Origin of the sequence: Corynebacterium pilbarense, assembly GCF_026930265.1 — a bacterium.
GTDB lineage: Bacteria > Actinomycetota > Actinomycetes > Mycobacteriales > Mycobacteriaceae > Corynebacterium > Corynebacterium pilbarense.
Genome location: NZ_JANRML010000008.1, coordinates 1 through 107,677 on the forward strand (window position 1 = coordinate 1; position 107,677 = coordinate 107,677).

General features: G+C 64.3%; 89 protein-coding genes, 6 tRNA genes and 1 pseudogene. 46 read left to right on the forward strand and 50 right to left on the reverse strand.

All coding sequences use genetic code 11. From position 1 onward, the window contains the following. Positions 1 to 81: 81 nt before the first annotated feature. Both NUW87_RS07175 and NUW87_RS07180 read right to left on the reverse strand, forming a co-directional pair. A tRNA-Arg gene (locus tag NUW87_RS07175) sits at positions 82 to 154 on the reverse strand. 2 nt (positions 155 to 156) lie between these two features. Then, a tRNA-Ser gene (locus NUW87_RS07180) sits at positions 157 to 247 on the reverse strand. A gap of 85 nt (positions 248 to 332) precedes the next feature. Here NUW87_RS07180 and NUW87_RS07185 point away from each other — a divergent pair. Further along, positions 333 to 830 (forward strand): hypothetical protein, encoded by a 498-nt coding sequence (locus NUW87_RS07185; RefSeq protein ID WP_063938717.1) that lies wholly within the window; start codon positions 333 to 335, stop codon positions 828 to 830. Between the two features lie 63 nt (positions 831 to 893). Here the strand turns inward: NUW87_RS07185 and NUW87_RS07190 are convergent, their stop codons facing one another. Continuing rightward, positions 894 to 5,258, reverse strand: coding sequence for an SdrD B-like domain-containing protein (locus tag NUW87_RS07190; RefSeq protein ID WP_269027860.1), 4,365 nt, complete (start codon positions 5,256 to 5,258; stop codon positions 894 to 896). A gap of 250 nt (positions 5,259 to 5,508) precedes the next feature. After that, positions 5,509 to 5,596, reverse strand: a tRNA-Ser gene (locus NUW87_RS07195). Positions 5,597 to 5,627: 31 nt separating this feature from the next. Here NUW87_RS07195 and NUW87_RS07200 point away from each other — a divergent pair. After that, the gene (locus NUW87_RS07200) at positions 5,628 to 6,563 is read left to right on the forward strand and encodes an NAD(P)H-quinone oxidoreductase (protein WP_269027861.1); all 936 of its coding nucleotides are present in this window, start codon (positions 5,628 to 5,630) and stop codon (positions 6,561 to 6,563) included. Here the strand turns inward: NUW87_RS07200 and NUW87_RS07205 are convergent. Continuing rightward, complete coding sequence (locus tag NUW87_RS07205) at positions 6,560 to 7,771, reverse strand: aminotransferase class V-fold PLP-dependent enzyme (protein WP_269027862.1); 1,212 nt, start codon at positions 7,769 to 7,771, stop codon at positions 6,560 to 6,562. The two genes, NUW87_RS07200 and NUW87_RS07205, sit on opposite strands and share 4 nt — an antisense overlap. Before the next feature lie 81 nt (positions 7,772 to 7,852). Between NUW87_RS07205 and wzm the strand changes: the two genes are divergently transcribed. After that, positions 7,853 to 8,764: a galactan export ABC transporter permease subunit Wzm/RfbD gene (gene wzm / locus NUW87_RS07210; RefSeq protein ID WP_126858119.1), complete on the forward strand. Its 912-nt coding sequence runs from the start codon at positions 7,853 to 7,855 to the stop codon at positions 8,762 to 8,764. 17 nt (positions 8,765 to 8,781) lie between these two features. After that, complete coding sequence (wzt, locus tag NUW87_RS07215; RefSeq protein ID WP_269027863.1) at positions 8,782 to 9,570, forward strand: galactan export ABC transporter ATP-binding subunit Wzt/RfbE; 789 nt, start codon at positions 8,782 to 8,784, stop codon at positions 9,568 to 9,570. Between the two features lie 102 nt (positions 9,571 to 9,672). Here the strand turns inward: wzt and NUW87_RS07220 are convergent, their stop codons facing one another. Further along, a complete protein-coding gene (locus NUW87_RS07220; RefSeq protein ID WP_269027864.1) occupies positions 9,673 to 10,659 on the reverse strand; it encodes a putative endonuclease domain-containing protein in 987 nt (328 codons plus the stop codon). Positions 10,660 to 10,712: 53 nt separating this feature from the next. Between NUW87_RS07220 and glfT1 the strand changes: the two genes are divergently transcribed. Beyond that, on the forward strand, positions 10,713 to 11,615 hold the full coding sequence (glfT1, locus tag NUW87_RS07225; RefSeq protein WP_269027865.1) for a galactofuranosyltransferase GlfT1: 903 nt from the start codon (positions 10,713 to 10,715) through the stop codon (positions 11,613 to 11,615). On the opposite strand, the gene NUW87_RS07230 is transcribed toward glfT1, so the two are convergent. Together NUW87_RS07230 and NUW87_RS07235 are read right to left on the reverse strand one after the other, a co-directional pair. Next, positions 11,602 to 12,030 (reverse strand): GtrA family protein, encoded by a 429-nt coding sequence (locus NUW87_RS07230; RefSeq protein ID WP_269027866.1) that lies wholly within the window; start codon positions 12,028 to 12,030, stop codon positions 11,602 to 11,604. The two genes, glfT1 and NUW87_RS07230, sit on opposite strands and share 14 nt — an antisense overlap. Positions 12,031 to 12,041: 11 nt before the next feature. Then, positions 12,042 to 12,824, reverse strand: a complete 783-nt coding sequence (locus tag NUW87_RS07235) for a hypothetical protein (protein ID WP_269027867.1) — start codon at positions 12,822 to 12,824, stop codon at positions 12,042 to 12,044. Between the two features lie 25 nt (positions 12,825 to 12,849). On the opposite strand from NUW87_RS07235, the gene NUW87_RS07240 reads away from it, so the two are divergent. The 3 genes from NUW87_RS07240 to dprE2 are packed head-to-tail and all read left to right on the forward strand — an operon-like array spanning position 12,850 to position 15,282. Then, positions 12,850 to 13,086, forward strand: coding sequence for a hypothetical protein (locus tag NUW87_RS07240; protein WP_034996843.1), 237 nt, complete (start codon positions 12,850 to 12,852; stop codon positions 13,084 to 13,086). A gap of 21 nt (positions 13,087 to 13,107) precedes the next feature. Next, positions 13,108 to 14,505 carry a decaprenylphosphoryl-beta-D-ribose oxidase gene (gene dprE1, locus NUW87_RS07245; protein ID WP_377734690.1) on the forward strand — a complete coding sequence of 466 codons (1,398 nt, stop codon included), beginning with the start codon at positions 13,108 to 13,110 and terminating at the stop codon, positions 14,503 to 14,505. 12 nt (positions 14,506 to 14,517) lie between these two features. Further along, positions 14,518 to 15,282, forward strand: a complete 765-nt coding sequence (gene dprE2 / locus NUW87_RS07250) for a decaprenylphospho-beta-D-erythro-pentofuranosid-2-ulose 2-reductase (protein WP_269027868.1) — start codon at positions 14,518 to 14,520, stop codon at positions 15,280 to 15,282. Between the two features lie 82 nt (positions 15,283 to 15,364). On the opposite strand, the gene NUW87_RS07255 is transcribed toward dprE2, so the two are convergent. Beyond that, positions 15,365 to 16,741, reverse strand: a complete 1,377-nt coding sequence (locus NUW87_RS07255; RefSeq protein WP_269027869.1) for an FtsX-like permease family protein — start codon at positions 16,739 to 16,741, stop codon at positions 15,365 to 15,367. After that, positions 16,738 to 17,412, reverse strand: coding sequence for an ABC transporter ATP-binding protein (locus NUW87_RS07260; RefSeq protein ID WP_269027870.1), 675 nt, complete (start codon positions 17,410 to 17,412; stop codon positions 16,738 to 16,740). The genes NUW87_RS07255 and NUW87_RS07260 overlap by 4 nt, the downstream gene beginning before the upstream one ends. Positions 17,413 to 17,495: 83 nt before the next feature. Between NUW87_RS07260 and NUW87_RS07265 the strand changes: the two genes are divergently transcribed. The 7 genes from NUW87_RS07265 to NUW87_RS07295 are packed head-to-tail and all read left to right on the forward strand — an operon-like array spanning position 17,496 to position 27,233. Continuing rightward, positions 17,496 to 18,173 (forward strand): sensor histidine kinase, encoded by a 678-nt coding sequence (locus NUW87_RS07265; RefSeq protein WP_269027871.1) that lies wholly within the window; start codon positions 17,496 to 17,498, stop codon positions 18,171 to 18,173. Continuing rightward, positions 18,170 to 18,814: a response regulator gene (locus NUW87_RS07270; RefSeq protein WP_269027872.1), complete on the forward strand. Its 645-nt coding sequence runs from the start codon at positions 18,170 to 18,172 to the stop codon at positions 18,812 to 18,814. Before NUW87_RS07265 ends, NUW87_RS07270 begins: the two co-directional genes overlap by 4 nt. A gap of 20 nt (positions 18,815 to 18,834) precedes the next feature. Beyond that, positions 18,835 to 20,664, forward strand: a complete 1,830-nt coding sequence (locus NUW87_RS07275) for an arabinofuranosyltransferase (RefSeq protein WP_269027873.1) — start codon at positions 18,835 to 18,837, stop codon at positions 20,662 to 20,664. A gap of 10 nt (positions 20,665 to 20,674) precedes the next feature. Beyond that, entirely contained in the window at positions 20,675 to 23,863 is a 3,189-nt protein-coding gene (locus NUW87_RS07280; RefSeq protein ID WP_269027874.1) for an arabinosyltransferase domain-containing protein, read from the forward strand. 4 nt (positions 23,864 to 23,867) lie between these two features. Next, positions 23,868 to 24,719, forward strand: a complete 852-nt coding sequence (locus NUW87_RS07285; RefSeq protein WP_269027875.1) for a cutinase family protein — start codon at positions 23,868 to 23,870, stop codon at positions 24,717 to 24,719. Then, entirely contained in the window at positions 24,712 to 26,592 is a 1,881-nt protein-coding gene (locus tag NUW87_RS07290) for a M13 family metallopeptidase (RefSeq protein ID WP_269027876.1), read from the forward strand. Before NUW87_RS07285 ends, NUW87_RS07290 begins: the two co-directional genes overlap by 8 nt. Then, the gene (locus NUW87_RS07295; protein WP_377734683.1) at positions 26,556 to 27,233 is read left to right on the forward strand and encodes a hypothetical protein; all 678 of its coding nucleotides are present in this window, start codon (positions 26,556 to 26,558) and stop codon (positions 27,231 to 27,233) included. Before NUW87_RS07290 ends, NUW87_RS07295 begins: the two co-directional genes overlap by 37 nt. Here the strand turns inward: NUW87_RS07295 and NUW87_RS07300 are convergent. From NUW87_RS07300 to NUW87_RS07315, 4 genes are read right to left on the reverse strand one after another with little or no spacing between them, the layout of a single operon-like run. Then, positions 27,230 to 27,913, reverse strand: a complete 684-nt coding sequence (locus tag NUW87_RS07300; RefSeq protein WP_269027877.1) for a VOC family protein — start codon at positions 27,911 to 27,913, stop codon at positions 27,230 to 27,232. The two genes, NUW87_RS07295 and NUW87_RS07300, sit on opposite strands and share 4 nt — an antisense overlap. Continuing rightward, complete coding sequence (locus tag NUW87_RS07305; RefSeq protein ID WP_269027878.1) at positions 27,913 to 28,200, reverse strand: RNA-binding S4 domain-containing protein; 288 nt, start codon at positions 28,198 to 28,200, stop codon at positions 27,913 to 27,915. The genes NUW87_RS07300 and NUW87_RS07305 overlap by 1 nt, the downstream gene beginning before the upstream one ends. 10 nt (positions 28,201 to 28,210) lie before the next feature. Continuing rightward, positions 28,211 to 28,921 (reverse strand): SDR family oxidoreductase, encoded by a 711-nt coding sequence (locus tag NUW87_RS07310; RefSeq protein WP_269027879.1) that lies wholly within the window; start codon positions 28,919 to 28,921, stop codon positions 28,211 to 28,213. Beyond that, on the reverse strand, positions 28,918 to 29,562 hold the full coding sequence (locus NUW87_RS07315; RefSeq protein WP_269027880.1) for an alpha-ketoglutarate-dependent dioxygenase AlkB: 645 nt from the start codon (positions 29,560 to 29,562) through the stop codon (positions 28,918 to 28,920). The genes NUW87_RS07310 and NUW87_RS07315 overlap by 4 nt, the downstream gene beginning before the upstream one ends. Positions 29,563 to 29,677: 115 nt before the next feature. On the opposite strand from NUW87_RS07315, the gene NUW87_RS11785 reads away from it, so the two are divergent. After that, complete coding sequence (locus tag NUW87_RS11785) at positions 29,678 to 31,099, forward strand: HNH endonuclease signature motif containing protein (protein ID WP_269027881.1); 1,422 nt, start codon at positions 29,678 to 29,680, stop codon at positions 31,097 to 31,099. Here NUW87_RS11785 and thpR read toward each other — a convergent pair. Then, positions 31,096 to 31,638: an RNA 2',3'-cyclic phosphodiesterase gene (gene thpR / locus NUW87_RS07325; RefSeq protein ID WP_070472538.1), complete on the reverse strand. Its 543-nt coding sequence runs from the start codon at positions 31,636 to 31,638 to the stop codon at positions 31,096 to 31,098. The genes NUW87_RS11785 and thpR overlap by 4 nt on opposite strands. Positions 31,639 to 31,663: 25 nt before the next feature. Here thpR and NUW87_RS07330 point away from each other — a divergent pair, with 25 nt between their 5' ends. Next, entirely contained in the window at positions 31,664 to 33,766 is a 2,103-nt protein-coding gene (locus tag NUW87_RS07330; protein ID WP_269027882.1) for an ATP-dependent RNA helicase, read from the forward strand. Here NUW87_RS07330 and NUW87_RS07335 read toward each other — a convergent pair. Beyond that, the gene (locus NUW87_RS07335; protein ID WP_269027883.1) at positions 33,747 to 34,391 is read right to left on the reverse strand and encodes a Rib/alpha-like domain-containing protein; all 645 of its coding nucleotides are present in this window, start codon (positions 34,389 to 34,391) and stop codon (positions 33,747 to 33,749) included. The genes NUW87_RS07330 and NUW87_RS07335 overlap by 20 nt on opposite strands. An 88-nt stretch (positions 34,392 to 34,479) precedes the next feature. Here NUW87_RS07335 and NUW87_RS07340 point away from each other — a divergent pair, with 88 nt between their 5' ends. Then, a complete protein-coding gene (locus NUW87_RS07340) occupies positions 34,480 to 35,931 on the forward strand; it encodes an amino acid permease (RefSeq protein ID WP_269027884.1) in 1,452 nt (483 codons plus the stop codon). On the opposite strand, the gene NUW87_RS07345 is transcribed toward NUW87_RS07340, so the two are convergent. Next, positions 35,914 to 36,663 carry a TSUP family transporter gene (locus NUW87_RS07345; protein WP_269027885.1) on the reverse strand — a complete coding sequence of 250 codons (750 nt, stop codon included), beginning with the start codon at positions 36,661 to 36,663 and terminating at the stop codon, positions 35,914 to 35,916. The two genes, NUW87_RS07340 and NUW87_RS07345, sit on opposite strands and share 18 nt — an antisense overlap. 18 nt (positions 36,664 to 36,681) lie before the next feature. On the opposite strand from NUW87_RS07345, the gene NUW87_RS07350 reads away from it, so the two are divergent. Continuing rightward, positions 36,682 to 37,671 (forward strand): AbrB family transcriptional regulator, encoded by a 990-nt coding sequence (locus tag NUW87_RS07350; RefSeq protein WP_269027886.1) that lies wholly within the window; start codon positions 36,682 to 36,684, stop codon positions 37,669 to 37,671. Here the strand turns inward: NUW87_RS07350 and NUW87_RS07355 are convergent. Next, positions 37,646 to 39,289: a DUF885 domain-containing protein gene (locus NUW87_RS07355; protein WP_126858093.1), complete on the reverse strand. Its 1,644-nt coding sequence runs from the start codon at positions 39,287 to 39,289 to the stop codon at positions 37,646 to 37,648. The genes NUW87_RS07350 and NUW87_RS07355 overlap by 26 nt on opposite strands. Before the next feature lie 66 nt (positions 39,290 to 39,355). Here NUW87_RS07355 and NUW87_RS07360 point away from each other — a divergent pair, with 66 nt between their 5' ends. Beyond that, positions 39,356 to 40,411 (forward strand): ROK family transcriptional regulator, encoded by a 1,056-nt coding sequence (locus NUW87_RS07360; protein WP_269027887.1) that lies wholly within the window; start codon positions 39,356 to 39,358, stop codon positions 40,409 to 40,411. Then, a complete protein-coding gene (locus tag NUW87_RS07365) occupies positions 40,412 to 41,197 on the forward strand; it encodes a serine hydrolase (protein ID WP_269027888.1) in 786 nt (261 codons plus the stop codon). On the opposite strand, the gene NUW87_RS07370 is transcribed toward NUW87_RS07365, so the two are convergent. The 3 genes from NUW87_RS07370 to NUW87_RS07380 are packed head-to-tail and all read right to left on the reverse strand — an operon-like array spanning position 41,132 to position 43,951. Then, positions 41,132 to 42,022, reverse strand: a complete 891-nt coding sequence (locus NUW87_RS07370; protein ID WP_269027889.1) for a CAP domain-containing protein — start codon at positions 42,020 to 42,022, stop codon at positions 41,132 to 41,134. The genes NUW87_RS07365 and NUW87_RS07370 overlap by 66 nt on opposite strands. Further along, positions 41,949 to 43,022 (reverse strand): glycosyltransferase 87 family protein, encoded by a 1,074-nt coding sequence (locus tag NUW87_RS07375; protein WP_239218348.1) that lies wholly within the window; start codon positions 43,020 to 43,022, stop codon positions 41,949 to 41,951. The genes NUW87_RS07370 and NUW87_RS07375 overlap by 74 nt, the downstream gene beginning before the upstream one ends. Continuing rightward, on the reverse strand, positions 43,019 to 43,951 hold the full coding sequence (locus NUW87_RS07380) for a Sir2 family NAD-dependent protein deacetylase (protein ID WP_269027890.1): 933 nt from the start codon (positions 43,949 to 43,951) through the stop codon (positions 43,019 to 43,021). Before NUW87_RS07380 ends, NUW87_RS07375 begins: the two co-directional genes overlap by 4 nt. 136 nt (positions 43,952 to 44,087) lie before the next feature. Between NUW87_RS07380 and NUW87_RS07385 the strand changes: the two genes are divergently transcribed. Beyond that, complete coding sequence (locus NUW87_RS07385) at positions 44,088 to 45,317, forward strand: dicarboxylate/amino acid:cation symporter (protein WP_239218350.1); 1,230 nt, start codon at positions 44,088 to 44,090, stop codon at positions 45,315 to 45,317. Positions 45,318 to 45,548: 231 nt separating this feature from the next. Continuing rightward, positions 45,549 to 46,256, forward strand: coding sequence for a putative endonuclease domain-containing protein (locus NUW87_RS07390; RefSeq protein ID WP_239218351.1), 708 nt, complete (start codon positions 45,549 to 45,551; stop codon positions 46,254 to 46,256). Between the two features lie 184 nt (positions 46,257 to 46,440). On the opposite strand, the gene amn is transcribed toward NUW87_RS07390, so the two are convergent. Both amn and NUW87_RS07400 read right to left on the reverse strand, forming a co-directional pair. Then, on the reverse strand, positions 46,441 to 47,799 hold the full coding sequence (gene amn, locus NUW87_RS07395) for an AMP nucleosidase (RefSeq protein ID WP_269027891.1): 1,359 nt from the start codon (positions 47,797 to 47,799) through the stop codon (positions 46,441 to 46,443). Between the two features lie 9 nt (positions 47,800 to 47,808). Continuing rightward, positions 47,809 to 48,315 (reverse strand): TetR/AcrR family transcriptional regulator, encoded by a 507-nt coding sequence (locus NUW87_RS07400; RefSeq protein ID WP_269027892.1) that lies wholly within the window; start codon positions 48,313 to 48,315, stop codon positions 47,809 to 47,811. Between the two features lie 121 nt (positions 48,316 to 48,436). Between NUW87_RS07400 and NUW87_RS07405 the strand changes: the two genes are divergently transcribed. Beyond that, positions 48,437 to 49,747, forward strand: a complete 1,311-nt coding sequence (locus NUW87_RS07405; RefSeq protein WP_269027893.1) for a M20/M25/M40 family metallo-hydrolase — start codon at positions 48,437 to 48,439, stop codon at positions 49,745 to 49,747. Here the strand turns inward: NUW87_RS07405 and NUW87_RS07410 are convergent. Next, complete coding sequence (locus NUW87_RS07410) at positions 49,744 to 50,736, reverse strand: endonuclease domain-containing protein (protein WP_269027894.1); 993 nt, start codon at positions 50,734 to 50,736, stop codon at positions 49,744 to 49,746. The two genes, NUW87_RS07405 and NUW87_RS07410, sit on opposite strands and share 4 nt — an antisense overlap. Before the next feature lie 192 nt (positions 50,737 to 50,928). Here NUW87_RS07410 and NUW87_RS07415 point away from each other — a divergent pair, with 192 nt between their 5' ends. Then, positions 50,929 to 51,474 carry a hypothetical protein gene (locus NUW87_RS07415; protein WP_269027895.1) on the forward strand — a complete coding sequence of 182 codons (546 nt, stop codon included), beginning with the start codon at positions 50,929 to 50,931 and terminating at the stop codon, positions 51,472 to 51,474. Here NUW87_RS07415 and NUW87_RS07420 read toward each other — a convergent pair. The 3 genes and pseudogenes from NUW87_RS07420 to NUW87_RS07425 form a co-directional block, all read right to left on the reverse strand. Continuing rightward, a complete protein-coding gene (locus NUW87_RS07420) occupies positions 51,453 to 52,610 on the reverse strand; it encodes an alpha-amylase family protein (protein WP_269027896.1) in 1,158 nt (385 codons plus the stop codon). The two genes, NUW87_RS07415 and NUW87_RS07420, sit on opposite strands and share 22 nt — an antisense overlap. A 44-nt stretch (positions 52,611 to 52,654) precedes the next feature. Beyond that, the gene (locus NUW87_RS11790; protein ID WP_336296918.1) at positions 52,655 to 53,017 is read right to left on the reverse strand and encodes an SRPBCC family protein; all 363 of its coding nucleotides are present in this window, start codon (positions 53,015 to 53,017) and stop codon (positions 52,655 to 52,657) included. 18 nt (positions 53,018 to 53,035) lie between these two features. Beyond that, positions 53,036 to 54,274, reverse strand: a pseudogene (locus NUW87_RS07425) (glutaminase); the annotation flags it as partial. A 57-nt stretch (positions 54,275 to 54,331) separates the two neighbouring features. Here NUW87_RS07425 and NUW87_RS07430 point away from each other — a divergent pair. Further along, positions 54,332 to 55,504 carry a globin domain-containing protein gene (locus NUW87_RS07430; protein ID WP_269027897.1) on the forward strand — a complete coding sequence of 391 codons (1,173 nt, stop codon included), beginning with the start codon at positions 54,332 to 54,334 and terminating at the stop codon, positions 55,502 to 55,504. On the opposite strand, the gene NUW87_RS07435 is transcribed toward NUW87_RS07430, so the two are convergent. Continuing rightward, positions 55,501 to 56,187, reverse strand: a complete 687-nt coding sequence (locus NUW87_RS07435) for a helix-turn-helix transcriptional regulator (protein WP_239218369.1) — start codon at positions 56,185 to 56,187, stop codon at positions 55,501 to 55,503. The two genes, NUW87_RS07430 and NUW87_RS07435, sit on opposite strands and share 4 nt — an antisense overlap. A gap of 89 nt (positions 56,188 to 56,276) precedes the next feature. On the opposite strand from NUW87_RS07435, the gene NUW87_RS07440 reads away from it, so the two are divergent. Beyond that, positions 56,277 to 56,660, forward strand: coding sequence for a cupredoxin domain-containing protein (locus NUW87_RS07440; protein ID WP_269027898.1), 384 nt, complete (start codon positions 56,277 to 56,279; stop codon positions 56,658 to 56,660). Here the strand turns inward: NUW87_RS07440 and NUW87_RS07445 are convergent. The 4 genes from NUW87_RS07445 to NUW87_RS07460 all read right to left on the reverse strand — a co-directional run bounded on the left by NUW87_RS07445 (position 56,641) and on the right by NUW87_RS07460 (position 61,619). Beyond that, on the reverse strand, positions 56,641 to 57,834 hold the full coding sequence (locus NUW87_RS07445; protein WP_269027899.1) for a copper oxidase: 1,194 nt from the start codon (positions 57,832 to 57,834) through the stop codon (positions 56,641 to 56,643). The two genes, NUW87_RS07440 and NUW87_RS07445, sit on opposite strands and share 20 nt — an antisense overlap. Continuing rightward, positions 57,827 to 59,179: an MFS transporter gene (locus NUW87_RS07450; protein WP_269027900.1), complete on the reverse strand. Its 1,353-nt coding sequence runs from the start codon at positions 59,177 to 59,179 to the stop codon at positions 57,827 to 57,829. The genes NUW87_RS07445 and NUW87_RS07450 overlap by 8 nt, the downstream gene beginning before the upstream one ends. Before the next feature lie 68 nt (positions 59,180 to 59,247). After that, positions 59,248 to 60,564 carry a zinc metalloprotease gene (locus tag NUW87_RS07455; RefSeq protein ID WP_269027901.1) on the reverse strand — a complete coding sequence of 439 codons (1,317 nt, stop codon included), beginning with the start codon at positions 60,562 to 60,564 and terminating at the stop codon, positions 59,248 to 59,250. A 503-nt stretch (positions 60,565 to 61,067) separates the two neighbouring features. Beyond that, complete coding sequence (locus NUW87_RS07460) at positions 61,068 to 61,619, reverse strand: LURP-one-related/scramblase family protein (protein ID WP_269027902.1); 552 nt, start codon at positions 61,617 to 61,619, stop codon at positions 61,068 to 61,070. A gap of 350 nt (positions 61,620 to 61,969) precedes the next feature. On the opposite strand from NUW87_RS07460, the gene NUW87_RS07465 reads away from it, so the two are divergent. Then, positions 61,970 to 62,677, forward strand: coding sequence for a hypothetical protein (locus NUW87_RS07465; RefSeq protein WP_269027903.1), 708 nt, complete (start codon positions 61,970 to 61,972; stop codon positions 62,675 to 62,677). Positions 62,678 to 62,937: 260 nt separating this feature from the next. Here the strand turns inward: NUW87_RS07465 and NUW87_RS07470 are convergent. Further along, positions 62,938 to 63,021, reverse strand: a tRNA-Leu gene (locus NUW87_RS07470). 179 nt (positions 63,022 to 63,200) lie between these two features. On the opposite strand from NUW87_RS07470, the gene NUW87_RS07475 reads away from it, so the two are divergent. The 9 genes from NUW87_RS07475 (at position 63,201) to NUW87_RS07515 (ending at position 74,072) form a co-directional block, all read left to right on the forward strand. Further along, positions 63,201 to 64,085, forward strand: a complete 885-nt coding sequence (locus tag NUW87_RS07475) for an FHA domain-containing protein (protein ID WP_269027904.1) — start codon at positions 63,201 to 63,203, stop codon at positions 64,083 to 64,085. Positions 64,086 to 64,096: 11 nt separating this feature from the next. Further along, on the forward strand, positions 64,097 to 64,546 hold the full coding sequence (locus NUW87_RS07480) for an FHA domain-containing protein FhaB/FipA (RefSeq protein ID WP_034996765.1): 450 nt from the start codon (positions 64,097 to 64,099) through the stop codon (positions 64,544 to 64,546). Continuing rightward, positions 64,543 to 65,901: a PP2C family protein-serine/threonine phosphatase gene (locus NUW87_RS07485; RefSeq protein WP_269027905.1), complete on the forward strand. Its 1,359-nt coding sequence runs from the start codon at positions 64,543 to 64,545 to the stop codon at positions 65,899 to 65,901. Before NUW87_RS07480 ends, NUW87_RS07485 begins: the two co-directional genes overlap by 4 nt. Beyond that, positions 65,898 to 67,250 (forward strand): FtsW/RodA/SpoVE family cell cycle protein, encoded by a 1,353-nt coding sequence (locus NUW87_RS07490; RefSeq protein ID WP_269027906.1) that lies wholly within the window; start codon positions 65,898 to 65,900, stop codon positions 67,248 to 67,250. The genes NUW87_RS07485 and NUW87_RS07490 overlap by 4 nt, the downstream gene beginning before the upstream one ends. Further along, entirely contained in the window at positions 67,247 to 68,701 is a 1,455-nt protein-coding gene (locus NUW87_RS07495; protein WP_269027907.1) for a penicillin-binding transpeptidase domain-containing protein, read from the forward strand. Before NUW87_RS07490 ends, NUW87_RS07495 begins: the two co-directional genes overlap by 4 nt. Next, positions 68,702 to 70,264: a serine/threonine-protein kinase gene (locus NUW87_RS07500; protein ID WP_269027908.1), complete on the forward strand. Its 1,563-nt coding sequence runs from the start codon at positions 68,702 to 68,704 to the stop codon at positions 70,262 to 70,264. Continuing rightward, positions 70,265 to 72,346 carry a Stk1 family PASTA domain-containing Ser/Thr kinase gene (pknB, locus tag NUW87_RS07505; RefSeq protein ID WP_269027909.1) on the forward strand — a complete coding sequence of 694 codons (2,082 nt, stop codon included), beginning with the start codon at positions 70,265 to 70,267 and terminating at the stop codon, positions 72,344 to 72,346. Between the two features lie 51 nt (positions 72,347 to 72,397). Then, positions 72,398 to 72,673 (forward strand): cell division protein CrgA, encoded by a 276-nt coding sequence (gene crgA / locus NUW87_RS07510; RefSeq protein ID WP_239218391.1) that lies wholly within the window; start codon positions 72,398 to 72,400, stop codon positions 72,671 to 72,673. A 409-nt stretch (positions 72,674 to 73,082) separates the two neighbouring features. Next, entirely contained in the window at positions 73,083 to 74,072 is a 990-nt protein-coding gene (locus NUW87_RS07515) for a S1 family peptidase (protein WP_269027910.1), read from the forward strand. Between the two features lie 48 nt (positions 74,073 to 74,120). Here NUW87_RS07515 and NUW87_RS07520 read toward each other — a convergent pair whose 3' ends face one another. From NUW87_RS07520 to NUW87_RS07540, 5 genes are all read right to left on the reverse strand, one after another. Further along, positions 74,121 to 74,789 carry a rhomboid family intramembrane serine protease gene (locus NUW87_RS07520; RefSeq protein WP_269027911.1) on the reverse strand — a complete coding sequence of 223 codons (669 nt, stop codon included), beginning with the start codon at positions 74,787 to 74,789 and terminating at the stop codon, positions 74,121 to 74,123. A 64-nt stretch (positions 74,790 to 74,853) separates the two neighbouring features. Then, the gene (locus tag NUW87_RS07525) at positions 74,854 to 75,375 is read right to left on the reverse strand and encodes a peptidylprolyl isomerase (protein ID WP_239218396.1); all 522 of its coding nucleotides are present in this window, start codon (positions 75,373 to 75,375) and stop codon (positions 74,854 to 74,856) included. A gap of 154 nt (positions 75,376 to 75,529) precedes the next feature. After that, a complete protein-coding gene (locus NUW87_RS07530; protein WP_269027912.1) occupies positions 75,530 to 76,495 on the reverse strand; it encodes a putative endonuclease domain-containing protein in 966 nt (321 codons plus the stop codon). Positions 76,496 to 76,725: 230 nt separating this feature from the next. Next, entirely contained in the window at positions 76,726 to 78,978 is a 2,253-nt protein-coding gene (metE, locus tag NUW87_RS07535) for a 5-methyltetrahydropteroyltriglutamate--homocysteine S-methyltransferase (protein WP_269027913.1), read from the reverse strand. Continuing rightward, entirely contained in the window at positions 78,975 to 79,925 is a 951-nt protein-coding gene (locus NUW87_RS07540) for a methylenetetrahydrofolate reductase (protein ID WP_239218399.1), read from the reverse strand. The genes metE and NUW87_RS07540 overlap by 4 nt, the downstream gene beginning before the upstream one ends. Before the next feature lie 314 nt (positions 79,926 to 80,239). Here NUW87_RS07540 and NUW87_RS07545 point away from each other — a divergent pair, with 314 nt between their 5' ends. After that, on the forward strand, positions 80,240 to 80,932 hold the full coding sequence (locus NUW87_RS07545) for a hypothetical protein (RefSeq protein WP_269027914.1): 693 nt from the start codon (positions 80,240 to 80,242) through the stop codon (positions 80,930 to 80,932). 13 nt (positions 80,933 to 80,945) lie between these two features. Here NUW87_RS07545 and NUW87_RS07550 read toward each other — a convergent pair whose 3' ends face one another. Then, entirely contained in the window at positions 80,946 to 81,500 is a 555-nt protein-coding gene (locus tag NUW87_RS07550) for a TetR/AcrR family transcriptional regulator (RefSeq protein WP_269027915.1), read from the reverse strand. 97 nt (positions 81,501 to 81,597) lie between these two features. On the opposite strand from NUW87_RS07550, the gene NUW87_RS07555 reads away from it, so the two are divergent. From NUW87_RS07555 to NUW87_RS07570, 4 genes are read left to right on the forward strand one after another with little or no spacing between them, the layout of a single operon-like run. Further along, positions 81,598 to 82,212 (forward strand): ATP-binding cassette domain-containing protein, encoded by a 615-nt coding sequence (locus NUW87_RS07555; RefSeq protein ID WP_239218402.1) that lies wholly within the window; start codon positions 81,598 to 81,600, stop codon positions 82,210 to 82,212. Next, complete coding sequence (locus tag NUW87_RS07560) at positions 82,209 to 84,302, forward strand: YhgE/Pip domain-containing protein (protein WP_269027916.1); 2,094 nt, start codon at positions 82,209 to 82,211, stop codon at positions 84,300 to 84,302. The genes NUW87_RS07555 and NUW87_RS07560 overlap by 4 nt, the downstream gene beginning before the upstream one ends. 54 nt (positions 84,303 to 84,356) lie before the next feature. After that, entirely contained in the window at positions 84,357 to 84,794 is a 438-nt protein-coding gene (locus NUW87_RS07565) for a hypothetical protein (protein ID WP_239218405.1), read from the forward strand. 2 nt (positions 84,795 to 84,796) lie between these two features. Further along, the gene (locus NUW87_RS07570) at positions 84,797 to 86,311 is read left to right on the forward strand and encodes a cutinase family protein (protein ID WP_269027917.1); all 1,515 of its coding nucleotides are present in this window, start codon (positions 84,797 to 84,799) and stop codon (positions 86,309 to 86,311) included. Positions 86,312 to 86,364: 53 nt separating this feature from the next. On the opposite strand, the gene NUW87_RS07575 is transcribed toward NUW87_RS07570, so the two are convergent. The 6 genes from NUW87_RS07575 to NUW87_RS07600 form a co-directional block, all read right to left on the reverse strand. Then, complete coding sequence (locus NUW87_RS07575; protein ID WP_269027918.1) at positions 86,365 to 90,606, reverse strand: hypothetical protein; 4,242 nt, start codon at positions 90,604 to 90,606, stop codon at positions 86,365 to 86,367. 323 nt (positions 90,607 to 90,929) lie between these two features. Further along, complete coding sequence (locus NUW87_RS07580) at positions 90,930 to 94,943, reverse strand: hypothetical protein (RefSeq protein ID WP_269027919.1); 4,014 nt, start codon at positions 94,941 to 94,943, stop codon at positions 90,930 to 90,932. Between the two features lie 265 nt (positions 94,944 to 95,208). Beyond that, positions 95,209 to 96,738 carry a phytoene desaturase family protein gene (crtI, locus tag NUW87_RS07585; RefSeq protein WP_269027920.1) on the reverse strand — a complete coding sequence of 510 codons (1,530 nt, stop codon included), beginning with the start codon at positions 96,736 to 96,738 and terminating at the stop codon, positions 95,209 to 95,211. Beyond that, positions 96,735 to 97,544, reverse strand: a complete 810-nt coding sequence (locus NUW87_RS07590) for a phytoene/squalene synthase family protein (RefSeq protein ID WP_269027928.1) — start codon at positions 97,542 to 97,544, stop codon at positions 96,735 to 96,737. The genes crtI and NUW87_RS07590 overlap by 4 nt, the downstream gene beginning before the upstream one ends. 60 nt (positions 97,545 to 97,604) lie before the next feature. Next, the gene (locus NUW87_RS07595) at positions 97,605 to 98,171 is read right to left on the reverse strand and encodes a hypothetical protein (RefSeq protein WP_269027921.1); all 567 of its coding nucleotides are present in this window, start codon (positions 98,169 to 98,171) and stop codon (positions 97,605 to 97,607) included. A gap of 137 nt (positions 98,172 to 98,308) precedes the next feature. After that, positions 98,309 to 100,054: an RNA/DNA-binding domain-containing protein gene (locus NUW87_RS07600; protein ID WP_269027922.1), complete on the reverse strand. Its 1,746-nt coding sequence runs from the start codon at positions 100,052 to 100,054 to the stop codon at positions 98,309 to 98,311. 284 nt (positions 100,055 to 100,338) lie between these two features. Here NUW87_RS07600 and NUW87_RS07605 point away from each other — a divergent pair, with 284 nt between their 5' ends. Continuing rightward, the gene (locus tag NUW87_RS07605; protein ID WP_269027923.1) at positions 100,339 to 101,508 is read left to right on the forward strand and encodes an IS1249 family transposase; all 1,170 of its coding nucleotides are present in this window, start codon (positions 100,339 to 100,341) and stop codon (positions 101,506 to 101,508) included. A 117-nt stretch (positions 101,509 to 101,625) separates the two neighbouring features. Here the strand turns inward: NUW87_RS07605 and NUW87_RS07610 are convergent. Together NUW87_RS07610 and NUW87_RS07615 are read right to left on the reverse strand one after the other, a co-directional pair. Next, positions 101,626 to 101,698, reverse strand: a tRNA-Ala gene (locus tag NUW87_RS07610). A gap of 18 nt (positions 101,699 to 101,716) precedes the next feature. Beyond that, positions 101,717 to 101,790, reverse strand: a tRNA-Ile gene (locus NUW87_RS07615). Positions 101,791 to 102,178: 388 nt separating this feature from the next. Here NUW87_RS07615 and NUW87_RS07620 point away from each other — a divergent pair. Beyond that, the gene (locus tag NUW87_RS07620) at positions 102,179 to 103,255 is read left to right on the forward strand and encodes a zinc-dependent metalloprotease (RefSeq protein WP_269027924.1); all 1,077 of its coding nucleotides are present in this window, start codon (positions 102,179 to 102,181) and stop codon (positions 103,253 to 103,255) included. 408 nt (positions 103,256 to 103,663) lie between these two features. Here the strand turns inward: NUW87_RS07620 and NUW87_RS07625 are convergent, their stop codons facing one another. Beyond that, entirely contained in the window at positions 103,664 to 104,008 is a 345-nt protein-coding gene (locus NUW87_RS07625; RefSeq protein ID WP_063937094.1) for a DUF3566 domain-containing protein, read from the reverse strand. 3 nt (positions 104,009 to 104,011) lie between these two features. Continuing rightward, a complete protein-coding gene (gene gyrA, locus NUW87_RS07630; protein ID WP_239220082.1) occupies positions 104,012 to 106,561 on the reverse strand; it encodes a DNA gyrase subunit A in 2,550 nt (849 codons plus the stop codon). Between the two features lie 60 nt (positions 106,562 to 106,621). On the opposite strand from gyrA, the gene NUW87_RS07635 reads away from it, so the two are divergent. Together NUW87_RS07635 and NUW87_RS07640 are read left to right on the forward strand one after the other, a co-directional pair. Then, a complete protein-coding gene (locus NUW87_RS07635; protein WP_239220084.1) occupies positions 106,622 to 106,834 on the forward strand; it encodes a CopG family transcriptional regulator in 213 nt (70 codons plus the stop codon). Next, positions 106,831 to 107,103, forward strand: coding sequence for a TetR family transcriptional regulator (locus NUW87_RS07640; protein WP_269027925.1), 273 nt, complete (start codon positions 106,831 to 106,833; stop codon positions 107,101 to 107,103). The genes NUW87_RS07635 and NUW87_RS07640 overlap by 4 nt, the downstream gene beginning before the upstream one ends. Before the next feature lie 103 nt (positions 107,104 to 107,206). Here NUW87_RS07640 and NUW87_RS07645 read toward each other — a convergent pair. Next, positions 107,207 to 107,677, reverse strand: a 471-nt coding sequence (locus NUW87_RS07645; protein ID WP_269027926.1) for an integrase core domain-containing protein, incomplete at its 5' end; no start/stop codon positions are given.

Genomic DNA, 107,677 nt, shown 5'->3' on the forward strand with positions numbered 1-107,677 from the left:
CAGAACAAAAACAACTGGGATGCCGGTCCGTCCAGCATGTCGCGACTCATGCGTCAAGCATGACGCGACTCATGACACTTGTGCGCCCGGAGGGATTCGAACCCCCAACCTTCTGATCCGTAGTCAGATGCTCTATCCGTTGAGCTACGGGCGCGGTGGCGGAGATGACAGGATTTGAACCTGCGGCCCCCGTCAAGGGGGCAACTCCTTAGCAGGGAGCCCCATTCGGCCACTCTGGCACATCTCCAGACCTCGCTCCACATTACTCTGTCGGCCCCGCGCGTCCAAATACACCCCGAAACGCCCTGGGCGAAATCCGTATACTCGGCCGCATGAAAATCCACACTTGGCTCACCTCCGGCCTCGCCGCCCGCGACACTTCAGATGACCCGTCTGATTACTTAGTTTGGTTCCCGGCCAACCTGGATTCGCTCACTGCTGGCCCGTTGGTCGGCGAGAGCGCGTCCGTGCCGTTCTATTTCACCCCGAAGACCTCCGCGCTGGCTAAGACCGCGGACGGCATTGTCCTCCTCGGCGTCCCCCTCGGCGATCTCGAGGGCTCGTGGCGCGCGGACAATCTGGGCAGCTCCACCGAGTCCGTCTCGGAGGTCGCCGGCCTGCTCGGCGAGAACTTCGCGTACCGCAACGACGGTTCCGCGGTCGTCCAGCTGCGCGGCGAGTTCCCGATTGAGAAGGTGCAGGTCGTCGCCGGCCAGAATCGCCCGGATACGAAGCGAGCAAAGGATTTGCTTATCGACGTCCCTTCGGACTTCCCGGGCACCCGCCAATTCCACACCATGCCAGAGCTTTTCCCAGACGAGCTCGCCTAACCAGCAGCAATAGAAAAACCGGCCAGGTGAGACACCTGGCCGGTTTTCGCTATTACTTAGCGGTTATGCCGCGTCCTTGCTGGAGGACTGGCGGCCTTCCGCACCGGACTCCTCGGCGGAGGAACCACCGATGGAGGTGAAAGCCTCGCCCTTCTCGTTGGAGCACCAGTCGTAGAGCACGCCGCCCGCGGCGATCAGGCCGATGATGCCAGCGGCGACGGTGCCGAAGCGCTGGACGTTCGGGTCCTGGCCGAGCTCCGCGATACGACGGTTCGCCGCATCGATCTGGCCACGCAGCTCAGCGAACTGGTCGTTGTCGCGACCGCCACGGCCGCCATGGCCCCAGTCCGGGCTGTTGCGGCGCATGGCCTCCTGGAACTGCGCGTTGATCTGGTTGACCTGCTCGTTGATCGCGCCCATGTACGGACGGGCAATCTCACCACCGAATGCACCCAGCAGCGCCACCGGCACCAAGTACAGCAGCGGAGAGCGCACCGCGTTGGCCACGCAGCGGTCGAGCGTCTCGCTCGACGAGCCCTTCTCCGGCTTCTCGGTCGGCGGGGTCGGCTCACCCGGCTTCGGCTTCTGCACGCCAAGGTCGAGGTCCAGGTAGTCCTTGCCCTCTTCCACAGTGACCTTCTGGATCACGCGCTTCGGGTCGGTCGGCTTCCAGTCGCGCGGGCGGTACTCAATCTCGTAGTCGCCCGGCTCGACGTCGACCTTCCAGTTACCGTCCTCATCCGTGACAGTGCGGGTGACCTCGTTGCCATCCTTGTCACGGACGATCACGGTCACGTCAGGCGCACCCTCAGTCTCGTTGGGGTCTTGCTTACCGTCGCCGTTGTGGTCGATCCACACGCGGTTCCCGATCGCGCCCGGTTTGACCGGCTCACAATCGCAATCCGGATCAATCTTCTTCAGACCAAGGTCGTAGCTGTCGTTGTATTCGTTCGGCTTCACCGTCACCTTGGAAACCAGACCAGACTCATCCGAACCCGGAACCTTACCGGTGACCTCCCAGCCCTCAGGCTTCACAAAGCGGATGTCGTACTCAGCGTTCGGGTTCAGCCCCTCAATCTTCCAATCACCGTTTGCATCGGTCACCGCAGAACGCGTCGGCTCACCCTCACGGGACACCAACACAACAACGTTTTCAAGGCCCTTCTCGTTCTCACCCTGCTTACCGTCGCCGTCCTCGTCGTTCCAGACACGGTCACCAACAGAACCAGACGGCAAAATACCAAGGTCAATGTCGTTTCGGTCCTCGCCCGGCTCAACAGTGATGGTGCGCTCGACCTGCTCCTTGTCGCTCGGAGTGCGGCCACCTGGAACGTATTCCACGGTGTACTCGCCCGGTTCCACGTCAACCTTCCAGTTACCGTCCTCATCCGAGACGGTACGGGTGACCTCGTTGCCATCCTTATCGACGATCACCACTGGCACATTCGGAATACCGGTCTTCTCATCCGGATCCTCCTTACCGTCGCCGTTAGTGTCCTCCCAGACCTTGTCGCCGATGGTGCTGCGCTTCGGAGCCTCAGCGGTGGTCGTGGTTTGGATCGTCGTCGGGATCTCCTTCGTCACGGTGGTCGGAACCGCCGGCTTCCCTGGGGTCGGAACCTTCGTCGTCGCTGTGGTCGTCACAGTGGTCGGAACGATTTCCTTCTCCGGAGGGGTTGGCTCCTTCGGCTGCACACCCAAGTCGAAGTCCAGATAGTCCTTACCTTCATCGCCCTCATCCACGGTGGCCGTCTGGGTCACCTTCTCCGGATCGGTCGGCTTCCAGTCGCGCGGACGGTACTCAATCTCGTAGTCGCCGGGCGGAACGTCGACCTTCCACTTACCCTCCTCGTCAGTGACGGTGCGGGTGACCTCGTTGCCTTCTCCGTCGCGGACAATCACCGTGACGTCAGGCGCACCCTCAGTCTCGTCCGGATCCTGTTTGCCGTTGCCGTTGGTATCCACCCACACGAGATCACCGAGACGGTTCGGCTTCTTCGACTCACACTCGCGACACGTATCAATCTTCTTCAAACCAAGGTCGTAGGTGTTGTTGTACTCGTTCGGCTCCACCGTCACCGTGGAATCCAGACCGGACTCATCCGAACCCGGAACCTTACCGGTGACCTCCCAGCCCTCCGGCTTCACAAAGCGAATGTCGTACTCCACATTCGGGTTCAGACCCTCAATCTTCCAATCACCGTTTGCATCGGTCACCGCAGAACGCGTCGGCTCACCCTCACGGGACACCAACACCACGACATTTTCAAGACCCTTCTCATTCTCGCCCTGCTCACCGTCGCCGTCCTCGTCATTCCACACACGGTCACCGACGGAACCAGACGGCAGGATGCCAAGGTCAACGTCGTCACGCTTCTCACCCGGCTTGATAGTCACAGTGCGCTGAACCTGATTAGGCTGCGACGGAACATTCTCACCCGGGACATAATCGACCACGTAGTCACCCGGTTCAACGTCAACCTTCCAGTTGCCGTTCTCATCCGTGACAGTACGGGTGACCTCGTTGCCATCCTTGTCCTTGATCACAACAACAACGTTCGGAACACCCGTCTTCTCATCCGGGTCCTCCTCGCCGTCACCGTTCTCATCAACCCAGACACGGTCACCAATGGTGCCCGGCTCCTCCGGCTCGCAGTCGCACGTCACGTCGGTCTTCTTCAGACCCAGGTCGTAAGAATTATCGACCCCGCCCGACTCCACTGCGACCTTCGATACCAAGCCAGACTCGTCAGAGCCCGGAACCTTGCCGGTGACCTCCCAGCCCTCAGGCTTGATAAAGCGAACCTCGTACTCAGCATCCGGTGTGAGGTCTTTGACCGCCCAATTGCCGTTCTCATCGGTGTAAGTCGTGCGGGTCGGCTCACCCTCGCGGGAAACTTCAACGATGACGTTCGGGATGCCCTTCTCGTCCTCGCCCTGCTTGCCGTCGCCGTCCTCGTCGTTCCAAACACGGTCGCCGACAGAACCAGACGGCAGGATGCCCAGGTCAACGTCGTCACGCTTCTCACCCGGCTTGATGGTCACGGTGCGCTCAACCTGCTCCGTCTTCGACGGAACATTGTTGCCCGGTTCGTACACAACCGTGTACTCGCCCGGCTTCACATTGATGTTCCAGTTGCCGTCTTCATCAGTGACGGTTCGCGCAATTTCCCTACCGGAAGCGTCCTGCAGCGTAACCCTCACGCCGGGGACACCCTGGGTCTCGTCCTCGTCCTGGGCGCCATTCTTATTTGTGTCCACCCAGACCTTGTCGCCAACCGAACCGAGCTCGCAATCGCAAGGCTCCTCACCTTCCGGCAGTGCGAAGGTCGTGTAGGCGCTATCGGACTCTACGATGGCCGGAGCCGCTGACGTCAGCATCGCACGGTGGTGGAGCTTGTCACCTCCCCATTTGTCGTCTGAGCAAGGTTTGGATTTGTCGTAGACGTTTTGTTCAAACTCGAAGACAGTTCCGGTGGGTAGCCAGAATGTGCCCGTTGCCGTTTTTCCATCAAAGGGCCAATCAAACTTCTGGCCCCAAACGGTGCCAGTGTTCGTCTCCTCGAATTTCTTTTTGTAGTCTTTGTGCAAAACTTCGGAGTTGACATCCCCCTGGGTCATGCCCGATTCTGCACCGCTGATCGGCGACCGGTTAGGCAGCGTGAACGTAACGCGCGGGGCACCCCTGAGCTCCAGGTTTCCGTTCAAGGAGCCAAGATACATTTCCGCCATCCACTGGCCGTAGCCTCCGCCTTGGAGGATGTGCTTACCGTAAACGATGCCTGCACACGTGTCCGTATTTTCTGGGTCCGAGTCGATCCACTGTTCTTCAACGTCCCAGAAGACCTGAGGGTTAATCTCCGACTCTACGTAGCTTGCGGCCGTTACCTGCGTTCCAGCGGGCACTTCCCCGTTCAGCTGCGCTTTAACGTCCGCTTTGAAGCTGTCTTCTGCCGCGTCGATTTCAAAATCAATCTTGTAGCCGTCGCCGCCGCCGATCTCGTTGCCGTCAGCGTCGGAAATGAGGCCGGGCTCTACTGCGACTTTTTCAATGTTCTTGAACGGCCGTGTTGTACCACTGGCCCACTTGAAGTCCTCCGGCGTCGGCTCCTGAAGAGTCGTGTTAGGAGTGGCAGCCCAGACCCACACCGTCATCGTGTTGATGTTGGACGCGCCGCGCTGTTCGTACACTGAGCCGTCTGGGCCCGGGAGCGGCTTCGGCGCCTTTGTAGATCCTTCAATTGTGTATGTGTAGCTGCCGTCCGGCTGCAGAGTTTCCGGATCGAAAGCCCAAAAGCGTGCCGTGGTTTCCTGGACCGGACCCTGATCAATCCCGAAACCGCCAGGAATATCCTGCTGCTCCCAAGCACTTGCCACCGGAGCCCCCGGCACCGCCGCACCGCCGATGCCCAGCGCCACCGTGCTCACTACCGCGGCGACGCTACGCCACCATCGTTTTTTCCTCTGCTTCTCGTTCATCCCTAGCCTCCACATCAGCGAGCATTTCAATGTTCCCCGCTCTAGTTACACCAATTGGTGTACAACTCAGAGTCGGACGCGCTAAAGAGATTACAGCATACACGATGGTCCTCCTAGGCAACCCCAATAAATTCACCGGGATTTAAGGAAGGGAGGGAAACCGGAAGGCGTCGTTAAGCAAAGGCCCCCGAAAAGTAGTTGGCGGAGACGGCGGGATTTGAACCCGCGGAGGGATAAACCTCGCCGGTTTTCAAGACCGGTGCATTCGGCCACTCTGCCACGTCTCCAACTCAGAGCAGTCTAACGTAGCCTGGCCGCATGAAAGCAATTAGAGAACAGCTCATGCTTTACGACGCCCAAAGGCCCACCCCGCAAGACGGCGAAGTCCTAGTCAAGGTGGTTGCCGCCGGCGTGAACCGCGGCGATTTGATGCAAGCCGCCGGGAAGTACCCGCCGCCGAAGGGCGAGTCCGAGATTATGGGGCTGGAATGCGCGGGAATCATCACAGACCCGGGCACGACTGGCCGCAAGGAAGGTGAGGAGGTCGGCTGCCTGCTCGCCGGCGGCGGCTACGCCGAGTATGTCGCAGTGCCGGAGGGTCAGCTCACACCCATCCCAAAGGGCCTGACGGTTGAGGAGACCGCCGGCGTGGTCGAGGTGGCGTGCACGGTGTGGTCCAATCTGGGCATGATCGCTGGCATCTCCAAAGGCGACCGCGTGCTCATCCACGGCGGCGCCGGCGGCATCGGCTCCTTTGCCGTCCAGATGTGCAAGGCGCTCGGCTGCGAGGTGGCCGTCACTGTCGGCAGCCAAGAAAAGCTCGAGTATTGCCGCGAGCTCGGTGCGGACATCCTGATCAACTACAAGGAACAGGACTTCGCCGAGGAGCTGCCCGGCTGGGCGGACGCGATCCTGGACGTGGTTGGCGGGCCGTACCTGGAGCAGAACATCAAGACGCTGAACACGGACGGGCACCTCATCGTCATCGCGGTGCAGGGCGGGCCGAAAGGCACGCTGTCGCTGGGGCGGATGATGCCGCGTCGCCTCTCCGTCACCGCCACGACCCTGCGCGCACGGCCGCGCCCGATGAAGGCGGCAATTGTCGCCTCCACGGTGGAAAATGTGTGGCCGCTGATCGAGTCCGGCAAGATCGCCCCGAACATCTCCGCGCGCTTCCCGCTCGAAGACGCCAAGAAAGCCCACAAGCACCTGGATTCCGGCGACAACACCGGGAAGATCCTGCTGGTGGTTTAAGCCAGGGACGCCACCGTCCGCACCAGTTGCTCAATGTCGTTCTGGGTGTTAAACGGCGACATGGCGATGGTCACGGCGCCGCCCATGTCGGCCACGCCCATGTCGTCGAGAAGCGGTGTGGCGCACGTCTTCGTGGCCACGATGCCGTTGGCAAGCAGCCGCTGCAGCACGGTTTCGGACGGCACGCCGGTCACGCCGAACGCCAAGCGCGGGATGCGCTCCACGCGAGCGTCCGCGGCCGCCTCGCCGCTGACGCCAACGATGTGCACGGCGGGCAGGGTGCCCAAGAACGTGTGCAGGTCATCCCGCAGGCCGTTGAGATAAGCGGTGGTCGCGTCCAGGGAGTACTTCAAGCGGTTGCGGCGGGTCGCACGGCCAGAGAAACCCTCCACCAGCGAGGCGTAGTGGTCCACCACCGCCGGCACCGCGCCCGCCAAGCCCTGGGAGACCTCCAGGTCCAGCGCGTCCATGTCAAGGCGCTTGAACATGGCGGTGTCGCGGAAGATCAGCGCGGCGATGTCCGGCCCGCCCAGCTGAGCGATGTCCACTGCGGCCACGTCCGCACCCCATGCCTCGAGGTCAACGGGCCGGTAAGGGGCGTACGCGGTGGCGTCCACAAGCACCCACGCCCTCGACCTTTCGCGCACCGCCTCCACAATGTCGGCGACGCGCACCACATTGCCCAGCTCCGCGTGCGCCGCCGGCACAGATACCAGGCGGGTGGAGCCGTCCGCGATCTCGCTGTACTGCCACGCCGGCAGATCGCCGGTGGCCAGGTCCGCCTGCGCGCACACCTCATCCAGCCCGGCGCGCCGCAGACGCTTGGTCAAATGCGGCCGGTCCAGCGGGTTGAGCACGATAGAGGAATTGCGGCGCAGCATCGGCTTCATCGCGTTGACCAGCGCCGAGTACAGCGCAGACACGCTCGGTCCCAGCACCACCTGGTCCGTCGCCACACCGGTCAGGTCCGCGATGGCCACCCGCGCCATCTCCGGGTACTGCACGCCCTCCGGCTGGCCCAACGCCTCCTTCGAGTGCGATCCCAGCACCGGCTCCGGCGGCGGCACCAGCGCCGCGCCGCGGAAGCTTCGCGAGACCGCCGTCGCCACCTTCTCCGGCACCTGCGGCTGTGTGTGGGCGTTCAGGTACGTCCAGCCGCTACCGAGCGATGTGTAGAGTCCACGCACTCCCCACACGTCATACGCCACGGCCGACCTCCCTTCAGGCAAGAATGCCCCAATTATGCACGCCTGTCCGACACGGCGCACACCGCCAGCTCGGGTGCGCAAATGCAGTGCACTAGGGTGATCTGCGTGCACAACGAAGATCAGCTGCGCCAAGACGTCGCCCGCATGACCAGCCCTCCGGGCGAAGACACGCCGCCGTCGAAGTCCAAGACCTTCCGGCGCGCGTTCGACGACCTCATCCGCGGCTGGGGCCAGCACGAGCTCTGGCTGCAACTGGGATGGCAGGACATCAAGCAGCGGTATAAGAGGTCCACCCTCGGTCCACTCTGGATCACCATCGCCACCGGCGTGATGTCGCTGGCGCTGGGCCTTTTGTACTCCATGCTGTTCCAGATCGACATCGCGGAGTTCCTCCCCCACGTCACCGTCGGCTTCATCGTCTGGGGCTTCCTCTCCGGCTGCATCAAGGACGGCGCGAACGTCTTCATCGAAAACGAGGGGCTGATCAAACAGCTCCCGTCCGCGCTGTCGGTGCACGTCTACCGCCTGGTGTGGCGCCAACTGCTGTTTTTGGCGCACAACATGGTGATCTGGCTGCTGCTGGTGTTGATCTTCCGCATCCCGCTGACCCTGCACACGCTGCTGTTCATCCCCGGGCTGGCGCTGCTTGTGGTCAACGGCGTGTGGGTGGCCATGTTCTTCGGCATGGTGGCCACCCGCTTCCGCGACGTCGCCCCGCTTCTCGAGGCCCTGGTGCAGCTCCTCTTCTACGTCACCCCGATCGTCTGGACCACCCGCACCCTCAAAGACCAAGGCGGCGAGGTCGCGCAGCGCGCCATGCTCGCCGAGGTCAACCCCCTCTACCACTACCTCGAGATCGTGAGGGCCCCGCTTATCGACGAACCGTTGGCCGCCTACCACTGGGGCATCGTCCTCGCCTGCACCGTTGCCGGCATCCTGATCACCCTGCTGGCCATGAAGCGCTGGCGCTTCCGCGTGCCGTACTGGGTTTAGGAGGTTAGGAGTTTCACATGGTTTCCATCGACACCTACAACGCCTGCGTCGACTTCCCCATCTTCGACGCCAAATCCCGCTCCCTGAAGAAGGCCGTGATGTCCTCCGCGGGCGGCAAGATCGGCCAGAACGCCTCCAACACCGTGGTCGTGGAGGCGCTGCGCGACATCAACCTTCATTTGAGGGAAGGCGACCGCGTCGGCCTGGTCGGCCACAACGGCGCCGGCAAGTCCACCCTGCTGCGCCTGCTGTCCGGTATCTACGAGCCCACCCGCGGCGTCGCCGACGTGCGCGGCCGCGTCGCACCCGTCTTCGACCTGGGCGTGGGCATGGACCCGGAGATCTCCGGCTACGAAAACATCATCATCCGCGGGTTATTCCTGGGCCAGACGCGCAAGCAAATGAAGGCGAAGATGGACGAAATCGCCGAGTTTTCCGAGCTCGGCAACTACCTCAACATGCCGCTTCGCACCTACTCCACCGGCATGCGAGTCCGCCTGGCGCTGGGCGTGGTCACCTCCATCGAGCCGGAGATTTTGCTGTTGGACGAGGGCATCGGCGCCGTCGACGCCGCCTTCATGGCCAAAGCCCGCGTCCGGCTCGCCGAGATGGTGAAAAAGTCCGGCATCCTGGTCTTCGCCTCCCACTCCAACGACTTTTTGGCCCAGCTGTGCAACACCGCCCTGTGGGTGGACAAGGGCGAGATCCGCGAAGCCGGCCTGGTCGCCGACGTCGTGGGCGCCTACGAGGGCCCCGAGACCGGCGAGTACGTCGCGGAGCTTGTCGAGCGCTTCCACGGGGAATAGCCCCCTGCAGAAAAATTCACACGCCGATGAATCCGTCTACATCGGCGTGCGGAACAGTTCACTTTCCCCAGGCCGAAAAATGCGCGATGCGGAAAAGTTCACTCAGACGGGCTGACCGCGTGAACTTTTCTGCATGATGTCCTCGATGAGCCCGAGACACTCAAACATGGTCTCTGAGGCGCACCGCGCAGGCGTCCACCCTGCCGCGGTCATCTTGATGGTGATGGAAGAGTCCTTCTTACGCTGTTTCCATTCCAGGTGGTGGGCGCCGTCGTACATGATGGCGATCTTCAACTCCGGGATAGCCAAATCGAAAACCGTGACGATCCTCCCGTTAACAATAAATGGCACCTGCTCTTCCACGGTGTATCCGTAGCGAGCGGCCAATTCCTTGACCAACAGACGCATCTCGGATTCTTTCGGCGAATCGGCGCGGCTGCTGCTGCAGGCCAGCAGCCGTTTCAGCCACCGCGCATCCACTCTCCCCCGCGCACCGTCGTGGATGTCCCGCAATGAAATGCCGAGGAACCGACGAGCGCAGTCGATGAGCTGGAGAGCCATAAGCTCCTGCGGCGACCACCCAGCGACCCCCACAACGTCCCAACCGTGTTCGCCCTTTTTCACCTGTTGCAGCGCTTGGACCAATGCGTCGACCGGCGACGCAGCCCGGAAAGACACCCCTCGGTGAACCAGAACCCAAGCGCTGAACGAGGCACGAGAAGGCCGCCGCACCGTCGGCGAGAACTCCCCGCCCACCTGGTTTTTCGCGGTGGCGGAGAACAACACAGTATCCGCCCCTTCCACTAGAAACGGCATCCCGTACACCGCCAACGCCGAAAACCCGCCGAGCACGGACCCGGGCCGCTCAACCGCGTGCGCGACCGCTCGGGCGGCGGCCGGTCCCCAATAGTGCACCCGGCGCGGGTGGTGGCGAGAGGAAAGCTCCACCAACCACGCCTCCCGGCAGTGGTGCTCAGCCAGATACCGTCGCCCGCTTACCCGCCTGTAGTTGGTCCCGGCCACACGCTGGCTCTCGTGCGTGAGTACCGGCTCGAAGTCGACATTCATCCCGTCATACAAATTCGCCATGCCTACTTAGACGTGAAGAATGCGCGTTTGGATCCCTCGGGCACAATAAAGGCATGACTGCGTTGAATCCGAACGGCACGACCGCCGCCGTGATTGTCACCCACCGCCGCGTTGACCTGCTGAAACATTCGCTGGAGCAGGTGGTTAACCAGACGCACCCGGTGGATTGGGTGATTGTGGTGGACAACGGGGCGCAAGACGAGGTGCGGGAGCTTCTCGACGACCTCGCGGCCGACCGCGCCGTCTACCTGCCGTCCAAAACCAACCTGGGTGGCGCAGGCGGGTTCGCCTACGGCTTCCTCCACGCACTTGCCCTCGGCGCGGACGCGATCTGGTGCGCGGACGACGACGGCCGCCCGAAAGACCACACCGTCCTCGAAGAGCTCTACCGAACCGCCGAGAAGCACCAGCTGGCGGAGGTTTCCCCGGTGGTGGCCAACATCGACGACCCCGAAAAGCTGGCGTTCCCCCTAAGGCAGGGCACCACCTGGCACCGCCGCGTGGACCAATTAAAGGGCGACTTTTTACCCCAGTACGCCAGCCTGTTCAACGGCGCGTTGATTTCGGCGGAGGCGATGGAGCGCATCGGCGTGCCGGATTACCGCCTGTTCATCCGGGGCGACGAGGTGGAGTACCACCGCCGCCTGGCACAATCCGGCCTCCCCTACGGCACGGCACTGACCACGTTCTACCTGCACCCGGACGGCTCGGGCGAGTTCCACCCGATCATGGGCGGCCGCGCGCACGCGCAGTTCCCCGACAACCCCACCAAGCGGTATTTCACGTACCGGAACCGTGGCTACATCATCAACCAGCGCGGCATGAAGAAGATGCAGCTGCAGGAGGTTATCCGCTTCGGCTGGTTCTTCCTGCTGGAGAAGAAGGACCCGAAGGGCTTCTGGCAATGGCTGCAGCTGCTGCGCCGCGGGGCTAAAGAGGACTTTAGGCGGCCATAGTCTTCTTGGACTCGCGGAAGATCAGGTGCCGCTGCAGCTCAAAGTTGGTCACGGTGGCCACGCCCTGGGCGATAACAAAGGACACGACGTCCTTCCACGGGTTGACCAGGCCCAGCGAGGTCAGCGGCGAGTCCGTCACGCGCCACAGCACCATCTGCACGGCAAAGGTCACCGCGTAGAGCACGAACACCGCACCGGCTTTCTTCGCGTTGATCTTCGCTTTGAAGGAGAACCTGGAGTTGAGCACGTAGGCGGCGAGGGTGCCGAAGATCCAGCCCACGGCCTTGGAGAAGTCGCGCTGCACCCCCATGAACTCGTTGAGGCTGTAGGTGATGCCGAAGTCGATGAATGCGCAGCCCACACCGACCAAGAGGAAAGGCACGAGCTGCCGTTTCAGGGTAGAACTTGAAGCCACGGGCGAATACCCTACCCGCGCATGAGCTGACGGTAGACATCCAGCATCTCCGCCGGAGTACTTTCCCCGCCGATTGCATCCAGCTCAGCGAGCGAATCCGCGCACAGCGCCCGAATCTCCCCGATGCCCAAATCCCCGTGCCCCAGCGAGGCGAAGATGCTTTCGGCGATGTGCGCGGTCTCCCCTCCGGCGCAGCAGGTCAGCGCGAACACCAGGGACCAGAAGGCGTCTCTTTCCAACCGCCCGGCCTCCACCGGCAGCGCCGCAATCCGCTTCCCCGTCCCCACATCCAGCGCCTGCATCAACGGGGTGAAGTCGTGCCCGCGGGCACGCGCCATGAACTCGCGCACCTCGGCGCGCAGCCCCGGCACCTCGACTTCTCCCATCAAACGGGCGTTGACTGCCCGGATGTCGAAAGGCGCCGCGCCGAACGATCCGGAGCCCGCCACGCACACGGACGGCGGCGTGGACTCGTCGCGCGGGTACACGTTGGCCAACTGCATTTCAAAAGACCACAAGCCGTGGGAGAAGTGGGTGGATTCGCCGGGGGACTTTAGGACGTCGCAAAGCAAACGCCCCTGTGGCGCATCCGCACCCACATCCTCGACGCCGAAGACCTCCCCCACGATCTCGCAGCAATCCGCGACGGTCGCGTCCTCGTCGATGCCCACCCACCGGTACACAACCTCATCGGAGACCAGGCCGACGCGCACAAGCAGCGTCGCACCAGCCCGACGCTCGGTGAGGCGGATCACCGGCGCGAGGTGGTCTGAGCGGTAGAGGGTGCTGGACATGGCGCCCAATATAGGCTTTCTTTCCATGAGGAAGCATTACAAAGGCGACGACCCGCACGCGATCCACGAGGCAGCACAGCGTATCGACGCTCCGTTGTCCGACTTCATGGCCCGCCTCATGGCGGAGGAACTGCCCTTCGTGGACTCCAAAGGCCGCACCCGCATCTACGAGATCCTGCGCGAGCACAAGGCCGCCGGCAAACCTGTGATTTCCAGCCAAGAAGAGCTCCCCGCGGAGATTCGTAGCATCATGGATCTGTGATTCCGGCGTAGGGTGATGGGCATGGAACTGACAACCCAATCCCTCTACGGCTGGGGCCGTACCGCCCCCTCTACCGCACAGGTGTTGTCCACCGCCGACGTTGACACGATCGCCCAGGCGGTCAAGCAGGTGGCCGACGAAAACTCCGAGCTTCCAGAGCATAAGCGCCGCGGCGTCATCGCCCGCGGCATGGGCCGCTCCTACGGCGACCCCGCCCAAAACGGCGGCGGCCTCGTTGTGGACATGACGCCGCTGAACCGCATCCACTCCATCGACCCGGACACCGGCATCGTCGACGTGGACGGCGGCGTGACCCTGGACCAGCTGATGAAGGCCGCGCTGCCCTACGGCCTGTGGGTCCCGGTGCTGCCCGGAACCCGCCAGGTCACCATCGGCGGCGCCATCGGCCCGGACATCCACGGCAAGAACCACCACTCCGCAGGCTCTTTCGGCGACCACGTGCTCTCCATGGAGCTGTTGGTCGCGGACGGGCGCGTGCTGCACCTCGAGCCGACGGGCGAAACTGCCGAGCTGTTCTGGGCCACCGTCGGCGGCATGGGCCTGACCGGCATCATCCTGCGCGCCCGCATCCAGATGACGTTCACGGAAACCGCCTACTTCATCGCGGACACCGACCGCACCGACACCCTGGATGAGACGATCGCGCTGCATTCCGACGGCTCCGAGGTGAACTACACCTACTCCTCGGCCTGGTTCGACGCCATCTCCGCGCCGCCGAAGACCGGCCGCTCCACCATCTCCCGCGGCTCCTTGGCCACCCTGGACCAGCTCAAGGAGCTCGCCCCGAAGCTGGCGAAGGACCCGCTGAAGTTCAACGCCCCGCAGCTGATGACGGTGCCGGACATCTTCCCGTCCTGGACCATGAACAAGCTGTCGCTGATGGCCATCGGCGAGGCGTACTACTTCATGGGCAAGCCCGCCCGTAACCAGGTGCAAAACCTCACGCAGTTCTACCAGCCGCTGGATCTGATCGGCGAGTGGAACCGCGGCTACGGCAAGGCCGGCTTCCTGCAGTACCAGTTCGTCGTGCCCACCGACGCCGTGGAGCCGTTCAAGGACATCATCTACGACATCCAGGCTTCCGGCCACTACACCGCCCTGAACGTGTTCAAGCTGTTCGGCGAGGGCAACCAGGCGCCGCTGTCCTACCCGATGAAGGGCTGGAACGTGTGCGTGGACTTTCCCATCCGCCCGGGTCTCAACGAATTCCTCGACCGCCTGGACGACCAGGTCATGCAGTTCGGCGGCCGCCTCTACCTGGCTAAGGAGTCCCGCACCTCCGCCGAGAAGTTCCACGCCATGTACCCGGGGCTGCCCGGCTGGCTGAAGACCCGCCGCGAAATCGACCCGACCGGCGTGTTCGCGTCCGACATGTCCCGCCGACTCGAGCTGAACTAAGGAGAACCGACCATGTTGAATGCAGTAGGCCAAGCCCAGCACATCCTGCTCCTCGGCGGCACCAGCGAGATCGGCCTCGCCATCGTCGCCGAGCTCGCCTCCCGCGGCGGCAACCCCACCGTCACCCTGTGTGCGCGCAAGGACTCCCCGCGTATCGACGGCGCGATCTCGGCCGTCCAACAAGCCGGCGCGGGCCACGTGCGCCTCGTGGACTTTGACGCGCTCGATTTCGCCTCCCACCCGGCCGTTATCGACGCGGCGTTTGAGGACGGCGAGGTCGACGTTGCCGTGGTCGCCTTTGGCACCCTCGGCGACCAGGAGCAGCTCTGGCAGGACCAGGCGGCGGCAGTCGCGTCCGCGCAGACCAACTTCACCGCCCCGATGTCCGTCGGCGTCCTGCTGGGCCAGCACATGAAGCGCCAGGGCAACGGCAAGATCATCGCCCTGTCCTCCGTGGCGGGCCAGCGCGTGCGCCGCTCCAACTTCGTCTACGGCGCCTCCAAGGCCGGCATCGACGGGTTCTACTTGCAGCTCGGCGAGGCCCTGAAGGACGACGGCGTGACCGTCACCGTGGTCCGCCCGGGTCAGGTGCGCACCAAGATGACCGACGGCCTCGACGAGGCCCCGCTCACCGTGAACAAGGAAGATGTCGCCGAGGCCGCCGTCGAGGCCGCCTTGGCCGGAAAGCCCTCCGTGTTCGTGCACAAGCTCTTCGGCCCCATCTCCCTGGTGCTGAAGGCCATCCCGGCGCCGATCATGAGCAAGCTGGACTTCTAGTTCTGCGCGCATAATTCAGCCGCGATCCGCCCCCGCTGACGCATCGCGGCTGACTTTTTCTGCCTGAAAGTGTCAGGACCACCTAGTCCTTCGCCCGGCCCATCCCGCGCAGCACCTGCTCGCGCAACCGGCCGGTCCCCAGCACCGCCAGGACGCAACCGATCAGCGCCACCACGACGAGTACCCCGAACAGCGCCAACTTGTCCAGCACATTGACGTGGGCCAAGACCATGGCGGTGCCCATCAGGCTGCCCATCCCGAACCCGAGCAGCGCCACCACCAGCATTGGCATACCGACCTCGCGCACGGCCACCTTGGTGTGGAAGGTTGCGGGCGCACCGATGAAGTAGAACGACTTGGTCAGTTGTTTTTGCTCCACCACACTCAGCGCTTGGGTGAGCAGCGTGGACGACACCATCAGCACCGTCGCGAAGACCACGGTGATAGCCACACCGGAGGGGATATCAGCCGCGATCATCTTCAGGGCAGGGGCTTCGTCAAATTCAGGTACCGCTGAGAACCAGCCGCCAATACCGCCGATAAATGCCACGAAATAGAGCGCGGTCACGCGTTTCCATGTGGTCTTCGCACCCCGGCCCACCCGGCGCGTGGCCACGTAGTTGGCGGCCCCGGGCACCCGGTAGCTCAGCCGCGCGAGCAGCTGGATCACACCGACCGCGATCAGTGCGTTGACGGTGAGGATGCTGCCAGCCACGAACAGCATCACCACGAATTCCAACGCGTCTGCCTCCGGCGCGATGGTCAGCGAACTCAGGTAGCGGTACAGCACCACCGCGCCAACCACGGACAGCACCAGCGTGATCACGCTTTGGCCCTTCGGCGGGATTTTTTTGGTCACGCCGAGTGGGGTAACTGCGACTCGTCGCAACGCGAGCCACACGGAGCACGCGGCCAGGATCAACACCACGATCCACGCGGCGGGGATGACCCACCAGGTGAGCATCTCCCATGCGCCGACTCGCTTTTCCTGGAACGTCAGCAACGACCATGCCGGGCACGTGACCACGTACAGCACCGACCCCAACACCAATCCGACAAGCGCTTGGCGTAGCGATTCCAAGATCATCATCCCGCGCACCTCGCCGGCCGTCGCACCGATGAGTCGAAGCACGGCTAGGTGTTCCTCGCGCCCGCCGAGATTCGCCCTGGCGGCCTGGGTGAGCAGCCCCAACAGGCTCGGCACGAGCAGCACGCTGGCGAACAAGGCGAGGAACACGTACGCCAGTGAGATCGGATCGACCTCCACGAGCGCCTCGTGCGGGTGCATGTTGCGCCCCACGAACATCCAGGTGCCGCCCATAAGGGTGCACAGCATCCAGGTCGCCACCGTCACCGCAACCAGCGACAGCGCACGCACCCAGCGCTCGCCGATCTGCCGCTGCGAGCGCCCTTCGCTTGTCTGCGACACCGCCGACCGCATCAACGTCACCGCACTCATAGCGCCACCTCCGAGTGGATCAGGCCGTCGCGGATCTCGACGCGGCGGCTGCACCAGTCGGCGATCTTCGGGTCGTGCGTGACCACCACGAGTGTCACTCCAAACTTCTGGCACACGGCCACGATTTGCTGCATAACTTCGTGGCCGGTGGCCTGGTCCAGCGCCGCCGTCGGCTCGTCGGCGAACACCACAGACGGCGGCCCGGCCAAGGCACGCGCGATGGCTACGCGCTGCCCCTGGCCGCCGGAGAGCTGCCCCGGGTACCGGTCCACATAGGCACCCAGGCCCAGGCGCGTGAGCATGTCAATGGCTTCGTCGTGTGCTTGCGGCCGCGGCACCCCGCGCATGATCTGCGGCAGGGCGACGTTTTCGGTGGCGGTCAGCTCCGGCAGCAACTGGCCGTCTTGGAAGATGAAGCCGAAGTGCTCCAGGCGCAGACGCGAGCGTTCGGCGTCGCTCATTGCGGCAACATCCTGGCCGTCGAAAAGCACCTCGCCCTGATCGGGTACGAGCACGCCGGACATGCAGTGCAGCAGCGTCGACTTGCCGGAGCCCGACGGCCCCATGATGGCCACGGATTCGCCGTCGCCCACCGTCAGGCTGATGCCTTCGAGGACCCGCTGCTGGGTGAATGACTTTGTGATGTCTCTGAGTTCAAGCATGGTTTCCATTTCACAGGTGGTCGTGGCTAAGCACTATGGCCCTGGCTCCCGAATATGGGTAGTGCTAGCGCTACCCCGCTACGCTTTCGGACATGCGGCGAAGAATAAACCACGAGCAGCGGGCAGCGACAAAAATTCACCAGCTCACCGCCTCTCGGAGAAAGATTGCGGAGGCGTACGAGGTAGAGCGCCTACGCATCGAGCGCGACCTGCACGACGGCGCGCAGCAGCACTTCGTGGCCGCGGCGATGAAGCTGGGCGAGGCCAGGCTCGATATCGATTCGCCGCTTCTCGACGACGCCGCGCGCGACCTCCACAACGGCCTCGACGCACTCAGAAGAACCGTGCGCGGCATCCACCCTCGCGAGCTATCGGACCACGGGCTCATCGCCGCGATCGAGACGGCCGCCGCGCAGTACGGCCCGCACGTCACGGTCCGCGCGCCGCACGCGCTGCCGCGTATCGACGACTCCGTCACCGCCGCCGCCTATTTCTTCGCCGCCGAAGCACTCACCAACGCCGCGAAGCATGCACCACAGCAACCGGTCAGCGTGCTGGTGACCTGCGACCACACCTTGAACATCTCGGTCACCGACCAGGGCGGCGGCAACGCGCGCATCACCCCCGGCGGCGGGCTCGACGGGATGCAGGAGCGCGCCGCGGCGTTCGGCGGCGAGCTGGAACTTCACTCGCCTGACGGCGGGCCAACCACCGTCACCGCGCGTATTCCTTTGCTGTTGTTCCGGGGAGAAAGTGGGATTATGCCGTGAGGATTGCCATCGCGGACGACTCCGCACTGCTGCGGGAAGGTGTTGCCGGCCTGCTCACCCGGCGCGGCCACGAGGTTGTGGCGCAGGTGGGCAGCGCGGATCAGGTGCAGGGGGTCGTCGATACGCATGCGCCCGACCTGGTGATCACGGACGTGCGGATGCCGCCGAACATGCGTGACGATGGCCTCCAAGCTGCGCTGGCGCTACGCAAGCAGGGCCCGGTCAACGTGCTGGTGCTCTCGCAGTACGTCGCGCCCGCCTACGCGCGGGAACTGTTCTCCGGCGGCGACGGCGGCACCGGCTACCTACTCAAGGACCGTGTCGCCGAGGTGAAAGACTTCATCCAGGCGTGCGAAACCGTGGCGTCCGGCGGTGTGGTTATCGACCCAGACGTCGCCAGCGCACTCATGGCCGCGAGCTCGCGTTGGCTGACCACGCTCACCCCGCGCGAGATGGAGGTACTCGAGCACATGGCGGAGGGCCTGTCCAACGCGCAGATCGCCGGAAAGCTTTACCTCTCTGGCGCAGCGGTGGCGAAACACGTTTCCAGTATCTTCTCCAAGCTGGGTCTCACCCCGGACGAGGACAACCGTCGAGTACGGGCAATCCTGATGTACCTGGCAGAACGTGGAGTTGGGTAGCGTATGCGAAACTGTTACGCATGACTACCGCTTACCACCCTGACGAGCTGTCGGTCGGGCAAACCGCTGCCCGGACTGTCGCGGCCGGGCTCGCTGGCGGCGTGATTGCCCTGGCCGCCTGGTTCGTGCTGCACAAGATCTCGCTGCCGGCGTTTAATACGTCGATGGTGACCAGATCGCTGGCCACCGCCGCCTCCTTCGTGTGCATCGGCATCGGCGTCGTTTTGGCCGTGCTGTGGACCAAAGGCAAGAAACCCTGGGTCTCCTCCGCCGTGATGTCGCTGGTGCCGGCGGGGCTGGTGGTGTCCTCCATCGGTATCCCGCTGGGCGCGACCCGGTTGTACCTGGACGGCATCCAGGTGGACCAGGGTTTCCGCACCCAGTTCCTGTCGCGCATGACGGAAAACTTGGGTCATGCGGACATGGCGTACAAGGACCTGCCCACCTTCTACCCCATGGGCTGGTTCTGGCTGGGAGGGCGCACCGCCAACGTGCTGGGCATGGAGGGCTGGGAGGTGTACCAGCCGTTCGCGATCGCGACGCTGGCGGCGGCCGCGGCGATGCTCACGCCGGTGTGGCGCAAGCTCACCGGCTCGCTGCCCACCGCCCTCGCCATCGCCACCGTGACCACGGCTGTCGTGCTCACGGAGGTGCCGGAGGAGCCGTACGCGGCGGTGGTGGCCATGTTCGTGCCGGCCGCGGCCGTGTTGTCGTACCGGGCGGTCAACGGCTCGTGGGCGTCCACCATTGCGCTGGCCGTCTACCTGGGTATTTCCGCCAGCTTCTACACGCTGTTCACCGCGATTGCGGCGCTGACCATGGTGGTGCTGGCCGTCATCCACACTTTTACCAAGCACTCGGTCAAGCCGCTGGTGCACCTGCTGGTCACGGGCCTGGGCTCGCTGGCCATCGCCGCGATCTCCTGGGGCCCGTACGTCTGGCGCGTGCTCACCGGCGACGAGCAGCTGGAGTCCACCGCGAACCACTTCCTGCCCATTGAGGGCACGTACTTCCCGCTGCCGTTTTTGTCGTTCTCGCTGATCGGGCTTCTGTCCATGATCGGGTTGATCTACCTGATTTACAGGATCAAGGAGCCTGAGTTGGCGGCCCTTGGGGCGTCGATAGGCGTGTGCTACTTGTGGGCGCTCGCGTCGATGGCGGTCACTCTGCTGGGCACCTCCCTGCTGGGCTTCCGCCTTGAGGTGCTGATTGTGGCGCTGTTTGCCACCCTCGGCGTCATCGCCATCGCCGAGTTCGGACTGAACAAGTACACCACCGCCGTCGCCGCGGTCCTGGCGGTGGGCGCGCTGCAGATGGTGCAGAACATCCCGGTGGAAAACGAGGACTACATCGACCAGGCCTACGCCGACACCGACGGCAACGGCGAGCGCGCGGACCGTTTCCCGCCGGACGCGGGCCGCTACTACCAGGAGATGGCGGACTTCATCGAGGCCCACGGCCACATGAAGAACGACGCGGTGATCTACACCGACGAGATCAACTTCATGGCGTTCCATCCCTTCTACGCGTTTAACGCTTACACCAGCCACTACGCCAACCCAGTGGGCGAGTTCGAGCACCGCAACGACGAGCTGAAGCAGTGGGCGGAGATCTCCTACGCCGACCCGGAGAAGTTCACTGAGGCGGTAGACAACTCGAAGTGGGAGCCGCCGGTGGCGTTCGTGTTCCGCGACAACGGCAAAGACGGTCTGAAGACGCACATCGCGCACGACATCTACCCGAGCCAGCCGAACGTGCGCTACGAGGGCCTGTTCTTCAACCCAGACGCATTTGAGCAGGACTGGGACGTCGAGCAGTTCGGCCCGTTTGCTGTGGCGGTAAGGAAGTAAGGTGTCCGCTGTGAAAAGAGTCCAGACCACCGCGACAGTCGCGGGTTTGATCGCGTTTGTCCTGCTGTTGCTCGTGCCGTTCCTGCCGGTCAAGCAGACGGAATCCTCGGTGTCGTGGCCGCAGAACGGCTCGGTGGCGTCCGTCAACGCCCCGCTGATTTCGCTGGCGCCGCAACAGCTCGATGTCACCGTTCCACTGAAAGCTATCGACGAGCTCCGCGACGGCCAGTCGCTGCTTCTGGGCACCCTGCCCGAGGGCTCCCCGAAGGCCAGCGACCGCGGCTTCTTTGTCACCTCGCCCGACGGCGGCCTGGTGGTCAGCTCCCTCAATGAGGTGCTGCTGCAGCTGACCCCGGCGCAGGTGAACAAGCTGCCGGACGATGCACAGCTCAAGGCCACCCTCACCCACGACTCCACCACCGTGGAGGTCCCGGGAACCGAATACTCCGAGGATGAGGATTACCGCCCGCAGCTCACCGGCATCTACACCGAGCTCGAAGATGAGCAGCAGCTTATCGACGCAGGCCTGTCCGCCAACGTGGACATCAACTCCCGCTTCACCTCCCAGCCGACGCTGGTGAAGACGCTGGCGATGGTGCTCGGCCTGATCAGCGCCCTGATCTCCCTGGCCGCGCTACGGAAGATGGACCGCCCCGCGCCGCGTTTGCGCCGCCAGGGGCTCAAGCCTCTCGACGGCCTCGTGGCCGCCGTCCTCGGCTTCTGGCACGTCTTCGGCGCCAACACCTCCGACGACGGCTACCTGCTCACCATGGCCCGCGTGGCCGCCAACACGGACTACATGGCCAACTACTACCGCTGGTACGGCGTGCCGGAGGCCCCGTTTGGCTCCCCGTTCTACGATCTGCTCGCGCTGCTGTCGCAGGTGAGCACGGCGTCGATGTGGATGCGCCTGCCGGCGCTGCTGGCGGGCCTGGGCACGTGGTGGCTGCTCTCCCGCGAGATCCTGCCGAAGCTCGGCCCCGCTATCGCGCAAAGAAGGGTCGCCCACTGGACGGCGGCGCTGGTGTTCCTGGCGTTCTGGCTGCCGTACAACAACGGCACCCGCCCGGAGCCGATCATCGCATTCGGCCTGATGGCCACGTGGGCGCTGTTCGAGCGCGCCATGGAAACCGACCGCCTGGTCCCCGCCGCGTGGGGCACCGTCGTGGCGGCGCTGACTCTGGCATGCGGCCCGACCGGTTTGGCCGCAGTCGGCGTGTTCCTGATTTCTTTGCCCTGGGTGTTGGGGACCATTGGGCGTCGAAAGGCAACGCTCGCTTCCGTCGCGCCGTTTTTGGGCGCGGGCATGGCTGTCATGGCGCCGGTGTTCAAGGACCAGACGCTGGCCACCGTGTTGGAGGCGACCGCGGTGCGCTCCGAGGTGGGCCCCGCAATGAGCTGGTTTGAGGAGTGGAGCCGCTACTCCGTGCTGTTCGAGCAGACGGTGGACGGCTCGCTCGCGCGCCGCTTCCCCATGTTTGTGCTCTTGATGTGCATCGGCCTGACCCTGTGGTGGCTCGCCCGCGGCGGCGAAAGGACCAAGACCGCACAGCGGATGATGCTGATCATCGGCTTTTCCACCTTCTTCCTCATGTTCACGCCGACGAAGTGGACGCACCACTTCGGCATCTACGCCGGTCTTGGCGCCGCGATCGCGGCCTACGGCTCGGTGGTGCTCTCGCGGATCGCATTGCAGTCCAAGCGCAACCGCTCCTTTGCCACGGCCGCGGTGCTGTTCCTGCTGGCCCTGACGCTGGCGGGCTGGAACGGCTGGTGGTACGTGTCCTCCTACGCGGTGCCGTGGTGGGACCGCACCCCGCAGCTGAAGGCCGTGGAGTTCAACACCATTGTGTTGGCCATCGCGCTTGTGGTGTTCGTGGTGGGCGTGGTGCAGTCCATGCGCCCGCCGAAGCCTGTGGATGCCTCCCGCTGGGCCGGTGTGATGTCCGCTCCCATCGCCGTTGCGGCGGCGCTGATTGTGGCGCTGTCCTGCCTGACGTTTGTGAAGTCCTTCGTCTCCCAGGCGCCGGACTACTCCGTGGGCATGGGCAACGTGCGCACCTTCGCGGGCGAGCACTGCGCCCAGGGCGCGGATGTGCTGTTGGAGGAGGACACCAACGACGCATTCCTTTCGCCTATCGACGGCGTCCCGCTCGGCCGCTCCTTAGATTCCGGCGACAACTACGGGTTCCACCCCGACGGAGTTCCTGCCTTCATCGCGTCTGAAAACGCCGACACCTCTGATTCGAGCAACCAGCAGGTGCAGGACGACGACACCGCCGACGTGGACCCGGGCTCCGACGAGGCGCAGTCCACCTCGCGCGTGAACACGCAGGGCAACCGCCCGCGTTCCATGCGCGGTGTGAACGGCTCGACGGTGCGCCTACCGTTCGGCCTGGACTACACCCGCGTGCCGGTGCTGGGCACCTTCGAGGACGAGCCGACGCAGTCTGCCGAGCTGGAGACCTCCTGGTTCGACCTGCCGTCCGCCTCCGAGGAGCGCCCGCTGCTGGTGGCGTCCGTGGCCGGCCGCATCGAGCACCACGACATCAACGGCATCGAGCAAGAGGGCAGCGAGGTGGAGCTGCAGTACGGCCGGAAAACAGATGGCGGCGTGCAGAAACTCGGCGCGGTGGAGATGCTGGACCAGGGCCCGACCCCGCAGTGGCGCAACCTGCGCTACCCAATCGCAGACTTGCCCGAGGACGCCAACGTGGTGCGCCTGGTAGCCAAGGACTCCTCCCTGGCGGAGAAGGACTGGGTGGCGGTGACCCCGCTGCGCAACCCGAAGCTGGTGGAGCTGAACACCATGTTCGACTCGGAGACCCCGGGCCTGCTGGACTGGACCGTGGCGTTCCAATACCCCTGCCAGCGCCCCTTCTACCACCACGCGGGCGTAGACGAGATCCCGGAGTACCGCATCATGCCGGACGCCCCGGGCAAGGCAAAGCTGTCCGGCTTCATGGACTTCCTCGGCGGCGGCTCGCTCGCCCCGGTGGAGGCCGTGAACACCTCCTACGAGGTACCGGGCTACCTCAAGGGCGACTGGCAGCGCGACTGGGGCTCTGTGGCCAAGTACACACGCCGCACCAACTCCGCCGGCGACGTGCCTGCGCTGGCGCAGGTGGACATTGCTGAAACCACCCGGTGGGGCCTGTACACTCCTGGTCCGATGAAGGTGCGCGACCCGGAGGAATAACGCCATGAAACTGCCCAAAGTCACCGCCGCAGCTGCCCTGCTGTTTTCCCTGGTGGCCTCACCCGTTCAGGCTCAGGCCCAGCAGAGCTGCGCCGCGCACTACTTGATCGCGGTGCCGGGCGGTGGCAACACGGCAGAGGGCATCCCGGACTACGTTCCGCACGGCGGCAACGTGTTCATGACCGGCATGCTCACCCGCCTCGGCACCGGCGGGGAGATCCAGCCGCTGTGGGTGTCCTACACCTCCACCCCGTTTGCCACTTCGGAGTACGAGAAGTCCAAGGCGGGCGGGCTCAAGCGCGCACGAACCACCGTGAGGAAACTGGCCAACGCCTGCCCGGACGCGAAGTTCAGCTTCACCGGTTACTCGCTGGGCGCGGACATCGCTGCCACCATCACCAGCGACATCGCCGCGGGCCGCGGGCCGATCGAACCGGAGCGCGTTTCCGGCGTGGCGTTGTTTGCCAACCCGCACCAGGGCGGCAACGGCGCGGTGCTCTCCGCTGGCACGTCGCCGCATTCGCGCGGTTCGCTGGGCTCGCTCCCGGACGGCTACGGCGTGCTCGGCCCCCGCGTGCTGGAGATCTGCCGCGACGACGACCTGGTGTGCTCCATGCAGGAGTCGCACCGCGGCCTGGTGGCCCCCGCTATGCGCACCAACCTGGCCGCGGGCCGGATACCGCTCGCCGAGTTCAATGTGTTGTTCCGCGCGCTCGGCTTGAAGTCGCTGGGCATCTTCTTCGACATCGGCTCCCACGGCGGCTACACGCTGGCGCAACAGCAAGAGGCCAGCAACTGGATCATCGAACAGTCCCAAGCCCCCATCCAAATTCCCGTAGAGTTGGGGCATGAATGACCTCTTTGAGCTTGTAAACGGCGCGTGGGTCAACGCCCACGAAATCCCCGCTGACCGCGGCATCGACGGCGCGTTCTACGTCCTGCGCGACAAATCGGAAGAAGACGTCCACGCCATCCTGGAGGACGGCACCGGTCTCGGCGGCACTCTGTTCAAGTCCTTCATGGACAGCCCCGGCGACATCAGCTCCCTTGACCCCGACCTAGCCAAGATCGAGGTCGCAAACGTCGACGAATTCGTCAGCGGCCTTGGAGAGCTGGAGCGCGTCGGCATCGGCGGGCCGGTGAGCTACTGGGTGGAGAAGGACTCGCAGGGCGAGGAGTCCGTGGCCTACATTTTCCAGTCCGGCCTGGGACTTCCGGACGAGGCCTACTACCGCGACGAGGACCACGCCGAAACCCTCGCCGCGTACAAGGCTCACGTGGAGAAGATGCTCGGTTTCCTCGAACCGAAGTACCTGCAGGGCCTGACCCCGCAGATCGCCGCCGAGCGCATAGTCAACCTGGAGTCTCAGCTGGCCGCGAGCCACTGGGACGTGGTCAAGGCGCGCGACGCGGTGGCCACCTACAACCCCACCGACCTCGAGGAGATGCCGCCTTTGGTGCGCGTGCTTCTCGACGCCTCCGGTCTTTCCGGCAAAGTCGTCAACATGATGCCGTCGTTTACCTCTGACCTGGACGGCATGTTGCGCCGCGAGACCCTGGCGGACTGGCAGCTGTGGGCCGCGTGGAACATCCTGCGCTCCCGCGCCGGCGTGCTCTCCGAGGAGATCGGCGAGGCCAACTTCGAGTTCTATGGAAAGAAGTTGAGCGGCGCCACCGAGCAGCGCGACCGTTGGAAGCGTGGGGTGGGGCTCGCGGAGAGCTTGGTTGGCGAGGATATCGGGCGCAGCTACGTGGATAAGCATTTCCCGCCCTCATCAAAGGAGAAGATGCTGGAGCTTGTCGAGTACTTGATCGCCGCCTACCGTTCCCGCATCCAGCAGTTGGAGTGGATGAGCGAGCCGACGAAGCAGCGCGCACTGGAGAAGCTCGCACAGTTCAACGCCAAGATCGGCTACCCGGAGAAGTGGCGCAGCTACGACGGCTTGGAGTTCAGCGAGGACCTGGTGGACAACGTGCGCCGCGGCGCCGCGTTCGAGCACGACTACCAGCTGTCCAAGATTGGCAAAGCCTCTGACCGGCAGGAATGGGTTTCCTCCCCGCAGACGGTCAACGCGTTTTACAACCCGGTGGTCAACGACATCACCTTCCCCGCCGCGATCCTGCAGCCGCCGTTCTTCGACCCGGACGCTGACGCCGCGGAAAACTTCGGCGCGATCGGCGCGGTGATCGGCCACGAGATCGGCCACGGCTTCGACGACCAGGGCTCGCGTTACGACGGGTTGGGCAACCTCAACTCCTGGTGGACCGACGAGGACCGAGCCAACTTTGAGCAGCTGACCGCCAAGCTGGTCGGCCAGTTCAACGGCCTGGTGCCGTCCGTGCTGGAGGGCACGAAAACGAAGGGCGTCAACGGCGAGTTCACCCTCGGCGAGAACATTGGCGACCTCGGCGGCCTGGGCATCGCCGTGGTGGCGTACAAGAAGTACCTGGAGGACAACGGCCTCGAGGATGTGGAGCGGCAGAAGTTCGGCGACCTTGAGGGCGAGTACACCGGCTTCCAGCGCCTGTTTTTGGCCTGGGCGCGGGTGTGGCGCTCCAAGGCGCGCCCAGAGATGGCCGCACAGCTGCTGGCCATCGACCCGCACGCGCCGAACGAGTTCCGCTGCAACGTGATTGCCGCGAACATCGCCGAATTCTACGAGGCGTTCGAGGTGGAAAAGGGGTCCAAGATGTGGATCGACCCCGAGGACAGGGTGACGATTTGGTAGAGCACATCAACGAGCAAGGCGACCCGGACTTCAACGTCGGCGGCGTAAAAAGGGACATGCCGCCGGAGCTGCAGCTGGAGCAGCTGGCGTCCTACATTCACGCCACCTACGAGGACGGGCCGAACTACCTGGCCCTGCTTCCGGACCGCATCACCCACGCCGCGATGCTCATGCTCGGCACCGCCGTCGACCATGCGCTGCCCGCCACGAAGTGGGCCGGCGGAGTCACGGTGGAGCCCCACGAGCTGGGCGCGGTGTTCCGCCCGTCGGAGCCGAACGGCCGGTGGACAGTCTCGCTTTGGGACGGCCCCGCCAACGCCAAAGAAATGCTCTGGCGCCCGGACGTCGCCGCCGCCGCGGAACTGTCAGGTACCACAATCCTAGATGTGGACTCGGTGGACAGTGCCGCGGAAGCAGTGGACTTGGTCGGCGCCGAGGTGGTGTGGGCGTTGGGGGATGTTGAGCTCCCTCCAGCCCCCCGCTACATCGTCACCTTCCCCACCGCGCAACCAACCAAACCTGCGTTCGTTCAGGTGCGGAAGGGATCGGGCCTCGAGGGCACCGAGTATTACGCCGACGGGTTCATCTCTACGCCAGCGGAGATCCGCCGCCGGGTCAAAGACGCCGCTGAGGCTCTCTAGCCCAGGACGGACTCGGCTTCGTCGACCTCGTCGAAGGTGGGCTCGTCCACCTCGGAGAGAAAGAACTGGGCACCGTTGGCGTCGTGCACGCCTGCGGTGCCATTTTCAGGGCCGAACTCCACCCCGCCGCCGAGGTTTTCCACCTGCCGGCAGGCCGCGTCCACGTCGCGCACGCCGAAGTAGCTGAACCACTGGGCGTGCTCGCCGACGTACATGCCCAAAAACGGCGCGCCGTCCTCCACCGCGATGAAGTAGCCGTCTTCCTCTCGGATCCCCCAGTCGAACAGTTCGCCGTAGAAGTCGATGGCGTCCATGCTCGGAGCCGAATACTCGTACCACACCGGAACGCCCGGCTCACCTGCGGCGAAGAAGCGCTCCTCCGGGTCCTTCAACCCGAACAGGCCGCCAGCGGGGTCCTGGCACAGCACCACAGAATCGTCCGAGCTGAGCACCTTGCCGCCCAGCTTCTCCACGTTGTCCGGGTTGCCGATAAAGGAGGTGACCCACATGTCCATCTGCGCCGGCACGATGCCGGCCACCGGCAGGCCCTCTTTGCGGGCGGTACCGTCCACGATCTCCCAGCCCAGCAGCTCGGAGTAGAAGTGGGTGGACTTGAGCTGGTTCTGGGTCACCAGGTCCTGCCAAAACGGCATGCCTTCTTTGCCTTCGAATGCGGGCATTACAGGTTCCTCCACTTCTCGGGGTCGAAATCGTCGTTGGCGGTGCGTTCGTCGAAGTAGTCGCCGTCGTCTCCGTCAACTACTACCGTGGCCGAATCTTCTCCGAGGCCGACGGTATCGCCGTCGATAAGCGAATGCCCCCTGGAGGTGACCACCTCGTTGTTGACGGTGACCTCGTCGGCGCTGATGGCCTCCTTGGCGTGGCCGCCGGATTCGACGAGGTTAGCCAGTTTGAGAAATTGGCCCAGTTTGATCGTCTCGCCTGAAATGGTCACGTCGATATGCATGACGGCCAGTCTAGCGTTCCGCCTGGTCCACCGGCATAATGCTCATCGTGTCGATGTTCACGTGCGCCGGGAGGCTGGCCACCCAGCGCACCGCCTCGGCGATGTCGTCCGCGGTGAGGTTTTGTTTGCCCTCGTAGACCTTGTTTGCGCGCTCCTCGTCGCCGCCGAAGCGGTTCAGCGCGAAGTCCGTTTTCACCCGGCCCGGGTCAATCTCGCATACGCGGATATTGTTCTCCGCCTCCTCGCGCCGAAACGCCCTGGTCACGCCGCGAAGTCCGTGCTTTGCGGCGTTGTAGCCGGAGCCGCCCTTGTACGCGTCCGTGCCAGCCACCGACCCGATGTTGACCACCAGGCCATTGGAGGCATTGAGCTGCGGGTACAGCGCGCGGGTCACCCGCATCGTGCCCATCACGTTGGTCTGGAACATCCACTCCCAGTCCGCGTCGTCTGCGTCGCGTAGGTAATCCAGTTCCTTCGCGCCGCCGGCGTTGTTGACCAGCAGGTCCACGCGTTCAAGCTGCGCAAGCTTTTCGACGCTCCCCCGGTCCACCACGTCCAACTCCATCGCCACCCCGCCGATCTCGTCTGCTATTTGCTGGCACTTCTCCAGGCGCCGCGCCGCCACGACGACCTTCCAGCCGTCCTTGGCCAGCGCCCTGCAGGTGGCCTCCCCGATGCCTGCCGATCCGCCCGTGACTACTGCTACCTTCTGCTCGCTCATGAGCCCTCCATCTGTCTCATCGTGATGTTCAACCGGCCGTCAAGCAGGTCGGACGTCCCTTTTCTGGCGCCGAGCACGCCGTGTTTCGCCCTTCTGGCGGGCCCGCCAAAGACGACGACGTCGCCCGATAGGAGCAGCGTATCGCGCCCTGCGATGCGGAAGATCGTGTCTTGGCCGAACGACAGGCTGACCACCGCGTTGTCCGACTTCTCCTCCGCGTCCACGTGCTGCCCCATCCCCTTGCCCGGTGGGTAAAAGTTCACTAGCGCAGTTTCGATTTTTGGGGTCGGACCGACGAGCGGATCTATTTCCCGCGCCGTCGCCATAACGTTGTCCGCGATGGCCTGGAAGTTCTCCGGGATCGGCGGCACCGGGTGGCCGTCGACCTCCCTGACCATGCGGTACGGGTTCGTCGCCCAGAACCAGCCCAGCGAGAGCAACCAGGCATCCATTTGGCCGTGGCCGACCTTTGGACGTCGCATAGCAACTGGCGTCCCCGCCGCCTTCCTCGCCAGCTCGCGCGCCTGATTGACCAGTTCCTCCTGCTCAGTGGGCGTGAAAAAGGCAGGCAAATGGACCGCACCAGGAATGATGCGGGCGGGTGGCCGCGGAATGACGAGCACGGGATTAATGTAGCGCATCCGCACTTCACCGTCGAATGTGTGAGTGGTTAATTGACTCTCTTTCCTGGCATATACGTTGACAATCGTTTGTGTGTTCTATATTGTGAAGGGTGCCACGACGAGAGGGGCGACCGTGACAACCGCGACCACAGCACCGAAAAAATTCCGTAACCAGCGAGAACACGACCCGGATAGCGAGTGTGCCCAGGCCATCCGGGACACGTATTGGACGATGTTTGGGCACTACGCGTACCCCGGTTTCGACGTCGAAGATTTCGACGCCACAGTGACCCAGCTACAGCTCGCCACCGGCTGGCACAAGGGGTTTGTCAAAAACGCGATCCTGGGGCACGCCGCGCTGCAGGACCTCCCGCGCCTGCGCGAACTGCAGCAGGAAACGCGCCTGATGGACGTGGGGCACCTGACCGCGGTCTACACCGCGATCGAGGAGCTCGGCCCGGATGCGGACGAGGAAGCACTCATGCTTATCGACGGCATCCTGTTCGACACCTTCACCCCCACCCGCCACGACCAGGCCGTTCCCCAGCGCAAGACAGTTACGGACCGCATCCGGGCCGCGATCAAGCGCACGGATAGAAGCCGCGCCTACGACAAGCGCAAGCGCGAAAACCGCGAACAGGACAACTCGGAGAAGTTCGGCGTCCACGAGTACCGCGACCGCGCGATCGTGCAGCTGGACACGAATTCTCTGGACGGTCGGAGGATCCAGGCCAATGTCGCAGAGGTGGCGCGTAAGCTCGGCATCAGCGCGGCCGACGCGGCCATCAAACTGCTCAGCGGAGAAGCCCTCGGCATTGAGGTCTCGCCGGTACTGAACGTGTACAGCCCAAAGAGCCGCGGCAACGGCGACCCGGTATTCGTTCCCGGCCGCGGGTGGACAGAACCGGAAGCCGCCACCGCTTTCGAGCGCTGGATCGCCGACACGTTCCTAGACGAACGTGACCTCGACGCCGAGCTGAAAAAGACGCTGCGGGGCTACGTCCCTAGCGAGGGCATGCGCCACGCCGTGTACGCCCGCAACCGCACCTGCATCTACCCGGAGTGCAACCGCCCCGCCGAGCAGTGCCAGCTGGACCACCGCATCCCGTACGACGAGGGCGGGCCAACAGAGGCGGACAACCTGTTCCCCCTGTGCCAACACCACCACAACATGAAGACCGACCGGACGGCGTTCTACATCCCGGACCCGTACACCGGGGACATCATCTGGCTGTTCGCCGACGGTTCCTACGTGGTCACCGTGGAAGATGGCCTCCTCCGCGACCAGTTCACGCCTCACGGCCCCAGGTGGCAGTCCAGCATGTCCGCTGTGCGCAAGAACCGTGCCCGGGCCGCGGAGTTTTTCGCCAAAGGCCACAAAATCCTGGACACCTTCGACCAAGACCTCGACCTCGAGCAGGCCACCGCCGCGATCCAGGACCTGGAGCAGGAGTACGGCATGAAGTTCGGGTTCACCCCCAAGATGCCGTACGTGGAACCCTTGCCCGAAGAACCGGTAGAGGCCCCGTTCCCCGACCCGGAAGAGGAGCACTAACGCAGGTAGAACCTATCCACCACCTCGTACTTCGGGCCACCGCTTCGGCCCTTGCCCAGATGTGACTCCAACAGCAGCACTTCATCGGCGGCGAATTCGGGGCCGGTGTAGATGGCGAGGGCGTGGGCGTGGTCGTCGAGAAGCCAAGGATCCCTGGTTCTTGTTCCGGTCCGCGCGACGGTCAGGTGTGCGCGCTGGCGGCGCCGCATGTCCGGGTCGAGCTGACAGTCCGCCATGAGGTCTTTCAGCGGCGCCTTGTCGCCGCCGACCCCGATCCACATGGTGCGCCGATCAAAACACCCGGCTCCTCGGAGGTGCAACCTCAAGGGCCGGGTGAAGGCGGTGGCTTGGGCCAGGTGGTCGGTGACCGCGGCGGCGTCGTTGGGCTGTGACCCGTAGAAGGCGACCGTGATGTGCCAGTTGTCGGGGTCGGCCCACCGTACTTCTGTGCCCGAGAAGTCGCGGATGGGCCGCAGCGCGGTGATGAGGTGTTCGCGAACATCGGCCGGAGGGACGATCGCTGCGAAGAGGCGTCTCATGGCCCACACGCTACCCTTAATTGCCATGTTTGACCTCGCGAAAATCGGACGGGATTTGCCCGTGTCGCGCGTCATCGACCAGTTGCCAGACAAAGGCCCGCTGGTGGTGGAGGCGCCGCCCGGCACAGGCAAGACCACGCTGGTGCCGCCGGCGATCGCGAACAAGGTGGGAAAAACGCTGGTCACGGCGCCCAGGAGGGTGGCGGTGCGGTCGGCGGCGCACAGGCTTGCGCAGCTCAGCGACAGCGACAAGGTCGGCTACAGCATCCGCGGCGAGCACAAGGACGGCTCGTTAGTCCAATTTGTCACGCCGGGTGTGCTGCTGAACCGCCTGCTCAAGGACCCGGGCCTCGAGGGTGTCAACGCGGTGGTGATCGATGAGGTGCACGAGCGCCAACTGGACACTGACCTGGTGTTGGCGATGTGCATGGAGGTCGCGCTCCTGCGCGATGACCTGTACCTGGCCGCCATGTCGGCAACCCTGGACGCTCAAAAGTTCGCGGACCACATGGGCGCGCAGATCCTGTCCACGGAGGCGGTGACGCACCCGCTGGACATCCAGTACGCGCCGCATGCAGAAAGGATCCAGGGGACAAAGGAGTTTTATCGTCACGTCGCCATCCACGCACAGAGCGAGCACCGAACGCTCGTGTTTGTGCCGGGCGTGCGAGAGGTGGACTTGGTGTGCGGGTTCCTCGACGACGCAAAGCCCCTCCACGGCCGCCAGACCAGCAAGGAGCAGGACGACGCGCTGCGCGGCGCCAACCGGGTGGTGGTGGCGACGTCGGTGGCGGAGTCGTCGATAACTGTGCCGGGGGTGCGCAAGGTGGTGGACTCCGGGCTGTCCAGGGTGCCCAAGCGCGACGCCAGGGGCATGACGGGCCTGGTCACGGTGTCGGAGGCGAAAACCAGCGCTGACCAGCGGGCGGGCCGCGCGGGGCGTAAGGGACCCGGCGAGGTGGTGCGCATCTTCACCCGCGACGAGTACGCAAAGATGCAGCCGGACATCACCCCGGAAATCCTCACCGCGGACCTCACCGGCGCGCTTTTGACCATGAAGGCTTGGGGGTCGCCGGACTTACCGCTTATCGACGCACCAAAGGACCTCTCCGAAGCCGCATCCAACCTCGAACAGCTCGGGGCGACACATAACGGCAAGATCACCGCCTTTGGTAAGAAGCTCGCGAGTATGCCCGTGGACCCGAGACTCGGCGCGGCGCTGCTGGAGTGGGGCGCGCAGGCGGCGCCGACGGTGGCGAGACTTGCAGGCGAGGCGGACCCGAAGCGGCTGCGCAGGCTGGTGGAAGACAAGGGCCCGGTGGACCCGGGCGAGGTCATTGCGTCTGCCTTCCCGCAGTGGATAGCCAAGAAGATGGGCGACGGGTACCAGCTGGCGTCCGGAACAAGGGCGAAGTTCAACTCCAATGCAGAGTGGATCGCCGCCGCGGAGGTGCAACGGACTCACAACGGTGCGGTCATCCGGGAGGCAGAGCCGATCGCGTTTCCGGAGCACCGCGTGGTGGAAGAAAAGGTGGCCTACCTGGAAGACGGCAAGGTCCGGGGCCGGAAGGTGGCCAGGATCGGCGCGATTGAACTCAGCTCCACGCCGGTGAAGCTCACGCCGGATGAGGCGGCGGAGGCGCTCACCGGGCTGGATTTCGCCAGCTTCCCGCTCACCAAGGAGGAGCAGCACTTGAAGGAGCGGCTGGACTTCCTGCACGAGACGCTGGGCTGGCCGGATGTCAGCCAGGGCGACTATTCGGTCGAGGTACGCGGGGTGGCCGAAGGTGCGTCGATAGGCAGCTGCGACATGCGGCAGGCGATGTTGCGCCAACTGGATTGGCGGCAGGTGGCGGAGCTGGATGCGGCGGCGCCACAGGAATTCCAGTACGGCAGCGGCAGGCCGGTGAAGCGCGTGAAGCTGCAGCACATGTTTGGCCAGAAGGGGCAGACGGTGTCGGGTGTGAAAGTGCTGTACCACTTGCTCTCCCCCGCCGGGCGCCCGCTCGCGGTGACGGACGACCTAGACAGCTTCTGGGAGGGGCCGTACCAGCAGGTGCGCAAGGAGATGCGGGGCCGCTACCCCAAACACGCGTGGCCCGAGGACCCTACTGGCACTGGGAAATGATGGCGCCAGCGCCGGCGAGGCCTGCGGCGGCGAGGATGGCGGCGATGCCCATGTCCACGTCCCTGGAGTTGAGATCGCGAAGCTTCACGTCCAACTGGAACGGTAGGTCGTCCACCTGCAGCTGCAGGTGATCCTGGCGCGCCACGAACGGGATGCTCAGCTGGGACGCGAACCCGAGGGGCAGCAACACGAGCAGCGGCAGGCCGACGCCGAGGGCTGTGGCGGCGCAGCGGTGCGAGACCTCCGGGGCGTACTGGACAAACGCGTCGATGACGGCGCCTTCCTGGGACGCCTCATCCTCAGTCTCGTCGCCCACAGTGACGCGGACCGGGAAGTCCTGGGTGGTGTCGTCAGCGAACGTCGCGGTCACGGTCCACGCGTACACGCCGGGGGTGATGTCCTCCCCCGGTTCGAGGCGGATGGTGCCGTCTGGAGTGATCGTCGCCCAGCTAGGCATGTCGCTCGCTTCGTACCATGCTGCACCGAGTGGCAGCGGGGGCTCTACGGTGGCTGTAAGGCCCGGAACCACGTTGGTGGGATCGTAGCCATCTTCGGCATGAGCTGGGGAAACGGGCGCGCAGACGAGCGCGATGGCGCTCGTGAAGGCGATAAGTTTGGTGCGCATTTCTAAGGTTTCCTCAGTTGTAAATGTTTATACGGCTTTGAATATGGAATGATTGTAGTAGACAAGTCCTGATGTAGTCTTACTCGCCATGTCAAAGCGCACTGTTTCCGTGTGGACCTTGGTCTCACTCATTATCGGATCCACCATCGGGTCCGGCATTTTCGCGCTGCCCCAAAACATTGGTTCAGTAGCCAGCCCGGGCGCCATGCTCACCGGCTGGGCTATCGCGGGCGTGGGAATGCTTTCCATCGCCTTCGTCTTCCAAATCCTCGCGGTGAGGAAGCCGCACCTGGACTCCGGCGTCTATTCCTACGTGCGGGCGGGGTTGGGCGATTTCATCGGGTTTACCTCCGGCATGGGCTACTGGCTCGGCTCCGTGATGGCCCAGGTGGGTTACGCCACACTGTTCTTTAACACTCTCGGTTACTACTTCCCGGCCTTCTCCAACCGCTGGGTGCTGGCCCTCTCAGTGAGTGCAATGAGCTGGCTGATCTTCTACGGCCTGACGCGCGGCTTGAAGCAGGCGGCGGTGATGAATGCGGTGACGACCGTGGCCAAACTGCTGCCCATCCTCGCCTTCATTGTGCTGGTGGCGTTCCTCGGCTTCTCCTGGGACCGCTTCACCATGGATTTCTGGGGTTCACACATTCCCTTTACGGACCAGCTCAAGGGGATCATGCTCTACACCGTCTGGGTCTTCATCGGCATCGAGGGCGCCTCGGTGTACTCGAAGCAGGCGCGTGTGCGTAGCGACGTGGGCAAGGCCACCATCATCGGCTTCCTGTCCGTTTTGGGCCTCCTGGTGGCGGTGTCCACCCTCTCCTACGGCGTGCTCAGCCAGGAAGAGCTGGCGGCGCTGCCGGACAATTCCATGGGTGCGGTGCTCGAGCAGGTGGTGGGCCCGTGGGGCGGCGCCCTGATCTCCATCGGTCTGTGCCTTTCTGTTTTGGGCGCGTATGTGTCGTGGCAGATGCTGTGCGCCGAGCCGATCGTGCTCATGGCTCTCGACGGCCTTTTGCCCCGCTCCATGGGCAGCCACAATTCCAACGGCTCTCCAGTACGCGCGCAGCTGCTGTCCACGCTGGCGATCCAGTTCTTCGTGGTGGTGTTCTTCCTCTCCTCGGCGTCCTACAACGCCATGGTGCAGCTGGCCACCATCGTGTACCTGCTGCCGTACATCTTCTCCTCCATCTACCTGGTGCTCTTAACCATCAGAGGCAAGGGGCTGACCCACCCGCACGCCGGCACGCGTTTCGACGACTCCGGGCCAGAAGTGTCCCGCCGCGACAACCGCAGGCACCTTATCGTGGGCCTGATCGGCTCCGTGTACTCACTCTGGCTGATCTACGCCGCGGACCCGGTGTACGTGCTGCTCGGCGCGCTCGCCGTGGTGCCGGGCCTGGTCCCCTACATCTGGACGCGCCGCAAGCACGGCGACACACTCTTCAACGCCTTCGAAAAGGTCGTTGTCGCGGTGGTGCTGGTCGCGGCAGTGATCGCAGTGGTCGGACTGGTGAACGGGTCACTGGTGCTGGAGTAGGTCCCAGCCCAACTTCGCACATAGCGTGACGACGAGCCCAAGGAGCGCCACGCGCACCAGCGCCGACCCGCCCTTGAGCACCGTGCGCGCCCCCAGCTGCGCGCCCGCCACGTTAGCCGCGGCAAGGGCGAGGGCGAGCTTCCAGTTGATGAAGCCGCCGAGCCCGAACACCAACAACGCGCCCAGGTTCGTTGCGGTGTTGACCACCTTCGCCATCGCCGCCGAACGCACAAAGCCCTGGGTGAACACGGCAGTAAACGCCATGATGAGGAACATGCCGGTGCCGGGGCCGAACACGCCGTCGTAGCCACCGATCAGCGCCACAGCGAGCGCGGCGAGCCCGAGACGTTTGCCGGAAAAGATGCCGGCGCCCTCCTGCCCGAACTTCGGGTTCAGCGCCACAAAGACGCCCACTCCGATAAGCAGGACGAGGATGATTGGGGTGGCCACGGAGTCGTCGATAAGCGAAACCGCCCTGGCGCCGAGCGCAGCCATCACACCCGCGATAAACGCGTAGACCCAGGTCACCCTGGGGACCCCGACCCGGCGCACGAGGGTGGCGGCGGCGGACGCGGTGCCCGAGATTGCCGCGACCTTGTTCGTGGCCAGCACAGACGCCGCCGGCATGGACGTGGCCGACATCAGCACCGGGATGAGCACGAGACCGCCGCCGCCGATCACGGCGTCGATCCAACCGGCGAACGCGGACGCGGCGAGGAGGAAAACGATCACGGGACTACTATGCCCCACATGAACCGTTGGCTTGTGGCTGCTCCGTTGTCGGCGGCGCTCGGGCTGCTGTTTGGGTTTTTGGGGGTCCCAGCAGCGTGGATCCTCGCCGGGATTCTGGGGGCCGGATCGGTGGCGCTGGTGACGCAGGACGACCTGCCCGTCAACGAGCACCTGTTCACCTTCGCCCGCGGCACCGTCGGTGTGTTTGCGGCGCTGCCGCTGGTGGGGATGAACCCGCTGCCCTACCTGCTGCCGGGCGTGGTTGCGGGCGCGGTGGTGATTGCCATGGGCTTTGCCGGTGGTTTGGTTTTGGCCAACCACGGCGTTTCACGGGAAACGGGTGTGCTTTCACTTTTGCCCGGCGGGGCGTCGCTGATGCCGGCGATCGCGCGCGACGTGGGCGCGGACATCCGCTACGTCAGCCTCAGCCAGTACCTGCGCCTGCTCATCGTGTCCGTGTCGCTGCCGCTGGTCGCCTCGCAGTTTTCTCCCGCCACCCAGACCGAACTCGAGCCCTACTGGTGGATGTGGCTGCTGGTCCCGGCGCTGATCGTCTGCGGGTTGTTCGCGGGCAAGCTGCTGCGGTTTCCCAACCCCTCAGTCTTCGGCCCGATGGCGCTAACGGTGCTGGTGGGCGCGCTTATAGACGTGACCATCGTGCCGCCCCAGCTGCTTTCCATCGTGGGCTTTTTGGCCATCGGCTGGATGTGCGGTGGCGGGCTGTCCGTGCCCGCACTGCGCCGGTTCTCCCGCCTGCTGCCCGCCACGCTGGCCTACATCGCCGGGCTGATGCTCGCGTGCGCCGGCATGGGGTGGCTGATGTCCAAGTGGCTGGGCCTGAGTTTCTACGAGGGCTACCTGGCCACCAGCCCCGGCGCGCTGGAGACGGTGCTGGTGCTGGCCACCAGCCCGGCCGTGGTGGCGCTGCAGGTGATCCGGCTGATCATGGTGATCCTCATCGCCGGGTGGCTGCCCAAGATCCTTAGTGGTGGAGCACCTCGTTCGTGAGCATGTCCATGGGCATGGAGCCGAGCTTCAGCGCCTTGACGTGGAACTCGTGCTCCGTCATCCCCTGGGCCATTGCCTGGCGGCGCAGATCCACCCAGTCCTTGTAGCCCAGCGCGTACGACGGCGCCTGGCCTGGCCAGCCCATGTAGCGGTCCAGCTCGAAGGCCAGGTTCGCCTCCGGCATCGCGGTGTTGTCGCGCAGGAATGCCTTCGCGTATTGGGCGTCCCAGGTGCCGGTGCCCTCCGGGGTGCACTTGCCCAGGTGGACGCCGATGTCCACCATCACGCGGGCGAGGCGCAGGCGCCTGGAGTCAAGCAGGCCCATGCGGTAGCCGGGGTCCTCGAAGAAGCCGTGGTCCTCCATGAGGTGCTCGGCGTAGAGCGCCCAGCCCTCGCCGTGGGCGGAGTTCCAGCACACGGAGCGGCGCCACAGATTCAGTTCGCTGCGGTTGAGCAAGGCGTAGCCGTGCTGCAGGTGGTGGCCCGGCACGCCCTCGTGGAAGACGGTGGACATCTCCTGCCAGGTGTGGAACGTCTCCTGGCCTTCCGGCACAGACCACCACATGGTGCCGGGGCGGATCATGTCGTCGCTGGGCGGGGTGTAGAAGATGCCGCCGGAGCCGGCGCGGTCGATGCCGCACTCCACCGTGTGCAAGCCCTCGGGCACGTGGAAGGCGTCGGCGGCTTTGTCGTTGAGCTCGGACATCCACTCAATCAGCGCGTCCGTGCCGCGGAGGATATAGCGCTCGTCCTGGTTCAGGTTGCGGTAAGCGCCTGCCACGGAGACGTCGCCGTAGAGCTCGTGCGCGATGGCGCGCTGCTCCTCCACGGTCTTCGCCAGTTCTTCCTGCGCCCAGTCGTAGCTGGTGTCCAAGTCCACCTCGCGGCCGTGGAAAAACTCGGCAAACAGCTGGTACCGCTCGCGGCCCACGCCATCGTTGTGGGATGCCTGCGGCGACAGCTCTGTGGACAGCCAGTCCGCCATCTCAAGGAATGCCTCCTTGGCGTGCCCCACCACATGCGAATCGGGCGACAGGCCCAGGTGGTCCAGCTGGGATTCGGTGTCGCCCAAAAGCTCGCACTGGTTGATCACTGCGTCGATCTGGCGGTGGGAAGCAACATCGCCTGTCGACGCCGCTTCGCTCAGAGACTCGCGGTAGCCCGCCAACGCACTCGGAATCCGCGACATGCGCGAGGCGATGTTGTCGAAGTCCTCCTCTGTCACCTTCGGCATCAGGGCGAAGGAGTCGCGGATGGTCTGCACCGGCGAGTCGATGTTGTTCAGCCGGCACAACAGCTCGCCGCGGTGGTGGAACTCCAGCTCCGCGCTCATTCGGTCGCGCAGGATCGCGGCGGTGAGGTTGTCCACGTCGTCGAAGTCGTCCTCGTCGTCGGAGGCGTCCGTGGAGTCGTTGAGCGCGTCCACGTCCGCGACAAGGTCGCGCATCCTGTCGGCCAGGCGCCCCCAGTAGTCCGGGGAAAAGTCCTGCAGCTCCCCGTCGTGGCCGTCGATGCCGATCTGGGTGGCAAGGGTGGGGCTGATCTCGGCGAGGTCGTAGACGAAGTCCTCACAAGTGGCGTCCAATAAGGACGGCTCGCGCCAGCTTTCGTTGGTCATGCCGAGCGATTGTATCGGAGCTGGCCAAATGGACAATTACGTCAGGGGCCAGGTAAATATATTCATATGCCCTTCTCACGCCCGCGAACGCCAGCAGCTAAGTGTCTGCACCTTATTCGGCTGCACGAGACGACGTCGAGAAGCGATCTTGTGAAAGCAACCGGCCTGTCGCAGCCAACCGTCACACGCGCGATCTCCGCGCTGGTGGACGCAGGTTACGTCACCGAGCGCAACGACCTGACCCAGTCCAAGGGGCGCGGCCGCCCCACCATCCCGCTGGAGCTGGCGGACACCCCCGGCGTGCACGCGGGCGTGTCGGTGGGCACCGAATCCACCTACGTGGCCCTGTTCGACCTGAAGGGCCGCACGCTGCTGTGCCGCGACATGGACATCACGGTGAAAAACGTCAGCGAGGACGACTTCATCCAGTCCATGATGGCGGAGCTGAACCAGATGACCACCAAGCTGGAGCGCCCCATCCGCACCGTGGGCGTGACCACCTCCGGCACGGTGCGCAAAGGCGGCAAGGTCTTCGCGCCGAACCTGGGCTGGGACGGCGTGGACATCGGCGACCAGCTGCGCGAGCAGTTCTCGGTGCCGGTGGAGGTTTCCTCCATCTCCAGCGCGATTGTCGGCTCGGAGATGCAGTCCACCGCCTCGCTGAACATCCCGTCGGTGATGGCGCTGTTCGCTGACGACTCCATCGCCTGCGCCATCTCCCACCCGGACGGCGTGGAGCCGATCGAGGTGGAGCAGGGCGAGCTGACCACCCGGGGCCTGATCGACGCCATCGGCGAGGAGGATATCCGCACGCTCAAAGACGCGGTGACCGACTCGCGCGAGGACACCCGCTACGCGCTGGACCGCCGCGCGCGGGGCCTAGGTTCGCTGGTGGCGGGGCTGTGCAGTACATACTCCCCCGCGACGGTGGTGGTGGCGGGCAGCGCGTTTATCGACGACCCGCTGGCTGCCGCCCCGTTCGCCCGCACCGTTCGCTCGGAGGCGAACTGCCGCCCGGAGCTGCGCCTGATCCCCACCCACCGCGAGGTCGTGCGCGACATCGCCCGCGCCGTGGCGCTGGACTACGTGCTGCGCGAGCCACTGAAGGTGGCGGGGGCGTAGATGAAGCGCGCCGCTTGGGCTTGCGTGCTGCTCCTGGCCGGTTGTGCCGCCCAGGAGGCCGAGCCGTTGCACACTGAGGTGACCACCCAACCCGCGCCGGATCCCTTCGAGGGCCTGGACAAGAAGGTGGCCGCAATTGAGAAGGAGACGGGCACTGAGGTGGGCGTCGCGCTTTTCGACGGCTCCGAGATGACGCAAACAGGATCCCTCTACGCACTACCGGCCTGGTCCACCATCAAGATCCCCATCGCCCGCGCCGCGGTGGAGCACTGCGACTACGGCGAAGAGTACGTCGAGGAACTCACCGAAGCCTCGATCAAGTGGTCCGACAACGACTCCGCGCGCACCCTATGGGACTGCATGGGCAGCGACAAAGAAGCCGGGGAGAAGGTCCGCGACGAGATTGCCAAGTCCGGCTCCAAGGTGCAGGTGGAAGGCGCCTTCGGCACCACCAGCTGGTCGTTTCCCGGGCAGGCGCGCTACGCGTTCTACCTCAGCCAGCAGGACGAGGACGACCCGGTGATCATGGAGATGCACCACATCGCCGAAGACCAGTCCTACGGGCTGGGCACGCTAGAGACCGTGCCGTTCAAGGGAGGCTGGTCCGACGACGAGACCGACGGGTCCTGGCACACCCGCCAGTTCGGCTGGTTCGACGGCTACGGGGTAGCCATCGGCGCGCGCAGCGAGGACGGCAGCTACGACGACACTACGGCCGCGCTAGACAAGGTGGCGGAACTGTTGCAGCTGCGGCTCGACGAACTTGAAGAGGGCCTGCAGCACTGACAGCACCGTCAGCACAGCGGCGATGATGCTGATGATCTCCCTGGGCGACGAGGATGAGCCGGCACCGCCGAAGACGAGCTTCTTCGGGGTGGTGCTGGGCTTTTCCCTGCCGTTGGCCGGACGGTGCAGGACGGTGTTCTGCTCGCCCTCGATGCCCTCGTTACCTGCGCCGATACTACAGGTGGAGGTCACGGAAGCCTCGCCTTCTGCGGTGACCACGCTGGCGAAGCCGTAGGAGCGCATCCTCGGGTCCAGCAGGTTGTGCAGGTGGCCGTTGCCGTTGTTGAAGTGGCCGTTCGCGCGGATGAGGTCGTCTACCTCGCCGTAGCTCCAGTCCTGCATCGCCTTGTCCATGCTGGCGGTGGAGTGCAGGTTCTCCCCCGGCGCTGCTTTGCCCTTGTAGGTGGCGGTGTCGTTGTCGCCGCAGTTGCCGTAGCAGGTGGAGTTGAACGGGCGCTCGTGGCGGAAGAACTTTGCCGCCTCAGCGCCGCGCTGCAGCGCGATGCGGGACAGGCCGGCGTTGTACTGGGCCGCGTTGACGTAGGCGCCGCGGGTGGTCAGGCCGTGCTCGGCGGCGGCCTGGTGCAACGTGGTGCCGTTGAAAGGCACGTTGCGGTCCCACATGTCCCCGCGCAGCTTGCGAAGCTCGCGCATGGCGATCTCCTGGTCGGAGGTGAGGTTGAACTTCGCCTCCACGGCGATGACCTGGTCGGCGGGCTGGTTCAGCTCCACCCCGGTGACGGGCGCCGGGTCAGCGGCGGCGAACGGGGCGAGCGTCAGGGCGGTGGCGGCCGCGGTTGTCGCGGCGAATAAACGGGTGCGCATAGCCTGAGAGTAACGTGTACCAGAGCATAAAGCCGACTGGGGCAAGCGTGAACAGCAGCTGCGGGGCGTGGAGCACGTTCACCGACGCAAACGGCACCATAAACAGCGCGAGCACGATCGCGCCCCAGCGGTTGTAAACGTATGCCAGCATCGGCAGGATCCACACCCAGTGGTGGTACCAGGAAAACGGGCTGACCAGGCAGGCCGTCATGCCGATGAAGGAGACGGCGAGGGGGGCGGGAGCTCGTCGAGAAGCAAAAAGCCCAAGGGCTGTGACCAGCGCGCTAAGGACAAGCCAGAGCCACAGCTCGTCGTGGCCGGCGCGGGCGAGGACCTGGCGGATGGACTGCGCGCCCGGATTGTCGTCGGCGCCGATGCGGGTGGTGCGGAAAATAGCGTCGGTCCAGAAGGTCTTCGCGTCTGTAACCTCGGAAAATCCGGTGGCCACGGTACACAGGAACGTGAAGGCGGCAATGAACACCGCGCCCCACCGGCGCTGCTGAATGAGCAGGAGGATGAAAAACGCCGGCGTGAGCTTCAGCCCCGCGGCGAGCCCGACACCGATGCCGGGAAGCCTGTAACGGGGAAGGAAATCCAGGCACACCAAGCCCATGAGCAGCAGGTTGACCTGGCCGAAAAACAGGGTGCCCTGCACCGGGGAGAGACACAGCACGAACACCGCGCTAAGCAAGAGGGCATGTTTGCTTGTGGACGCCCGCACCACGAGCAGAACCACCAGCACGGATAATGCTTTCCACGCGATACCAAGCGCGGTGCTTTCCGTCAGCCACGAAAACACCACGCCCGCGAACGGCGGGTAGGTAAACGGCAGGCCGGGAAGCAGGTCGGTTGCGTAGAGCGGCTGGTGTCCGGTGACCTTCTCGCCGCCCAAAAGGTAGACCTTGAGGTCGCTGGGGAAGGCGGTGGTGAACGCGTGGGGCAAGCAGGTGTCGATGTAGCGCCAGATTGAAAACGCCAGCAGGAGGAGAAGACCGATCACAGGTCGAGCCCGTCCAGGATGTCGTCGAGCGCGTCGGCGATGTTAACTCTCCACAGCGTGTCCACTTTCGCGTCGGCACGGCCCGGCCCGCCGTTGATCACGGCGGTGGGTTTGCCCTGCTTGCGCGCGTCGAGGATGAACTTGTAGCCGCTCATCACCGCCAACGAGGTACCGATCGCGATCACACTCTCTGATTCCTTCAGCCAGGCATCCGCAGCCTGTCGGCGCTCCCTCGGCACGCCCTCCCCGAAGTACACCACATGCGGCTTGAGCCTGTGGCTGCCGCAGGTCGGGCAGGCGATCATGCGGAAGCGCTCAACGTCGGATTGCTTGAGCTCCACATCGCCGTCCGGGTTCAGCATGGAGCCTTCGACTTCGACCGAGTCGAAGTAGGTGGGGTTGGCGGCGGTGAGCAGGGCGTCGATAAGCGAACGCTCGTGCAGCGTTGTGCAGTCGAGGCAGACGACGTGCTCCATGTCCCCGTGCAGCGCGATGACGTTGTCGGAGCCGGCCTGAGTATGCAGCCCGTCGACGTTTTGGGTGATGATGCCGCGGATCAACCCCGCCTTCTCCAGCTCAACCAGCGCGAAGTGCGCGCGGTTGGGGCGGGCCTGGCGCATGTAGCGCATGCCCACGAACGCGCGGGCCCAGTAGCGGTGCACCTGAGTCGGCGAGTGCGCGAACTCCTGGAACGTCATCGGGCGGGACTTGGTCAGGCGCCCGTTTTTGCTGCGGTAATCGGGAATCCCCGAATCGGTGGAGATGCCAGCGCCGGTAATGATGAGGGTTTTTGGGCTTCCTAGCTGGTCGAGGATTTTGGCTTTTGCGTTTTGCGTTGGCGCGGTGGTTTCGGTGACGACCCGCTCGATGGAGCGCACGGCGGAGCGGTGCGCCATGGCGATTGCGGGGTCGTCGAAGTGGGGTTCCATCGTCTGGGGAGTCTATCCTCTGGGCCTGCAACAGACCGTGTTGTCTATTTTGCCGGTTTGCATTTTTAGACTAAAGGAGTAGTTTATCCACGTCTTTATCGCACAAATGAACAATTCTGTCTAGAAGGAGCCGCTCGTGCCTAAGTGGGCAACTAGCTTCGGCGCGCAAGTTATCTACGGCCTGATCATCGGCCTCATCCTCGGCTTCATCGCCGTGGACGTCCAGCCGCTGGCCGACACCCTGGACTGGGTCGGATCAACTTACGTCCAGCTACTGAAACTGCTGATCCCGCCGCTGGTGTTCACCGCGGTGGTCACCTCCATTGCCAACCTGCGCCAGGTCACCAACGCCGCGCGCCTGGCCGTGCAGACCCTGGTGTGGTTCGCCATCACCGCGTTCTTTTCCGTGGTCATCGGCATCCTCGTCGGCCTGGTGATCAAGCCCGGCGCGAACACCTCGGTGGATGCGGGCACGGCGGCCGAGCCGACGTCGACAGGCTCGTGGATGGGCTTTTTGAACTCCGTGGTGCCCTCCAACATCCTCGGCCTGGGTGTGTCCGGCGAGTCCGTGAAGTTCAACGTCCTGCAGATCCTGGTGGTCTCGCTGCTACTCGGCATCGCCGCGGTGCGCGTGGGCAAGGCCGCCGAGCCGTTCATCGAGTTCTCCGGCTCCCTGCTCAAGGTGGTCCAGGAGGTGCTGTGGTGGATTATCCGCCTCGCCCCGATCGGTACCGCCGCCCTGATCGGTAACGCGGTGGCGTCCTACGGCTGGGACGCGCTCGGCTCGCTGGGCAAATTCGTGCTGGCCATCTACATCGGCCTGGCGCTGGTGATCTTCGCGCTCTACCCCGTTGTTTTGGCCGCGCACCGCATCCCGGTGCTGGAATTCTTCCGCCGCGTATGGCCCGTGACCACGCTGGGATTTGCCACGCGTTCTTCTATGGGCGTCATGCCGGTGACCCAGCGCACCACCGAGGAAGCTATGGGCGTGCCAAGCGAGTACGCCTCCTTTGCCATCCCGCTCGGCGCAACCACCAAAATGGACGGCTGCGCCTCCATCTACCCCGCCATCGCCGCCCTGTTCGTGGCGCAGTTCTACGGCATCGACCTGTCCATCTCGGACTACGTGCTCATCGTGATCGTGTCCGTGCTGGGGTCCGCGGCCACCGCCGGCACCACCGGCGCAACCGTCATGCTCACCCTGACCCTGTCCACCCTGGGCCTGCCGCTCGCCGGTGTGGGCCTGCTGCTGGCGGTGGACCCGATCGTGGACATGGGCCGCACCGCCGTCAACGTCACCGGCCAGTCCGTGGTGGCGACGGTGGTGGCGAAGCGCGAGAAGATCCTCGACGAATCTCGCTGGTAGGGGTTGACACACCCCCGCCGGTTTGCGAGTATTGCGCCCATGGGGGATTGGAAAACGGATATTCGCAGCCGGTTGGTGGACGTTCGGGGAGCGGACCCGTCGCAACGCTTAGCGCTCCTCAACAATGAGCTCATTCGCCTATCGACGAGCCACGCCCTGAGCCGCGCCACATACACAGAGCTACAACGAAACCAACAGCACTGGGCACGGGCCTACTGCGTGGGGTTGTCCGTGCGACAGGCGGTGATCACCGGACGCGCGTCGGCGTACTTGAACGACATGTGGGTGGCCAACACGCCGCTAGATCGGGTCGCGCTGGTTGCCCGGCATGTCCCGCCGCGCTCACAGTGGCCGGATGGGGTGCAGTACGTCAAGGGGAGGCTCGCGGAGCGCGACTTGGTGCGGGGGACGGCGATGTCCACGACTTCCCCGCTACGCACATTCTTCGACGTCGCGCGTTTCGACGGCTTCGCCCACGCCCTAGTTGTCGCCGACTGGCTGGTCAAACACGGCGGGTGCACACCGGACCGGTTGCGAACTCTGGTGGAAATCCAGCCGACCTTCCCCGGGAAGGTTGCTGCCCGCTTCGCCGCACAGCACGTGTCGACTCGGCCGGATTCCGCGCCCGAGTCGTACGCGCGCGGGCTGCTGCTCGCCGCTGGCATTACCGACGTGCAGGTCAACGTGTGGGTACTGGCCGGGAAGTACCGGGTGGACTTGCTTATCAACGGGTGGCTGGTCATCGAGATCGACGGCTGGGTCAAATACGACGGTGAAACGTACGGCAAGACCGACGAGCAGCTCATGAAGGAGAAGCAGCGCCAAAACGAGATCGAAAACGACCAGTTCAAGGTACTCCGCTTCTCGCCCCGCTACCTCGAAGAGCACCCGGATAAGTTCATTGCCACCGTGAGGAAATGGCTGGCAAAAGGGTACTAACGGGGTCGATATGCCCACGTCGATACCTCTATGTCGATAGTTCCTGGTCACAGCGTCGGACCCAATTTCGCAGTCATGTGTACCATAAATCGCTGACCTGCAACTATCGACATAGGCCTATCGACTTCGAGGTATCGACCCAGAAACCCGCAGGTCAGTTCACTCTCGAGGAACCTATCGCCCCCTACCTAAACGGCACCTCGCCGATCGCGCGGCGCAGTTTGCGCGTGCGCAGCCGCTCCGGATGCCGCGCGAGCTTCTCCACGGCCCGGACGGCGCACATAACGTGGGCTTCCTTCGAGTTGGAGTAGAACGCCTGGGCGCCGGCGGGCAGCTTCGGCACGGCGTGCAGCGGCAGGTCGGACACCGCCAGCAGGGCGCCGTAGGGCACGCGGTAGCGGTACCCGTTCGCGGCGATGGTGCACGACTCCATGTCCACGGCCGCCGCGGTGGAGCCGCGCAGCCACTCCCACAGGTCGCGCGGGTCCTTCCACTCCCAGTTCCGGTCGCCCGTTGACAGCACGGTGCCGGTGCGCATGAGCGACGCGTCCGATCCGTAGACCTTGGACACCGCCTTTTCCAGCGTGCGCTGGATCTCCGGCACGGCGGGAATAGGCAGTTCGCGGCGCAGGTAGTCGTCGAGCACGTGGTCGTGCCGCTCGTACGCGTTGCCCAGGATCAGGTCGCCGATGCGCATGCGGGCGTCCAGGCCGGCGCAGTGGCCGATCATGATCCACGCCTCAGGCCGCAGCACCGCAAGCGAGTCGGTGATGGTCTTCGCGTTCGAAGGCCCGACACCGATGTTGATCATGGTGATGCCGTCGCCGTTTTCGGTGACCAGGTCGTAGCGCGGCATCTGGAACTTCGAACCCAGCTCCAGATCCTCCAGCGCCACGGTGTCGGACACGGTCTCCCCGCTCGGCAGCACCAGGCGCGTGTAGCGGGAGTCTGGGTCCGACAGCTCGCGCAGCCCGAACTTCACAAACTCGGTCACGTGCATGGCGTAGTTCGTGAACAGGATGAAGCGCTGCAGCGAGTCGGCTTCGATGCCGGTGTAGTGCTCTAACCTTGCCAGCGCGAGGTCGAAGCGCTGCGGCCCGAAGTGGAACAGCGGTTTCTCGGCTCCGTTGAAGGCGTCCCAGTGGCCGTCGACAATCGCGTCGTGCACCTCATCCAGGGTGGGGCGCGGCAGGTTCGCGGTTTCGTCGATAGGCGGCATGCCCTTGATGTAGGCGGGCGGGATCGCCACATCGGAGTACCCGACATCCACCGAACATGGATAGTTAGAGGTCAGCGCCTCGAGCTGGGCCGTCAGGTACGGCTCCATGAGGTCCGGGCGCGAGATGACGGCGGAGTAGGTGCCAGCCTCGTCGACGTAGCCGAAGGGCTCAGAGCGGTCGATTGGCCGCCACCGCTCCACCTCCACCGTGAGTTTGGGGTACCGCACCTCCCCGTAGCGGTCGAACTCCCCCGAGCGCGCGATTTCGCACGACTTTTCGTAGAGGGCTTTTAGCTTTGCGACGACCACCGGTACCTCACACATGCAGCCAGGCTACTCACGAATGAGCACACGGCGCACGGCTTCGGCGCGGCGGCCGATCTCCTCCGCGGTGCAGCCCTCGCGGACGCACTGCTCAATGAGGCGTTGCATGCCGGCGACGTAGACGCGGGACATGTCGTCCACAAGCTGCGCATCCGCATCCCCCCACTCCTTCGAGCGCGGCAGCAGCTGCTCGCGCATCGTGTCCCGCATGACCCGCTGCACCTCGTTGTCGAATACGGAGTGCACCGGGGAATCGATCAGGCGCACGGCGGCTTCGTACTTTCCGTCGACGACGCTGGCCAGCTCGACGACGGACGCCTCGAAGTTCTGGTCGATGCTAAAACGTTCTGCAAAGTGCTCGTAGGCGTCCAGCACCCAGTCCATGGCGGCGGCGAGGATAAGCGCGTCGCGGTCCGCGAAGTGCTGGTAGAACACCTGGCGGCTCACGCCGGCTTCTTTCACAATTTGCGAAACATTGAGGTCGGCCACCTCATAGTCGCTGAGGAGGCGAAGCACTGCCTGGACAAGTGCATTGCGAGTACGAAGGGCGCGCGGGTCCGTGCTGTCAGACCGGCGACCAGGCAGGTCGTAATTCATCCTGGGATCTCCAAAAACTTGGACGTTAGGCTTTTCTGCTATGAGCCTATCTGATGACACCTTAAAACTCTTGCAAAGCCTCATCCGGAATGGATGCGTCAACTATTTTTCGGCAGATTCCGGACAAGAGGTAAGAAACGCCGACACGTTGGAGGCTTTCTTCGCAGGTACCGACGTAAGTGTGGAACGCTACGAGCCGCACCCTGGACGCGTGTCCATCAGCTTCACAGTGGAGGGCACCGACCCCGACGCCGAGCCGCTGACGCTCCTCGGCCACACCGACGTCGTGCCGGTGGACGAAGACAAGTGGACCACCGCCCCATTCGGGGGCGAGATCATCGACGGGCGCGTTTTTGGTAGGGGTGCCACCGACATGCTCTACATCACCGCGGCGATGGCGGCGTGTGTGCGCGACGTGGCTCGCGGGGAGAGGCCGCGCGGCACCCTGACCTTCGTGGGCTGCGCCGACGAGGAGGCCCGCGGCGGGCTCGGCGCGAAATGGCTTGCCGAACACGGGAAGTTCTCCTGGAAGAACTGCTTGTCCGAGGACGGCGGCTCACACATTCCTGCTACCGACGGCTCCGACGCGCTGGCAGTCGTCGTCGGCGAGAAGGGCGCCGGCCAGCGGCGCTTGACCGTCCACGGCGACGCCGGCCACGGCTCTGCGCCCTATGGCCGAGATCTCGCGGTGGCGAAGATCGCCGAGGTGGCCCGGCGCGTCGCCGCCATCGAACCCGAGGTGCGTGCCGACGAGATCTGGGAAGGCTACGTCCGCGCCTGGAAGTTCGACCCCGCGACCGAGGCGGCCCTGATGCGTGGAGAAGGCTACGAGGCGTTCGGCCAGCTGGAGAGCTACTCCCACGCCATGAGCCACCTGACCATCTCCCCGACCGTGCTGCGCGCGGGCAACGGCATCAACGTCCTGCCGTCCGAGGCGTGGCTGGAGCTGGACATCCGCCCCCTGCCCGGTCAGACGCAGGAGGAGATCGACTCGTTGCTGCGTTCTGCCTTGGGCGAGCTCGCCGACGAGGTGGAGATCACCCACCTCATCACGGAAGACGGGACGGTGTCGCCCACCTCCGGGCCACTTTACGACGCCATCTGCCAGACGTTCGACGAATTCTTCCCCGGCGTGCCAGTCGTGCCCACGATCGCGGCCGGCGGCTCCGACCTGCGCTTTGCCCGTCGTAAAGAAGGCGTCGGATACGGGTTCGCCCTGCACGCCCGCGAGGAGACGCTGGGTTCCGTGCTGGGCCAGCTGCACAGCCACGACGAATCCGTCTCCGTGGAGGACGTGGACCTGACCGTGCGGGCGTACCGCTCCCTGATCCGCCGCTTCGTCGGGGCCTAGAACCCGGCAGGGAGGTGAACCTGCCTACCCGGCCCCTGCGGGTACCACTGCCACGCGGGCTCGGACACCGGCACACGTTGCTGGGCGCGGCCCCAACATTCCCGCAAACGCTGAATCACCGTCAGCTCGTTGCGTCGGATCTGGCTGGGATACACCCGCAGCACCTCGTAGCCCTGCTCGCGCAGCCAGTCTTCCCGGATGCGCTGGCGCCGCCCCGCCTCAACCGGGTCTTCCTCGAACTTCTCGTCCCCGTCCACCTCGACCACCACGTTTTCCCCGACGAGAAAATCCACCCTGTACCGGCCGATTTGCGCCTGCTGGTGGAACGGAACGCCATAGCGCTCAAAGATTGTGCGGAGCAGCGACTCGTACGGAGACTCAGAGAACCTGTTGGCGCGGGCGAGGGCTTTGCGCGCTTTGGCGATGCCCCGGGTTCCGGCCATGCGCGCGATGGTTCGGCTGAATTCGTCGACAATCGCCTGTGCAGTGCGCTCGTCGTGCCCGGACAGGACGCTATCTATGGCGACGATGCCCTCTTCGACGCCATGCTCGCGCGCGATATCGATGGCGGTGCGCACCGCGTTGGTGAACCGTTGCGTGCCTTCTCGCACGATGTCGCTTTCAGGCACCGTCATGTAGCGGTATTCGTACCCGGTCCATTTGCCTTTTCGCGAGGTTGGCCGCCCATCCGGGTCGGCGAGTGTCACGGGCTCGTTCTTGCGTTGAATCGTCCATACGCCGCACAGGCGCGCTGCCGACTTGCCCACCAACACCGCCTTTACACTTTGCGACGACGCCGCGTAACACCGCAAATAGTCCTGCTCATGACGCTTCAGACCGTCCCAGGTGTGCCGGTCGACGTAGAGCGACTTGGTCAGGCGGTGCAGGCCACCGTTAATCATCTTCGTGCGGGTGTCGGTGTCGTGCGCGGGTATGCGGCGCATGTCCACAAGCTGGCCGATAAGTTCGCTCCGACGAGCACTGTCCATGATTTCCCCCTTTGTTTGTCCCCGCCTGGCAGCGTACCTCACCCGTCAGATCGGCGCCCCTTGCACAGACCCTGGGATCCAAACCCTGGGCTCGTCCGATTTTGTCGCGATCCCAGGGTTTGGCGGACAGGGTCTGTCTCCAGGGGTCGTAACACCTGCCACATCCGTCCCATCCGTGACATACTGGCCTGCATGAAGATCCGCACCCTTGCAATGACCGCCACCCTCGCCGGCACCGTCGCACTCGCCCCGACCGCCGGCGCCGACGCCATCGACGACGCCCTGGCCAAGATGCCGTCCGGCCCGATCTCCTGCGACCAGGCCTCCCGCTACTGGACCAACGACGCCGACTACCAGCAGAAAGTCCGCCAGGCCCGCGCGATCGCCGCGTTCGACCGTCGCGGACCGCAGATCCTCGACGCCCTCTCGCGTGTCGACGAAGCCGCGAACCGCTGCGGCCTCAAGGGCGGCGCAAAGCCGGCCCAGCCGAAGCAGAACAACCAGAGCAACCAGCAGCAGCCCCAACCGAAGCAGCCTCAGCAAACCCAACCGAAGCAGCAGCCGCAGAACCCCCAGAACCTGAACGTCAGCCCGCAGCTGATCAACCTCGCGCCGGCGGGCGTGCCCACCGTTGAGGTTCCGGTGGCGAATGTGGTCACGCTGCAGCTGCCGGACATCATCAAGATCATTCAGCAGGCGCTGGCGCAGATCCTGGCTTACTTCAACATCCAGGTGTAGAGCTCGTCGCCGCCTGAGTGCACCCGCACGCCGGGGGTGGGCGTGAGCCACAGGTCCGTCTGCAGGGAACGGTCGCCGTCGAAGGCCCGGAACGAGATGGTCTCGTTGGTCTTGTCCAGCACCTCCACCAACGCGCGGGTGAGCCATGCGTTACGTCGGCGCACCCCGATCAGCCGCTGGTACTCGGTGAACAACCAGCCGCCGAGCGGGGACAAATCTGTAGGTGATGCGGGCAGAGTGGGGCGCACTGCGTCGTCGGCGGACCAGCTTTCACCGCGTACGCCGGTAAAGCCCTGCTCGTCGCCGTAGTAAATGGACGGCATGCCGGGCACCGTCATCAGCACCGCCGCGGCCAGCACCGCCTTGTCCTCTCCCACCTTGGAGGCGATGCGGTCCACGTCGTGGTTGCCTACAAACGTGTTGGGCAAGATGTCAGTTGGATGGCGCTCGAGTGCGTGGGCGAGCTCCCAGAAGTTCGCGTCCACCAGCGAGGACCAGGTCGCCTTCCACAGCTCGTACTGGGTCACGGCGTCCAGGGAGCCAGCCTTGCCTATCGACGAGTAATCCCCGTGGATGACCTCCCCCAAAAACATCGCGTCGGGGAACTCTTTACGTACCCGGGCGAGCACGTCAGCCCAGAAGTCGGCGGGCACGGCGTACGCGACGTCGAGGCGCCAGCCTGCGATGCCGCGGCGCAGCCAGTGCAGCATGATCTCCACCACGGCGTCGCGCACAGCATCTTCACCATGGTGCAGGGTGGCCAGCTCGCCGTGGCCCTCCCAGTCCGTGTCGCCGGCAAGGCCCTGCTCAACCCACGGGTGCGTGCGGGCGACGTGGTTGAATACCCCATCCAACATGATGTGGATGCCGCGGGCACGGCATTCGTCGATAAGCCAGGCGAAGTCCTCCTCACCACCGAGGCGGGGGTCGATGCGGAAGTGGTCGAGGGTGTCGTAGCCGTGGGTGGCGGAGGCGAAGATGGGGCCGAGCAAAAGGCCGTTGCAGCCGAGTTCCACCAGGTAGTCCAGCCACGGCTCGAGGGCGCGGAGGCGCGGGGCGGTGTCGTGCTCCTCGCGGATCGGTGCGCCGAGGGCGGCCAGCGGGTAGACGTGCCACCAGATTGTGCGGTCCAGCATGGGCTCGAGCCTACGCACCGAGCAACGCCAAGGGGCGCCCTACACTACGAATTTTCCTCCCGGTTGATCAAAGGCTGCAGGCCCTTGGCAATGCGGTCCTTCCAGGTCTTGGCAATTTCGTCGTACCCGCGGTCGTGCGGGCGGATACCGCGGTGGGTGAAATTGACCTTGGTCTTGCCCTCGTCTTCTTCGATGTCGAAGATGAGCGAGGTGTCGTCCCACTCGCCTTCGGTGGGTTCGACGTTCCAGACCACGCGTTTGCCGTCGTCGGCTTCTTGCACGGAGAAGTCGCCTTCCTCGGCGTGGAACTCGCCGCCTTGCACGCCGGCCTCGCCCTCGACCTTCTGGTCCCACCAGCTGTTGGGTTTGGTGATCGCGCGGTAGACCTCCTCGCGGGTGGCGGGCACGGAGAAGGAGGCGGTGAAGTCGCGGATGGCTTGGGCGGTGGTGCCGTCGGCGAAGGTCCAGTCGGACAGGGTGTGGTCTGGGTCGTAGATGGCCACCTCGAAACCGTCGTCCTTGTACTTCATCAGCCCGTCTTTGATCAGGTCGCGGCCGGCTTTGTTGAAGCCGGTGACGTTGGAGACGTCGAAGATCAGCTTCTCGCCGTGGAGGCGGCGCTGCGCCAGCCCGCGCAGGATCTTCTCGGCGGCGGTGAAGTTGATCATGCCTTGCAGTTCCACGATGTCGGCGCCCTCGCGGCGCTCCACGGACTTGATGCCCGGCGCGAGGTAGAAGTTGGAGGACAGCAGGTTCAGCCCCATGGAGTTGGACAGTTCGCGGAAGATTTTCACGCCGCGCACGGAGTTGCCCTGCTTGTTCAGCCGCGGGCTGAGCGACGCGATCCCGAGCTGCCCGGGCAGCGTACCGATCAAGCCGCCGGCCACCCCGGACTTAGCGGGGATGCCCACGTTGACCATCCACTGGCCGGAGGCGTCGTACATGCCGGAGGAGACCATCACAGCCTGGGCGATGCGGGCGGCCTCCGCGGAGAGCACCTTTTCGCCGGTGACGGGTTGGGTGCCGCCGTTGGCGAGGGTGGCGGCCATGGTGGCGAGGTCGCCGACGGTGACTAGCACTGCGCACTGGGCGATGTAGCTGGCCACGGCGTCGTGGGCGTCGTCGGTGATCATGCCGCCGTCGCGAAGCATGTGGGCGAACGCCTTGTTGCGCTCGGCGGTTTCCAGCTCGGAGTCGAGCACGCGCTGGTCGATGGTCAGCTCGCGGCCGGCCAAGCTTGAGAAGTAGGCGCGCAGTTTCTCGCTGCGCTGCTCCACCGGGATGTCGGGGCCGCCGATGAGTTGGTTGACGGTGATGGCGCCGGCGTTGATGAGGGGGTTGGCGGGGCGGCCGTCGTCGTCAAGCGAAAGTGCGTTGAACGCCTCGCCGGAAGGCTCCACGCCCACATGCTTGTCCACCTCGTCGGCGCCGTACATGTCCAGAGCGAGCGCGTAGACGAAGGGTTTGGAGATGGACTGGATGGAAAACTCGTAGTCCGCATCGCCGATGGCGTACAGGTGGCCGTCCGTGGTGCACATGGCCAGGGCGAGCTTGTCCGGATCGGCGTTTTTGAGCACGTCGATGTAGTCGGCAAGTTCGCCGCTGTCTTGGTCGCGGACGTTGTCCACAATGGCCTGGAGGTGGTCGTTGACTGACGAGAGCATAGGGCAAGTGTAGAGGCCCACCCTGCGAAGCCATTTAGAACGGATATAATCGGGTTTATGTACATCGACACACTCCCAGATTCAACGCACGCACACCTCTCCCAGGAGCACGCCGACACCGTCAAGGCGACGCTCCAATCGGTGGGCGAAAACATCCAGACCATCGCAAACACCTTCTACTCCAAGATGTTCGCGGCCCACCCCGAGCTCATCTCCGACCTGTTCAACCGCGGCAACCAGAAGCAGCAGGCGCAGCAGAAGGCGCTCGCGGCGTCGGTGGTGAAGTTCGCGTCGCACCTTGTGGACGACTCCGCGCCGGACCCGGTGGTCATGCTCAACCGCATCGCGCACAAGCACGTCTCCCTCGGCGTGACCGAGTCGCAGTACCAGATCGTGTACGAGAACCTGATGGCCGCGATCGCAGAGGTGCTCGGCGACGCCGTCACGCCCGAGGTGGCGGAGGCGTGGAGCGCGGTGTACTGGCTCATGGCAGACGTACTGATCAAGGCCGAGAAGGACCTCTACGCCTCCGACGGGATCGCCGATGGCGACGTGTTCCGCCGCGGCACGGTGGTGGAGAAGACCGAACTTTCGAGCGCGGTGACCGCTTTCACCGTGGAGGGCGACTTTACGCAGCCGAAGCCGGGCCAGTACACGTCTATAGGCGTCAAGCTTGACGACGGCGCACGTCAGCTGCGCCAATACTCCATCATCGAAGGCAGCCCGGCGCGCTACCGCATCGCGGTGCAGAAAGACGGCGAGGTCTCCACGTTTTTGATGGAGCGTGTCAACGTCGGCGATGCCGTGGACGTAACTCTGGCCGCCGGCGACCTGGTGCTGCAGCCGGGCGAGCGCCCAGTCGTGCTGATCTCCTCCGGCATCGGCTCCACTCCGTTGACCGGCATCCTCCGCCACCTGGCGCAAAGCGACGACCCGCGCCGGGTGACCTACGTGCATTCCGACGACTCCGAGGAATCCTGGGCGCAGGCGCAGGAAACCCGCGAGCTGGTGGATGAGCTGAAGGATGGGTCGCTGCAGACCTTCTTCCGCGGCGACGCTGAGCGCGTCGACGTGGGCGCGCTCGACCTTGCGGGCGCGGACGTGTACCTCTGCGGCGGCACCGGCTTCCTCCAGTCGCTGCGCGAGGACCTGAAGCAGCTGCCCGCCGAAAAGGCCCCCGCCAACGTGTACTACGAGCTGTTCAGCCCGAACGACTGGCTGGTGGCCTAAACCTCCCGTTTGGTCAGGCGGGTGCCGCACTGGCCGGGGCGGTCGTGCGGGATAAGCTGCACCTCCACGTCGCCGGCGCCCCGGTCCAAAAAGCCCTCGTGCAACGCGCAGACCACCGGGGCGGGGCGGGTACCCTCTTCGGCAATGAAGGGGCAGGCGTTGAGGCCGATCTCGCGCACCTTGGCACTGGCAGCGTCTGGGCGCGGCGCCGGGTCGAAGCCCATCTCGCGCAGGGTCTGGCAGGTGTGGCGCTCCGCGGTGTCCAGGTCCACCCGCAGGTTTTCGTGGCGGCGGGTGTTCACTCGGTCGGCCCACTGGCGGCCGAGACGCTTCGCACTGTCGGTGTCCTGGTCGGCCAGGGTGCTTGCCAGCACCTCTACCAGGGCGATCATGGAGTGGGAGGCCAGGTTCGTGCGCGCCACGCGGGCGGTGTAGACGTGCGAGGGGCGGCCGCGGCCGGTGCCGGGAGCGACGCGGCGAGAGACCACTCCCGCGGACAGGAGCTCCTCCAAGTGGCCGCGCACGGTGTTCGGGTGCATGCCCAGGGCTTTGCCTATTTCGGCGACCTGGATGCCGTCCGGGTTTTCCTGGATCACGTGAAACACCTCGAGCTGCTTTACGCTGAGGTGGCCGACCGCGTTGAGCAAATCACCGGCGGGACGGGGCGCGTGAGGGTGTTCCATACGCGTTCTCCTGGAAGTGGCTTGTTAGTAATTTCATTATATTTCAACCTAAGATGTTGGACAACTTGGTTTTGGGAGGAGCTGACCCGATGTCACGTGCGGTAGATGCTGCAGCGTGGACGGTTGTCGCCGCGGGTGTCGCGGCCGTTGCCGCTACGGCGGTGATCACACAGTCCCAAGAGGGCGAGCTGCCCACCGGCGATGACGTCGTCACCGCCGATGTACGCATCGAGCGCATGCGCTACATCCCCGACCGGATCGAGGTCCCGCGCGGCTCCAAGCTGGTGGTCAACCTGGTCAACGACGGCGAGAAGGAGCACGACCTGAAAATCGGGGAGGCCAACTCCGGCCGGCTCTCCCCCGGCGAGGCCAGCACGACCTACTTCGGCGAGTTCAACAAGGGCACCCGCGGGTGGTGCACCATCGCCGGGCACAAGACGATGGGGATGACGTTTAAGGTCGACGTGATCTAATCACGGCCACCTGCGCCTTCACCGCACGCGCCATGAGCGGCAGAAACGCCACCAGCACACCGAAAGCGACAAATGACAACACGATACGGGCATAGGAATTGCCCACCACGAGCCAGGCCAGAAGCGACGCGTTGAACAGGCCGGCGCGCAGGTGGGCGCCCCGGTTGAGCTCCCGCAGACCCGCCTTCACCGCCGCTGGCCCGCCGCCCATGGTGGTGGGCATGAGGTAGCTCATGGTGCCAATCAGTAGCTGGCCGGCGAACCCGAGCAGCAGCGGCAGGGTGGGGATCTCGCCCGCCCCGCCGAACAGGCGCACCGCGTACCAGGTCAGCCCGCCGATAAGCCAGGTCACCGCGAACAGCGCGGACAGCGCCGGGTAGGTCACACGGTCGCGCGGATCCTTGAGCACCTCCAAAGCGCTGGCCACGAACCCCTGGTAGAGCCACACCCAGCCCGCCAGGATCACCACGGTGCCCGCGCCCACCACCACGTCCGCGCGCAGCAGCGAGCCCGCCACCGCCACGGCAACACCAATGCCGGCAAGCGCGAGTGCCACGCCGACGCGGTCCCGGCCGCGGGTGCGCCACATCGCCGGGAACAGGACGCTCAGCGCGCCCATCGCCGCGAACCCCACGAAGCCGCCTACGTTGGTGAACATGTGCGCCTGGCGTACCGCGGAATGCCACTGCCCCGGCAGCCCCGCGGATAGCGCGGCGCCGAACATGGCACCTACCGGCAAGCAGCACGCGGAGGCGAGAAAGCCCAGCACGCCGGCGTGCTGGCGCGGTGCCGTGCGCACCTGGCGCACCAGCACCGCCGCGTGCCAGGCCAACACGACTGCCACCACCACAGCACCAACCCACACCAGCCAGTACCACCGGGCAAGCTGCCCCACCAGCACGGCGATGGTGGCGGCGTTGAAGAGGTAGGTGCGGGTGAGTTGGGCGGGCCGTGAGGCGTCGCCAAGCTTCTGCCCCAAAAAGCGTTCGGTGAGGTTTTGCGACCACAGCAGGATCGAGTTGGTCAAAATCCCCAGCGTGAAAATGTGGATGAGCAGCCACGACCCGTCCGGGATGAACGGGTGCGCAAGGCCGACGAGGATGAACACCGCCATCCAGATGCTCACCGGGCGCGAGGCTTTGCGGTGCCACGCGCGGGGGTTCATGTCAGGCATCGACTCCTCCAGACTTCGGGTTGTCGCGGAAACACCACCAGGTGGCCACAGCAAAACACGCGGCGCCCGCAGCCAGCACGCCGATCACCCCGTTGTAGGCGTCCGTGTATTCCACGCCGCGGTCCAGCGCCGCCTGCAGCAGCGACCCCGTCAGCGCCACGGTAATCAGCGTACCCAGCTCGTAGGACACCTCCTCCACACCCGCGGCCATTCCGGAGCGGTGCATCGGGGCGGACCCGATGATCGCGATCGAGGAGACACTCATCACCGAACCCGCGGACAGCCCCAAAAGCACCATGCCTATCGACGTCCATCCGGTCGCCAACGCCACCGCCCCCACTACCGCTCCGAAGAATCCGCCCGCGATCAACGGCAGGAAGCCGATTTTGTGCAGATATGCCCCGCCGAGGATGGAGGCCGGGATGGCGGATAAGGCCATCACGGCGACGGTGGCGCCGGCGGTGAGCGGCGTGAGGGCGTCGACAAGCTGCAGCTTCTGCGTGGTCATCAGTTCGGCGCCGGCGAGGACGAACATGCCGCCTGCCGCCGCGAGGACGCCGCCGGTAAACAGGCGGGAGCGGAAGATGTCGAAGGTAAGCAGCGGGTCCGTGAGGCGGTGCTGGCGGCGCACGAACAACCATGCACCGACGGCGGCAGCGGCCAGAGCGGCGAGAGTGATGGCGGGGTTTTGGGCGGCCTGCTTTATGGCCATGGTCAGGCCCGACAGCGCGACCAGGGCGTAGAACGAAGAGACCACGTCCCACTGCTTGTCCAGGTTGGGCAGGTTTTCCGGCGCGAGCACAACGGTGAGCACCAGCGCGATCACCACGATGGGCACGTTGATAAGGAACACAGACCCGACCCAGAAATGCTGGATCAGCGCGCCGCCGACCACCGGGCCGAGCGCGCCGCCCGCCACCGCCACCGAACCCCAGATGCCGATGGCGGTGTTGCGCTCCCGCTCGTCCGGGAACGTCAGGCGGATCAGCGCGAGCGTGGCCGGCATCATCACCGCCGCGCCCATGCCGAGCATCCCGCGCGCGACAATCAGCTCCAACGGACCGGGCGCGAACGCCGCACCCAGCGAAGCCAAGCCGAAAATGGCCAGGCCCACGATGAACATCAGGCGGTGGCCCACCCTGTCGCCCAGCGCGCCCGTGCCCAGCAGCAGGCCGGAGAGCACCAATGGGTAGGCGTTGATGATCCACAGGCCCTGCTCCGGGCCCGCGCCAAGCGCCTGCTCCAGCGCCGGCAGCGCCGTATAGAGGATGGAGTTATCCAGGCCGATCATGAGTAGCCCGAGCGAAACCACCGCGAAAAATCCCCAGCGCTGCGCCTTAGTCATGGGCAGATGGTACCGCGCACAAAAAAGTGCGCCCCGATTGCGGGACGCACTCTGTGTGTTTGTGGCTCTTAGCGCATTGCGAAGAATGCTGCGCCGATGCCGAGGGCTGCCAGGGCTGCGATGACGCCGCCGATGATGGCTGCGATGTTGACCTGGTTGTTGGCCTGTTTCGGGGCCTCGGCCTTGGCGGGCTTGACCTCTTCGACCTGGGGTTGGGCCTTGGCCTCGTCCTTAGCCGACTTAGCGGGGACTACACCCGGCTGGGACTCGGCTTCAGCAGCAGGCTCGTCGTTGATCTCTTCGGCCGGAACCAGCTCGACCATGTCGTGTTCTTCGGCGACCTCGACAGGTGCAGGCTGGGTGGTCTCGACGATTTCCTCGGGCTGCTCGACCTCCTCAACCTCAGCGACGTCGGCGATGTCGGCGCGGGCGCCGATGGATTCGGCGTAGACACCGATACGCGGGCTGGCCATTTCCAGGCTGTCCCAGTCAGCCGGGATAAGCACCCTTCCCTGCGGGGTGTTGGCGAAGTAGGGCTGCTCGGAGTAGTTGAAGTAGTTGAACTGGTGGTTGTAGTTCATCACCGAGTGGTAGCCGTCTTGCATCGGCGAGCCCTCAGCGAAGTCCTCGACGTACTTGGCTGCACCCCAGTGGCGCAGGCCTAAGGTGTGGCCGAACTCGTGCAGGATGGTGTTGCGCACCTGCTCCTCGTTGGCGCGGCCGCCAGGGTTGGCGATGTAGAAGGCGTTATCGCCCACCAGCGACAGGCCCGTGGCGTTGGAGCCGGCACGCATCCGGTCACCCAACACGCCGGAGCGGAAGATGTTGGCGCGCTCGCCGAGGGCGTTGATGTTGTCGATGAGCTGGAATGCCTCATGCCGGCTCGGATCGAAGTAGACGTCGCGGTAGTCGAGGCTCTCGCCGCCGTGAGCGTCGGTGTAGTTGGCGATGTTGGTGTAGTGCCCACCGGCGTCGATGTGCAGGGCAATGCCGTGGTCGGCGAACAGGTCCACGAGATCATCCAGACTCTGCTTCGACGGGGCATACGAGGTGCGGTTGGCTTCGGCGCACTCGCGGGCGGCAGAGGTGTTGCAGCCCAGGGTGTCGTATTCGGAGGCCATCCAGTTCAGCTGGAGGAACAGATCCGGGCGGTTAGGGTCAGCTCCCCAGTCCGGCAGGGGGATTTCCGTGCCGTCTGCTAACACGACGCCTTGTTCTTCCCAGATGTCCGGTAGGCCGTCGTTGTCGGAGTCCACGAGGGTTGCGGTGTTGGTGCGCACTGGTGCCAGCTGAATCTCGTCAGCGGCGTGTGCGACGTTCGCGCCGGACACCGCGATGGCGGCGGCAACTGCTGCGGCGATGGTGTTTCGGAATGCTGCTCGCATCTCGGTGACTCCTTGTGCGTGTTTTTCTCTTTGTTACATCCATGAGTTTATGCACCGAATATGCGCTGGTAAAACGCTTCCGCCGAGGCTGAAGAAACGGTTAAATCGTTGAACATTCTTCTCGGATTGTTCAACGTTTCCACCCGTTGTGGCCTGCGGATTGTTCAGCAATCCGGGTAGTGATTCTGCGGTTTCGTCAGCTTTGTTGAACGATCAAACCGCGCGCGGTGCCGGATGGTTGAACAATCCACCACAAATGCATTTTATGCAACTTAAGGTGTTTTCTTACATAATACTGGCCGACCACGGCTCTACCAGCGATTTCTGGTTGGATATACAACTCACCGGCTCTCAGGCAGCACGGTTTTTCCCGTGGGATACCGGCGTGTACCCCGGATTGTTCAAAGATCGGCGGATTGTTCAGCAATCCCGTTTTACCCCCTACCCCCGTTTTTTACCCCCGTTGCGGCGGCAAGGAGCCGTCGCAAAGCAAAAAGCCCCCTCTAACCCGAGTTTCTGCGCATCTTGGCGCGGCGCATATCGATGGCCAACGCGATGCCAATCACCGCCGCGTGCTGGCGTTCGTCCAGGTCGGGCTCGATGCGCACGCGGTAGCTGGACTTGCCCATCAGCATCCGCCCCATGCCGGAATACTCCGCGTCCACGGTCGCGAGCGGACGGCCCTGGCTGGTCAGCGTGTAATTCAGCTGGAACGCCTGGCCCTGGATCTGCACGTCCGGGAAACCCGCAACCTCCACGTCGAACTTCGCGCCGATCCAAGCGAAGCGCTGCGTCAACCGCGCGAGTTCCAGCGGCGGGTTGACCTGGTGCACGACGTACCTGTCGCGGATGAAGTTCACCGGATCCTCAATGCTCAGCACATGCGCGCCATCCGCATCGAAGACCTCCACCCCGCGCGACGCCTTGACCAGGTCGCTCATCTTCAGCGTCTGCCTGGCCGTGCCCAGCAGCTCCCCTCCCGGGCCCTCGATCGCGAACGTGTCGCGGCCAAGAGCTTTTGTTTGCTTTACGACGATCTCACGTTGCTTAAACACGCCCCCCACCCTAACGACGCGTGGCTGGTTGTGGGGTGGGTGGTTTGGGCGGCTGGTTTTGCCTGCCCTGCCCCCATCTCCACAAACCCCTAGTAAACCCTCCCTAGTATGGCCAATTTTGGGCCTTAATAGGGGTTTGTTACGCGGGGTATGTCCCGACGCCCGCCAGTCGAGTCTTCAAAAGGTGAGACGCTCCCGCACGATGCTTCAGCCCTAGGGCTGGTATTCGCGACGACAGCGTCTCGGCAACGGGGCGAACTTCGGAAAGAAGGTCACCCGCTCGTCGGCGATGCAAACTCAGCGTGGGGGCGGATTCAATCAAAGGAACAAATTCCGATAAGCAACGGATCATGGCGCTGGGATACGCACGGATGCGCACGTATCTCCTGGAAGTGGATTTCCATGCCAAACGTGCACTCCACCTCTACCGCTGGAACCAAAATCTGTCGGCTGCGTTCTGGCCACTAATTTCCCTTACAGAAGTGGCCCTGCGAAATGCGATGGATCGGCAACTTGGATCTTGGTGCGAGGAAAATGGTGGACTCCGTGCGTGGCTACTCAGTCCGGAAGAACTGCCTGAACCGATCAAAACCGAGTTTGCTGGCTTGCTCAAGACCTTCATAGAAAAAGCAAACGACGCCAGAAATCTACGCGGCTCGGGAATGGGACTCCGCAGGTCTCCCCATCCCCGAGAGGGGAATCCGCTCACCACTGACGATGTCCTCGCGCAAATCACATTGGGGCAGTGGTCTCATTTTGTGCCCGGGACGTCGGGTTTCCCCGACCCGACCACCAATGCCCGCCGGGTTGAGCTCTGGCAAATAGTGGCACCAGCATTCCCCTCGGTTTCCGATTCCGCCGACCTATATCTCCCGATGCGCCGAGCACAGCTTTTCCGCAACCGGGTTGCGCATCATGAGCCGATATTCGACATGGACTTACAGCGCCAACGAAACGATCTGCTCGCGATCTTAGGGCAGACCAGTCACTCGTTGCGTGAATGGTATCTCGGAAGTGATCCACTCCCTGCCACTCTTGCAGCGGATCCCCGAGCCTGATAAGGCAGCGGAAAACACCTGGAAACACTACCTCGCGGGCTCTTAGCTGCTCAGCGGGCCTCGAGAACGAGAGTCGCCATCTCCAGTGGCCAACTGGGCTCCTCGCCGGCGACAAAATCACGTGTAGACCGCTCTTCCGGGGCTAATGTGCCCCCACGACACGCCGATCCAGACACACATTTTGACCCTTAACCCCAGACCCCACCGAAAAAGAAAAATCTCGAGACACCGTAGGAACGATGTCTCGAGACTTCACATTGTGCCCGGGGGGGGACTTGAACCCCCACGTTCTTGCGAACACTGGCACCTGAAGCCAGCGCGTCTGCCAATTCCGCCACCCGGGCGGGCGACTTGATTAATATAGAACGCACCTCACAAAAACTACAAATCGCCAGCGCACACCGCCTTTTACCCCGCGTAGACAACGGGGCCGACACGCTGCGCGGATAGGTCGTGTCGGGTGCGGCACCTATACTGTCCGGGTTACTTAAATTCTGATGTGAAGAAAGGAGGTGCGCAGGAAGTGGCAGTGATGGACAGGCTGGCAAAGCTGGATAGTTCCCTGCAGCGCGGCTTGGATAATTCCATGGCGGCGCTCTTCGGCGGCAAGGTTGTGCCTGAAGAGATTGAGGAGCTGGTCAAGCAAGAAGCCCAGGACTCGCTGGTGGTCACAGACAGGGACGAGTATGTCGCCCCGAACGTGTACGCGGTGGGTGTGTCTTCGAAGGACTTGGAGAACCTGTCGCAAAACCGCGATCTTCCTGTGGACCTCGCCGATCAACTCATGCGCTACGTGCGTAACAAGCAATGGTTCCTCGACGGCCCTGTTGTTGTGCGTATCGCGGAGGAGTCGGGTCTGCGCACTGGTCAGCTCCGGGTGTCCTCATATATAGACACCATGCCGGATGTGGTCAGCGGCTTCGACGCCATTGTGGCGGAGCCGAAGAAGCGCAAGGCCTCGCGCTCGCAATTGAAGGAGGATGCAATGTCCGAACCTAACTCCAACCAACCGCAGGCCGCTGCCAACACCGATGCGGCCACGGTGAGCCTGCTGCTTCAAGACGGCTCGTCGCGCACCTACCTGGTCCACGAGGGCTCCAACATTCTGGGCCGCTCCAACGACTCGGATTTCCGCCTGCCGGACACCGGGGTGTCGCGCCAGCACGCGGAGATCACCTGGGACGGCCAGGTGGCGGTGCTGGTGGATCTGCAGTCCACCAACGGCACGACAGTCAACGACGAGCCGGTGGAAAACTGGATGCTCGCGGACGGCGACGTGATCACGCTGGGCCATTCCAGCATTGAGGTCCGCATCATCGGCGGCGAGGACCAGCCGCAGGCCAGCGCCAGCCAGCCGGAGTTCACCGACTCGGTGGCGCATCCCAGCACCGAATACTTCCGCCCGTAGAAGGGTTTCACATGGATTCGACCATGATCCTCAGCGCCCGCTTCGGCCTTTTGGCCTTGCTCTGGGTGTTCATTTTCCTGGTGATGTGGACGCAGAGGAAGGATGTGGTGTCGGCGGGCGGAACGATGCGTCGTAAGGCAAGTGCGTCTGCCCCTGCCCCCAGGGAGAAAGCGCGCACCCTTGCGGTAGTTGAGGGGCCGCTGAAAGGCTCCCACATGGAAATTGCCAGCTTGGAAGACTTGACTGTCGGTAGAGCCGGAGACAACGATTTCCAGCTGGGCGACGATTTCGCCTCCTCGCGCCACGCGCGCCTGTTCCGCAGGGGCAGCGACTGGTTCGTGGAGGACCTGGACTCGCGCAACGGCACCTTCGTCAACGGGGTGCGCATTGATCAGCCTGAGCGGGTGACCGTGGGCACGGACATGAAGATGGGACGCACGATTGTGAGGCTGATGCCGTGAAGCTCGCGCTAGATTTCGTGGCCGTGTCCGACCGCGGCCTGGTCCGCGCCAACAACGAGGACTCCGCGTACGCGGGCCCGCACCTGCTGGTGCTTGCGGACGGCATGGGCGGTCACGCCGCCGGCGAAGTGGCCAGCCAGCTCATGGTCGAGCACCTCGAGCACCTGGACCGCGACCCCGAGGACGCGGACATGCTCGCGCTTCTGGGCGCGGCGGCGGAGGACGGCAACGCCGCGATCGAGGCGTCTGTGGCCGAGCACCCCGAGCAGGCCGGCATGGGCACCACGCTCACCGCGACGATGTTCAACGGCCGCGAGCTCGGCCTGATCCACGTGGGCGACTCCAGGGGCTATTTGCTTCGCGACGGCGAACTGCGGCAGCTCACCGTCGACGACACCTTCGTCCAGTCGCTGGTGGACGGCGGCAAGCTCGCACCCGAGGACGTCTCCTCGCACCCGCAGAAGTCCCTGATCCTGAAGGCCTACACCGGCCGGGCCGTGGAGCCGCACCTGGAGCTCATCGAGGTCAAGCCGGGCGACCGCGTGCTGTTGTGCTCCGACGGGTTGAGCGACCCGGTCACACAGCAGACCATTCAGCTCGCGCTCGGCGACGGCACCCCGGAGATGGCGGCGAACCGCCTGATCGAGCTGGCGCTGCGCTCCGGCGGGCCGGACAACGTCACCGTGGTGGTGGCGGAGGTCGTGGAGGCCACCGAGGGCGATGCCGCGGCAGAGACCCGCGCTGTGGTCAAAGCCGGCGCGCTGGACCCGGGCTACGAGTCATCGCACCCGGACTCCGCCGCCTCCCGCGCCGCAGCACTGCTGCGCAAGTCAGAGACCATCACCCCGGACCACAACCGGGCCAAGCTCCAGGACGCGAACGCTTCCGACGACGAGGAGGGCCACACTAGCGGCGCTGGGAAGAAGCAGCCGTCGTCGGTGTGGCCTTGGGTCGTCGCAACGCTAGTGCTTCTGCTGGTGCTTGCGGTGGCGGGAGTGATGTGGTCGCAGTCCCGCGCCACGGACGCCTACGTGCTGAAGGTGCAGGACTCCGGCGAGTTTGTGGTGCAGCACACCACCCGCGACAACCTGTTCGCGGACGCGAAAACCGAGGACATCCAGCGCGCCTGCCTGAACACCAAGGGCGACCTGCGCGTGATTTCCAAGGACAGCAAGCCGGGCGATTGCAGCATCTTCGCCACCTCTGACCTGCCCAAGGACAAGCGCGAGGTCGAAGACGTCACCGGCTCCTACGACGACGTATTAGCCAAGCTGAATGAGTTGGCGGATCAGGCGCTGCCGGCGTGCACGGACAAGAAGAGCGCCGAGGAAGACACCTGCCGGGAGGTGCGATGAGCCGCCTAGTATCCCGCAGCCGCGAGCTGCTCCTCCTGTTGTTCGCCACAGGGCTTCTTGCGCTCATGCTCTTCGGCTTAGAGACGAGCCAAGGGCGCACCCTGTCCACCGAAATGCTCTACATCATCGGCGGATTCATGGGCGTCTACGCCATCGCGCACGTGGCCATCGCTTTTTTGGCGCCGTACGCGGACCAGGTGATGCTGCCCGTGGTGGCGCTGCTCAATGCCGTGGGCCTGGTGGTGATCTACCGCCTTGACCTGGCGGAACGCCCCGGCTACGGGCCGCTGGCAGAGCGCCAGATGCTGTGGTCCTTAGTTGGCGTGGGGCTGATGGTGCTGACCCTGGTGGTCATCCGCGACCACAAATCCCTGTCGCGCTACTCCTACCTGTTGGGCCTGGTGGGCCTGATCCTGCTGGCCCTGCCGCTGGTGTGGCCGCAGCCGCCGGGCTACGAGGAAGCGCGCATCTGGCTGTGGCTGGGCCCATTTTCCATCCAGCCGGGCGAGTTCTCCAAGATCCTGCTGCTGATCTTCTTCGCCCAGCTTTTGGCCCAGAAGCGCGCCCTGTTCACCGTGGCCGGCAAGCGCTTTTTGGGCATGACCTTCCCGCGCGTCCGCGACCTCGCGCCGATCCTCATGGTGTGGGCGATCGCGATTTTGATCATGGGCATCTCCAACGACTTCGGCCCGGCGCTTCTGCTGTTCGCCACCGTGCTGGGCATGGTCTACTTCGCCACCGGCCGCGCGTCCTGGCTATTCATCGGCGTCGGATTGGTGGCCGTGGGCGGCTACGCCGTCTACCAGGTCAGCTCCAAGATCCAGGAGCGCGTGTCCAACTTCATCGACCCGTTCGCGGACTTCGACGGCATTGGCAACCAGCCCGCCAACGCCCTGATCAGCCTGAGCTGGGGCGGCATCACCGGCACCGGTCTGGGCTACGGCCACCCGGAGCTGGTGCCCGTGGCGCACTCCGACTACATCCTGGCCGCCCTCGGCGAGGAGCTGGGCTTTGTGGGCATCGCCGCAGTGCTGAGCCTGTTCGCTGTGTTTATCACCCGCGGGTTCCGCACCGCCATGCAGGCGCGCGACTCCTACGGCAAGCTGCTCGCGTCCGGGTTGGCGCTGACCATTGTCATCCAGATCTTCGTGGTCGCCGGCGGCGTGTCCGCCATGCTGCCCATGACGGGCCTGACCACGCCGTTCATGTCAGCCGGCGGCTCGTCTGTGATGGCCAACTACATCCTGTTGGGCCTGTTGCTGCGCATCTCCAACAGCGCCAACCGCCCCGCGGACTACGACGCTGTGGCCGCCGGCACCGCGCGTCCTGAGGCGGTGGGTGCACGATGAACAAGTCCATCCGCTACGGCGCCGTGGTCGCGCTGCTAATGATCGCGGCGCTGCTGGTCAATTTCACCGTGGTCCAGGGCCTGCGCGAAGACGAGTACGCGCAGAACCAGCACAACTCCCGCATCCTCATGGACCTCAAGCGCACCAACCGCGGCGACATCGTCGCGGGCGAGACCGTGCTGGCCCAAAGCCACCGCGACGAGGAAACCGGCTTCTACCAGCGCGCCTACCCCAACATGCCGTTCTCGTTCGCGCCCATCGTCGGTTTTGTCTCCGACCAGTTCGGCACCTCCCAGCTGGAGGCCACCCACAACGGCGATCTCACCGGCGACTCCGGCACCGCCTCGCGTTTCTTGCGCACCGGGCTCGAGGACGGCAAGAAGGGCGACACCGTCGACCTGACCCTGGACCCGAACCTGCAGGCCTTCTCCTACGACCAGCTGGCCAAGCCGGGCTTTGATGGTGCCGTGGTGGCCGTGAGGGCGTCGACAGGCGAAGTGCTCTCCATGGCCTCGACCCCCAGCTTTGACCCCAACGGCATTGCCAACCCGGCGACCGCCGAGGGTGCCTGGGCCGAAGCCACCGGCAACCCCGCGAACCCGCTGCTGAACCATGCGGCGCAGGAGCAGCTGCCGCCGGGCTCGATTTTCAAGATCATCACCACCGCCGCAGGCCTGCGAAACGGCTTCACGCCGGAGTCGCCGCTGACCGGCGAGGCGCAGACGATCCTGCCGGGCACGGACAACATCCCGCTGACCAACTACGGCGGCCAGGCCTGCGCCGGTGGCGGACAGGTGCCGCTGCGCACCGCGTTCGCGCTGTCGTGCAACACCGCGTTCGTGCAGATGGGCCTTGCCATGGGCCCGGATGCGCTGCGCGACGCCGCCGCCCGCTTCGGCGTCGGCGAGCGCTACAACCTGGGCCTGCCCAACGCCGCCGGCTCCCTGGGCGAGCTGCCCGGCGGGGCCGAGGTGGCGCAGTCCGCCATCGGCCAGCGCGACGTGACCATGACTGCGCTGCAGGCGGCGATGATGTCTGCGACCATTGCGAATAAGGGCAAGCGCATGGAACCGCACGTGGTGCGGCAGGTGCGCAACGCCGACGGCAAAGTCCTGCACGAAACCGAGCCGGTGGAGCTGAACGAGGCCGTAACGGAACAAGAAGCCGCGACGATCACGGACTTGATGTTCGCATCCGAGCGGTGGACCTTCGGCTACGACGGCAACGGCTTCGCCTCCAAGACCGGCACGGCCGAGCACGCCGAAGGCGCCGCCCCGCACGTGTGGTACGTCGCGTTCGACCCGGCCAAGGACGTCGCCGTTGCCGTGGTGGTGAAAAACGGCGGCAACATCGGCGAGGCCGCCACCGGCGGCCAAGTCGCCGGGCCGATCGGACGCGCCGTGTTGCGCGCAGCACCCGCCGCCCCCGCACCCGTGGAAGGAGCAGAGTAGATGAACACCGAAAACCGCGATGACCTGCAACAGCTCGTCGGCGACGGCTACAAGCTGCAGTGGATCATCGGCCACGGCGGCATGTCCACCGTGTGGCTGGCAGACGACCTCGCCAACGAGCGCGAGGTGGCCATCAAGGTGCTGCGCCCTGAGTACAGCTCCAACGCGGAGTTCCTCGCCCGCTTCCGCAACGAGGCGCTGTCCGCCCAGGGCATCAACTCCGACAACGTGGTGGCCACCTACGACTACCGCGAGGCAGACACCGACGCGGGCTCCACCGTCTGCTACATCATCATGGAGTACATCCGCGGCGAGTCGCTCGCGGACCTCATCGCCCGCGAAGGCCAGCTGGATGAGGCACTGGCGCTCGACGTGCTCGAGCAGGCCGCCCACGGCCTAGCCGTGATCCACCGCATGGGGCTGGTGCACCGCGACATCAAGCCAGGCAACCTCATGCTCACCCAGCACGGACAGGTCAAGATCACGGACTTCGGCATCGCCAAGGCCGCCGCGGCCGTGCCCCTGACCCGCACCGGCATGGTGGTGGGCACCGCCCAGTACGTCTCCCCCGAGCAGGCCCAGGGCATGAAGGTCACCGCGGCGTCCGACGTGTACTCGCTGGGCGTGGTGGGCTACGAGCTGCTCTCCGGCAAGCGCCCCTTCAACGGCGATTCCTCCGTGTCCGTGGCGCTCGCGCACGTTTCCGCCGAGCCGCCCGCGCTGCCCATTTCGGTCTCCGCCCCGGCGCGCGAGCTCATCGAGATCGCGCTGCGCAAAGACCCCGGCCAGCGGTTCCGCGACGGCAACGAGTTCCAGCTGGCCATCTCCCAGGTCCGCCAGGGCCTGCGTCCCGCCCAGCCGGGCGGTCACACCCAGGTGGTGGCTACCGAGCCGTCCGCGACCGCGTCCACCCAGATGCTGGCCAGCGTCGCTGAGGAGCGCACCTCCCGCCCGGAGGGCGCCTACCCGCCGTCCGCAGCAAGAGCCGTTGCTTCTCGACGTCCTCCGGCTCCCCCCGCCCCTTCTCGCGTCGCGACACCAGCGCCGCGCGAACACGCGCCGGAGAAGAAGTCCTCGGCGGCAGGGCCGGTGATCTCGGCGATCCTGCTGCTCGCGCTGCTTGCCGGCGGCGCCGCCTGGGCATACACCGAGGGCGTGTTCGACCGCTTCACCGGCGGCGGCACCCCCACCACCCCGCGGCCCACCATGAGCGCAACCACGCCGACGCCGGAAGAAGAGGTAGAAGAGGTAGAAGAGCCGGTCACCGAAACCACCACGGAGCGCGAGCGCACCACGGTCACGGAGCCGCGCAACCCGGGCACCCTGCGCTTCGAGGAGTCCGAGGCCGACAACGCCCCGGCTCCTGCGGAGCCGTCCGCCGAACCCTCTACTCCGGCCGCCGACGCCTCCGAACCGTCCGCCCCGTCCGCGGCGACTCCTACGCAGCAGGCTGGAACACCGGAAGGCGAGACGTCGATAGGCAATCAGCCCGAGGTCACGAACTCACCGGCCCCTGCGGTAGAATTGCCCAACCTTGATAGCTTGCTCGGAGGTGGCAGGTAAATGCTGATCGCGGACCGGTACGAACTCGGCGACATCATCGGCACCGGCGGCATGTCGGACGTGTATGCCGCCACCGACGTGTCCCTCGGGCGCGAAGTTGCCGTGAAGATGTTGAAGATCGACATGGCGCGCGATGAAAACTTCCGCGAACGCTTCCGCCGCGAAGCACAAAACTCCGCGCGCCTGAACCACCCCAACATCGTCTCGGTATACGACACCGGCTCCGTGGAAACCTCCGGCGTGGACGTGCCCTACATCGTGATGGAGCTCGTCCACGGCATGAACCTGCGCGACATCGTGCGCAACGAAGGGCCGCTCTCCCCCGAGCGCGCCGCGAAACTGCTGCTGCCGGTCACCCGGGCGCTGCAGGCCAGCCACGATGCCGGCATCATCCACCGCGACATCAAACCCGCCAACATCATGGTCACCAACACCGGTGCCGTGAAGGTGATGGACTTCGGCATCGCGCGCGCGTTGGATGATTCCACCTCCGCCATGACGCAAACCTCCGCCGTCATCGGCACCGCGCAGTATCTCTCCCCCGAGCAGGCCCGCGGAAAAGCGGCCGACGCGCGCAGCGACGTCTACGCGCTCGGCTGCGTGATGTACGAATCCGTCACCGGGGTGCCGCCGTTCGAGGGTGAATCCCCCTTCGCCGTGGCCTACCAGCACGTGCAGGAAGACCCGGTGCCGCCGTCCGAGCGCATCGCCGCGCCGCTGTCGGACAACGAGGCAGTCAACGTGGACTCCGTCATCCTCACCGCGATGGCGAAGCACCCCGCCGACAGGTACCAGACCGCCGACGAAATGGGCGCTGACCTGGCGCTTCTAGAGCGGGGCAACGTCACCACCGCCGCCCGCAACCACCTCGCCGCCGCGGAACAGGCCGTGGGCGCGCACGCCGTGGACTCGCCGTCCCAGGACCACACCGTTGTGGTTGGGGATGTGGTGCGCGAACCTGTGGTGCGTCGAGAAGCAACTGCTGCCTCATCCGGGCACACGCGCTACGCCGACCACCGCGCCGCCAACGAGAAAACCTCCTCCAACTGGCTCAAGTGGCTCTCCGCGCTGCTCGGCCTGCTGCTCGCGGGCGCGGTGTGCTGGTTCGTCTACGACTACTTCTCCGTGAACAACGACAGCACTGAGGTGGTCAAAGAGGAAATGGTGCCAGTCCCCGAACTCGTGGACATGCCGCGCAACGACGCCGTCCGCGAGCTCGAGCACCTCGGCTTCGAAGTCTCCGTGATGGAAGAGCCCAGCCCCGAGATCAAACGCGGCAACGTCATCTCCACCAACCCCGCCGCGGGCTCCGAGCTCAAGCGCGGAACCCAGATCACGCTGACCGTCTCCTCCGGCAAGGAAATGACCGACGTGCCGGACGTGACCAACCTGACGGCCGAAGAAGCCATCGAAGAGCTGAAGAAGGCCGGGCTGGAACTCAACCCCAACGTGCGCCGCGAATCTAGCGACAACATCGAAGAAGGCGTTATCACGTCGCAGCAGCCCGCCGGCGGCACCCAGATTGCCAAGGGCTCGCGCATCGCCATCACCGTCTCCTCCGGGCCGGAAATGGTGCAGGTGCCGTCCCTGGTGGGCCTCAACGTCGAGCAGGCCACCGCGACCCTGTCTTCCCTGCAGCTGCGCTCCACGGTCACCAGCGTGGACTCGATCAAGCCGGAGGGGCAGGTGCTCGCCGTCGCGGGCGAAAACACCGATGTCGAATCCGGCACCACCATCGAGCTGCGCGTCTCCAACGGCATGCTCATGAAAATGCCGGATATCACCCGCCAGAGCCCCGAGGAGGCCGAAAAGGCGCTCCACGACGCCGGCTGGAACGGCCGCCTCGTGCCCGGCCCGACGGTGCCCACCGGCGCGCTTGTCGACGACGGGCTGGTCGGCCACCAGGAAGTCGCCGCCGGCGAGACCATCCGCAAGGACCAGGCCATCGGCTACAACCTGTGGAAGTTCGATGCGGGCAAACTCATTCCGCAGAATAACGCGGCCGCAGGGCAGGCTGATACAGTTCAACCCCAGAACGCGAACACCGCGCTGCGCAGCATGCAGCGCGAGCTAGGGCTTTAGGCGTCTAAGGCGTTTTAGACGCTATGGCCCGTACACACCAAGGGAGCGCACATGCCTAAGGCAAAAGTAACTAAAGACCCCATCCGCCCAGCTAGCAGCACCTCCGCCGGTACCAGCCGTACCCCGGTGAAGGTCAACACCGGCGGCACCCCGATGTGGTACAAGGTGATCATGTTCGGGCTGATGCTCCTCGGCCTGGCCTGGCTGATCCTCTACTACCTCGCCGGCGACCAGATCTCCTGGCTCGGGCAGCTCGGGCCGTGGAACTACGCCATCGGCTTCGCCGGCATGATCCTGGGTCTGCTGATGACCATGGGTTGGCGATAGCCCCCTTCTTTCCGGGGGGATGTGTGAAATCGGATTGTGGCAAATATTTGCCACAATCCGATTTTTGCGTTGGTGGGGGTTAGACGCCCGTTGAGTTCAGGCTCAACGGGCTTTTTCTATCCACACCTGTGGATAACTCTGTGCACAACTCCACAGGGCTGTGAAATGTGCTGGTACCAGTTCGAAAATGCCAGGTTCCGTCGGCGTGTCATTTTGGGCGTTCGACGTGTCGTTCGAGGAGTTACACGCGTGTAGTTATCCACACTGTGGACAACCGCTGTGGATAACTCACGATCGAGAGTAAAGAATGAGCCCTAGCCGACTTTCTTCCAACGCAGACGGGACACGTGGAAATCACTGTTAAAGTCTGTAGCTGTTCGCGATCTGTACACCCCGAGGTAAGTCCGCCGTGTCTTCTCCAGTCCCCTCACGCCTCAGAGTTATCTCTGCGCTGATGATCTCAGCTCTCCTCACTGGCTGCTCGGACTCTTCCGACGATGATCTGGAGGCCTACCGCGCTGAACAGGACGCGGCCGTGGATGACATCGCTGAGATGCTCAATGATTCTGGCTCACGGCCAACCGTTTCCTATTCTGCGTCGGAAACTACGACGGCAACCCAGCGGTCATACTCCCGGTCGGATGCGAACTACCAGGACCACTCAAAACCTTCCGGCCAGCGCGTCGAACCGCCTATCCGGCGCGACATCATCGACCCGAGTAACGACAAGTCAGGCCAGAGTGGCCGTGACGACAATCGTGGCGTGTACTACCACAACTCCGTCGACTGGAAATGGCTAGAGCAGCCCGGCGGGGTCGTACCGGGAGGCCGGATCTATAACAATACTCAGAGCACGATTTGTTCGACTGGATTTCTGGCATCCAGAGACGGCCGTTTGTTTATCATCACCGCAGGACATTGCGGTAATCGCGGCGACCAGTTCTACGTGGAGGATTCCCATGGCAACTGGGCCTACGTGGGAGAAATGGTGGAGTCCTACGTGGAACGGGACGAAAACGGGGGCATTTTCGGCGCGGATATTGGGCTAATTGAGATCACCGGAGATGCCAAGTACTCGTCAGCGCTGCCGATTGATCTTCCTTTACGTGGTTGGATTACTCCGCAGGAAGCACAGGCCCGCGGTATGGCTATCTGCCGACTCGGTGCCACCACCGGTTACTCCTGTGGCGAGTTTGAAGAAATCGGAAACAACGGTCTCTTCTACTTCCGCAATATCAGCGACCGTGGAGATTCGGGCGGAGCGATCTTCGCGGCTGACAGTTCCGGCGTGTGGGCCATCGGTGTCACCTCCAACGGAGCTGACACAAATAAGACACGCTTGGGTGCCATGGAAATCGGTAACGCCATCCAATATTGGGGGCTGACCATTCACAGCTAAGCCTTTTCGCTGCCTACAGCTGCACCATGACGGGAGGACAGGACACTCCTAGTACACCGGCAGCGTCGACGGGATGGTCAGCGCCCACACCGCCACACACGCCGCAGCGGCCGCGACGCCCGCCGTGATCCAGCGGGTGCGCACACTTTGCGACGTCAACGGCCACGCCATCACCGCCCCCGCCGCCAAACCACCGAGGTGTCCCCACAGCGAAACACCTGGGCTGAGCAGCGTGTACGCCACGTTCACCGCCACCAGGGCGAGGGGCGCGCGCAGGTCAGTGGAACGTCGAAAAGCAATTGCGATCAGCAGCGCCATCAGCATGTAGAGGGCGCCGGAAGCGCCGGCCGTGGGCGTCGTAAAGCTAAAAGCAAGCACACTTGCCGACGCCCAAAGGACCCCCGCGACCCAAGCCACCACAAACGGACCAGAGCCGAGGAAGCGCTCCACCTCCGCACCCACCAAGACCAGCATGAACATGTTCAGGAAGAGGTGCGTGACGTCCAAGTGCATGAAGCCGGCCGTCAGCGCGCGGAGGTAGCCCGCGCCGTACACCTCGGGGCCGTAGAGGATAGTGCTGGAGCCCACGGCCGAATCCCACACCACGTCCGTGAGCGAACGAGCCTGCAGCGCGGCGACAAGGAACACGAGCGTGCAGATCGCCGCGATCGCGGTCGTAGCGGGGGCAGTGCGGGGCAAGTTGCGGAGAGTGGGCATGGGATCAGGGTACGAAAAAGCCCCCGCACGGTGGCGGGGGCGCGGCGCTTGTGGCGCTTTTGGCTTAAGCGACGTCGACGGACTCGATCACGACATCCTCGACCGGGCGGTCCATGCGGCCGGTCTGCACGCCCGCGATCTCATCGACGACCTTCTTCGACGCCTCATCGGTGACCTCGCCGAAGATGGTGTGGCGGTTGTTCAACCACGGGGTCGCGTCGACGGTGATGAAGAACTGGGAACCGTTCGTGCCCGGGCCAGCGTTAGCCATGGCCAGCAGGTACGGGCGGTCGAACTGCAGCTCCGGGTGGAACTCGTCGGCGAACTGGAAGCCCGGGCCGCCGGTGCCGGTGCCGGTCGGGTCGCCGCCCTGGATCATGAAGCCCGGGATGATGCGGTGGAAAATCGCGCCGTCGTAGAACGGGCCATCCGTGGTGCCCTTCGCGTTCTTGGTGGAGTAGTCGGCCGTGCCCTGTGCCAGGCCCGTAATCGTCTCGACCGTCTTCGGCGCGTGGTTGCCGAACAGGTCGATCACGATGTCGCCGTGATTGGTGTGCAGAGTCATCGTCTGAGTCTTTTGAGTCATGCGCTCCAGAGTACGCGGGTTCCGCCGCGCGGTGTGTGGGCGGGTGCGGGGTTGGGCTCACGGCCCTCAAGGTCGAGTCCGGGAGGTCGAGTACGCCCAGATTCGGCGCCGTACTCGACCTCCAGTACTCGACTTTCGGCGGCGTATAGCGCCCCTACCTCCGCCAGTGCTCCCCATGCACCGGCCTGAACACCGTGGCCGGCACTTTCGGCTCGCCGAGGAGACCGGAGCGGGCCTTGAGCTCCAGGATCTCCCGGACACAGGCCTCCTCGTCCCGGAGAATATCCAACGGCTCAAAGCAGGCGACCTCGTAGATCTGCTTCCGTAACCAGTTTTCGCGCAGGAGCTGGTCACGCGACACCTTCTTCGCCAACTCCTCGTTTTTCTTCGCCGTCTTGACCAGCCCGTCGATCTCGATCGCCACCTGCCCCCACAGCAAGTCCGGGCGCACGTAACGGCCAATCCACATCTGCTCGCGGACAACGATATTCCGCTTGCGCAGGATCACGCGCAGGAGAGACTCGTACGGCGACTCGGACTTGGTGGACGACCAGCGCAACGCCTGCCGTGCCCGTCCGATCCCCTTCTTGCCGGCCAGTCGCTTGATCGTCGCGTGGAGTTCGGCCTGGATGCGTTCCTGCTCCAACGGTGGCTTGCCCACAAACAGGGAATCTATCGCGACCACGCCTGCCCTCACCCCGTGCAAGCGCGCGACGTCGACGGCTGTGCGGACGGGGCTGGTTAACCGGAGGACGTCGCCAGGCGTCGCGCACTCGATGGCCAGCACATCTTCCTCGGGGACGCGCAGGCTGCGGTACTCGACTCCGTCCGGCCAGCTTGCCCTGGCGGGCGGTTTCTGCCCCGGGATGGCCAGCAGGACGGGCGCGTTTGGGGCGGGCAGCGTCCACAGACCGTGCACGACTGCAGCGGAGCGCCCCACCAGCACCGCTTTCCGGCTCGCGGCGCCGACGGCATAGCAGTGGAGAAATTCCTGTTCGTGGTGTTTCAGCCGCGACCATTCCACCTCTGCGATGAATTTGTTCGCGGATAACTTGATGCACGCTTGACGGTCCGACTCCCCCGGTCTGACCAGTAGTTGCGCTAGCTTTCTCCTGTCCATGATCCCCCCGATGTTTGTTTGTTTCGCTCAGAGTACATGGCTACCGGTGAGAACGAAAGAGCCCCGCTAAAAGTCGAGCGGCGGAGGTCGAGTCCGGCCCAATTAGAGGGCGTACTCGACCTCCCGTACTCGACTTTTGCGGGGCGAGGGCGAGGCGAGGGGCAGGGGCGAGGGCGGCGAGGCGGCGGGAGCTCAGGCTTGACGACGTCAGCTCCGCCCCGCCCGGCGCTCTAGAGCCCTTCGACGACCTCGTCGCGCGCGGCGACCAGGTTGCGCAGGGAGGGGTCGACCTCGGCGTAGCCGCGGGTCTTCAGGCCGCAGTCGGGGTTGACCCAGAGGCGCTCGGTGGGCACGTGGTTCAGTGCGGCGCGCAGCAGGCCGGCGATCTCTTCCGCCGACGGCACGCGTGGGGAGTGGATGTCCCACACGCCGGGGCCGATCTCGGAGTGGAAGGTCTCGTCGATGTCCTCGAGCAGCTCCATCTTGGAACGGGCTGCCTCGATGGAGGTGACATCGGCGTCGAGGCCTGCGACGGCCTCGATGATCTGGCCGAACTCCGAGTAGCACAGGTGCGTGTGGATCTGGGTCGCAGGCTTCGCGTTCAACGACACCAGGCGGAACGCGCGCTGGGCCCACTCGAGGTAGGCGGCGCGGTCGTCGGCACGCAGAGGGAGCAGCTCGCGCAGGGCCGGCTCGTCGATCTGGATGACCTTGATGCCGGCCTTCTCCAGGTCCGCGACCTCGTCGGCGAGTGCGACGCCGATCTGGTCGGCGGAAACGCTCAAAGGCACGTCGTCGCGCTTGAAGGACCAGGCCAGGATGGTCACCGGGCCGGTGAGCATGCCCTTGACCGGCTTGTCCGAAAGCGACTGTGCGTAGGCCGACCACTCCACGGACATGGCCTCCGGGCGGGAGACGTCGCCAACCACGATTGGCGGACGGGTGCAGCGGGAGCCGTAGGACTGGACCCAGCCGTTTTCGGTGACCACGAAGCCGTCGAGAAGCTCGGCGAAGTACTGCACCATGTCGTTGCGCTCCGCCTCGCCGTGGACGAGGACGTCCAGGCCGATCTCCTCCTGCAGCTCGATGACCTGCTTGATCTCGGCCTTCAGCGCCTCGGTGTACTCGGCGTCGGAGAGGGTGCCCTCGCGGTGGTCCGCGCGCGCCTTGCGGATCTCGCTGGTCTGCGGGAAGGAACCGATCGTGGTGATCGGCAGCGTCGGCAGGCCGAGCTCTTCGCGCTGGACCTTGTTGCGCTCCTCGAACGCGGGCTCGCGCTTGACGGCGCCCTCCGGCAGGGCGGCGACGCGGTCCACGACGGCGGAGTTGTGGATGGTGGTGGACTCGGCGCGGGTGCGCACGGCGCGGTCGGACTGGGCGAACGCCTCTGCGGCCTCGTCCGAGCCGGCGACGAGCGCCTGGATCTCGGCGAGCTTCTCGTCGGCGAACGCGAGCCACGGGGCGACCTCGACCGGGATGTTGCGCTCGGCCTTCAGGGTGTGCGGCACGTGCTGCAGGGAGGTGGAGGTGGACACGGAGACCGGGCGATCACCCAGGGACTCGAGCACTTCGGTGCGTTCGCGGAGGTTGGCGGTCCAGACGTTGCGGCCGTCGATGAGTCCGGCGACCAGGTGGGTCTCGGCCGGGATCGCCTCGCGCACGCGCTCCGGGTAGCCGGAATCGGCCTCGAGGGTCCACGGGGACAGGTCCACGTGCAGCGCCTCGACGCCCAGCTCGCCGAGCACCGGCAGGGCCTCGCGGGCGGAGCCGTACGGGGTGGTCAGGTACACGTTCGGGCGGGTCTCGCGGCCCAGCAAATCCGACCAGGCCTCACGCAGGTAGGAAGCGATCTCCGCGTCCGGAGTGGACAGGTCGGCCACCACGGCGGGCTCGGCGATCTGGACCCACTCCACGCCGGCGTCCTTCAGCGCGGCGAAGACCTCGGCGTACGCCTCCACCAGCGACGGCAGCAGCGACCACTCGGCCGGCTTGGACAGCGCGATCAGCGTGACCGGGCCGACCAGGAACGGGCGGACCTTGTGTCCGGCCTCGGCGGCCTCCTCCACGATGCGCAGGATGCGCTCCGGCGCCGCCTTGATCTCCTGGCCTGCCTCGATCTCCGGCACGAGGTAGTGGTAGTTGGTGTCGAACCACTTGGTCATCTCCAGCGGAACGCGGGTGTCGTTGCCGCGGGCGAGCGCGAACTCCTCGTCCAGGTCCACCCCGCCCGGCACGAGGCCGACGGTCAGGGCGGTGTCGAGCACCTGGTCGTAGAGCGCAACGTCCGCCGGGATGGCGTAATCCTCGGTCAGGCCGAGGTCGCGCAGGTGGTTGTAGTTGTTCACTCGCAGGGCGCGTGCGGTGGAGCGGAACGTCTCAGCGTCGATGCGGCCCGCCCAGTAGCTCTCCAGCGCGCGCTTGAGCTCGCGGTTCGCGCCGATGCGGGGGTAGCCCTCGATGGTGGCCTTGGGGAAGGTGGTCATTGTTGTCCTTTATCTATTCCGATGCGGTCTAAAAAGTCCCGCGTGACGTCCAGGTTGTTGTGCGTGTACACGTGGAGTCCGCCCGCGCCGGCATCCAGAATCTCGCGCGCCAGGTTGGCGGTGAGCTGCATGCCGGCCTCGTACTCGTCGTCCGCTTCGAGCAATTGCTTCTCGACGCCTACCGGCACCTCCAGCCCCGACAACTCCCCCATGCGTCGGACACGCTTCAGCGAGGTCATGGGCATGATGCCGGGGATGAGCGGGATGCGCACGCCCGCCAGCCGCGCCACTTCGACGAACTCCAGGAAGTCCTGGGCCTCGAAGAACAGCTGCGTGATGGCGAAGTCCGCGCCCAGGCGCTGCTTGGTTAACAGCACGTCCAGGTCGTGGTCGAAGTTGCGCGACTCCTCGTGGCCCTTGGGGTAGCAGGCCACCGAGAGCGCGAGCTTGCCGGCGGCGAGGCGGAACGCCTCTTCCTCCTGCACGTCCTGGATCAGGTTGAGCAGATCCGTGGCGTACTGCAGGTGGTCTGCAGGCAGGCCCTCTTCCGGCAGGTCCCCGCGCAGGGCGAGGAACCCGCGGACGCCGGCGTCGATAAGCACCCGCACCCACTCCGCCATCTCATCGCGCGTGCCCGCGGTGCAGGCGAGGTGCGCGATGGTGCGCAGGTCGGTGGTCTCCGCGATGCGGGAGATCACGGCGGCGGTGCCCTCCAGCCACTCGCTGCGGCGCGAGCTGGTCACGGAGACGTAATCCGGCTTGTACTCCGCCAGGCCCGCGATGAGCTGGTCGATCTTCTCCGGGTCGTCCGTAGGGCGAGGCGGGATGATCTCGAAACTCAGGGCGGTGCGCTGGCGTTTCGGGCGGGGGCGGCGGATCAGCTGCGCGCCCTCGCGGTCCAGCGGCGCCGAGGCGGAAAGCCTGGTCGAAGAAGAGGCTTCGAACATGGCAGGACCTTTCTCGGCTGGGTTGATGTGTTTCGTTGCACCGTGTTTAAACGGTGCCTTGAAACTTATTTGGGGTGTCTAGCGGCCACAATGTGCTACCGGTTTTGGGCGTCGTTTCCGCTGGTTGCGGGGTTATTCAACGTGAATGTTAATCGCGCAAAATGAACCAAGCTGTTCACTTTTGCGTAACGCTTAGTCCGCATGGAGGTCGGTGGTGTGGCGGCGCTCCCGGTTTCCGAGCAGGCACGGCGCATTTCGCTACCCTGGGCCGCGTAACCACCCGAAACTTACAAACGCAACACAAGGAGCTACCCGTGAACCTGAAGAACATCGGCTTCGCCGCCGCTATTGCCAACCAGGCGTGGAAGTACCTGCGCGACCAGAACGACAAGCGCGAGCGCGACATCTACCAGTCCCTGCTGGACAACCTGAAGGACGGCAAGCTGGACGACATCCACGAGAAGTTTGACGCTGATCAGCTGCAGGAACTCTACGGCGCCGCCCGGGCGCAGGCCGGCGAGATCACCCGCGACGCGCACGACCGTCTGGACCGCCGCCGCAAGCAGTTCGCAGACGCCGCCCCGAGCCGCAAGGAGCGCCAGGAGTTCCTGGAGAAGCACGCGAAGACCGCGAAGAAAAAGAAGAAGGGCGGGTTTGGCAAGGTCGTCGGCACAACGCTGGGCACCGCCGCTCTCGCGGGCGGCGCGTGGGCTGCCTGGGAGTTTTTCCTCAAGGACAAGCTCACGGGCGAGGATGAGCCGGCGAAGGCATACCGCCCGGCACCGACCCGCACGGAAACGGATACGCGCGGTTCTTCCACCCTCGTGTACTCCACGCGTACGGAAGATGATCTGGCGGGCACCACCAAAGACCTCGGCGGGGAGGGCCTGACCACCCTGGACACCCTGGCGGACGACCAGCGCAAGGCCACCCACGCCCAGCACTCTGTGGAGGACACCGTCGACGGCAGCGCAGACGGCGGCCGCCACGAGCTGCGCGAGGACTAGGCGCGCAAAACCCTTAAGCCGTGGTGCGCCAGCCCGCCATGAGGTGGCGCACCAGGCGGTCGCGCACATCCGGAAGGATGTCTGCGAGCGGGGCTGCGAGCGGCCGCGTCGCCACGACGAGCTCGGTTGCCAGCTGCATGGGTGACTGGCCGGGGGCGATGATGCCGTGGGGGGCGGCGGCGTCGATAAGCAATTGCACTTTGCTCATGAACGCGTCGCGCCGCGCGCCGAGCCCGTCGTCGGAGCTATCGGCGGCCAGCGCGGTGGCGAGGATGCCCACGCCCGATTCGACGAGCGCCCAGACGAAGGATTCGAAGTGTTCGGTGGGATTGTCTTCGAAGCCGTCGAGAGCGTCATCGAGCAGTGATTCGATGCGTTCGAGGAAGACGATCGCGCAGGCGTCGTAGAGCGCGGCGCGGGTGGGAAAGTGACGGTAGAGGGTGGCTATGCCCACGTCGGCGTCCGCCGCGATGCCCTCGAGGGTGATCTCGGAGTTCGGGCGAGTACCTATCTGGGCCAACGCAGCGGTGACGATCTGGTCGCGTTTCGCGCGGGCGTCTGCACGCATTGTTGACCAGCCCCCTTTTTTGGGTTTGACAGTGACTATTTTTGGGCGCACCATAGCACGAGTTAAGTGATAGTCCACCCTACGGTTAAGGGACCGCATGACCCCCATACTCAGCACGCAAGACCTCGTGCTCCGCAAGGGCGACACCCCGGAAAACTTCGACATCGGTCGGGGGTTGACCCTGCTGAACACGAGGCGAGAGTCCGATTCGACCCTGCTCAGCCTCGCGCTGGCGGGGCGCTTCAACCCGCACTCCGGCACGATCCTCCTCGACGGGGAAGAAACCAGGACACGCCAGCGCTTCAAGCAGATCGCGCTCGCAGGCGTGACCGAGATTGATGGGCTGGACCGCCTCGTGCGCATCCGCGACGTGGTGCGCGAACAGATTGCGTGGTCGCAGAGCTTTTTTGCCCGCACACCGCACACGTCCGAGGCGATCAAGTCCCACGACAACGTGGAAAAGTGGCTGGAGCCGCTGCAGCTGGAAGACATCGACATGACGGCGCACGTCGGCGACATCGGCCCGACGGACCGTTTCCGCCTGCGCGTGCTGCTGGCGCTGATCTCCCGCCCGGACGCGAAGATGCTGATCGTGGACGATGTGGACCAGGTGCGCAAGATGGACATCCGCCGCAAGCTGCTGGATGATCTGCGCGGGGTCGCGGTGCACCTGCCCGTAATGGTGAACACGGTGAATGAGGAGGGGCTATGAGTGGCCTGCACATTGGATCCGACTTCCGGAAGTTCGCCCACGGCAAGCTTCCCCCGCTTGCCATCACGGCGATTTGCCTGCTGCCGCTGCTGTTCGGCGGCCTGTTCCCCTGGGCGTACTGGGACCCGCTGGGCAACCTGTACAAGCTGCCCGTCGCGTTGGTGAACTCGGACGAGGGCGAAAACGGCCAGCAGGTTGTGGACGAGCTGCTGGAGCAGCGCCCCATGGATTTCCGGGTGGTCAGCGCCGAGGAGGCCCAGGAAGGCATCGCCAGCGGCAAGTATTACCTGGGCTTAGAGATCCCCACGGACTTCTCCGAGGCTGTGACCAGCGTGAAGGAGGATGACCCGCATTCAGCGAAGATCAACATCACGCTGAACGAGACCAACGGTTTCATCCCCACCATGCTGGGCGAAAAGGCCGCGGAGGCGATCGGCTCTGCCGTGTCGAATTCCGTGGGCGGCAGGGTGGTTGAGCAGCTGTTTGTGGGCATCAACACGCTCTCGGACGGCGTGCATAAGGCCGCCGACGGCGCCGGGCAGTTGGACGAGGGCGCGAACAAGGCGCACGACGGCTCGGAGAAACTCAACGAGGGTGGCACGAAGCTCAACGACGGCATCCAGCAGCTCAACGACAAGGTGCAGCAGATGCCGGACGCGGTGAACAAACTCGACGGCGGTGTCGCACGCCTGCAGGACGGCGCGATCCAGCTCAACGATGGCATCACCACCGCTTCCGGCGGCGCCGACCAGCTCTCCAACGGGCTGACTCAGCTGCAGGCGGGTACGCAGCAGCTTGGCGACGGCGCGACGCAGATCGCCGGCGGCGTAGACAAAATCGCCGGCTTTGCCGGCAAGATCAACGAGCTGCAGGCCGCGTTGGACGACATCAACGCAAACCTGAACAACGTGATCGCGGACCTGGACCGCTCCCCCATCCCGGGCAGCAAGGAGCTGGCGGACCAGGCGCGCGGCGTGCAGCTGCAGATCAACGCCGGCCCGCTGCAGGCGGTCACGGAGAACAACCTGGTGGGTCAGCTGATGCAGCTGCAGGCCGGCGCGCACGAGCTGGCCAACCAGCTGTCAGACCCGAGCGCGAAGTACCGCGGCGGCGTTGACAGCGCCGTCGAGGGCGCGAAGACGCTCGCGGACGGCCTGAAGCGCCTGCAGGAAGGCTCCGGCACCCTGGTCGCCGGCGTGACCACGCTGAAGGACGGCACAGGCAAGCTGGTCGTGGCGGCGAACACCGCCACCGACGCCACCTCGCGCCTGGCCGCCGGCTCCAACCAGCTGGTGGTGGGCCTGGGCGACCTCAACGACGGCCTGGTCAAGCTCTCCGACGGCACCGGCGAGCTCTCCATGAGCCTTTCCGACGGCGCCGAAAAGGCCCCAAGCTGGGAGGGTGAGCGCCTGAACAAGGCTATCGACGCCGCCGCGGACCCGGTGCACACCGAAAACACCGGCGACGGCGTGACCTTCTTCGGCAAGGGCCTCAGCCCGTTCTTCCTGTCGCTGTCGTTGTGGTTCGGCGTGCTGATTATGTACATGATCATGCCGCCGTTTAGCCGCCGCGCGATCGACTCGGGCACCAACCCGTTGCGTGTGCTGCTGTACACGATGATCCCGTCGTTCATCATCGGCTTTTCCCAGTCCGTCGCCCTCTGGGTGATGCAGACGTACATCCTGGACGTCGAGCCGCTGCACCCGCTGTCTCTGTTCGGCGTGCTGGTGCTGGTGTCCTGGGTGTTCGTCGCCGCGATTATGGCCCTGAACACCGCTCTGGGCCCCGCCCCTGGGCGCCTGGCCACCATGGCGCTAATGTCGCTGCAGCTCGTGGCGTCGAACGGCTTGTACCCGCCGGAGGTGCAACCCGAGTTCATCCAGTGGGTGCACAGTTGGGACCCGATGCGCTACTCGGTGGATTTGGTGCGCTACGCACTGTTTGGCACCCCGTCCTACGACCCGCGCATGTGGACCGCCGTGACCGTGCTGCTGTTCGTCGGCGCGATGTCCGTGGTCATCTCGTGCGTGGCTCTGTACGCCCGCCGGACCTGGCACATGAAGGACCTCCACCCCGAGCTGTCCGTTTAACCCCTACCATGGGCGGGGCACAACATTTCCCCCGATAGATCGAAGGACCCGCCCATGTTTTTCAAGAAATCCAACAAGGACAAGATCAACCTGCGTCTGCCGTCTGCGGCGCTGCGCATCCCCACCGGCGCCCTGATCCTGAACTCCGGCCTGGGCAAATTCCAGGTGGACAAGGAAGGCGCAGAGGGCCTGCGCGACATGGCTACCGACGGCATCCCGCAGCTGGGCCAGGTCGACGCCGAAACCTTCGCCACCGGCCTCGCCTCCGCTGAGACCGCCCTGGGCGCGGCGCTTCTGTGCCCGCTGATCCCGAACCGCCTGGCCGGCCTGGGCCTGACCGCGTTCGGTGCCGGCCTGCTTTCCATGTACTTCGGTAACGACCAGTACACCGAGGACGACGGCATCCGCCCGTCCAGCGCAGGCCTCGCCATTGCGAAGGACTCCTGGCTCGTGGGCATCGGCCTCGCGCTGGCCGCCCTTCCGCGCAAGTAGCCGTGAAGCGCGCCCTCGCCCTCGCGCTCACCGCCGCGCTGATCCCGGCGACGGTGGCCGCGCCGAAGGCGGAGGCGTTGAGGCTGCGCTGCCACCCCGTGCACGTCATTCAGGCGGCTGGCACGGGGTTTTCGCATTCCTGGGATCCGTCGGCGCGCGAGACGCTTTTCGACGACGCGTCCTCCCCCGCCGACGACCTCCAGCGCCGCTTCGGCGCCCGCACTGTGTCCACCTACACCGTGAAGTACCCGGCCTCACTGGGCAGGTTCAGCGCGCTGGGCAGCGCGAGCAACGGCCTGGAGGGCACGGAGGCCGCCACGTACGGCGAGTCCGTGCGCTACGGCCGCGACGTGGCCACCCTGGAGATGGAGACGGTGGCCCGGCACTGCCCCGGCACCCGCTTCATCCTCATCGGCTACTCCCAGGGCGCGCACCTGATCGGCGACGCCGCCGCGGAGGCCGCCGCCGGGCGCGTGCGCGGGGTGGGCGCGGACGACATCGCCGCGGTGCTGCTGTTCGCCGACCCCGCCCGCGCCCCCGTGCGCGAGCCCGCCGAACCCGCGCGCAAGTCGCGCCTCTACGCTGCCGCGCCGAAGGGCGTGCGGGGCGCAAACTTTGAGACGGTCCAGACCGGCGGCACCACCCTCGTGCCAACCCGCGTCGGCCTGGCCGGCACCCGCAGCGCCAGCTTTAACGGGCTGGATGGCAAGGTGCTCTCCCTATGCAACGGCGCCGACATGGCGTGCGCGACGGACCCGGATTCCGCTCTGCGCGCGGTCGCGGACGTGGCCGCGCGCGACGTGTTGCTCGGCCCCTTCAACGCGTTCACCGGCATGCGCGTGGCGCGCTTCCAGCAGCTGCGGGCTGGCGGCATGCCCCCGCGCGAGGCGGTCAAAGAATCGGGGCTTTCGCTTCTCGACGCCACCGTGGCCCCCCAAATCCTCTACGAACTTCACCAGATCCTCTCCGCCGCCGGGCGCCACGCGAGTGCGGCGAGCCCCACGCCTGTAGAGCAGCAGGCCGCCATCGCTCTCGCGGCTGCGGCGCCGGAGCTGGCGAAGGAGGGCGTGACCTGGCAGTGGATGCTCCAAGGGTTGGATGGGCTGCGCGGCGCGATGGGCGACTCGCCGGCAGCCGCCTGGTTCGACGTCTTGCTCGAGGTATTCCGCGCGATCCAGGCTGCGGAGCAGATGCACTGGTGGTTGGAGCGCTTCGGCGTGATCCCCCGGACACCCACGGGCACGGAGGGGAGGCAGGTGGTGGCGCGGGAGCTCGTCGCAAAGCTGAGTGCTCAGGCTATCGACGCCGCGGGGCTGCGCGCCGCCTACGACCACCCCGCCAACGCCAACCTGGTGGCATCCGCGAAGCTGGCGGGCGATTTCGGGCCGCGGCACATGTCGTATTACAAACTGGGCTACACCGACATCCCCGGCGGGTACAAGGTGGAGGGGCGCACCGGCTACGACTACGCTCTGCGCTGGCTCGGCCAGGTGGTCCAGGGGGTTGCCGGGAAGTAGGCAAGAGAAATGCCCACCAGGGTGGACCTGGTGGGCACTAGCTCTTCGGGGGCTTACTTCTCCTTGTTGGCGGAGTCTTCAGCCTTGGACGAACCCTTGGCCTCATCGGCGGAGTTGTTGTCTTTCTTGTCGGCCTTACCGGAGGAGCCGTTCATCAGCGTCTCGCTACCGGTGGCCTTGCCGATCATGTAGGAGGAGGTGTACTCCTCTGCGCCGCAGGCGCGCATGACACCGTCGACTGCGAGCAGACCCAGGGAGATGGCGCCCAGGGCACCAGCTGCCATGCCAAGCATCTGCGGGTTCTCAATGGAGAACGCGCCCTGGAAGCCAGCTGCGCGCTGCGCACGATCCTCGTTGTAGATGCCCAGGCCCTGCTGGATGCGGTTGTTCGCATCCTGGATAGCGCCGTTGATCTGCGCGGAGACGCCCTCCAGGCCCGGGATCTGAACCTGGGAGAGGATGCCCAGCGGGATAGCCAGCAGCAGCGGAGCGGTCAGGCCCACGATGCCGGCGATGCACTTGCCGTCGAGCTCAGCGGAGGAGCCCTTCTGCTCGACGCGGTTGCCGCTCTCAACGTTGACGTTGATCTCGATCTCGCGCTCGCCGTAGGACTGGCCGTCCGGGCCAACCAGGATGTAGGACGCCTTGTAGGTGCCTTCCTTCAGGTCCTTACGCGGAACCAGGGTGACACCCTCGTCGGTCTTCTTGACGCCCTTCTCGCCTTCCTCGAAGTACTCACGGCCCTTGGTGAAGATGAGCTTGTCAACGTTGTCCGGGAAGGTGACGTTGACCGGGGAGTCGTTCTTGATGCTGGTGTCGATGACAACCGGCAGGTCGTGGTTCTCGCTGATCACAGCACCCTCGGAGGTACGGGTGCCCTCCGGGTAGATGGCGTAGGAGACGGTGCGGACCAGGTCGCCGTTGGAGTTGCGCTCCTCGACGCGGACTACCTTGCCTGCGGAGCCGTTCTTCGCGGTCAGCTCGACGGAACCGTCGTTGTCCTTGAGGTCAACCAGGTCGCTGCCGCTGACAACGACAACCTTGTTGCCCTCGTCCAGCTTCTTCAGCTCCTTAGCGTCGCCCTCGATGAGGAAGTCGGTCTGCTGACGTGCGCCGGTGGTCTTGGACTTGACGATCTCCAGCTTGTAGCGGTTGATCTCCTTGCCGTCCCTGTACTCGGCAACAATGCCGGTCTCGCCGACCTTGTCGGCCTTCGGACGCAGGATCCACTGGCCGTTCTTCTCCTCCGGTGCCTCGAACGCGTCAGCGCCCTTGATCACCTGGAAGCGGTTCTCCTCGTTGACCAGGGTGGCCTGGAACTCGGTGGAGGTGGAGATCTTGTAGGTGTAAAGGCCGTTGCGCTTCGGCTCGGTCAGGGTGATCTCGTACTTCGCGTACACGCCACGCTCGTCGCTGACCTGGATCAGCGCCTTGCCGGTCTTCTTCTTGTTCTCGCCGGTGACGAGCAGCTTGTCGCCCTCGCGGGTGACGTCCACGAGATCCTCGCCCTCGAGAATCTCGACCTTCTCGCCGTCCTCAGACGCGATGGTCGCGGTCTGGTTCCAGCCCATGGTGGTGTCCTCCGGGGTCACCTCGGCGCTGCGGCCCGGGGTGATCTCGAAGGTGTAGCGCTCGAAGACGTAGCCGTCGTCGGAGACGTTCTCGATGACCAGGGTGCCCTTGGCGTCGCGCTTCGGGGTCACCTTGATCTCGGAGGCATCCTTTTCCGGCTGCTCAGCCAGCAGGTCGCCACCCTTGGCAACGCGGAACTTGGTGCCGTAGAGCTTCAGCTCGTTATCCGCGGTGATGGTGTAGTTCATCTCGCGGACCGGGGACGGCTCGACCGTGTAGGTGTAGGTCTTGACCGGCTTCTCGCCGTCGGCAGTCTTGGCGTACTCCACAACCTTGACAGTGCGGGTCTCGCCCTCCGGAACCGGCTTGAACTTCAGGTTGAGGTTGTCCTTGTCGCCGAAGTCAGAGCCGTCAGCGCCCTCGGTGAGGTACTCGCTGCCCTCGACAACCTCGAGACGGTTGAAGTCGATGGTGCCGCGGGAGATCTCGACGGTCGCGCGGTCGTTGACCTTGCGGTTAACTTCCTGGTTCTCAACATCTTGCTCAGCCTGCGGCGCGATGTCGACGATCCAGACAGCGACCAGACGGCCGTTCTCGTCCTTGATGTGGACGGTCGCCTGGCCACCCTCCGGGTTGGTCGGGGTGACAACCCAGTTGTCGCCCTTCTTCTCAATCTTCGCCACGTCGCCGCCTGCGACGATCTCAGCGGTGTGGTTCTCGATGTACTCGATGAAGAGGGTGTCCGGGGTCTCGGACTTGTACTCGAGCTCACGGTGGGTGACGGACGGGCCGGCGTTCTTATCGTCGATCAGCTTCAGGGTGTACTTGTACTCGAAGCCGTTCTCGTCGGTGAAGACGATCTCAACATCGCCAGTAGCGCCGTCCTTCGGGGTAACAACCCAGACGTCGCCGTCCTGCTCGATGGTGACCTTCTTGTCGCCGTCGCCGAGGATCTTGTAGTCGCCGCCGCGGTACTCGATCTTCGCGGTGGAGGTGTTCAGGATCTCACGGGTGACGTCGAACTTGGAGGTCTTGTTCTCCACGGTGACGATGTTCTCGCGTATCTCGCCGCTGTCCTCGGTGATGCGGACAATGACGTTACCGGTGTAGTCCTCGCCGGCCTTGACGGTGACGGTGCCATTCTCCTCGTCCTTGAGGATCTCAACTTCGCCGTGCTCCGGCTGGATGAGGTTGCCGTCCTTGTCGTAGCCCAGACCCCAATCGATGTCCTCGCCCGGCTTCCACGGGATGGTGGTGATGCGGTCTTCGCTACCAGCATTCAAGGTGTAGAAGAAGTTGTTCACCTTGACGTTGAGGGAATCCTTCACAGCAACGGTGTCGGTGACCTTGATGCGGTAGATGTGCTGGTTGCCCTTGTCATCGGTAATGAGGATCTCAACCTCGCCCTCGCCCTCGAAGTCCTCGCGCGGGGTGATGACGAGCTTGCCGTCCTCAGAGCGCTCGACGATGACGATGTCGGAGCCCTTGATGATCTCGAAGGTCCACTTGTTGCCGATCTTCTCCGGCATCTCGATGACCTTGGACTTCTCGCCGTAGGTGAAGCCTGCGAAGTAGTAGTACTCCGAAACTTCCTTCACGCGCTCGTAGTATTTCTCAACGAAGTACTTCTCGACGTCGGTGACCGTGGTCGTCGTGGTCGTCGGCTCCGGCGTGATCGTGGTGGTCACGGTCTCGGTCACGGCAGGGTTGGTGGAGGTGACGGTGGTGACCTGCTCCGGACGGGTGACGGTGGTGCCCGGCTGGGTCACGGTCGTGCCCGGCTCGGTGACAGTGGGGCCCGGCTGGGTCACGGTGGTGCCCGGCTGCGTCACGGTGGTAACGACCTCTTGCGGGCGGGTAACCGTGGTGGTGACCGGGGACTCGGTGATGGTAACCGTCTCTACGATCGGCTCCGTGGTCTTCGGCGTGGACTCCTTGCTCGGCTCCGGCTTCGGCTTCGGATCCTCCTCAAGACCCGGCTGCGGAACCGGGATCAGACGCTGGAAGGACTTTTCCGGAACGATGTTGAAGTCGTACCCCAGCGGCACAAGCACGGTGACGTACTCGCCCGGCTTGACGGTCTTTGCAATCTCATCGTGGCGGTCAAGCTTGATCAGGTAGTAGTTCGGTTCACCCTTCGGCGCATCATGGCGATCGATCCTGAAACCGGTGAGGCTTTCGAACTGAGAGTTGTGGAACTTCTTTACATCCTCGCGAGCCTGGTTCAGGTAGCCCAGCTGGTTGGAAAGCAGAGCGCGCAGGATCGCGTTCTTGGCCTTAATCGCATCTGCCTTGGAGGTGTCGCCATCTGCATAGGCCTTGTAGTCCTTCTGCAGTGCCTTCACCACGTTGATGGCCGCGATGTGGATGTCCTCGCTGATGCGGTCGCCGTCGCCGACGCGACCGGACGCGCCGGTGAGCTTGCGCACCTCGTAGTTACCGGTATCCCAGGGGTTACCCAAACCCCAGTCGATGCACCAGCCCGCGCCAACGCTGGACGGGAGTAGGTCAATCGCCTGGTCATCGGACACGGTCTGCTGACGGATCTGGTCGTAGCGAGCCAGATCTGCGCCGCTGAGCTTCTCGTAGGCACCGACGATCTGTTGGCTAGAAGTTTTCTCGCTTGCGGCCTCCGCGAGAGGAGCGGATACGACCGCGCCCGTAGCCATAACACCAGTGACCATTGCGGTCATGATGCGCTTTTTCAGGTTTGCGTTATGCAACGTCATAGTCCTTCAACGTCTAGGGAGATATTCGAAGCAGCCTGGAGAGTTCCTGAACACGGACCCCAAAACTGACAGACCCCTATTCAATCGCAATGAACCGGCGAAAAGAAGTCCCAACCCACCCTGAAAGCCATAAAAGTCCAGATATTAAGACAAAACTCATATCCCCACCCCGCTGACCTCGACCTTTGTCCAACTTTTAAACACAAATAAGTCGAGTGATCTTCACCACAAAAACCACGTTTCTCCAAAAAAGTGGTGCTGAAATGCCGAAAACCCGGTGCCGAATTTGCACCGGGTTTACAGGTTAAAGGCAGGATTTACTTGGCAGAATCCTGCTCATCGGAGGAAGAAGAGGAAGTCTTCTCACCCTCGCTGTTGTCAGCCTCGTTCTTGGACGGCTTGCCGGAGGAGCCGTACATCAAAAAGTCGCTGTCAGTTGCCTTACCCAGCTGGTAGGAGGAGGTGGACTCCTCCTGGCCGCAGGCACGCATGACCTGGTCAACAATCAGCAGGCCGACGGTGATCGCGCCGAGGGCGCCGGCAGCCATGCCGAGCTGCTCGGTGTTGACGCCCTGGAACGCGTTCTGGAAACCAGCTGCGCGCTGCGCACGATCCTCGTTGTAGATGCCCAGGCCACGCTGGACGCGGTCGTTGGCCTCACGCATAGCGTTGTTGATCTGTGCGGACACGCCCTCGAGGCCCGGGATCTGGACCTGGGAGAGGATGCCCACCGGGATGGCCAGCAACAACGGTGCAGACAGACCAACCAGGGAAGCAATGCACTTGCCATCCAGCTCACTGGAGGAGCCCTGCTCCTGGACCGTCGTGTCCTGCTGGGTGATATTGATAATCACCTTGTCCTTGTCGATGACCTTGCCGTTCTCAACCGGAACAACCATCAGCTTCTTGCCGCCGTCGAGGTGCGCACCCGGCAGAACACGCAGCTTGCCGTCTTCGCCGACCTCAATCTCCTTGCCCGGCTCCAGGCGCTTCTTCTTGGTGCAGTCGTCGTTGTAGCAGACGTAGACCTCGACAGAGTTCTCGCCACCCTTGACGTTGATGTCATAGCCCTTGTCACGGGAACCCTGGGCGTCGACGTCCGGCGGGGTCAGGCCCTCAGACGTGCGCGGGATCTCCATCTCAACCAGGCGGACCGGGTTGCCCTTGGAATCGCGCTCCTCAACGAGGATGGTGCCGTGCTTATCCTCGGTCGGCTGGATGAACAGCTGGCCCTTGGAATCCGGCGCCGCGTTGGTGATCAGGTCCTTGCCGCGGACGACGTGCAGGGTGTTGTTCTTACCCGGAACAATCTTGTCGTTAATGTCGCGCTCGTAAACCACGCGCTCTTCAACGAACTTCAGCGGGGTCGGCTGCTCCACGATCTCGATCGTGTGGCGCTTGACCACCTTGCCGCTCTTGTCGACCTCGACCACGGTAACGGTCTTGCCAACGGAGTCCTTGCCCTTCGGGGTCAGGACCCACTTGCCGGTCTTCTCGTCGAGCTCGACGTTGACGTGCTCCTCACCGTCCTCAACGCGAATCTCGTTCTTGTTAATGCGGGTGATGGTGAAGCTGCCGTCCTCGGTGAGCTTGAAGTTCTGCTCGCGGGACTCGGAGCTGCCGCCCTTGCCGTTTGCGCCCGGGACGACGTCGATGTTGTAGATGACGTAGACACCACGGTCGTTCTTGACCTTGACCTGGGTCTTGCCCTCAGCGCCATCCTTCGGGGTGACGACGATGGTGTTGCCGTCCTTGGTCACCTCAACGAGAGAATCGTCGGTGACCTCGTAGTCGGAGCCCTCCGGGAGGGTAAGCGTCAGCTTCGAAGAGCCTTCGAGCTGGATGTTCTCCTCGCGCGGGGTGGACGGGGTGACGTCGATGGTCCAGCGCTGGAACGGCAGGTCGCGGGAGTTCAGGTTCTCGATGATGACCTGGCCCTCAGCGCCCTCCTTGAAGTACACCTTGCCGTTCTCGATGCGGTCGATGAGGTGCTCGCCCTTGACGATGCGCTGGTTCTTCACCGAGATGTTGAGCTCGTCCTTGGACTCAGCCTCCAACGTGCTCTCCTCCACGTCACCCTTGGTGACGTTGAGGGTCCACTCGGCGACGGTCTTGCCGTTCGGGGACTTCTCAGCGACGACGATCTTGCCCTCGAAGCCCGGGTTCGGCAGCACGCGGAACTTGCCGTCCTCGGTCTTGATCAGGGTGGCGTTGTCCTCGCCCTCGACGATCTCGAAGGTGTTGCCCTCGTTGCCCGGCTTGAACTGCGCGGTGTTGCGGTCCTCCAGGTCCTGGGTGAACTTCGGAACCTCGTACTGAGCGTCTTCTTCCTTCGGCTTCGCAACGATGGTGTACACGCCGACCAGGACGCGGCCGTCCTTAGCGTTCTCGTCCGGAGCGTAGAGGTTGAAGATGCCGGTGCCGTTGACCTTGTTGTTGATCTTGAAGCCGCCGTCGGTCTTCTCCCACTCCCAGTTGGCCTCGTCGCCGCCGGTCAGCTCGAGCTTCCAGTCCTTGCCGGCCTTGACGTCGACAGTCGTGCCCTCTTCGATGAGGTGGGTCTCTACATCGACCAGGACGTTGGCGCCCGGCTTGATGTCCAGGGTGTAGGTGTAGGTGTTGCCGTCGGCGTCCACAGCCTTGAGCACAACCTTGCCCTCGGCGTTCGGCTTCGGGGTGATAATCCAGAAGCCGTCGCGCTTCTCAATGGACTCGATGAGGTCCTCACCGGAGACGATCTCCGGCTTGTTCTCAACGTTTTCAATCTCCAGCTTGTAGGAGTTGGCGTTACCGATCACGCGGGTCTGCGTGTACTTGTCGGAAGTGGCGTCGATGTTGAACTCGTAGACGTTCTTGTTGCCCGTCTTCTCGCCCTTGTCGTCCTTCTCGAACACCTCGATCTTGACGTTGCCCTTGAGCACGCCGTCGTTGATCTTGACGTTGAGCTTGCCGTCCTTCTTCTCGGTGGTGACCAGGCCCTTGCCGTCGGTGATCTCGTAGTCCCAGCCGGCCGGGATGTCGATGCTCTGGTTCACACCGGCAACGCCCACGTTGAAGTAGTGGTTGTTCACGGTGACCTCACCGGTGGTCTCCACGGTGGTGGACTCGTTGACCACGTCGATGACGTACTCGTGGCGGTTGCCCTCGTTGTCCACGACAACGATGCGGACCTTGCCGCTGCCTTCCTTCTTCGGGGTGATCTTGAGGATGGCGGTGCCGTCCTCGCGGACCTCCTTGGTCACGTCGACCAGGCCGTTGGAGTCGTCGACGAAGTCGATCTCCCAGGAGCCCAGCTCCTTGACCTCGATCTCCTCGGACTTCTCACCGGTGCGGAAGTCGAAGGCGTAGGAGAAGTGGCGGAAGTAGCGCTCGACCTCCTTGGTGGTGGTCTTCTCCTCGCGCTGGGTGCTGGTGACGGTGGTGGACTCAGTCTTGGTCTCCGGCGCAGCGGTAGCGGTGGCGGTCTCGGTGACGGTCGGACCCGGCGCCACGGTGGTCGTGGTGGAGGTGGAGGTCGACGGCTTCGGCTCTTCCTTCACGTCCGGCTCGAAGCCCTCGAGGCCAGGCTGCGCGATGGTGACGATGCGCTGGTTGGTCGGCTCCTTGGACAGGTCCTCGTACACGTTGTAGGAACGCGGCAGCAGGATGGTGACGTACTCGCCATCCTTGACGTCCAGGCGGGAAGAAGCGGTGTCGTTCAGGGCCAGGTAGTAGTTGGCCTGGCCGGTCTGCTCGAAGTAGCTCTTGCGCACCTCGAAGCCGGTCCACTGCAGGAACTGCTGCGGGGTAACCGGCTTCACGCCCGGCACGTGAACGTTGCGGGAGCCAGCAACCCAGCCGCGCAGGAGGTTCAGGGTCTCCTTATTGTTGGACAGCAGCGCCTGCAGTGCCACGTTCTTGGCCTTCGCGTCGGCGTTCTTGCCCTGCTTCACGTCCGTAAGCATGAGCTTGGTCAGGTTAATAGCGGCGCGCTCAATATCCTCGTCGATCTTGAGGTTGCCGCCCATGTCGCCGTTAAAGCCGTAGAAGCCGGAGGTTCCGTCGAGCTTGCGCACCTCATATGCAGTGTTGGTGCGCGGGACATCGAGGTGGCGGTCGATGCACCAACCCGGGCCGAACGGGGTCTGGTACTGGCCCGAGCCCCGGTTCCACTCCTGCTTCAGGTTGTAGTCGACGACTGCCTGCTCCACAGCGGAGTCGAGGGTGGAGTACTGGCTAGTAATGCGCGTGTCTGCGTCTGCGGCGGGAGCGACAACGGCTGCGCCACCGAATGCGACGGCACCGGCAACCATCGTTGCCATGATGCGCTTTTTCAGGTTTGCGTTATGCAACGTCATAGTCCTTCAACGTCTAGGGAGATATTCGAAGCAGCCTGGAGAGTTCCTGAACACGGACCCCAAAACTGACAGACCCCTATTCAATCGCAATGAACCGGCGAAAAGAAGTCCCAACCCACCCTGAAAGCCATAAAAGTCCAGATATTAAGACAAAACTCATATCCCCACCCCGCTGACCTCGACCTTTGTCCAACTTTTAAACACAAATAAGTCGAGTGATCTTCACCACAAAAACGGCGGTTCCTCCAGAAACCAGCGGTCAGTGGTCCAACGGACCCGAAGATCTGTCACCACGGATCCGTTTGAGCACATTCTCAGCAGATATCAAGCACATGGGCACGCCCACCCCAGGCGTCGTGGTCGCTCCAGCGTACATCAGCGAGTCCAATTTCCTGCTTTTGTTGGAACCGCGCAAGAAGGCGGACTGCCGCAGCGTGTGCGCGGGCCCGATCGATCCGCCGGACCAGGCGTTGTAGCGCTCTGCAAAGTCTGCGGGACCGAGCGTTTGCTTTACGACGATCCTCCGGCCCAACCCCGCAACCCCACACCTCGCCGCAATCTGCTCAATAGCCGCGTCGGCGATGCGCTGCACCTGCTCCGAGGCTTCGCCCCGGTACATGTCGCCGTGGCCCACCGACGGGTCCGCGGGCACCGGCACCAACACGAACAGGTTCTCGTGGCCCGCGGGAGCAACAGAGGGATCGGTGGCGGAAGGCTTGGACACGTAGATGGACTGCGACGCCGCCTGCGGCCGGCTGGCAACGGGGCCATTAAATACAGCATCGAAGTCGTCCGACCAGTCGTCGCTGAACAGGAAGTTGTGGTGGGCCAGCTCCGGGATCTCGCCTTCAACGCCCAGCATGACCAGCACCGTGCCCAGGCCAGGGTCGCGCGGGGCGAACCAAGACTCGTCGTAGGTGCGCTTGTTCTTCGGCAGCAGGCGCGTCTCGGTGTGGTGGAGGTCCGCGGCGGAGATGGTGAGGTCGGCGGGGAGCCTTTGGCCGTCGATAAGCAAGATGCCCTCATCCTCGATAGCCGCGACCTCGGAGTTGAAGCGGAACCGCGCACCCTGGTCGACGGCAAGGTTGAACAGCGCGTCCATCACCGCCGTGAAACCGCCCTGCGGATACAGCACGCCCTGGGTCAGGTCGGTGTGGCTGAGCAGGTGATACATGCTCGGCGTGCGGCTGGGGTGCGAGGAGAGGAACACGGACGGATACGTGAGCATCTGGCGCAGGCGCGTGTCCGTGAAGCGCTTGGCCACGAACCTGTCCAAGGGTTCGGTGAGGTAGCGCGCGAGGCGGGCGTACTGGCCGCGGATGCGCTTCAGGGGCTCAAACGAGCGGAAGTTGGTGTACAGGAAATTCTGAATGGCCAGGTCGTAGGTTTCTTCGGCGCTGTCCAGGTACTCCACGAGCTTGGCGCCGGCGCCGGGTTCGATGCTTTCGAAAAGCTTCGTGGCGTTGTCGCGGCCGGCGTGGACGTCGATGGGCTGGCCGGTCTCCGGGAAAAGGCGGTAGGCGGGCGCGAGCGGCTTCAGGTCCAACAGGTCCTCGGTGCGCTTGCCAAAAAGGCCGAAGAAGTGGTCGAACGCGTCCGGCATCAAATACCAGCTCGGGCCGGTGTCGAAACGGAAACCGTCGATGGTCTCGTTACCGGCGCGGCCGCCGTGGGTGGGCAGCTTCTCCACCACGGTGGTGTCGATGCCCTCTCGGGCGAGCAGCGCGGCAGTGGCCATGCCGGCCACGCCGGCGCCGATCACGATGGCTGACTTCGGTTGCTTGTTCATGGCTTCCTCGAGTTCGCGAGCGCTTTCGCTGTGAGCGCTACTTTGAGGTGGTTGGGCACGCGGACGCGGGTGGTCTGCAGCTCGGCTGCCGGGGTGGCCGCGATGCGGGCGTTGAGCTCATGGAACAGCGCTTCGGCGGCCGCCACTCCCCCGCGGGCTGCCGGCGGCAGCAGCGGGATGGCGTTGCGGGCGCGGTCGAGTTCGTTGGTGATTTGGCTGGTGAGGGTGGACTTTAGGTCGTCGTCAAGCGGGGCGCCGAAGTACGCTCGACCGAGTGCGCGGCTATCCTCGCCGAGGTCGCGCAAGAAGTTGACCTTCTGGAACGCACTGCCGAGCGCACGGGCGCCCTCCTCCAGCTCGCGGCGGTGCGGGGTGTCGCGGCCGCGCAAGAAAATGTCCAGGCACATCAGGCCGATCACCTCAGCCGAGCCATATATATAGGTAGCCAGCTGCTGCGGAGTAAATTCCGTCTGCGTCAGATCCGCGCGCATGGAGGCGAAAAACGCCTGCATATGCTCGGGATTCAGGTGGCACTCGCGGTAGGTGCGCGCCCACGCATGCAGCACCGGATCCGTGTGGAAGCGGTGGGCCGGGGCGTGCAGCACCTGCTCCTCATACAGGTCGAGTGCGGTTTCCGGGCACTCGTTGGCCTGGGTGGTGGTGCCGTCCACGATCTCGTCCGCGATGCGCACCACCGCGTAGAAGTTCCGGATGTGGGTGCGCTCCGGGTTCGGCAGCGTCCGCACCGCAAGGGAAAAACTGGTGGAATACTGCGCAATCACCTGCGCCGCCGCCTTGTCCGCCATGGCGTCGAAGCGGGAGAGGAAGGTGTTCACGCCTGGCCAGCTTACCGTGCGTGCGTGGCGCTACTCCTTGGACTTGTCGTAGGTGGCGTTGGCGATGATCTCCTTCGCTTCATCCTGCGACAACCCCTCCCCACGCAGGCTGATCATCTCCATGGTGGACACGTTGCCTGTCTCGGAATTCTCCGCCGAGAGGAACAGGCCGTCCCAGTAGTCACCGTCGTCGTCCACGGCCTCGAAGTAGGACACGAGCGCCTTATCCGCGCCGTCCACCTCGGCGGCGTCCGTCCCTTTCGGCTCAATCACCGTGTCCTGGGCGAAAATGTTGCCGTACAGCACGGCCGCGTTGGTCGCGTCCGCCTGAGGCGCCACGCCGGTGTCCTGGCTCAGCCGGATCTGCACCGTCATCGCGTCCTCGCTGTCGCGCGCGCCCACCACCCACGGGTCCTTGATGGAATCCGGATCGCTGGACTTATCAAACTCCGACCAGCTCTCCGGCACCCGGACTGTCAGCGGCCCGGAGCTGACCTCCAGCATGTGGTTCGTGTCGTTCGTCTCCTCTGCCCCGCACGCCACGGCGCCTAAGCACAGCGCTGCGGCGGCAACCGCGGAGATGATTTTTCGATTCATGGCGGGCCTCCCTACGTGGTTTTGCCCGCGATAGTACTGGTGGGGAGGTTCCAATTCCGGGATTCTCACTTTCACACTTTGTCTACCTGCAATTTCGGAGTCTCATTCTGACTTTGGTAGTGGAAAGTGCGAAAGTCTTAGTAGTTCAACCGATACGTCGTGCCCCGGCGGCCTTGCCCACCGAGCATGACCACGTGCCCGTGGTGGAGAAGGGGCTCAAGTGCATAACGCAGTTGCGCCGCCGAGAGGCCCGTCTGAGTCTGCAACTCCTTCAGCGTGACCTGCGCGCCAGGAGTAAAAGCCCGGTAGACGGTAGGAACGTTTTTGCCAAGGGAAGCCAGATCATCAATGTGGAAAGCGTTGGTGATGTCCGGTCGCAGGGCCTCGACCCCCGGTGTGTCGCTCTGGGGTCCAGGCAAGGCGTACCGGCCGTCAGTTTCCTGGAGCACCCCTTTCTCCGTGAGTCTGCCCAGCATCCTCTTGCATGACTGCTCACTGTAAGGCGAGTAGCGCTGCAGGATGCCGGAGAGCGTGGCGCCACCGTGATTCCGCAGGTCCACCAGAAGGTCCTCCTCAGTCGGGCTCAATCGCAGCCCGTCACGCTGCAAACCCTCCAACCAGTCATCCTCTTCCTCCGTGAAACGGGATCCGCGCGGAAAGAGGACCTTGAACTCGACACCGTTGTCTACGAACTTAGGTTTCGGCATGCGCGCCTCCCGGATTGCCGTCAGGATTTCCTGAATGCCGCCACCTTCGCCCTCAATTACACGCTCCCCGTCGTCCGTGCGGAGGTAACGCGCGATCTCGTACAGACGCTTGTTTACCGGGGCTTTAGTCAAAGAAGGCGCCTCAAGCTGAGAAACGGATAGGCCACGCAAACCGCCTGGGCTGACAATTATGAGCATTCGCTCCGTGAGCCTGATCTCCACCTTTTTGCCCACGTCCACAGAAGGCCCCAGATCCCGGTGCACCAAAGCGTTCGCTAGCACTTCTCGGATAGCACTCGGGGGAAACTCCGGCTGATCCACTAAGTGGCCGGTTTCGGTGTAACGGCTCACGGTATCCGCATTTCGCTGAATCCATTCCATTGCTTCCGCCAGCATCACGGGCAACGGGCCCTCGATCTCAGTCAGGTTTCTGTTTCGGCCCGCTCCCTCCCCACGAGCCAGTCGCACCGCCGCTGTCGCTCCGAGTGCTGGCTCAACCGACTGCGGGAGGTACCCCAGCGCGTACAAACCGCCAAGGCGAACGTTGCCCTGGTTGTCCGTAACGTTAGTGACCTGCAGTAGCTGATCAACGTTGTCGATTTTGGCTATGCGGCTCCGAGAAGCACGCACCGATTTCACGTATGTGTCAAGCACACTGGCGTCCAGCAGGGCGGAATCGGTACCTGGCAAAGATGCAAAATCGAAGTGGGTCTGCTGGGCCTCAGTCAGCGCCGACAGCGACAGCATTTTCAAGTCATTCGAATTCATCACGTAGTCGCCGTCTGCCTGGCGCAAAAATGGTTTGCCCTCGAACTTCGCCGGCTTCTCTGAAGCCAGAAGCGGCGTGACTTCCACAACGACTACGTTCTTCCCGTCAAGCACGTGGTGGAAAAACTCCAACTGTGGCGCCGGTGTCACCGCACTCCGGTTCACGTTCACCACGGATTTCTCCATCTGTGCAGGATCGGCAACGCCGGTGACTTCGAACCCACGCCGTTCACTCACCCCGAGAATGATTGCGCCAGCTTGTGGCATGTTCGCAAACGCGCACAGCGTCTCGCCCAGCTGCTCAGGGACTCCCCCACCTGCTGTTTTGCACTCAACCAGGGTCGTATCGTCGCCAAACGCACGCAACTGGGAAAGTGTTTCACGCAACCGTCGCTCAGTCCGGGACATAACTCGCACAATATTCTCACTTTCACACTTTGTCTACCTGCTATTTCGGAGTCTCATTCTGACTTTGGTAGTGGAAAGTGCGAAAGTCTTTCTCACTTTTACGGTGGAAAGTGCGAAGCTTAGGGTTAAGGGTCAAAAAGTGTGTCCGGAATTAGCGATTTCCGGGGCCTAACCTCTAGGTTTCAGGAAAGTATATGCTTCCGGGGCATATATCTGGGTCTCGAGCGTTCAATCCACGGTGTGGCAGCCGTGATGTGCTAAGCGCGGCGTGGTGTGGTGTCGCAATGTCTAGAAACCAACCACGCTGCCACTGCGGCGGTGAAATGAAACGAAACGGCACCACCAGCAAAGGCACCACCAGGTGGCGGTGCAAGCAATGCGGCGCCTCCAGCGTCAAACGCCGCGGCGACATCACCAACGCGGCGGCGTTCACCCAGTTCATTGAGCATTGCACCACCGCAATATCACTGGACGACCTAGCAAAACGAAACGGCGTCAGCCGCGCCACCATGAAGAGACGCTTCAAGTGGTGCTGGCTCGTTGATGTGCCTGACCCCACCGCCGGCCACGACAAACGGGTCTACGACCAGGTATTCCTCGACGGCACCTACACCGCCGGCGGCTGTCTGATCGTCGCGGCGACCATCGACCACGTGATTGCCTGGCATTGGTGCAAACACGAAACCACCCGCGACTACCAGCTGCTGCTCGAGCGCATCGAAGCCCCACTCATCGCCGTCATCGACGGCGGCCAAGGCGCATACAGCGCGATCAAAAAGTGCTGGCCGACCACGAAAATCCAACGCTGCCTCGTCCACGCCCAACGCGTGGTACGCCGCTACACCACCAGCAACCCACGCACGGATGCTGGGCGCACCATCTACCGACTTGCGCTGAAACTGACCCGAGTCACCACCCTGGACGAGGCAGCGCAATGGGGTGCGCAACTGCACGAATTCTCCACGATCTACCGGTCATGGATGGACGAGAAAACCCTGATCAAGGACCCCAAAACCGGTGCATGGACCCGCGTGTGGACACACCACAACGTGCGCAAGGCCTACAACCATCTTTGGCGATCCGAGATGCTGTTTGTCTACCTCACCCCGCCAGCAGCAGTCCTTCAACCAGAGCGGATCAAATCCACCACCAACAGCTTAGAAGGCGGGATCAACGCCCAGCTCAAACTGCTCGCCAGAACCCACCGCGGCAGATCAGGCGAACGACAACGCCGCATGCTGGATTGGTGGCTCTACCTAAAAACGGAACTGCCTGACGATCCAGTACGAATCGCCAGGCAGTCCAACTGGGGCCAGGGCCAACTCGCCAAAGTATCCACCCTGACCCGAAACGAGAACCAAGCCGACCACGAAACTGGACGCCCAGCCCTCTACGACAACGCTATCGACACCGACTACACCCACTCAATCGGCATCCAAAAAGGCCAAATCTAACCCCCACGACACGCCGAGCCAGACACACTTTTTGACCCTTAACCCCTTTTTGACCCTTAACCCGAAGCTTACGTCGCAAAGCAAAAAGGCCCCCTCCTACTGGAGGGAGCCATTCTGTGGAGCATAGGAGAATCGAACTCCTGACATCCTGCTTGCAAAGCAGGTGCTCTACCAACTGAGCTAATGCCCCGCGTACCCGAGGGTACCGTGGGCCTAGCAAGAATCGAACTTGCGACCTCATCGTTATCAGCGATGCGCTCTAACCGACTGAGCTATAGGCCCTTGGAACGAATAGGAATATTACAGAGCACCTACAACAGCTCCAAATCGCCAGCGTACGGCCCATAAAAGAGCAATTGCTTATCGACGTTCCACGCCCCGACACGCTGGGGTAACAGGCGGGGGTAAGCGCGGCGGAAAATGGTGAACAATCCGGGCTTTCCTGGGGTTTTGCACGTCGCTGCTGGTGAGCGGGCTTCCCTGGCTTGCGCGCGGTGCTTGGCAGGGGGCTGATTGGTGAACAATCCGGGCTCTTAGGGCTTGCCAAACGTTGAACAATCCGAACCAAGTGTTGAACGATCTTACCCCGGTTTACCTGCACAAACTCCTTGGATAATGTCATGGACATCGAAGCAGCCCATGTCCACCACAACGTCAAAGGAGCAACGAGATGCGTGCACAAACCAAGGCCCTCGCCGCCGCACTTGCATCAGCCCTCGCCCTGGCCGGCCTCCAGCCGGCCGCCGCCGACGCCTCCGCACTCGTTGACCTCGAAGCGGCCGAGTACGCCATCGACTCCGACAACGACGGCCTCCCCGACGACTGGGAAACCGAGGGCATCGTGCTTCACGACGGCACCGAGCTGGCCCTCCCCGACTGGGGCGTCGACCCCGACCGCCCCGACCTGTTCCTCCAGCTCAATTGGATGGAAGAGCACAACGGCAAGTCCTTCGCCCCGTCCGCGGAAGCGCTGCAGGACATCGTCGACCTCTTCGACGACCACGGCATCGCACTGCACATCGACGCCGGCGAGACCTACACCAACATCCCCAACTACACCGAGTTCCACGGCGGTGAAACCGTGGCCTACTCGCAGCACTACTTCGCCGACCAGATCTCCGGCGTGCGCCTGTTGAAGGACATTGAGACCCACCTCGGCGACCGCTCCAATGCCTTCCGCCTAGGCATCATCGGCGACCAGATCGACCGCGGCGACTACACCTCCGGCGTCGCCCTGGTCGGCGACAGCGCCTTCTTCGTCGCCAACAACGACCAGATCGACAGCGATGAGCAGCTTCGCAACGCCATCCTCCACGAGTTCGGCCACACCCTGGGCCTGCGCCACAACGGCGCCGCAGACGTCACCCGCAAGCTGCCGCGCACCCAGGTCACTCCGGCGGAGTACCTGTCCGTGATGAACTACGACCACCAGTTCACCCACTTCAACTACTCCGAGGAGCCCTACACCGCCGAGGGCCCGGACGGCCCCGTCGAGGTGCCCGCCGACTGGGACGCACTCGTCCTGGACACCCCGCGCATCGGCCGCGACGCCCTCGAGCTCGGCGCCCGCACCGTCTCCCACGGTGCGATGCCGGTAGCTCAAGCTTCTCACGATTCTGAGGCTGCTCCCGCCAAGGCCACGGATGTGAACGTCGCCGCCATCGTCGGCTCCGTCGTCGCTGCTTTGGCCGTTCTGGGCATCGCGGGTGCAGGCTTCGCCGCCATGAACGGCCTGCTCCCCTTCTAGGTCCGCCACAACGTGCGCCCCGGTTTCTCCGGGGCGCTTTTCGTTGGTGCGCACCAATAGTTGGGTTCTCCTGGGTTGTCCGCAATGCGGAGCGTCGGGACTGCAGTCGCCGTCGATTTTGTACGAATCGACGTTTCGGTCTTTTTCGGGCCTGCAAACACCCAGGTCGGCAATTTGCGGTGTTGATTCGTACAAAAACTGGGTGCCGACCAATAGTTGGAGTCACCGGAATTGTCCGCAATGCGGAATCCGCAAGCGAGGAAGGGTGGAATGGCGAAGTCGATACCTTGAGGTCGATAGTTGCAGGTCAGAGCTTCTCGACGAAAAACCGCCGGAACAGGGCTCAACCCTGTGACCAGGAACTATCGACATCGAGGTATCGACATGGGGGTTTGGAACCGGGACCCCCTACTTGGCCCGGTTGGACATAGTGAAGCTGACGCCACCGACCAGATCCGCGATGGCGTTGTACATAACCACCGTCAGCGGGGCCATGATCACCTGGAACAGGAACCCCACCAGGCCGAACAGGCCCGCGGCGGACATGGCCAGTTTCATGTCCACCACCTGGTCGCCGCCGACACCGCCGATCAGCGAGTTGATGGACTCGATGACCCCGGCGCGCTCCAGCCCGTAGTAGACCAGTAAGCACGCGGCCATCCAGGCGATGAAGCCTAGAAAGGCCAGCAGAGTTGCCACTTTGAAGGTGGAGCCGGCGCCGATGTGGCGCACGGTCACTTTGCGGACGGCCACGGGCTACTCCTTGTCCTCGCCGGCGTCGGAGCTGTCGTCGCTAAGCGCCTGCTCGATGGTCTTCTGCCCGGTGGCGACTGCGGTGGCTTCCTCCTCGCCTTCGTCCTCGACGTTGCGGTCGATGGCCAGAAGTTCCACGCCATCGGCGAGGTCCACCAGTCGCACGCCCATGGTCGCGCGGGAGGACGGGCGGATCTGGTCGACCTCGGTGCGGATCACGCCGCCGGCAGAGGTGATGGCGAAGATCTGGTCGTCCTCGGCAACCGAGAGGGCGCCGATGAGCTTGCCGCGCTTCGGGCTGTACTTGAAGGTCATCACGCCCATGCCGCCACGGCCCTGCGTGTTGTACTCCTCGATGGCGGTGCGCTTGCCGTAGCCGCCGGAGGTGGCCACGAGCAGGTATTCGCCGTCCTTGGCCACGGTCATGGCCAGCAGCTGGTCGTCGCCCTTGAAGCGCATGCCCTTCACGCCGGCGGTGGCGCGGCCCATGGGGCGCAGCTGCTCGTCGTCGGCGGAGAAGCGGATGGACTGGCCCTGCTCGGACACGAGGAGCAGGTCGTCGTCCTCGCCGACGAGGGAGGCGCCGATGAGCGCGTCGCCTTCGTTGAGGTTGATGGCGATCAGGCCGGCGGAGCGGGCGGATTCGTAGTCGGTGAGGCGGGACTTCTTCACGCGGCCGTCGCGGGTGGCCAGCACCAGGTAGGGGGCGTCCTCGTAGGTCTGGATCTGGATGATCTGGGCGATCTTCTCCTCCGGCTGGAATTCCAGCAGGTTGGCCACGTGCTGGCCGCGGGCGGTGCGGCCCGCCTCCGGCAGCTCGTAGGCCTTGAGACGGTAGACGCGGCCGAAGTTGGTGAAGAACAGGATCCAGTCGTGGGTGGAGCAGATGAAGAAGTTCTTCACCACGTCGTCCTGCTTCAGCTCGGCGCCGCGCACGCCCTTGCCGCCGCGTTTCTGGCTCTTGTAGGCGTCCACCTTGGTGCGCTTGGCGTAGCCGGTGGAGGTGATGGTGACCACCACGTTTTCGCGGGCGATGAGGTCTTCCTCGGTGACGTCGCCGGTGGCGGCGACGATCTGGGTGCGGCGCTCGTCGCCATACTTATCGACGATCTCCTTGAGCTCGTCGCCGACAATCGCGCGCTGACGTTCCGGCTTGGCCAGGATGTCCTTGTAGTCCGCGATCTGCTTTTCGATGGCGGCCAGGTCATCGATGATCTTCTGGCGCTCCAGGGCGGCCAGGCGGCGCAGCTGCATGGCCAGGATCTCGTTGGCCTGGATCTCGTCCACGTCGAGCAGGTTGATGAGGCCCTGGCGGGCGTCGTCAACAGTCGGCGAACGGCGGATCAGGGCGATGACCTCGTCCAGCATGTCCAGCGCCTTAACCAGGCCGCGGAGGATGTGGGCGCGTTTTTCGGCCTCGTCCAGGCGGTACTGGGTGCGGCGGACAATGACTTCGATCTGGTGCTTGACGTAGAAGCGCAGCATCTGGTCTAGGCGCAGGGTGCGCGGGACGCCGTCGACAATCGAGAGCATGTTGGCGGAGAAGTTCGTCTCCAGCGCGGAGTGCTTGTACAGGTTGTTCAGCACCACGCGCGGCACCGCGTCGCGCTTGAGCGTGACCACGATGCGCATGCCCACGCGGTCGGAGGACTCGTCCTCGATCTTGGAGATGCCCACCATCTTGCCGGCGGTGACCTGCTCGGCGATGTTGTGGATGAAGTTATCCGGGTTGACCTGGTACGGCAGCTCGGTGATCGTGATGACCTGGCGGTTGCCAATCTCCTCGATCTCCGTCACACCGCGCATGCGGATGGAGCCGCGGCCGGTGGTGTAGGCATCCTTAATACCCTGGTCGCCCACGATCAGGCCCGCCGTTGGGAAGTCCGGTCCCTTCACGCGCTCCATCACGGCGTCGAGGGTCTCCTTCTCCTCGGCGTCGTGGTTTTCCAGGATCCAGTAGATGGCCTCCGCCAGCTCGTTGAGGTTGTGCGGCGGGATGTTGGTGGCCATGCCCACCGCAATACCGTTGGAGCCGTTCATCAGCAGGTTCGGCACGCGGGACGGCAGGACGGTCGGCTCCTGGGTCTTGGAGTCGAAGTTCGGGGCGAAGTCAACGGAGTTTTCGCGGATGTCGCGCACCATCTCCATGGCGATCGGGGTGAGCTTGCACTCCGTGTAACGCATAGCGGCCGGGCCGTCGTTGCCCGGCGAGCCGAAGTTGCCCTGGCCGTCCACAAGCGGGTAGCGCATGGACCACGGCTGTGCCATGCGCACCAGGGTGTCGTAGATGGCGCTGTCGCCGTGCGGGTGGTAGTTACTCATGGTCTCGCCGACGGCCTTCACACTCTTGACGTAGGAGCGCTCGGGGCGGAAACCCGCGTCGTACATTGCGTAGATCACGCGGCGGTGCACCGGCTTCATGCCGTCGCGCACCTCGGGGAGCGCGCGACCCACGATCACGCTCATGGCGTAATCGATGTAGCTGGTCTGCATCTCCTCGTTGATGTCGATTGGTTGAATGCGGTCCAAGCCGCCAGTGGTGTCATCAGCCATACGGTCGAGTTTAGCGGGCTTCTGTAGCTTTTTACGTTAGCCGAGTGGTATCACAATGGTATGGCTATGACGCTTCGGTTGACCGCAGATGAGGACAAGGCGCTCGTGTTATTGGCTTCAGCATGGGGATGCTCGAAGCAGGAGGCCGCGCGCCGTGCGGTGGTCACCGCAGCATCGCGATTGCTTGACGACGCCCACGTCACCGACCTCGCCCGCTCCCTCATCCCCACCTATGCCGGGATGGAATCACGCATCCGGCAGGCGCGCGGATGAGGAGCTTTTCCCCCGAGCAGCTCCTGGCCATCGCGGACGAGTACTGCACCTTCCACGGCTGCCAGGTCCGCTCGTTCGCTGCCCTAGCCGCCTGCGCCGCCGTGCCCGGCGCCCGGCTCCACGGCGTGGCCGTGTTCGACTCCGTGGACGCTGCCGCCGCGTCGCTTTTTGAGGCCGTGGTTGCGCTTTCGCCGCTGTCGGCCTCCAACGAGGGGTTCGCTGACGTCGTGGCGGAGGTGTATCGGAGGTGGGCGGATGCTCGTCGATAAGCAACCGTTTTGTACGAATCAACATTTTTCAAAGGATCCGGCCCTAAAATCCCAGGTCAAGAATTTTGCGCTTTGTGTCAAGTGGTTGTGAACAGTTTCTGGTTCAGGCGACGGTAAGTGTGGGTGGCTGTGGGCGGGTTTTGGTGGTTGTGCGGATGATGGTGACCTCCTTGGGTAGTCCGGTCGGTGTTTTTGGCATAGCGGTGATGAGTCCGGCTTCGAGTGCGGCGCGTGTGGCGTTGATGCGGTTGGTTTCGTATTGCCTCCAGGTGCCGTCGAGGACGCTTTGCGGTGTGTAGCCGTTGATGCCGCTGTGGGGCCGGTTGTTGTAGTGCCTGGTAAACCGGGCTACCCATTGGGTGGCGGCGTCGATGTCGGCGAAGGCGCCCGGGTAGTACGCAAATCCCTTCATGGTGTGGAACAGTGACTCCATCTGAGGGTTGTCGTTGCTGATTGCTGGCCGGCTAAACGATGCGTCAACGTTGTGTTTGGCGAAAACTCGCTTGACGGCGTTGCTTCGCATAGCTGCCCCGTTGTCGGAGTGCACGGTTTGCACTGTGGGGTAGCGCGTCAA

What these genes read in the sequence shown, in the direction of transcription:
- NUW87_RS07185 (WP_063938717.1), top strand. Translation starts at nt 333, where the DNA reads ATGAAAATCCACACTTGGCTCACCTCCGGCCTCGCCGCCCGCGACACT.
- NUW87_RS07200 (WP_269027861.1), top strand. Translation starts at nt 5,628, where the DNA reads ATGAAAGCAATTAGAGAACAGCTCATGCTTTACGACGCCCAAAGGCCC.
- wzm (WP_126858119.1), top strand. Translation starts at nt 7,853, where the DNA reads ATGCAGTGCACTAGGGTGATCTGCGTGCACAACGAAGATCAGCTGCGC.
- wzt (WP_269027863.1), top strand. Translation starts at nt 8,782, where the DNA reads ATGGTTTCCATCGACACCTACAACGCCTGCGTCGACTTCCCCATCTTC.
- NUW87_RS07220 (WP_269027864.1), bottom strand. Translation starts at nt 10,659, where the DNA reads ATGGCGAATTTGTATGACGGGATGAATGTCGACTTCGAGCCGGTACTC.
- glfT1 (WP_269027865.1), top strand. Translation starts at nt 10,713, where the DNA reads ATGACTGCGTTGAATCCGAACGGCACGACCGCCGCCGTGATTGTCACC.
- NUW87_RS07235 (WP_269027867.1), bottom strand. Translation starts at nt 12,824, where the DNA reads ATGTCCAGCACCCTCTACCGCTCAGACCACCTCGCGCCGGTGATCCGC.
- NUW87_RS07240 (WP_034996843.1), top strand. Translation starts at nt 12,850, where the DNA reads ATGAGGAAGCATTACAAAGGCGACGACCCGCACGCGATCCACGAGGCA.
- dprE1 (WP_377734690.1), top strand. Translation starts at nt 13,108, where the DNA reads ATGGAACTGACAACCCAATCCCTCTACGGCTGGGGCCGTACCGCCCCC.
- dprE2 (WP_269027868.1), top strand. Translation starts at nt 14,518, where the DNA reads ATGTTGAATGCAGTAGGCCAAGCCCAGCACATCCTGCTCCTCGGCGGC.
- NUW87_RS07255 (WP_269027869.1), bottom strand. Translation starts at nt 16,741, where the DNA reads ATGAGTGCGGTGACGTTGATGCGGTCGGCGGTGTCGCAGACAAGCGAA.
- NUW87_RS07260 (WP_269027870.1), bottom strand. Translation starts at nt 17,412, where the DNA reads ATGGAAACCATGCTTGAACTCAGAGACATCACAAAGTCATTCACCCAG.
- NUW87_RS07265 (WP_269027871.1), top strand. Translation starts at nt 17,496, where the DNA reads ATGCGGCGAAGAATAAACCACGAGCAGCGGGCAGCGACAAAAATTCAC.
- NUW87_RS07275 (WP_269027873.1), top strand. Translation starts at nt 18,835, where the DNA reads ATGACTACCGCTTACCACCCTGACGAGCTGTCGGTCGGGCAAACCGCT.
- NUW87_RS07285 (WP_269027875.1), top strand. Translation starts at nt 23,868, where the DNA reads ATGAAACTGCCCAAAGTCACCGCCGCAGCTGCCCTGCTGTTTTCCCTG.
- NUW87_RS07290 (WP_269027876.1), top strand. Translation starts at nt 24,712, where the DNA reads ATGAATGACCTCTTTGAGCTTGTAAACGGCGCGTGGGTCAACGCCCAC.
- NUW87_RS07300 (WP_269027877.1), bottom strand. Translation starts at nt 27,913, where the DNA reads ATGCCCGCATTCGAAGGCAAAGAAGGCATGCCGTTTTGGCAGGACCTG.
- NUW87_RS07305 (WP_269027878.1), bottom strand. Translation starts at nt 28,200, where the DNA reads ATGCATATCGACGTGACCATTTCAGGCGAGACGATCAAACTGGGCCAA.
- NUW87_RS07310 (WP_269027879.1), bottom strand. Translation starts at nt 28,921, where the DNA reads ATGAGCGAGCAGAAGGTAGCAGTAGTCACGGGCGGATCGGCAGGCATC.
- NUW87_RS07315 (WP_269027880.1), bottom strand. Translation starts at nt 29,562, where the DNA reads ATGCGCTACATTAATCCCGTGCTCGTCATTCCGCGGCCACCCGCCCGC.
- thpR (WP_070472538.1), bottom strand. Translation starts at nt 31,638, where the DNA reads ATGAGACGCCTCTTCGCAGCGATCGTCCCTCCGGCCGATGTTCGCGAA.
- NUW87_RS07330 (WP_269027882.1), top strand. Translation starts at nt 31,664, where the DNA reads ATGTTTGACCTCGCGAAAATCGGACGGGATTTGCCCGTGTCGCGCGTC.
- NUW87_RS07335 (WP_269027883.1), bottom strand. Translation starts at nt 34,391, where the DNA reads ATGCGCACCAAACTTATCGCCTTCACGAGCGCCATCGCGCTCGTCTGC.
- NUW87_RS07340 (WP_269027884.1), top strand. Translation starts at nt 34,480, where the DNA reads ATGTCAAAGCGCACTGTTTCCGTGTGGACCTTGGTCTCACTCATTATC.
- NUW87_RS07350 (WP_269027886.1), top strand. Translation starts at nt 36,682, where the DNA reads ATGAACCGTTGGCTTGTGGCTGCTCCGTTGTCGGCGGCGCTCGGGCTG.
- NUW87_RS07355 (WP_126858093.1), bottom strand. Translation starts at nt 39,289, where the DNA reads ATGACCAACGAAAGCTGGCGCGAGCCGTCCTTATTGGACGCCACTTGT.
- NUW87_RS07360 (WP_269027887.1), top strand. Translation starts at nt 39,356, where the DNA reads ATGCCCTTCTCACGCCCGCGAACGCCAGCAGCTAAGTGTCTGCACCTT.
- NUW87_RS07365 (WP_269027888.1), top strand. Translation starts at nt 40,412, where the DNA reads ATGAAGCGCGCCGCTTGGGCTTGCGTGCTGCTCCTGGCCGGTTGTGCC.
- NUW87_RS07370 (WP_269027889.1), bottom strand. Translation starts at nt 42,022, where the DNA reads ATGCGCACCCGTTTATTCGCCGCGACAACCGCGGCCGCCACCGCCCTG.
- NUW87_RS07380 (WP_269027890.1), bottom strand. Translation starts at nt 43,951, where the DNA reads ATGGAACCCCACTTCGACGACCCCGCAATCGCCATGGCGCACCGCTCC.
- amn (WP_269027891.1), bottom strand. Translation starts at nt 47,799, where the DNA reads ATGTGTGAGGTACCGGTGGTCGTCGCAAAGCTAAAAGCCCTCTACGAA.
- NUW87_RS07405 (WP_269027893.1), top strand. Translation starts at nt 48,437, where the DNA reads ATGAGCCTATCTGATGACACCTTAAAACTCTTGCAAAGCCTCATCCGG.
- NUW87_RS07410 (WP_269027894.1), bottom strand. Translation starts at nt 50,736, where the DNA reads ATGGACAGTGCTCGTCGGAGCGAACTTATCGGCCAGCTTGTGGACATG.
- NUW87_RS07415 (WP_269027895.1), top strand. Translation starts at nt 50,929, where the DNA reads ATGAAGATCCGCACCCTTGCAATGACCGCCACCCTCGCCGGCACCGTC.
- NUW87_RS07420 (WP_269027896.1), bottom strand. Translation starts at nt 52,610, where the DNA reads ATGCTGGACCGCACAATCTGGTGGCACGTCTACCCGCTGGCCGCCCTC.
- NUW87_RS07430 (WP_269027897.1), top strand. Translation starts at nt 54,332, where the DNA reads ATGTACATCGACACACTCCCAGATTCAACGCACGCACACCTCTCCCAG.
- NUW87_RS07435 (WP_239218369.1), bottom strand. Translation starts at nt 56,187, where the DNA reads ATGGAACACCCTCACGCGCCCCGTCCCGCCGGTGATTTGCTCAACGCG.
- NUW87_RS07440 (WP_269027898.1), top strand. Translation starts at nt 56,277, where the DNA reads ATGTCACGTGCGGTAGATGCTGCAGCGTGGACGGTTGTCGCCGCGGGT.
- NUW87_RS07445 (WP_269027899.1), bottom strand. Translation starts at nt 57,834, where the DNA reads ATGCCTGACATGAACCCCCGCGCGTGGCACCGCAAAGCCTCGCGCCCG.
- NUW87_RS07450 (WP_269027900.1), bottom strand. Translation starts at nt 59,179, where the DNA reads ATGACTAAGGCGCAGCGCTGGGGATTTTTCGCGGTGGTTTCGCTCGGG.
- NUW87_RS07455 (WP_269027901.1), bottom strand. Translation starts at nt 60,564, where the DNA reads ATGCGAGCAGCATTCCGAAACACCATCGCCGCAGCAGTTGCCGCCGCC.
- NUW87_RS07465 (WP_269027903.1), top strand. Translation starts at nt 61,970, where the DNA reads ATGGCGCTGGGATACGCACGGATGCGCACGTATCTCCTGGAAGTGGAT.
- NUW87_RS07480 (WP_034996765.1), top strand. Translation starts at nt 64,097, where the DNA reads ATGGATTCGACCATGATCCTCAGCGCCCGCTTCGGCCTTTTGGCCTTG.
- NUW87_RS07490 (WP_269027906.1), top strand. Translation starts at nt 65,898, where the DNA reads ATGAGCCGCCTAGTATCCCGCAGCCGCGAGCTGCTCCTCCTGTTGTTC.
- NUW87_RS07495 (WP_269027907.1), top strand. Translation starts at nt 67,247, where the DNA reads ATGAACAAGTCCATCCGCTACGGCGCCGTGGTCGCGCTGCTAATGATC.
- NUW87_RS07500 (WP_269027908.1), top strand. Translation starts at nt 68,702, where the DNA reads ATGAACACCGAAAACCGCGATGACCTGCAACAGCTCGTCGGCGACGGC.
- pknB (WP_269027909.1), top strand. Translation starts at nt 70,265, where the DNA reads ATGCTGATCGCGGACCGGTACGAACTCGGCGACATCATCGGCACCGGC.
- crgA (WP_239218391.1), top strand. Translation starts at nt 72,398, where the DNA reads ATGCCTAAGGCAAAAGTAACTAAAGACCCCATCCGCCCAGCTAGCAGC.
- NUW87_RS07520 (WP_269027911.1), bottom strand. Translation starts at nt 74,789, where the DNA reads ATGCCCACTCTCCGCAACTTGCCCCGCACTGCCCCCGCTACGACCGCG.
- NUW87_RS07525 (WP_239218396.1), bottom strand. Translation starts at nt 75,375, where the DNA reads ATGACTCAAAAGACTCAGACGATGACTCTGCACACCAATCACGGCGAC.
- NUW87_RS07530 (WP_269027912.1), bottom strand. Translation starts at nt 76,495, where the DNA reads ATGGACAGGAGAAAGCTAGCGCAACTACTGGTCAGACCGGGGGAGTCG.
- metE (WP_269027913.1), bottom strand. Translation starts at nt 78,978, where the DNA reads ATGACCACCTTCCCCAAGGCCACCATCGAGGGCTACCCCCGCATCGGC.
- NUW87_RS07540 (WP_239218399.1), bottom strand. Translation starts at nt 79,925, where the DNA reads ATGTTCGAAGCCTCTTCTTCGACCAGGCTTTCCGCCTCGGCGCCGCTG.
- NUW87_RS07550 (WP_269027915.1), bottom strand. Translation starts at nt 81,500, where the DNA reads ATGCGTGCAGACGCCCGCGCGAAACGCGACCAGATCGTCACCGCTGCG.
- NUW87_RS07555 (WP_239218402.1), top strand. Translation starts at nt 81,598, where the DNA reads ATGACCCCCATACTCAGCACGCAAGACCTCGTGCTCCGCAAGGGCGAC.
- NUW87_RS07560 (WP_269027916.1), top strand. Translation starts at nt 82,209, where the DNA reads ATGAGTGGCCTGCACATTGGATCCGACTTCCGGAAGTTCGCCCACGGC.
- NUW87_RS07565 (WP_239218405.1), top strand. Translation starts at nt 84,357, where the DNA reads ATGTTTTTCAAGAAATCCAACAAGGACAAGATCAACCTGCGTCTGCCG.
- crtI (WP_269027920.1), bottom strand. Translation starts at nt 96,738, where the DNA reads ATGAACAAGCAACCGAAGTCAGCCATCGTGATCGGCGCCGGCGTGGCC.
- NUW87_RS07590 (WP_269027928.1), bottom strand. Translation starts at nt 97,544, where the DNA reads ATGGCGGACAAGGCGGCGGCGCAGGTGATTGCGCAGTATTCCACCAGT.
- NUW87_RS07595 (WP_269027921.1), bottom strand. Translation starts at nt 98,171, where the DNA reads ATGAATCGAAAAATCATCTCCGCGGTTGCCGCCGCAGCGCTGTGCTTA.
- NUW87_RS07600 (WP_269027922.1), bottom strand. Translation starts at nt 100,054, where the DNA reads ATGTCCCGGACTGAGCGACGGTTGCGTGAAACACTTTCCCAGTTGCGT.
- NUW87_RS07605 (WP_269027923.1), top strand. Translation starts at nt 100,339, where the DNA reads ATGTCTAGAAACCAACCACGCTGCCACTGCGGCGGTGAAATGAAACGA.
- NUW87_RS07620 (WP_269027924.1), top strand. Translation starts at nt 102,179, where the DNA reads ATGCGTGCACAAACCAAGGCCCTCGCCGCCGCACTTGCATCAGCCCTC.
- gyrA (WP_239220082.1), bottom strand. Translation starts at nt 106,561, where the DNA reads ATGGCTGATGACACCACTGGCGGCTTGGACCGCATTCAACCAATCGAC.
- NUW87_RS07635 (WP_239220084.1), top strand. Translation starts at nt 106,622, where the DNA reads ATGGCTATGACGCTTCGGTTGACCGCAGATGAGGACAAGGCGCTCGTG.
- NUW87_RS07640 (WP_269027925.1), top strand. Translation starts at nt 106,831, where the DNA reads ATGAGGAGCTTTTCCCCCGAGCAGCTCCTGGCCATCGCGGACGAGTAC.